The organism is Glutamicibacter halophytocola, assembly GCF_001302565.1.
Classification (GTDB): domain Bacteria; phylum Actinomycetota; class Actinomycetes; order Actinomycetales; family Micrococcaceae; genus Glutamicibacter; species Glutamicibacter halophytocola.
This window is the reverse complement of the sequence record NZ_CP012750.1, coordinates 3,596,306-3,709,879: the sequence shown is the minus strand read 5'-3', so window position 1 is coordinate 3,709,879 and position 113,574 is coordinate 3,596,306. Positions and strand designations below refer to the sequence as shown.

The 113,574-nt window shown below is 61.8% G+C and carries 105 protein-coding genes and 1 riboswitch (1 of these 106 running past the window's edge); of the genes, 59 read left to right on the top strand and 46 right to left on the bottom strand.

Features of this window, described 5'->3' with window-relative positions; translation table 11 throughout:
• Positions 1-210: 210 nt before the first annotated feature.
• Positions 211-1,857 (bottom strand): HNH endonuclease, encoded by a 1,647-nt coding sequence (locus AOZ07_RS17085; protein WP_060703077.1) that lies wholly within the window; start codon positions 1,855-1,857, stop codon positions 211-213.
• Between the two features lie 172 nt (positions 1,858-2,029).
• Here AOZ07_RS17085 and AOZ07_RS17080 point away from each other — a divergent pair, with 172 nt between their 5' ends.
• On the top strand, positions 2,030-2,371 hold the full coding sequence (locus tag AOZ07_RS17080) for a DUF1801 domain-containing protein (RefSeq protein ID WP_075972530.1): 342 nt from the start codon (positions 2,030-2,032) through the stop codon (positions 2,369-2,371).
• A gap of 4 nt (positions 2,372-2,375) precedes the next feature.
• Here AOZ07_RS17080 and AOZ07_RS17075 read toward each other — a convergent pair whose 3' ends face one another.
• Positions 2,376-2,876: a hypothetical protein gene (locus tag AOZ07_RS17075; RefSeq protein WP_060703076.1), complete on the bottom strand. Its 501-nt coding sequence runs from the start codon at positions 2,874-2,876 to the stop codon at positions 2,376-2,378.
• A 108-nt stretch (positions 2,877-2,984) separates the two neighbouring features.
• Here AOZ07_RS17075 and AOZ07_RS17070 point away from each other — a divergent pair, with 108 nt between their 5' ends.
• From AOZ07_RS17070 to AOZ07_RS17060, 3 genes are all read left to right on the top strand, one after another.
• Positions 2,985-4,598 (top strand): AMP-binding protein, encoded by a 1,614-nt coding sequence (locus tag AOZ07_RS17070; protein ID WP_060703075.1) that lies wholly within the window; start codon positions 2,985-2,987, stop codon positions 4,596-4,598.
• 160 nt (positions 4,599-4,758) lie between these two features.
• Positions 4,759-6,195, top strand: a complete 1,437-nt coding sequence (locus AOZ07_RS17065; protein ID WP_060703548.1) for a glycosyltransferase family 2 protein — start codon at positions 4,759-4,761, stop codon at positions 6,193-6,195.
• Complete coding sequence (locus AOZ07_RS17060; protein ID WP_098945525.1) at positions 6,195-6,416, top strand: hypothetical protein; 222 nt, start codon at positions 6,195-6,197, stop codon at positions 6,414-6,416. The genes AOZ07_RS17065 and AOZ07_RS17060 overlap by 1 nt, the downstream gene beginning before the upstream one ends.
• Here the strand turns inward: AOZ07_RS17060 and AOZ07_RS17055 are convergent.
• Positions 6,378-7,076, bottom strand: coding sequence for an EAL domain-containing protein (locus AOZ07_RS17055; protein ID WP_060703074.1), 699 nt, complete (start codon positions 7,074-7,076; stop codon positions 6,378-6,380). The two genes, AOZ07_RS17060 and AOZ07_RS17055, sit on opposite strands and share 39 nt — an antisense overlap.
• Before the next feature lie 82 nt (positions 7,077-7,158).
• On the opposite strand from AOZ07_RS17055, the gene AOZ07_RS17050 reads away from it, so the two are divergent.
• Entirely contained in the window at positions 7,159-8,220 is a 1,062-nt protein-coding gene (locus AOZ07_RS17050) for a GGDEF domain-containing protein (protein WP_060703073.1), read from the top strand.
• Positions 8,221-8,240: 20 nt separating this feature from the next.
• Complete coding sequence (locus AOZ07_RS17045) at positions 8,241-8,705, top strand: GNAT family N-acetyltransferase (RefSeq protein WP_060703072.1); 465 nt, start codon at positions 8,241-8,243, stop codon at positions 8,703-8,705.
• Here the strand turns inward: AOZ07_RS17045 and AOZ07_RS17040 are convergent.
• Positions 8,697-10,157, bottom strand: a complete 1,461-nt coding sequence (locus AOZ07_RS17040; RefSeq protein WP_060703546.1) for a SulP family inorganic anion transporter — start codon at positions 10,155-10,157, stop codon at positions 8,697-8,699. The genes AOZ07_RS17045 and AOZ07_RS17040 overlap by 9 nt on opposite strands.
• A gap of 702 nt (positions 10,158-10,859) precedes the next feature.
• Between AOZ07_RS17040 and AOZ07_RS17035 the strand changes: the two genes are divergently transcribed.
• Together AOZ07_RS17035 and AOZ07_RS17030 are read left to right on the top strand one after the other, a co-directional pair.
• Positions 10,860-12,056 (top strand): glycerate kinase, encoded by a 1,197-nt coding sequence (locus tag AOZ07_RS17035; protein ID WP_060703071.1) that lies wholly within the window; start codon positions 10,860-10,862, stop codon positions 12,054-12,056.
• Between the two features lie 68 nt (positions 12,057-12,124).
• On the top strand, positions 12,125-12,661 hold the full coding sequence (locus AOZ07_RS17030; protein ID WP_060703545.1) for a hypothetical protein: 537 nt from the start codon (positions 12,125-12,127) through the stop codon (positions 12,659-12,661).
• Here AOZ07_RS17030 and AOZ07_RS17025 read toward each other — a convergent pair.
• Positions 12,658-12,852 carry a hypothetical protein gene (locus AOZ07_RS17025; RefSeq protein ID WP_060703070.1) on the bottom strand — a complete coding sequence of 65 codons (195 nt, stop codon included), beginning with the start codon at positions 12,850-12,852 and terminating at the stop codon, positions 12,658-12,660. The genes AOZ07_RS17030 and AOZ07_RS17025 overlap by 4 nt on opposite strands.
• Positions 12,853-12,943: 91 nt before the next feature.
• Here AOZ07_RS17025 and AOZ07_RS17020 point away from each other — a divergent pair, with 91 nt between their 5' ends.
• Positions 12,944-14,005: a sugar diacid recognition domain-containing protein gene (locus AOZ07_RS17020; protein WP_060703069.1), complete on the top strand. Its 1,062-nt coding sequence runs from the start codon at positions 12,944-12,946 to the stop codon at positions 14,003-14,005.
• A gap of 256 nt (positions 14,006-14,261) precedes the next feature.
• Entirely contained in the window at positions 14,262-15,623 is a 1,362-nt protein-coding gene (locus tag AOZ07_RS17015; RefSeq protein ID WP_060703068.1) for a GntP family permease, read from the top strand.
• A gap of 79 nt (positions 15,624-15,702) precedes the next feature.
• Here AOZ07_RS17015 and AOZ07_RS17010 read toward each other — a convergent pair whose 3' ends face one another.
• Positions 15,703-16,071 (bottom strand): SdpI family protein, encoded by a 369-nt coding sequence (locus tag AOZ07_RS17010; RefSeq protein ID WP_060703067.1) that lies wholly within the window; start codon positions 16,069-16,071, stop codon positions 15,703-15,705.
• 262 nt (positions 16,072-16,333) lie between these two features.
• Positions 16,334-16,424: riboswitch (SAM riboswitch) on the top strand.
• Positions 16,425-16,492: 68 nt separating this feature from the next.
• On the opposite strand from AOZ07_RS17010, the gene AOZ07_RS17005 reads away from it, so the two are divergent.
• The 8 genes from AOZ07_RS17005 (at position 16,493) to AOZ07_RS16970 (ending at position 26,272) form a co-directional block, all read left to right on the top strand.
• The gene (locus tag AOZ07_RS17005) at positions 16,493-17,533 is read left to right on the top strand and encodes a substrate-binding domain-containing protein (RefSeq protein WP_060703066.1); all 1,041 of its coding nucleotides are present in this window, start codon (positions 16,493-16,495) and stop codon (positions 17,531-17,533) included.
• Positions 17,517-19,055: a sugar ABC transporter ATP-binding protein gene (locus AOZ07_RS17000; RefSeq protein WP_060703065.1), complete on the top strand. Its 1,539-nt coding sequence runs from the start codon at positions 17,517-17,519 to the stop codon at positions 19,053-19,055. Before AOZ07_RS17005 ends, AOZ07_RS17000 begins: the two co-directional genes overlap by 17 nt.
• Positions 19,052-20,053 carry an ABC transporter permease gene (locus tag AOZ07_RS16995; RefSeq protein WP_060703064.1) on the top strand — a complete coding sequence of 334 codons (1,002 nt, stop codon included), beginning with the start codon at positions 19,052-19,054 and terminating at the stop codon, positions 20,051-20,053. Before AOZ07_RS17000 ends, AOZ07_RS16995 begins: the two co-directional genes overlap by 4 nt.
• Positions 20,050-21,156, top strand: a complete 1,107-nt coding sequence (locus AOZ07_RS16990) for an ABC transporter permease (RefSeq protein ID WP_060703063.1) — start codon at positions 20,050-20,052, stop codon at positions 21,154-21,156. Before AOZ07_RS16995 ends, AOZ07_RS16990 begins: the two co-directional genes overlap by 4 nt.
• A complete protein-coding gene (locus AOZ07_RS16985) occupies positions 21,153-22,589 on the top strand; it encodes an LLM class flavin-dependent oxidoreductase (protein WP_060703062.1) in 1,437 nt (478 codons plus the stop codon). The genes AOZ07_RS16990 and AOZ07_RS16985 overlap by 4 nt, the downstream gene beginning before the upstream one ends.
• Before the next feature lie 235 nt (positions 22,590-22,824).
• A complete protein-coding gene (locus tag AOZ07_RS16980) occupies positions 22,825-24,051 on the top strand; it encodes an acyl-CoA dehydrogenase family protein (protein WP_207758464.1) in 1,227 nt (408 codons plus the stop codon).
• Between the two features lie 25 nt (positions 24,052-24,076).
• Positions 24,077-25,306 (top strand): acyl-CoA dehydrogenase family protein, encoded by a 1,230-nt coding sequence (locus tag AOZ07_RS16975; protein ID WP_060703061.1) that lies wholly within the window; start codon positions 24,077-24,079, stop codon positions 25,304-25,306.
• 39 nt (positions 25,307-25,345) lie between these two features.
• Positions 25,346-26,272 (top strand): LysR family transcriptional regulator, encoded by a 927-nt coding sequence (locus AOZ07_RS16970; RefSeq protein ID WP_060703543.1) that lies wholly within the window; start codon positions 25,346-25,348, stop codon positions 26,270-26,272.
• Positions 26,273-26,307: 35 nt separating this feature from the next.
• Here AOZ07_RS16970 and AOZ07_RS16965 read toward each other — a convergent pair whose 3' ends face one another.
• Positions 26,308-27,657, bottom strand: coding sequence for an MFS transporter (locus AOZ07_RS16965; protein ID WP_060703060.1), 1,350 nt, complete (start codon positions 27,655-27,657; stop codon positions 26,308-26,310).
• Positions 27,654-28,700 (bottom strand): MBL fold metallo-hydrolase, encoded by a 1,047-nt coding sequence (locus AOZ07_RS16960; RefSeq protein ID WP_060703059.1) that lies wholly within the window; start codon positions 28,698-28,700, stop codon positions 27,654-27,656. The genes AOZ07_RS16965 and AOZ07_RS16960 overlap by 4 nt, the downstream gene beginning before the upstream one ends.
• 148 nt (positions 28,701-28,848) lie before the next feature.
• On the opposite strand from AOZ07_RS16960, the gene AOZ07_RS16955 reads away from it, so the two are divergent.
• Positions 28,849-29,232 carry a YidH family protein gene (locus AOZ07_RS16955; protein WP_171919594.1) on the top strand — a complete coding sequence of 128 codons (384 nt, stop codon included), beginning with the start codon at positions 28,849-28,851 and terminating at the stop codon, positions 29,230-29,232.
• Complete coding sequence (locus tag AOZ07_RS16950; protein WP_060703057.1) at positions 29,232-29,558, top strand: DUF202 domain-containing protein; 327 nt, start codon at positions 29,232-29,234, stop codon at positions 29,556-29,558. The genes AOZ07_RS16955 and AOZ07_RS16950 overlap by 1 nt, the downstream gene beginning before the upstream one ends.
• Positions 29,559-29,605: 47 nt before the next feature.
• On the opposite strand, the gene AOZ07_RS16945 is transcribed toward AOZ07_RS16950, so the two are convergent.
• Entirely contained in the window at positions 29,606-30,181 is a 576-nt protein-coding gene (locus tag AOZ07_RS16945) for a TetR/AcrR family transcriptional regulator (protein ID WP_084793331.1), read from the bottom strand.
• A gap of 141 nt (positions 30,182-30,322) precedes the next feature.
• Between AOZ07_RS16945 and AOZ07_RS16940 the strand changes: the two genes are divergently transcribed.
• From AOZ07_RS16940 to AOZ07_RS16925, 4 genes are all read left to right on the top strand, one after another.
• Positions 30,323-31,756: an APC family permease gene (locus tag AOZ07_RS16940; protein WP_075972529.1), complete on the top strand. Its 1,434-nt coding sequence runs from the start codon at positions 30,323-30,325 to the stop codon at positions 31,754-31,756.
• Between the two features lie 49 nt (positions 31,757-31,805).
• Complete coding sequence (locus AOZ07_RS16935) at positions 31,806-32,138, top strand: cupin domain-containing protein (protein ID WP_060703056.1); 333 nt, start codon at positions 31,806-31,808, stop codon at positions 32,136-32,138.
• 11 nt (positions 32,139-32,149) lie between these two features.
• The gene (locus tag AOZ07_RS16930; RefSeq protein ID WP_060703540.1) at positions 32,150-33,475 is read left to right on the top strand and encodes a flavin monoamine oxidase family protein; all 1,326 of its coding nucleotides are present in this window, start codon (positions 32,150-32,152) and stop codon (positions 33,473-33,475) included.
• Positions 33,476-33,616: 141 nt separating this feature from the next.
• Positions 33,617-34,054: a DUF6069 family protein gene (locus AOZ07_RS16925; protein WP_060703055.1), complete on the top strand. Its 438-nt coding sequence runs from the start codon at positions 33,617-33,619 to the stop codon at positions 34,052-34,054.
• A 73-nt stretch (positions 34,055-34,127) separates the two neighbouring features.
• On the opposite strand, the gene AOZ07_RS16920 is transcribed toward AOZ07_RS16925, so the two are convergent.
• The 4 genes from AOZ07_RS16920 to AOZ07_RS16905 form a co-directional block, all read right to left on the bottom strand.
• Positions 34,128-35,789 (bottom strand): glycoside hydrolase family 13 protein, encoded by a 1,662-nt coding sequence (locus AOZ07_RS16920; RefSeq protein ID WP_098945524.1) that lies wholly within the window; start codon positions 35,787-35,789, stop codon positions 34,128-34,130.
• Between the two features lie 62 nt (positions 35,790-35,851).
• On the bottom strand, positions 35,852-36,727 hold the full coding sequence (locus AOZ07_RS16915) for a carbohydrate ABC transporter permease (protein WP_060703053.1): 876 nt from the start codon (positions 36,725-36,727) through the stop codon (positions 35,852-35,854).
• Positions 36,724-37,650 carry a carbohydrate ABC transporter permease gene (locus AOZ07_RS16910; RefSeq protein ID WP_060703052.1) on the bottom strand — a complete coding sequence of 309 codons (927 nt, stop codon included), beginning with the start codon at positions 37,648-37,650 and terminating at the stop codon, positions 36,724-36,726. Before AOZ07_RS16910 ends, AOZ07_RS16915 begins: the two co-directional genes overlap by 4 nt.
• An 18-nt stretch (positions 37,651-37,668) precedes the next feature.
• Entirely contained in the window at positions 37,669-38,943 is a 1,275-nt protein-coding gene (locus tag AOZ07_RS16905) for an ABC transporter substrate-binding protein (protein WP_060703051.1), read from the bottom strand.
• 87 nt (positions 38,944-39,030) lie between these two features.
• Here AOZ07_RS16905 and AOZ07_RS16900 point away from each other — a divergent pair, with 87 nt between their 5' ends.
• Complete coding sequence (locus tag AOZ07_RS16900) at positions 39,031-40,224, top strand: ROK family transcriptional regulator (RefSeq protein ID WP_186467986.1); 1,194 nt, start codon at positions 39,031-39,033, stop codon at positions 40,222-40,224.
• 118 nt (positions 40,225-40,342) lie between these two features.
• Here the strand turns inward: AOZ07_RS16900 and AOZ07_RS16895 are convergent, their stop codons facing one another.
• The 11 genes from AOZ07_RS16895 to AOZ07_RS16845 all read right to left on the bottom strand — a co-directional run bounded on the left by AOZ07_RS16895 (position 40,343) and on the right by AOZ07_RS16845 (position 52,951).
• Positions 40,343-41,485, bottom strand: a complete 1,143-nt coding sequence (locus AOZ07_RS16895; protein WP_060703049.1) for a peptidase C39 family protein — start codon at positions 41,483-41,485, stop codon at positions 40,343-40,345.
• Positions 41,486-41,535: 50 nt separating this feature from the next.
• Positions 41,536-43,677, bottom strand: coding sequence for an iron ABC transporter permease (locus tag AOZ07_RS16890; RefSeq protein ID WP_075972528.1), 2,142 nt, complete (start codon positions 43,675-43,677; stop codon positions 41,536-41,538).
• 12 nt (positions 43,678-43,689) lie between these two features.
• A complete protein-coding gene (locus AOZ07_RS16885) occupies positions 43,690-44,757 on the bottom strand; it encodes an iron-siderophore ABC transporter substrate-binding protein (RefSeq protein ID WP_060703048.1) in 1,068 nt (355 codons plus the stop codon).
• Positions 44,758-44,801: 44 nt separating this feature from the next.
• Positions 44,802-45,620 carry an ABC transporter ATP-binding protein gene (locus AOZ07_RS16880; RefSeq protein ID WP_207758463.1) on the bottom strand — a complete coding sequence of 273 codons (819 nt, stop codon included), beginning with the start codon at positions 45,618-45,620 and terminating at the stop codon, positions 44,802-44,804.
• 129 nt (positions 45,621-45,749) lie between these two features.
• The gene (locus tag AOZ07_RS16875; RefSeq protein WP_060703046.1) at positions 45,750-46,583 is read right to left on the bottom strand and encodes a helix-turn-helix domain-containing protein; all 834 of its coding nucleotides are present in this window, start codon (positions 46,581-46,583) and stop codon (positions 45,750-45,752) included.
• 54 nt (positions 46,584-46,637) lie between these two features.
• Complete coding sequence (locus AOZ07_RS16870) at positions 46,638-47,123, bottom strand: GNAT family N-acetyltransferase (RefSeq protein WP_060703045.1); 486 nt, start codon at positions 47,121-47,123, stop codon at positions 46,638-46,640.
• 222 nt (positions 47,124-47,345) lie between these two features.
• A complete protein-coding gene (locus AOZ07_RS16865; protein ID WP_060703044.1) occupies positions 47,346-48,161 on the bottom strand; it encodes an HpcH/HpaI aldolase/citrate lyase family protein in 816 nt (271 codons plus the stop codon).
• A complete protein-coding gene (locus AOZ07_RS16860) occupies positions 48,154-48,660 on the bottom strand; it encodes a MaoC family dehydratase (protein ID WP_060703043.1) in 507 nt (168 codons plus the stop codon). Before AOZ07_RS16860 ends, AOZ07_RS16865 begins: the two co-directional genes overlap by 8 nt.
• The gene (locus AOZ07_RS16855) at positions 48,657-50,696 is read right to left on the bottom strand and encodes an acetyl/propionyl/methylcrotonyl-CoA carboxylase subunit alpha (protein ID WP_060703042.1); all 2,040 of its coding nucleotides are present in this window, start codon (positions 50,694-50,696) and stop codon (positions 48,657-48,659) included. Before AOZ07_RS16855 ends, AOZ07_RS16860 begins: the two co-directional genes overlap by 4 nt.
• Before the next feature lie 11 nt (positions 50,697-50,707).
• Positions 50,708-52,312 carry a carboxyl transferase domain-containing protein gene (locus tag AOZ07_RS16850; RefSeq protein ID WP_060703041.1) on the bottom strand — a complete coding sequence of 535 codons (1,605 nt, stop codon included), beginning with the start codon at positions 52,310-52,312 and terminating at the stop codon, positions 50,708-50,710.
• Positions 52,313-52,315: 3 nt separating this feature from the next.
• Positions 52,316-52,951 (bottom strand): TetR/AcrR family transcriptional regulator, encoded by a 636-nt coding sequence (locus AOZ07_RS16845; protein WP_060703040.1) that lies wholly within the window; start codon positions 52,949-52,951, stop codon positions 52,316-52,318.
• 238 nt (positions 52,952-53,189) lie between these two features.
• Here AOZ07_RS16845 and AOZ07_RS16840 point away from each other — a divergent pair, with 238 nt between their 5' ends.
• The gene (locus AOZ07_RS16840; protein ID WP_060703039.1) at positions 53,190-53,954 is read left to right on the top strand and encodes a carbonic anhydrase; all 765 of its coding nucleotides are present in this window, start codon (positions 53,190-53,192) and stop codon (positions 53,952-53,954) included.
• A gap of 201 nt (positions 53,955-54,155) precedes the next feature.
• Here the strand turns inward: AOZ07_RS16840 and AOZ07_RS16835 are convergent, their stop codons facing one another.
• Positions 54,156-54,731, bottom strand: coding sequence for a hypothetical protein (locus tag AOZ07_RS16835; RefSeq protein WP_060703038.1), 576 nt, complete (start codon positions 54,729-54,731; stop codon positions 54,156-54,158).
• Positions 54,728-55,270, bottom strand: coding sequence for an RNA polymerase sigma factor (locus AOZ07_RS16830; protein ID WP_060703037.1), 543 nt, complete (start codon positions 55,268-55,270; stop codon positions 54,728-54,730). Before AOZ07_RS16830 ends, AOZ07_RS16835 begins: the two co-directional genes overlap by 4 nt.
• A gap of 96 nt (positions 55,271-55,366) precedes the next feature.
• Here AOZ07_RS16830 and AOZ07_RS16825 point away from each other — a divergent pair, with 96 nt between their 5' ends.
• The 6 genes from AOZ07_RS16825 to AOZ07_RS16805 all read left to right on the top strand — a co-directional run bounded on the left by AOZ07_RS16825 (position 55,367) and on the right by AOZ07_RS16805 (position 57,944).
• A complete protein-coding gene (locus AOZ07_RS16825) occupies positions 55,367-55,897 on the top strand; it encodes an Asp23/Gls24 family envelope stress response protein (protein ID WP_236995216.1) in 531 nt (176 codons plus the stop codon).
• Positions 55,898-55,921: 24 nt separating this feature from the next.
• Positions 55,922-56,098, top strand: a complete 177-nt coding sequence (locus tag AOZ07_RS18560; RefSeq protein ID WP_098945523.1) for a hypothetical protein — start codon at positions 55,922-55,924, stop codon at positions 56,096-56,098.
• Positions 56,095-56,475: an Asp23/Gls24 family envelope stress response protein gene (locus AOZ07_RS16820; protein ID WP_060703036.1), complete on the top strand. Its 381-nt coding sequence runs from the start codon at positions 56,095-56,097 to the stop codon at positions 56,473-56,475. Before AOZ07_RS18560 ends, AOZ07_RS16820 begins: the two co-directional genes overlap by 4 nt.
• A complete protein-coding gene (locus tag AOZ07_RS16815) occupies positions 56,472-57,023 on the top strand; it encodes a DUF6286 domain-containing protein (RefSeq protein WP_060703035.1) in 552 nt (183 codons plus the stop codon). The genes AOZ07_RS16820 and AOZ07_RS16815 overlap by 4 nt, the downstream gene beginning before the upstream one ends.
• A 1-nt stretch (position 57,024) precedes the next feature.
• Complete coding sequence (locus AOZ07_RS16810; RefSeq protein WP_060703034.1) at positions 57,025-57,609, top strand: hypothetical protein; 585 nt, start codon at positions 57,025-57,027, stop codon at positions 57,607-57,609.
• Between the two features lie 74 nt (positions 57,610-57,683).
• On the top strand, positions 57,684-57,944 hold the full coding sequence (locus AOZ07_RS16805) for a GlsB/YeaQ/YmgE family stress response membrane protein (RefSeq protein WP_060703033.1): 261 nt from the start codon (positions 57,684-57,686) through the stop codon (positions 57,942-57,944).
• Positions 57,945-58,004: 60 nt separating this feature from the next.
• Here AOZ07_RS16805 and AOZ07_RS16800 read toward each other — a convergent pair whose 3' ends face one another.
• From AOZ07_RS16800 to pdxA, 4 genes are all read right to left on the bottom strand, one after another.
• Positions 58,005-59,261: an SLC13 family permease gene (locus AOZ07_RS16800; RefSeq protein ID WP_373682634.1), complete on the bottom strand. Its 1,257-nt coding sequence runs from the start codon at positions 59,259-59,261 to the stop codon at positions 58,005-58,007.
• A gap of 212 nt (positions 59,262-59,473) precedes the next feature.
• On the bottom strand, positions 59,474-60,586 hold the full coding sequence (locus AOZ07_RS16795; protein WP_060703031.1) for a PrpF domain-containing protein: 1,113 nt from the start codon (positions 60,584-60,586) through the stop codon (positions 59,474-59,476).
• A gap of 460 nt (positions 60,587-61,046) precedes the next feature.
• The gene (locus AOZ07_RS16785) at positions 61,047-61,814 is read right to left on the bottom strand and encodes a DeoR/GlpR family DNA-binding transcription regulator (RefSeq protein WP_060703029.1); all 768 of its coding nucleotides are present in this window, start codon (positions 61,812-61,814) and stop codon (positions 61,047-61,049) included.
• Positions 61,815-61,881: 67 nt separating this feature from the next.
• A complete protein-coding gene (pdxA, locus tag AOZ07_RS16780; RefSeq protein ID WP_194943715.1) occupies positions 61,882-64,113 on the bottom strand; it encodes a 4-hydroxythreonine-4-phosphate dehydrogenase PdxA in 2,232 nt (743 codons plus the stop codon).
• Positions 64,114-64,329: 216 nt separating this feature from the next.
• Here pdxA and AOZ07_RS16775 point away from each other — a divergent pair, with 216 nt between their 5' ends.
• The 13 genes from AOZ07_RS16775 (at position 64,330) to AOZ07_RS16715 (ending at position 77,418) form a co-directional block, all read left to right on the top strand.
• Positions 64,330-65,904 carry an ABC transporter substrate-binding protein gene (locus AOZ07_RS16775; RefSeq protein WP_060703028.1) on the top strand — a complete coding sequence of 525 codons (1,575 nt, stop codon included), beginning with the start codon at positions 64,330-64,332 and terminating at the stop codon, positions 65,902-65,904.
• Between the two features lie 3 nt (positions 65,905-65,907).
• Positions 65,908-66,843 carry an ABC transporter permease gene (locus AOZ07_RS16770; RefSeq protein ID WP_060703027.1) on the top strand — a complete coding sequence of 312 codons (936 nt, stop codon included), beginning with the start codon at positions 65,908-65,910 and terminating at the stop codon, positions 66,841-66,843.
• A complete protein-coding gene (locus AOZ07_RS16765) occupies positions 66,840-67,766 on the top strand; it encodes an ABC transporter permease (protein ID WP_060703026.1) in 927 nt (308 codons plus the stop codon). The genes AOZ07_RS16770 and AOZ07_RS16765 overlap by 4 nt, the downstream gene beginning before the upstream one ends.
• Positions 67,766-68,605 (top strand): ABC transporter ATP-binding protein, encoded by an 840-nt coding sequence (locus tag AOZ07_RS16760; RefSeq protein WP_060703025.1) that lies wholly within the window; start codon positions 67,766-67,768, stop codon positions 68,603-68,605. Before AOZ07_RS16765 ends, AOZ07_RS16760 begins: the two co-directional genes overlap by 1 nt.
• Entirely contained in the window at positions 68,602-69,426 is an 825-nt protein-coding gene (locus AOZ07_RS16755; RefSeq protein WP_060703024.1) for an ATP-binding cassette domain-containing protein, read from the top strand. The genes AOZ07_RS16760 and AOZ07_RS16755 overlap by 4 nt, the downstream gene beginning before the upstream one ends.
• 32 nt (positions 69,427-69,458) lie before the next feature.
• Positions 69,459-70,415, top strand: a complete 957-nt coding sequence (locus AOZ07_RS16750; RefSeq protein WP_060703023.1) for an aldo/keto reductase — start codon at positions 69,459-69,461, stop codon at positions 70,413-70,415.
• A 21-nt stretch (positions 70,416-70,436) separates the two neighbouring features.
• Positions 70,437-71,207 carry an HpcH/HpaI aldolase family protein gene (locus AOZ07_RS16745; protein WP_060703022.1) on the top strand — a complete coding sequence of 257 codons (771 nt, stop codon included), beginning with the start codon at positions 70,437-70,439 and terminating at the stop codon, positions 71,205-71,207.
• Between the two features lie 28 nt (positions 71,208-71,235).
• Complete coding sequence (locus tag AOZ07_RS16740; protein ID WP_060703021.1) at positions 71,236-72,471, top strand: sialidase family protein; 1,236 nt, start codon at positions 71,236-71,238, stop codon at positions 72,469-72,471.
• A complete protein-coding gene (locus AOZ07_RS16735; protein ID WP_060703020.1) occupies positions 72,464-73,144 on the top strand; it encodes an SDR family NAD(P)-dependent oxidoreductase in 681 nt (226 codons plus the stop codon). Before AOZ07_RS16740 ends, AOZ07_RS16735 begins: the two co-directional genes overlap by 8 nt.
• Before the next feature lie 58 nt (positions 73,145-73,202).
• Positions 73,203-73,841 (top strand): hypothetical protein, encoded by a 639-nt coding sequence (locus AOZ07_RS16730; RefSeq protein ID WP_194943714.1) that lies wholly within the window; start codon positions 73,203-73,205, stop codon positions 73,839-73,841.
• Between the two features lie 367 nt (positions 73,842-74,208).
• The gene (locus tag AOZ07_RS16725) at positions 74,209-74,736 is read left to right on the top strand and encodes a copper chaperone PCu(A)C (protein WP_060703018.1); all 528 of its coding nucleotides are present in this window, start codon (positions 74,209-74,211) and stop codon (positions 74,734-74,736) included.
• Entirely contained in the window at positions 74,736-75,938 is a 1,203-nt protein-coding gene (locus tag AOZ07_RS16720) for a Dyp-type peroxidase (protein ID WP_060703017.1), read from the top strand. The genes AOZ07_RS16725 and AOZ07_RS16720 overlap by 1 nt, the downstream gene beginning before the upstream one ends.
• A 34-nt stretch (positions 75,939-75,972) precedes the next feature.
• Positions 75,973-77,418, top strand: a complete 1,446-nt coding sequence (locus AOZ07_RS16715; RefSeq protein ID WP_060703016.1) for a PepSY-associated TM helix domain-containing protein — start codon at positions 75,973-75,975, stop codon at positions 77,416-77,418.
• Positions 77,419-77,576: 158 nt separating this feature from the next.
• Here the strand turns inward: AOZ07_RS16715 and AOZ07_RS16710 are convergent, their stop codons facing one another.
• Positions 77,577-78,224, bottom strand: a complete 648-nt coding sequence (locus tag AOZ07_RS16710; protein WP_207758462.1) for a LysE family translocator — start codon at positions 78,222-78,224, stop codon at positions 77,577-77,579.
• A gap of 91 nt (positions 78,225-78,315) precedes the next feature.
• Here AOZ07_RS16710 and AOZ07_RS16705 point away from each other — a divergent pair, with 91 nt between their 5' ends.
• The 3 genes from AOZ07_RS16705 to AOZ07_RS16695 all read left to right on the top strand — a co-directional run bounded on the left by AOZ07_RS16705 (position 78,316) and on the right by AOZ07_RS16695 (position 89,384).
• On the top strand, positions 78,316-79,212 hold the full coding sequence (locus AOZ07_RS16705) for a LysR substrate-binding domain-containing protein (protein WP_207758461.1): 897 nt from the start codon (positions 78,316-78,318) through the stop codon (positions 79,210-79,212).
• Between the two features lie 1,487 nt (positions 79,213-80,699).
• Positions 80,700-87,851 carry an SdrD B-like domain-containing protein gene (locus AOZ07_RS16700; protein ID WP_194943713.1) on the top strand — a complete coding sequence of 2,384 codons (7,152 nt, stop codon included), beginning with the start codon at positions 80,700-80,702 and terminating at the stop codon, positions 87,849-87,851.
• Between the two features lie 141 nt (positions 87,852-87,992).
• Positions 87,993-89,384: a copper amine oxidase gene (locus AOZ07_RS16695; protein ID WP_194943712.1), complete on the top strand. Its 1,392-nt coding sequence runs from the start codon at positions 87,993-87,995 to the stop codon at positions 89,382-89,384.
• 6 nt (positions 89,385-89,390) lie between these two features.
• Here AOZ07_RS16695 and AOZ07_RS16690 read toward each other — a convergent pair whose 3' ends face one another.
• Together AOZ07_RS16690 and AOZ07_RS16685 are read right to left on the bottom strand one after the other, a co-directional pair.
• Positions 89,391-90,350, bottom strand: coding sequence for a COX15/CtaA family protein (locus tag AOZ07_RS16690; RefSeq protein WP_084793325.1), 960 nt, complete (start codon positions 90,348-90,350; stop codon positions 89,391-89,393).
• A gap of 7 nt (positions 90,351-90,357) precedes the next feature.
• Positions 90,358-91,161, bottom strand: coding sequence for an alpha/beta hydrolase (locus AOZ07_RS16685; protein ID WP_060703011.1), 804 nt, complete (start codon positions 91,159-91,161; stop codon positions 90,358-90,360).
• A gap of 62 nt (positions 91,162-91,223) precedes the next feature.
• Here AOZ07_RS16685 and AOZ07_RS16680 point away from each other — a divergent pair, with 62 nt between their 5' ends.
• The gene (locus AOZ07_RS16680; protein ID WP_194943711.1) at positions 91,224-91,694 is read left to right on the top strand and encodes a MarR family winged helix-turn-helix transcriptional regulator; all 471 of its coding nucleotides are present in this window, start codon (positions 91,224-91,226) and stop codon (positions 91,692-91,694) included.
• Between the two features lie 247 nt (positions 91,695-91,941).
• Here AOZ07_RS16680 and AOZ07_RS16675 read toward each other — a convergent pair whose 3' ends face one another.
• From AOZ07_RS16675 to AOZ07_RS16660, 4 genes are all read right to left on the bottom strand, one after another.
• Positions 91,942-92,697 carry an iron ABC transporter ATP-binding protein gene (locus tag AOZ07_RS16675; protein ID WP_060703009.1) on the bottom strand — a complete coding sequence of 252 codons (756 nt, stop codon included), beginning with the start codon at positions 92,695-92,697 and terminating at the stop codon, positions 91,942-91,944.
• Positions 92,694-93,728, bottom strand: a complete 1,035-nt coding sequence (locus tag AOZ07_RS16670; protein WP_060703008.1) for an iron chelate uptake ABC transporter family permease subunit — start codon at positions 93,726-93,728, stop codon at positions 92,694-92,696. Before AOZ07_RS16670 ends, AOZ07_RS16675 begins: the two co-directional genes overlap by 4 nt.
• A 4-nt stretch (positions 93,729-93,732) precedes the next feature.
• Complete coding sequence (locus AOZ07_RS16665; protein WP_060703007.1) at positions 93,733-94,713, bottom strand: ABC transporter permease; 981 nt, start codon at positions 94,711-94,713, stop codon at positions 93,733-93,735.
• Between the two features lie 93 nt (positions 94,714-94,806).
• Positions 94,807-95,793 (bottom strand): siderophore ABC transporter substrate-binding protein, encoded by a 987-nt coding sequence (locus tag AOZ07_RS16660; RefSeq protein WP_098945522.1) that lies wholly within the window; start codon positions 95,791-95,793, stop codon positions 94,807-94,809.
• Positions 95,794-96,092: 299 nt separating this feature from the next.
• Between AOZ07_RS16660 and AOZ07_RS16655 the strand changes: the two genes are divergently transcribed.
• On the top strand, positions 96,093-96,683 hold the full coding sequence (locus AOZ07_RS16655) for a GNAT family N-acetyltransferase (RefSeq protein ID WP_060703006.1): 591 nt from the start codon (positions 96,093-96,095) through the stop codon (positions 96,681-96,683).
• Here AOZ07_RS16655 and AOZ07_RS16650 read toward each other — a convergent pair.
• Positions 96,680-96,889 (bottom strand): hypothetical protein, encoded by a 210-nt coding sequence (locus AOZ07_RS16650; protein ID WP_060703005.1) that lies wholly within the window; start codon positions 96,887-96,889, stop codon positions 96,680-96,682. The two genes, AOZ07_RS16655 and AOZ07_RS16650, sit on opposite strands and share 4 nt — an antisense overlap.
• Before the next feature lie 185 nt (positions 96,890-97,074).
• Between AOZ07_RS16650 and AOZ07_RS16645 the strand changes: the two genes are divergently transcribed.
• Together AOZ07_RS16645 and AOZ07_RS16640 are read left to right on the top strand one after the other, a co-directional pair.
• The gene (locus tag AOZ07_RS16645) at positions 97,075-97,761 is read left to right on the top strand and encodes an SDR family oxidoreductase (RefSeq protein WP_060703004.1); all 687 of its coding nucleotides are present in this window, start codon (positions 97,075-97,077) and stop codon (positions 97,759-97,761) included.
• Positions 97,762-97,942: 181 nt separating this feature from the next.
• Positions 97,943-98,662, top strand: a complete 720-nt coding sequence (locus tag AOZ07_RS16640; RefSeq protein ID WP_060703003.1) for a YoaK family protein — start codon at positions 97,943-97,945, stop codon at positions 98,660-98,662.
• Positions 98,663-98,793: 131 nt separating this feature from the next.
• Here the strand turns inward: AOZ07_RS16640 and AOZ07_RS16635 are convergent, their stop codons facing one another.
• Positions 98,794-99,873: a tartrate dehydrogenase gene (locus AOZ07_RS16635; RefSeq protein ID WP_146276873.1), complete on the bottom strand. Its 1,080-nt coding sequence runs from the start codon at positions 99,871-99,873 to the stop codon at positions 98,794-98,796.
• Positions 99,870-100,856 (bottom strand): phosphoglycerate dehydrogenase, encoded by a 987-nt coding sequence (locus AOZ07_RS16630; protein ID WP_060703001.1) that lies wholly within the window; start codon positions 100,854-100,856, stop codon positions 99,870-99,872. The genes AOZ07_RS16635 and AOZ07_RS16630 overlap by 4 nt, the downstream gene beginning before the upstream one ends.
• Before the next feature lie 373 nt (positions 100,857-101,229).
• Between AOZ07_RS16630 and puuE the strand changes: the two genes are divergently transcribed.
• Entirely contained in the window at positions 101,230-102,168 is a 939-nt protein-coding gene (puuE, locus tag AOZ07_RS16625) for an allantoinase PuuE (protein ID WP_060703000.1), read from the top strand.
• A gap of 467 nt (positions 102,169-102,635) precedes the next feature.
• Here the strand turns inward: puuE and AOZ07_RS16620 are convergent, their stop codons facing one another.
• From AOZ07_RS16620 to AOZ07_RS19175, 3 genes are all read right to left on the bottom strand, one after another.
• On the bottom strand, positions 102,636-103,373 hold the full coding sequence (locus AOZ07_RS16620; RefSeq protein ID WP_060702999.1) for an aspartate/glutamate racemase family protein: 738 nt from the start codon (positions 103,371-103,373) through the stop codon (positions 102,636-102,638).
• Between the two features lie 6 nt (positions 103,374-103,379).
• Entirely contained in the window at positions 103,380-104,909 is a 1,530-nt protein-coding gene (locus tag AOZ07_RS16615) for an NCS1 family nucleobase:cation symporter-1 (RefSeq protein WP_084793322.1), read from the bottom strand.
• A 163-nt stretch (positions 104,910-105,072) separates the two neighbouring features.
• Positions 105,073-105,198 (bottom strand): hypothetical protein, encoded by a 126-nt coding sequence (locus tag AOZ07_RS19175; protein ID WP_257720415.1) that lies wholly within the window; start codon positions 105,196-105,198, stop codon positions 105,073-105,075.
• Positions 105,199-105,577: 379 nt separating this feature from the next.
• Here AOZ07_RS19175 and AOZ07_RS16610 point away from each other — a divergent pair, with 379 nt between their 5' ends.
• From AOZ07_RS16610 to AOZ07_RS16585, 6 genes are all read left to right on the top strand, one after another.
• Complete coding sequence (locus tag AOZ07_RS16610) at positions 105,578-106,375, top strand: hydroxypyruvate isomerase family protein (protein ID WP_060703533.1); 798 nt, start codon at positions 105,578-105,580, stop codon at positions 106,373-106,375.
• Positions 106,376-106,408: 33 nt separating this feature from the next.
• Complete coding sequence (locus tag AOZ07_RS16605) at positions 106,409-107,308, top strand: 2-hydroxy-3-oxopropionate reductase (RefSeq protein ID WP_060702998.1); 900 nt, start codon at positions 106,409-106,411, stop codon at positions 107,306-107,308.
• A gap of 289 nt (positions 107,309-107,597) precedes the next feature.
• Positions 107,598-109,391 (top strand): glyoxylate carboligase, encoded by a 1,794-nt coding sequence (gene gcl, locus AOZ07_RS16600; protein WP_060702997.1) that lies wholly within the window; start codon positions 107,598-107,600, stop codon positions 109,389-109,391.
• Between the two features lie 463 nt (positions 109,392-109,854).
• Positions 109,855-110,175 (top strand): hypothetical protein, encoded by a 321-nt coding sequence (locus AOZ07_RS16595; protein WP_060702996.1) that lies wholly within the window; start codon positions 109,855-109,857, stop codon positions 110,173-110,175.
• Between the two features lie 82 nt (positions 110,176-110,257).
• Complete coding sequence (locus tag AOZ07_RS16590) at positions 110,258-110,788, top strand: ASCH domain-containing protein (RefSeq protein WP_060702995.1); 531 nt, start codon at positions 110,258-110,260, stop codon at positions 110,786-110,788.
• Between the two features lie 119 nt (positions 110,789-110,907).
• Positions 110,908-111,204 (top strand): antibiotic biosynthesis monooxygenase family protein, encoded by a 297-nt coding sequence (locus AOZ07_RS16585; RefSeq protein ID WP_060702994.1) that lies wholly within the window; start codon positions 110,908-110,910, stop codon positions 111,202-111,204.
• A gap of 78 nt (positions 111,205-111,282) precedes the next feature.
• On the opposite strand, the gene AOZ07_RS16580 is transcribed toward AOZ07_RS16585, so the two are convergent.
• The 3 genes from AOZ07_RS16580 to AOZ07_RS16570 form a co-directional block, all read right to left on the bottom strand.
• Positions 111,283-112,698 carry an MFS transporter gene (locus AOZ07_RS16580; protein ID WP_060702993.1) on the bottom strand — a complete coding sequence of 472 codons (1,416 nt, stop codon included), beginning with the start codon at positions 112,696-112,698 and terminating at the stop codon, positions 111,283-111,285.
• Positions 112,698-113,129: a MarR family winged helix-turn-helix transcriptional regulator gene (locus AOZ07_RS16575; RefSeq protein WP_060702992.1), complete on the bottom strand. Its 432-nt coding sequence runs from the start codon at positions 113,127-113,129 to the stop codon at positions 112,698-112,700. The genes AOZ07_RS16580 and AOZ07_RS16575 overlap by 1 nt, the downstream gene beginning before the upstream one ends.
• A 165-nt stretch (positions 113,130-113,294) precedes the next feature.
• A protein-coding gene (locus AOZ07_RS16570; RefSeq protein ID WP_060702991.1) for a universal stress protein crosses the window boundary here: on the bottom strand, positions 113,295-113,574 show its 3' portion. Its footprint extends 98 nt past the window's final position; the window shows 280 of its 378 coding nt (coding positions 99-378); the start codon falls outside the window, past its right edge — the gene reads right to left on this strand; its stop codon occupies positions 113,295-113,297.

The window sequence follows — 113,574 nt, the reverse complement described above, 5'->3', positions numbered from 1 at the left end:
TAATCCGTCAGCAAGCAACCCGCTGCCCGCCGCATGGCTCGGTGCTGAAGCCAGCACCGGGTCAGCCGCCAGGCGCAGTGCAAAGGAGTAAGGCACACCAGGGTACTGAAGGCGAGCCAATTAAAGCCGCTGTCTTGAAGGGCTGGCGGTTCTGGGGTCGGAGCTTATGGGAGATCTGGTTCGTGCGACGTGACGGATAAATTCCGTCACTCAGGATCCTTGCATACCAGCTGGTCGCTCATCAGGGGCCGCGCCCTGGCCAGGATGATCGAGCCCAGAGCCAGCGGCTTCGGTATTCCCGTCGATGATGGCCGGCCGCTCAACCCGAATGCTGAGATCGCCATCGCCAAGATCGGGAATGCCCAGAACTCGTCGAAGGTCGGCAGGTGAAGCCACCCTGCGCTCAGGACACCGGTTGTGCACGTGTTCAAAGCGTTCGACGTTCTCCACGCTGCCCGGAATGACCAGTGAATTCAGTCCGTGGGGAGTGCGCCAGCACTTGGATCCGTCCGGGCGATTGGTCACTCGCCAGCCCAGCGCGTGCTTGAACATCTGATGCTGCTTGCACAACAGCTCGGTGTTCTCGCGGTTGGTGTGGCCGCCGGTTTCCCACGCTTCAACGTGATCAACCTCGGAGTTATCCGCGGTGCGCCGGCATCCGGGGTAGCAGCAATGCTGATCCCGGGCCCGCAGGAATTCCTTGAGCACCCGCGTTGGCTTGTAGCGCTTGCGCCCGACATCCATCACGGCGCCGCTAAATGGATCGGTGAGCATCGGGATGATTGATGGGGCATCCTTGGCCACCTGCATGGCAGTGCCCATAGGGATTGGCCCATAGCCCTCCAGGTCCGCCATGGCGTACTTCGGGTTGGCCACCATCTGCAGAGCAGGGATCGTCACGACCACACGGGGCTTGAGCGGGGTGCCGTTGGTGGTTGGCCAGCCATTGATCAGGGCATCGCAGAATATGTCGGCCATCAGCTGGGCCTTGGTGCGGGCGTCCTCCGGATCCTTGTGCTGGGATGCCTCGTAGTCCAGGGTGTTCAGGATGGAACGCACGTTGACGATGGGCGCGACGAGCTTGATGGCACCCATCCCGTCGTCCATGTCCCAGCTGGTCACCTTTCTCGCATCGGCCGCCTTTTCATGCCGGGCGGAGGCCGCTTCGGGACTCGACCGGTCGTGGAAACGGCGGGCACGCTGGCTGATCGTGTCATCGCTGGCGGTAGCGGCAACAGGCAAAAGCTGGTGCTCCATCAATTCAATCTGCTCTGTGGAGAGGTCCTGCGAATTCTTCACGATGGAGCGTGCCGCCGACGGCGTAATCTGTCCGGCGGCCAGGGCCAACAGGGTCCGCGGGCAAACGTGGCGCAGGCCCTTGGCCGTGAACATCCGGGCGCGAGCCTTTTCGCTTGTCACGCGCAGGGCAATCGCCGCTTCGGCAATGAAGTTGGACGTGATGATCTGGTCGCTCGCACGGTCCACTGCGTAGTAGTTGGCGCTGAGCCGCTCACGACGTTCCTGCTCTGATTCAAGATAGGGCTTGGCGACCGCATCCTCGGCAACAACTTGGGCGACCAGCTCAACACTGTCAGCCATGATGACCGAGGACGCAGCATCAAGCATGCTGTACATCTTCTGGATCTTCTGCAGCCGAACCAGGCCTTCGCCGGGGTCCGTGAGCGGGCCGGCGCTGAACAGCTCGTCAGCAAGTTTCTTCATCGGCCCGTAGAACATCTGGTGCTCGATGTGGTCTGCGAAGAACGAGTTGGATTGGGATTCGCCGCGGGTGCCCGGCGGATCTAATGGCAGGCGATGCTCGTCGTCATCGCCGGGGGCAAAATAAAGATTTGTCATGCCTCATTTTCCCGCGGATTCCGGACAGTTTGGCTGGTTATCCACAGGTTTGAGGGGCTTCATCGGGTAGGTTATTGAATTGTTAGGCAAAGAAGTTGCGGTCACAATTGGGCCACATTCAATACAGCCGAAATCCGCGACGGCGGACGGGCGATCCGAGGGAGAGAAAAGCATGATTTTTGGCAAAAAGGGCGACGAAGCAGTGCGCAACAAGTTGGCATCCACACCGGCCCCATACCGGGAGATCGCCCTTCGCCTGCACGAGATGATTTGTGAAAGCGCGCCGTCACTGGAGCCCGTGGTTCGCTGGGGCCTCGCGTTCTACGTCAAGGACGGCAAGGACGTCTGCTACATCAAGCCCGACAAGGCATACCTCGCATTCGGGTTTGGCGAAGTAGTGAATCCGGCCTTTGAAGAAGGCGCGCTGATGCATCCGGTCGCGTGGACGATCACCGCGCTGGATGAAGCGACCGAACAAAAAATTCGCGCCCTGGTGCAGAAGGCTGCTGGCTGATCGCCTAGCTGGAAGCGCGGCGCGATCGAGAACAGCCGCGGATGATTGCCCGAAACAGCGGCATTGCGAGCAGCATAAAAAGCAAGACCATTGCTCCGATGCTTAGCAGGTAGAGCGGAAGCTCTAGGGCAGCGGCCGCCTCGGCGTCCCAATCTGCAAAGGTGTCGCCCACGGAGTTCATATTTGCGAAGGACGCGAAAAAGTACGCGGGTGCTCCCAGCACCAGGATGAGGCTGAAAAGCGCGCTGGCTATCCAGGGGTCAGTTGAGAATCTTTTGGACAGTGCGGTCCAGGCCCACGCACTGGCAAGGAGCAACCCCAACGCCGCAAAGGCGACTCCGCCAAGAGGGCTGTAATCCTGCTTTGCCACGTCCATGGCTGAGACTGCCTCATCTAGGGGTCGGTGGCTGGCCGCGACCACAGCCCAGTTGTTCATGAGCAACAAACCAGCGACTGCGTATCCCGAGATCATAAGGAACCCTACGATGGCCAGTACCTTTTTCATAAGTGGAGTGTAGCGCGGATGCGGGGCATGCTTGGCAGGCGGGAAACCCCGGACTATTGTTTGAATGTGACGCAGGGCACTGTTCGAAGTGGATCGAAAGGGTAGTCGATGAAGGCTTATGCCAAGGGCGAGAGCGAACCGAAGCTGCTCGATGAGACCATTGGAGCCAACTTCGAGCGGACGGTGGCCCGACGGGGCGACGCCGAGGCCTTGGTGGAAGCCAGCACGCAACGCCGCTGGACCTGGCGTCAGCTGGATGGGGAGATCAACCGGCTGGCCAAGGGCATGATCGCCGCCGGACTGAACCCGGGGGACCGGGTGGGGATCTGGGCGCCGAACTGCGCCGAGTGGGTCTTCACCCAGTATGCGACGGCCAAGATCGGCGTCATCCTGGTCAATGTGAACCCGGCCTACCGCACCCATGAATATGCCTACGCGGCCAACCACAGCGGACTGCGGATGCTGGTGGCGGCCTCCGAATTCAAGACCAGCAACTATCGGGCCATGGTGGAGCAAACGCGCGCCGAGACGCCGGGGCTGGAGCGCGTGGTGTTCCTGGGCACCGATGATTGGCAGCAGCTGCTGGACGAGGGATCATCGATCGACGACGCCGAACTGGCCGCCCGGCTGGCGGCAACCAGGGCAGAAGACCCGATCAACATCCAGTACACCTCGGGGACTACCGGGTATCCCAAGGGCGCGGTGCTCAGCCACCGCAATATCCTGAACAACGGCCACCAGGTCACCGGGATGATCGACCTGGGCGAGCAGGACCGGCTGTGCATCCCGGTGCCGTTCTACCACTGCTTCGGCATGGTCATGGGCAACCTTGGCTGCACCTCGCGCGGTGCCACCATGGTCATCCCCGCCCCGGGATTCGACGCCGAAACCACCCTGAGGGTGGTGGCCGAGGAGCGATGCACGGGCTTGTACGGGGTGCCCACCATGTTCATCGCCATGCAGAACCTGCCCAATTTCAAGGAGTTCGACCTCTCCGCGCTGCGCACCGGCATCATGGCCGGTTCCATCTGCCCGGTTCAAGTGATGCGCCACTGCGTCGAGGACATGGGGATGAGCGCGGTCTCCATCGCCTACGGGATGACCGAAACCTCCCCGGTCTCCTGCCAGACCCGCAGCGACGACGATATGGAGCGCCGCACCGCCACCATCGGCCGGGTGCACCCGCACGTGGAAATCAAGGTGGTCGATCCGGCCACCGGCGCTACGCTGCAGCGCGGGGAAACTGGCGAATACTGCACCCGTGGCTACTCGGTGATGCTCGGCTACTGGCAGGACGAGGAAAAAACCCGGGCCGCCATCGATCCCGAAGGCTGGATGCATACCGGAGATCTGGCGGTGATGCGCGAGGACGGATACTGCACCATCGTGGGCCGGATCAAGGACATGATCATCCGCGGGGGCGAGAATATCTACCCGGCCGAAATCGAAGAATTCCTCTATCGGCACCCGGATATCGAGGATGTCCAGGTGGTGGGCGTGCCCGATGGGAAATACGGGGAGGCGGTCTGCGCCTGCGTGCGCATGAAGGCGGGGCGCGAGCCGCTGGGCGTCGAGGCGGTGCGCGAGTACTGCAGCGGCCGGCTCGCGCATTTCAAGATCCCCGCCTACGTGCAGATCCTTGAGGATTTCCCTGTCACGGTCACCGGCAAGATCCGCAAGAACCAGCTGCGCGAGGACGCCGCGAAATTGCTGCAGCCCTAGGCCGCGCCCCGTTCATCCGGTGCCGAGGGAAAGCGGTGCTTTTGCCCGGGGGTGATTTGCATCTCGACATGCTTCCCTGAGCGCGGGCAAGATGCTAGCTTGGCTAAATAACTTTCTTGGCCTAATTCCCCGTTGATCCCGCAACGTGAACGGAGCGCGCGTGCAAAAGCATTTCAGCCGATGGGTGGGCATCGCCGTTGTCCTGATTGTCGTGGCCGCGGCCGCGCTGCTGCTGTGGTCCATCAGCCTCAGCGGCAAGCCGGTGGCGATGTGGAACCCGGTGGAGCTGCGGATCGGCGCACTCTGGACAACCTTCTACAGTACCGAGCTGCCCGACCTGTCCATCCTGGTGTTCGCCGTATCGGCCGCGGTCATGCTGGTGCTGCTCGTGGTGCTGGGCGAACGCTTCGTCACCTGGCGCTACCGCCGTACGCCGATCCAGAAATCGAGCCGCCCGCTGGCGCCGAAAGCCGTCATGGCCCGCACCCGCGGTATCCACGCCGGCGAAGTCACCGTGACCGTGCTGATTCCGGCGCACAACGAGGAAGCTTCGCTGCCGTTTACGCTCAAGGCCCTCGAGGAGCAGAGCTTCAAGCCATCGCGGATCATCGTGGTAGCCGACAACTGCACCGACGCCACCGTTGAGGTGGCCCGCGAGCATGGCGTCGAGGTCTTCGAATCGGTGGAGAACAAGCACAAGAAGGGCGGGGCGCTGAACCAGGCGCTGCAGGCGATTCTGCCGGCGATGGGCGACAACGACTGCGTGATGGTGATGGATGCGGATTCGCAGATCGGCGCCGGCTTCCTGGAAACCGCGAAGGACCGGTTCACCTGGGATCGCGCGCTGATGGCGGTGGGCGGGCTCTTCCACGGCGAAGAGGGCCATGGGCTGCTCGGCCAGTTCCAGCGCAACGAATACACACGCTACCAGCGCGAGATCGAGCGCCGCAACGGCCGGGTCTTTGTGCTCACCGGCACCGCCTCGGTCTTCCGCGCCGCGGCCCTGCGCGAAGTCGCCGCTGCCCGCGGCACCATGCTGCCGGGCAATCCGGGCGAGGTCTACGACACCGCCGCGCTGACCGAGGACAATGAGCTGACCATTGCGCTGAAGACCCTCGGCGCGCTGACCACCTCGCCGACCAGCTGCACGGTGGTCACCGAGCTGATGCCCAGCTGGAAGATGCTCTGGGCCCAGCGCCTGCGCTGGCAGCGCGGTGCGCTGGAGAACCTGGGCGCCTACGGGGTGCGGGCGCAGACCTCGCGCTACTGGGCGCAGCAGATCGGCATCGGCTACGGGGTGATCGCCCTGTTCAGCTACTTCGCGCTGATGCTCATCATGCTGGTCTCGATGGACACCTGGGTGTGGTTCCCGTTCTGGATGCTGCTCGGGGCGCTCTTCGCGGTGGAACGCATCGTGACCGTCTGGCATGGCGGATGGCGCGCGCGGATCGTCGCTGCGCTGGTCATCCCGGAGCTCGTCTACGACGCGTTCCTGGACCTGGCCTTCCTCAAGGGCGTGGCGGATATCGCCTTCGCCCGCAGCGCGGATTGGAAGCATGTCGAGCACGCAGGTACCGCACGGAAGGCAGTGGGCTGATGGTGGAACTTCTGGTGCACGTGCCGCGCGGGATCATCCTGCCCGAAAGCGTGCTGCTCAGCGACTGGTTCGCGGTGCTGGCCTCATTCGTCGCGATCAACACCGTGCTCTACCTGGTGCTCGGTCTGGTGAAGCTGCTGCCGGTGATCCGCTTCAAGAGCGGGCGGGGACGTGAGCGGCGTTCAGAAACCCGGAATATCGATCCCGAGGCGTCTGCGTAGCCCGGCCATCGCTTCTGGCAGCTGCTGCGGTGCCAGGCCGGGGCTGAAGTAGAAGCCCTGGGCGTAGTCGAAGCCCAGGTCCCGGGCCAGGGCCAGATGCTGCGCGGTTTCCACGCCTTCGACCAGGGTCTGCGCATTGATCCCGCGGGCGGCGGCCAGCAGCAGGTCCACATGCTCGTGCGCCGCGGCCGATGACTGGTAGTGGATGAACAGCGACCGGTCCAGCTTCACGATGTGGGGCTTGAGCATGGTGATGCGCTCGAGGGTGGCATAGCCGATTCCGGCATCGTCAACCAGCAAGAGGCAGCCGAGCTCATCGGCGCTGATCCGGGCCCTGCCGCACAGTTCCGGTGCCGAGAGCTCATGCAGTTCCAAACCCCAGGCCAGCCGGGGGTCCAGCTCCGGGCGCTGCTTGGCGAAAGCGTCGATGGCCGGCCCCGACGCATTCATGGTCAGCAGCAGGCCATCGGGGATGGCGTGGCTGGCGGCGAGGATCTGGTTCAGGGCACGCAGTTCCAGATCAACTAGACTGCCTGCAAGGCGGGCCTCATTAAAATGCGACTGGGGAGTGCGGCCATCGCGGAACCTGGCCAGCGCTTCGAAGCCCGCGAGGGCATGGCGCTGCAAGTCTACAAGTGGCTGGAATACAAATTTCATCATCCGCCGATCAGGCCGAAATTGAAGGACTTTGCCGTGGCTGTGTTGCGCGGCTCGCTAGTGGAAATCTTACAATGGACTGGATATGGATACGCGGTTTCTGGGAAAAAAGGACCGGCGGGCCCAGGCCGGCTATAGCTGGTGGTACCGGCTGCTGCCGCCCAGGGCCCGCGCAATCAAGCGGCCGGAAGTAGCGGTGACCGGGTTCATCGCCGGCTTCTTCATACTCTTCTACCTGATCAATTTGACCTACGACTTCGAGTCGGTGGCCAGGCAGTACCTGGGCTATGTCCGCTTTGCCGGCGCGATCCTGGTGCTCCTGCTGATCTACATCAAGCTGGACCGCTTCCCGCTGTGGATCGGCTACCTCGGGGCGCTGACCGAGCTTGTCGCCTTCGCCTACTTCGTCGGGCTCTCCTCGGATTTCGAGCAGATCGCCTTCCGGCTCCAGGAATTCCCGCTGATCACCCTGTATCTGGCCTGGCTTTTCGATCCCAGGCTGGTGCGCTGGACCATCTACCCGGTCCTGGCATGCACCCTGTACCTGGCCTACCTCTACGGGCCGCAGTCCGGCATGGCGCTGCACAGCGGATGGCTCAATATGCTCAGCCTGGTGCTGCTGACCATCGGCGCCTCGGTGATCGGCAGCTATGTGAAAGCCCGCTTCCACTACCAGTCCGAGGTCGACGAGCTTACCGGCGCGGCCAATCGCCGAGGGCTGCAGCTGCGCGGTGAGCTCATGCTCGCTTCCTCCCAGCGCTCCCGGCGGCCGATGGCGGCGGCCCTGCTGGATATGGACAAGTTCAAGGCGATCAATGATGAAGGCGGCCACGAGGCCGGCGACCGGGCCCTGAAGGACCTGGTGAGGCACCTGAAGGCGAGCACCCGCAGCAACGATGTGGTCGCGCGCTTGGGCGGCGATGAATTCGTGGTCCTGTTTCCTCGCACCACGCGCACCCAGGCCCAGCTGCTGATGGATCGCGTGCAGGGCTCGTCGTCGCAGGCATGGAGCTTCGGTGTTGCGCAGGCGCGCGCGGACGACAACCTGAGCACGATGATCCTGCGCGCGGACCGCGACATGTATGCTGCAAAGCGCGATCGGGCCTCGCGCGAGGACCGAAATCCGGGAGACATCGGCGCGAAATAAAACCGTGGCAGGCTTGAGCCATGGATATCAAGATGATCGAAGCCGATCCGCTCGCCGAATCGATGCAGCGCATGGTGCAAGAGCACCTGGCGGACATGGAGCCCACCGCTCCCGAGGAGAGCCGGCACGCCATGGATGCAACGGGCTTGGCTGATCCGTGCGTTTCGCTGTTCCAGATGCGCGCGGGCGAGTCCATCATCGGCATGGGCGGATTCAAGGACCTGGGAGATTCGGTGGCGGAGCTCAAAAGCATGCGCGTGTCCCCGGAATTCCGTGGCCGCGGACTGGGCCGGCGGCTGCTGGACGAGCTGATCGGCACCGCCGCGCAGCGCGGTTTCACCCAGCTCTGCCTGGAAACCGGAACCCATGAGTACTTCACCGCCGCGCGAGCCATGTACCAGGCCGCCGGCTTCACCCCGTGCCCGCCTTTTGGCGGCTACCAGCTCGATGAGAACAGCGTGTACTACCGGCTGCAGCTAGCCTAGCTTCCCGCCCAGGCGCTCCTGCATCTTCTGGCTGGCTTCATTCAGGCCGCGGATTTCCACGCTCTTGCCATAGTTCTGGTATTTGGCGCGGATCGAATCCACCGCCGCGATGGTCGAGGCATCCCAGAGGTGCGACTGGGACATGTCGATGACGATGCGCTCGGGGTCCTCGGCATAGCGGAACTGGGTGTACAGGTCGTTGGACGAGGCGAAGAACAGCTCGCCGTTGACCGCGTAGAGCGCCTGCCCGCCGGACACCGTGCGGGTGACCGTGACCAGGTGGGCCACCCGGTTGGCGAAGAGCACCATCGCCGAGAGGATGCCCACGCCCACGCCAATGGCGAGGTTGTGGGAGGCCACGGTGAGCACCACGGTGATGGCCATGACGAAGGTTTCGCTCTTGGGCATCATCTTCAGGGTGCTCGGGCGGATGGAGTGCCAGTCGAAGGTGGTGGCCGAGACCACGATCATCACCGCGACCAGCGCGGCCATCGGAATCTGCGCCACCACATCCCCGAGCAGCAGCGCGAGCAGCAGCATGAAAATGCCGGCAAAGGCGGTGGAGATGCGGGTGCGCCCGCCGGAGACCTTCACCCCGACCATGGTCTGTCCGATCATCGCGCAGCCGCAGATGCCGCCGAAGAACCCGGTGACGATATTCGCGGTGCCCTGCGCCCAGGACTCGCGGGTTTTGCTCGAAGGGGTATCGGTGATGTCGTCAACCAGCTTGGCGGTGAGCAGGGATTCGAGCAGGCCCACAAAGGCCACCGCAATCGCATAGGGCGCGATGATCTTCAGGGTCGCCAGATCCAGCGGCACCCCGGGCAGGTGGAAGATGGGCAGCGAATCGGGCAGCTCGCCCTTGTCGCCCACGGTCGGGACAACGATCTTCGCGAAGATCGTGATCGCGGTGAGCACCACGATGGCGATCAGCGGCGCCGGCACCGCCTTGGTGATCTTCGGGAAGTAGCAGACAATGGCTACCCCGAGGACCACCAGCGGGTACACCTGCCAGGGAACATCGCGCAGTTCGGGCATCTGCGCCCAGAAGATCGAGATGGCCAGGCCATTGACGAAGCCGATCATCACCTGGCGGGGGATGAAGCGCAGCAGTTTGGCCACGCCCAGCAGCGCCAGGGCCACCTGGATGGCGCCAGCCAAAACCACCGTGGCAAAGAGGTACTCCACCCCGTAGGCGCGCACCAGCGGGGCCACCACCAGGGCCACCGCGCCGGCCGCCGCGGAAATCATGGCCGGGCGCCCGCCGGTGATCGCGATGACCACGGACATGGTGAAGGAGGCGAAGATGCCCACGCGCGGATCCACGCCGGCGATCACGGTGAACGCGATGACCTCGGGAATCAGCGCCAGGGACACCACCAGCCCGGCGAGCAGCTCGGTCTTGAGCAGCCGGGGGGATTTGAGGGTGCGCCACACCGATTGGCGCTGCATCGGGGTCAGTTCTGCGATCGCGGTGCTCACCGGGACTCCATTCAAAAAAGTGCCCCGGGACAAGTTGGAGCGGGGACCTATCTACGGTATCGCACCAGGCGCTGGCAGCGGTTAAATTCGAAGCCCCAGCCGGCCCGGATTGCTCCGGGGGCTGGGGCTTCTCGATCATCACTCGCACCTTCATGAGGTGCTTTCTACTCTAGGGCCGCTGGCTGTGCGTCCAATAAGCATGATCTGCGCATTGCCTGCTGGTGTTCGCCGGCCGTGGCGCCGACGGTGCCAGAGCGCAAAAAAATTGGCCCTGCCGCAAGACCGGCAGGACCAATTTCTCGTCATCACTCGCACCTTCAATGAGGTACTTGCCAGCCTAGGGGCGGCGCCTGTGGATGGAATAAGCGTGCACTGCATGCTGCCCATGGATCCGCTTGCACCTGCGTGCGGGGCCCGGTTAAAGAAGAATTCCCGCTGGGCAATATCCAGCGGGAATTCTCACGATCATCACTCGCACCTTCAAGGAGGTGTTTTCAACAGTAGCTGCGCTTTCTGTGCCGTCCCTTTGGCCCAGCTTCGCGTTGCCGAAGACCACTGCCGAAAATCGTTGCCGAACAGTGGGCGCAGTGCACATAGGCAGCCCGGTGCGGGTGCGGCAAATACAGTCATGGGCCCATAGTTCAAGGCAGGGAAGCTGCCTAAGCTGGGAACATGACTTCTCAGCAGAAACCAGCCCCCGCAGCCAATGGCGTGCTGCAGGTGGCCATTGTTCCCGACTCCTTCAAGGGAAGCGCCCGGGCCAGCGAAGTGGCCACCGCGCTCGCACAAGGATTCTCCAAGGGGGCCGCAAGCCGCCAGCGCCAGGTCGAGATCACCGCAGTTCCCTTTGCCGACGGCGGCGAAGGAACACTGGAGGCGCTGATCGATGCCTGGGGCACCGAAGCGATCACGGTGGACACCACCGACGCCCTGGGCCGCCCGGTCGCCTCCCGGCTCGGGCTGTCCGCGGACAAGAAGATCGCCGTCGTGGAAGCCGCCGAAGCAGCCGGTCTGCCGCAGGTCAGCGACGTGCCGCGCAGGCCGCTTCAGGCCACGACCTGGGGCCTGGGCCCGCTGGTGTCGCGCGCCTTGGACCTCGGGGTGCAGCAGATCATCCTGTGCCTGGGCGGGTCCGCCACCACCGACGGCGGCACCGGCCTGCTGGGCGCACTGGGTGCCAAGTTCCTTGACGAGCACGGGCAGCAGCTGCCAGCAGGCGGCGGCGCACTGGCCAAGCTGGCAAAGATCGACATGTCCGAACTGGATCCGCGAGCCGCCACGGTGCAATGGCAAATCGCCTGCGATGTCACCAACCCGCTGCTCGGCGCCCAGGGCGCGGCAGCGATCTTCGGCCCGCAGAAGGGGGCTAGCGAGCAGGACGTGCAGCTGCTGGATCGCGGACTTGAACGGCTGGCCGATGTTCTTGAAGCTGATACCGGCCGGAAGCTGCGCGAGCAGCCGGGCATGGGAGCGGCCGGAGGCCTGGCGGTGTGCCTGGCCTCGTACTTCCCGGTGGACCTGGTCCCCGGATGGCAACTGGTAGCCGAGGTGCTCGATGCCCACCGGATCCTGGGTGCCGCGGACCTGGTCATCACCGGCGAGGGGCGGCTCGATAGCCAGTCGCTGAACGGCAAGGTGGTGTGCGGGGTGCTGGAAGCGGCCGGGGAGCATGCCGAGGTGATCGTGGTGGCCGGGTCCGTGGACCTGGGCGACGAGCAGCTGGAGCGGGCCGGGATCCTGGCGGCCTATTCCATCGCGCCCGGGCCGGCGAGCCTGGCCCAACTGTCCGCCGATACCCTCGCATTGGTTGAGCGCACGGCGTTCAGCGTGGCCAGGACCTACCTGCCGCTGGCTCCACCGAGGGGATGAAACGGCGCATCCGTTTTTCCGCCAGGAAGACGATGTGCCTAGCGGCGGCCGGTTTCTACGATGGAATCATGATGAAGAAAAAGTATGCCGCCAGCGCCTTGCTGGCTGCGCCCCTGGCCCTGCTGCTCAGCGGATGTTCCGTTTCAGACCTGATGGTGGATAAATACGACGAGTCCACCGAAAAATCTGCCAAGACCTCGGAAGAGGGCGTTTCGAACGGGCTGCTGCCCGATTGGGTCCCCGCCGGCGGCACCGATGTGAAGCTCGTGCAGCGCAATACCGGGATGGAACGAATTTTTGCCATGGACTACACCGGGGACTTGCCCGGCGAAAAATGCCTGCCGATTAAATCTGCTGGGCACCCATCCGGGGCGGAACTGAAAAAGGCCTACGCCTCGGATCCGCGCACCAAGGATTTTGAGGCCAAGGAGATCTCCTCGACCAGGACCCTTGAAGCGCAATGGTGGCCGCAAGGCGCCGAAGAGAAGACCACGCAGCTCTGCGGACGATTCTGGGTCCACCTCGCCGAGGGCAAGCTCTATGCTTTTGCGCCTGACAGCACCAGCACCGCCACGGCAGTGCTGCAGGAGCGCGAGGCTTCCTAGGCTTCTTGTGGATCTTGCTGGCGGGGCTGGTTCCGCGCGGTGTAGAGCCGGCATGCGGCCAACCCGGCCAGGCTCAGCACAATCAGCGCCGGGCCCAGCAGCCCGGGCAAGCGCTGGTTCCATGTCATGTTGAGCACTACCAGCAGGCTGACGAGGAAGCCTCCGGTGAAGTAGCTGATCGCCGAACTCATGGTGGGCCTTTCATCGCGATGCTTGACTGGGGTGAGCCTAGCATCACCGGGCGGCAAGGTGAAGGAGGCCCGGGGAAGCTAGGATGATTCCATGAGCGAAAAGGAGCAACCTCGACTGTCCGGCGCCTTGGCGCAAAAGGTTGTCGACACCATTGCGCCAACGATTAATCGCCATGTGAACATCATGAACGCCCATGGAATCATCATCGCCTCCAGCGATGCTTCGCGCGTGGGCACGCTGCACGAAGGAAGCGTCGAAGCCATCCGGCGCAATGAGGCCATCAGGGTCACCCAGGCCGATGAAACGGCGGGAACCCAGCCGGGAGTGAACCTCCCTTTGGCGCTGAACGAGCGGTTGTGCGGTGTCGTCGGAGTAACCGGCGCGCCCCACGAGGTCGAGCCCCTCGCGGATCTGATTGCGCTCACCGTCCAGCTGCTGTTTGCCCAGGAGCGCGAGCACTCGCGCAGCGCTCGCCGGGCGGCCGAGGCCAGGGACCTTATTTCGGCGTTGCTGGCCGGGCGGGTTGCCGCAGAAGTCGTCGACCGGAACTTGGAAGCGCACGGGCTGCGCGGGCCGGTGCAGCTTGAGCTGTGGCTGCCGCGCGATGGCCGCGACCCCCTGCTGGAGCAAGCTGCCGCGGAAGGACTGCGCACCTCATGGGTCAGCCTGTTCGGCGCGCACTGGCGGCTGCGGGCAAGCGCCGATGATGCAGCAGGTCAGCCCGCTAAACCCAGCGATCGTTTTCTTGGCGGAGCGGATGCCTTTGATGCCGGAGCGCTGTTGGCGCAGGCCGAAATGATGCGCACCCTGGTGGCGCGTCCCGCGCTGCTTCCGCAACGGGCACACCGGGAGATCTGGAATCAGGACATCGCGGTGGCCGTTGCGCGGACTCCGGCGCGGAGCCTTGCCTATCTTGCGGCACCGGCCCGGGCGCTGAATCAAGAACAAGCAAAAACCCTGCTGGTGGTCGCCGCGGCATCCGCCATGTCGCAGGCCGCCGAAGCCTTGCACATTCACCGCAATACCCTGGTGCAGCGGCTGGAAAGGATCGGCCAGGTCACCGGCGCCGATATTCGCCAAGCCAATGAATCGCTGCGGCTGCAGCATGCCGTGTACGCGCGCATTGCACTTGACGAGATGCAGATTTTCTAGCGGCACCGGCAGCACCAGGCGAGCCTCGATAAATTCCATCTGACGGGGCCGTGCACATATTCTCGCAGGATCATGCCGGGAAACCCGGTCGCATGCCCATAGGCAATCCGGCGCCGGTTTCCTACTATTGGCACATCACCTGCTGTCCAGGGTCAGCGAAACCGAAGAAATCCGGGCCTGGCTGATCCAACCCCCAGAGCTTGAGCCGCTTTGCTGGACAGCGATCCACACATAGTGGCAAAGGAGCCAACCTGCCGTGTACGAACTTATTGTTCTCTTGATCCTCGTGGTCGCCATTGTGCTGGTGACCGCACGCTGGAAAATCAGCCCCTTCCTCGCGTTGATTGGCGCAGCTATCCTTGCCGCCTTCGCCTACAGGATTCCCCTGGCCGAAGTGGCGGGCACCGTCACCACCGCCTTCGGCACCACCATGGGCAATATCGGCCTGGTCATCCTCTTCGGCACGATGATCGGCATCATCCTGGAACGATCGGGCGCCGCAATCTCCATGGCCGACGCGCTGATCAAGGTCCTGGGAACCAGGTTCCCCAATCTGACCCTGACAATCATTGGCTACATTGTCTCGATTCCGGTCTTCTGCGATTCGGGCTACGTGGTGCTGAACTCGCTGCGCAAAGCCATCACCCTTCGCACCGGCGTATCGGGGCTGGCTACTTCGGTGGCGCTGATGACCGGCCTGTACGCCACGCACACCATGGTTCCGCCAACCCCCGGCCCGCTGGCGGCGGCCGAGAGCATCGGCATTGCCGATAACCTCGGGCTGATCATTGCCGTTGGCCTTCCGGTGGCAGCCATCTCCGCGTTGGCCGGCCTGTTTTATGCCAGCCGCTTCAACAAGTCCCAATGGACCGCCTTGCCGTCGGAAGACGAGAATGATCTGGCAGACCTGGACTACGAGCAGCTGCGCGCAAGCTTCGGCAAGCTGCCGCATCCTGCCTTGGCCTTCTTGCCGATCCTGGTGCCGCTGGTTTTGATCTGTGCCTCATCTATCGCCAAGCTGCCATCCCAGCCGCTGGGCGGGGGAACGCTGGTTGAAGTCCTCTCGTTCCTCGGCACGCCGGTGATCGCCCTGATTTTCGGCCTGCTCTCGGCCACTTTGCTGTTGCGCGGCGAGAACAAGCTGGGCGATTTTAATGAGCAGATGCACGAATCGGTGCGCACCGCTGCCCCGATCTTGCTGATTACCGGGGCTGGCGCCGCATTGGGCGCGGTGCTGGCCGCCTCGGAGCTGACCACGATTCTCTCCGACTCGCTGAGCGGACTCGGCCTGGGCCTGGCGGTGCCGTTCCTGATTGCCGCCGCCCTGAAGTCGGCGCAGGGATCGTCCACGGTATCGATGGTGACCACCTCCGCGCTGGTCGCGCCGATGCTCGGTTCGCTGGGGCTGGATTCCGAATTGGGAATGGTGCTCAGCGTCCTGGCGGTGGGTGCCGGTGCGATGGTTGTCTCGCACGCGAATGACTCGTACTTCTGGGTGGTTTCGCAGCTCAGCCGGATTCCGGTGATCACTGCATACAAGACCCTCAGCGTGGCTACGGCAATCCAGGGCACCGCGGCCTTTGCAACGGTCTGGATCCTGGGGGCGGTTCTGCTCTAGGCACTGCTGAATACACCCCGGGCACCGCGCCATCATCGAACCCTTCCTTGATGGCGCGGTGCCCTGTTTTAAAGGGAGCTCAAGGGCAGAACTCTTTGGCGGCCTTGTTTCCCTTGGATCCGGCAACCAGCATCATGGCGACGCCCAGGGCAAAGCCGATCGCGGTCAGCGCAAAGGCTACGGTGAAATTCTGGGTGAAACAGAAGATCGCCGCGATGATCAAAAACAGCCAGCCTGCTATGCCAAAGAGCTGAAGGGTTGGTGCTGCTCGACGGTGCGCTGCCAGCCAGGCTTCATCGCTGGCCATGGTGTGGCGGGTCTTTAGGCCAACGCTGTTGTTGCGCGGCAGGCGCCCTTCGGCTCCCATGCGGCCCAGTGTGCTCGCAGTGAGCGCGAGCGCCAGCAGTCCGAACATGAGGCTCAGTGTGCTGGCCAGGTCCACGCGCATGTCCTATCGATTGGTCTCCTTGGATTCACTCTAGATGATTGGGATATGTTCCAATACCCAAGTCAGGCCGAACCTTCGAACTCACGCACCATGACCAATACGAGCTGGAAGCCGTAATATGCGGAAATATGACGCTGACTTAGCGCCTGCCCGCCGCCGCCCAGCCTTGCCAGCCCGGGATTTGTGAAGAGATCTGACGCAGTGTTCCCTCCAGTGACGCGTTGATGGCAAGCTCCCGGGATCAATGCTTGACTCGGATAACACCCCATCCAGAGCGGCTGAGAGACCTGGCTCCACGACGCCGCAGCAAGCCTGCCTCCTGCAGATAGTGCTAACGCCAGGTTCGATGGAGCTCCCGGGGCAAGAAGCGTGAACTTCTGTTCGGGATCCCTCGGTTCGATATGTCCAAGAGAGGGACGGCATGACTCGCACTCGCCCGAACACCCTGAAATTTGTGGCTGCCGCACTCGCAGCAACCACGCTGCTCTCCGGTTGCTCGCTGAAAGAACCACGCCCCGAAGCCGCGCCGGCCGTGGCGCCAAGCAGCAACCCGCAAACCGAACAGAAGCTCGACGATGTTCCTTCGCTCGAGGGCAAAAAAGTGGGCATCGCGGCCAAGGACATTCTGCACGACTACTCGCGCGTGGTGTATCAGCAAATCCAAGAACGCATCAAGGAGCTCGGCGGAGAGGTCATTGCCACCCAGGCCGAAGCCAAGGACGAGAAGCACGTTTCGGACGTGGAAAATCTCATTACCCAGTCGCCCGATGCCATCGTGGTGATCTTGGGCGATGCCCAGACGCTCACCCCGGCCCTGGCCAAGGTGGATGCTGCGGGAATTCCGTTGTTCACCATCGACTTCCAGAGCGAGTACTCGAAGAACAACGTCACCAGCGATAACTGGAACGTCGGCACCACACTGGCTCGCACCATGGCTGAAGACCTGCACGGCAAGGGCAAGATCCTGGTCTTCAACGGCTTCCCGGGCGTGACGCCCTGCCGGATCCGCTACAACAGCCTGAACCTGGTGCTCGAAGACTACCCGAATATCGAGAAGATCACCCCGGAACTGCAGGACAAGTACGAAGGCACCATCGAAGATGCCAAGAACCAGATCCAGGATCAGCTGCGCAGGCTGCCCGAAGGCGAAGTGGATGCGATCTGGTCCTGCTGGGATATGCCGCTGATCGGCGCCGCGCAGGCTATCGATCCCACCGATAATGACATCAAGCTCTATGGAGTCGACGCGGAACCCGGGGCACTGGACTTGATCGCGAATCCGCAGAGCTCCTACCAGTTCACCGTCGCCCAGCCCACCAAGCAGATTGCTGCCACCTCGGCCACGAATATTGCGCTGTTCCTCAACGGGCAAGCCGACCAGGTACCAAGCACCAGCTACGCCGAGCCGATTTTTGTGGACAAGGACAACGTGAATCAGGTGCGCAATGACAACGGAATCTAGCCTGCTGCTGAGCATGGCCGGGATCGGCAAATCCTTTGGCGCCGTCACCGTGCTGGACGATGTCCACCTGCAGCTGCGGGCCGGGGAAGTGCTCGGCCTGGTAGGTGAAAACGGTGCCGGAAAATCAACCCTGATCAAGATCCTCACCGGGTTGTACACCCTGGATTCGGGGCAGATCGAGCTTGCTGGACAGGCGGTGCAGATACGGCGCCCGGCCGATGCCGAAGCGCTGGGCATTGAGGTGATCCACCAGGACCGCCACCTGGCCGGGCGCCTGACCGTTGCCGAACAGCTGTATCTTGGCACATCCAGAAACCGCGGTTTATGGCGCCACGAGCGCACCGTGCAAGAGGCGGCCCGGGCCGATATCCTGCGGACCACCGGCCAGGAGCTGGACACCGCGGCCTTTGTCGACGAGCTGAGCGTTGCCCAGCAGCAGCTGATCCAGATTGCCCGCGCCGTGCTGGCCGAACCCAAGGTGCTGATTCTTGATGAGCCGACCGCGCCCTTGGCCAATGACGAGGTCGAGCAGCTCTTCGGCACCATCGGGCACCTGCGTGATCGCGGGGTGGGGATTATTTTCATCTCCCACTATCTCCAGGAACTGCAGCAGGTCACCGACCGGATCACGGTACTGCGCAACGGCAGGAATGCCGGGGATGCCAGCTTTGCGCACGGCGACAGCATTTCAGATGTCATCGGCTTGATGCTGGGCAGCCAGGTCAACGAATTCTCGCACCAGCAGCGCGAGGCCCCCGCCCGCCAGGGCGAGCCGGCCCTCCAGCTCTCGGGCCTGTCGGTGGCTGGCAAGCTGGAGGGCATCGATCTCACGGTGGCTCCCGGGGAAATCGTGGCCGTCACCGGATTGGTGGGATCAGGCATCGAGGTGCTCGCCGACGCGGTCACCGGCAATCATCCGCATGCGGGCACCGCCTTGCTGCACGGCCGCCCGGTGGCTTCGGCCGCGGACTTTGTCGCCCGGGCCGGCGCCTACGTCCCATCGAACCGGCACCGCGATGGCATCTTCCTGCGCAACACCGTGCGCGAGAATGTTGCCGCCGCCAGCCTGCGGAAGCTCGGCCGCCGGCTTGGGCTGCTCAATGCGCGCAAGGAGCGGGATGCCGCGGAGGAGCTGGTGCAGCGCCTGGATATCCGCCCGGCTGATCCCGAAGCCGTGGCTTCGGGCCTCTCCGGCGGCAACCAGCAGAAGACCGTCTTGGCCCGCTGGCTGGCCAAGGGGTCCGATGTGCTGGTCCTGGACCAGCCCACCTCGGGCGTGGATGTGGGAAGCCGCGCGCAGATCTACGCGCAGATTTCCCAGCTGGTGCAGGACGGAGCCGCCGCGCTGATGGTCAGCGTGGACCTGGAAGAAGTGGTTGGCCTGGCCGACCGGGTGCTGGTGCTTTACCGCGGCCGGATCATCGCCGAGCTGCCCTCCGCCGAAGTGACCACAGAACGAATCTTGCAGTTGGCCTCCAGCGGCCAAGGAACCGGAACACCACGAGAAGAGGTGAACGCATGAGCGCCGCCATTGCTCCCGCCAACGAGGCGCCGGCGCGCAGCGCGCAAGGAAGGAAGCCCGGGCTGGCCGCCTGGATCGGCTACGCCGGCATTGGAGCGGTGCTGCTGCTTTTCGCTTTCGGCTCCCCGTTTTTCCTGGCGGCCTCGAATATCGCGACAATTCTCACCCAGGCCTCGGTCTTCGGCATCGCCGGGGTGGGGCTCGCGATCGTGATTATCGCTGGCGGCGACGACGTGCTCAACGGCGGCATCGACCTGTCCACCGGTGCGGTGGCAGGACTCTCCGGCACCGTGACCGCGCTGGCCGCGGCCGCCGGAGCCCCCGGCCCGGTGTCGGTGCTCTACGGGGTGCTGGTGGCCACCGCGATCGGCATCGTCAACGGCCTGTCGGTCACCTTGGGATTGCGCCCGCTGCTGGCCACCCTGGCCACCATGGGCGTGGCCGCTTCGCTGGAGCTGGTCTTCAGCCAGAACCTGAAGATCGCCGTGTCCGGCAGCTTTTTCGAGGCTGCCCGGGCCAGCGTCTTCCTCGGGATCCCGCTGGCCGCTTGGCTCATGATCATCATCGGGGCACTAGGCTGGTGGGTTTATGGCAAGACCAGCTGGGGCGTGAACTCCTACGCCGCGGGCCAGAATCCGACGGCCGCCCAGGTGGCCGGATTGGACCCGCGCCGCTACCGGCTGGCCAGCTACGTGCTCAGCTCGGCGCTGGCTGGCCTGGCCGGCACGCTGCTGGTCGCCAGGCTTTCGGCCGCCGTCCCGGGCATTGGAACGCAGATCCTGCTGGACATCATTCTGGTGGCCTACATGTCCATGATCTTTTCCCGACGGCGGCTGGTCAGCGTCGTTGGCACCGTGCTGGCCGCGGTGTTTGTCGCCGCCCTGGACAACGGACTGACCCTGCTGGGTGTCGCAAGCCAGTGGGTAGGCGCGGCCAAGGGCCTGCTGATCCTGCTGGTTCTGGCCAGCGTGACCCTGCGCGGAAGGAAGAACCGATGAATCCCGCACAAATACTGGCCGCGCCACCGGCGCCAGCTCCTGGATCTCCAACCGCCTCAAGCGCCAAGAAGCGCGGCGCCTTCCAGGCATCGCGGCTGGTGGCACCTGGAACTTTGGCTTTGATCCTGATCGTGTTCTCGGTGCTCAGCCCGGTGTTCTTCAGCGCGGGAAACCTCGTGGGAATCCTTGGGCAGGTGGCACTGCTGGCGCTGGTCGCCATCGGGCTGACCCTGGTGGTGCGGGCCGGCGGCATTGACCTGTCCATCGGCGTGGCCCTGGACTTGGGCGCCCTGGCCAGTGCCTGGCTGATCCACGACGGCTATCGTGCCTGGGTGGCCGTGGCCGGAGGGCTGCTCTTCGCCCTGGCGGTCGGGCTGGTCAACGCGCTGCTGATCGTGGTCCTGCGGATCCCTGCCTTCCTGGCCACGCTGAGCGTGTGGTTTGTCGGCACCAGCGTGCAGCAGCTGCTCACCAGCGGCGGCGCGCCGATCTACCTCTCGGCGCCGCTGGTGCCGGACGGGTTTGCGGTGATCGGGCGGGGCTACTTCCTGGATGTCGATGCCGCGGTGATCAACGCGGCATCCATTGCCGTGGCGGTGGCCTTGCTGCTGGGAATCACCCGCTACGGGCGCAAGCTGACCATGGCCGGCGAACAGCCCAACGCGGCGAAGATCTCGGGCCTGCGGATCAATGCGCTGATCACTAGCGCCTATCTGTTGTGCGCGGTGATCGCCGGATTCGCCGGGGTGGTGCTGGCCGCGCGTTCCAACGGCTATGTTCCGGGCAGCGGGCAGGCCTATTTGATGGATGCCATCGGTGCGGTTTTCATCGGGGCAACCATCAGCCGCTATGGGCGGGTATCGGTCGGCGGAACGCTGATCGGCGTGGTGATCTTCGGGCTGCTGGATAACGGGCTGAACCTGATCGGGCTGTCCTTCTTCTGGCAGGATCTGGCCCGCGGACTGGTTCTGCTGGCGATCCTGCTCGCCGCAGTGGTGCTCGGACGGTCCAAGGGCCAACCAGCCACCGGCATCTTCGCGCTGCTGCGCACGGCCCAGCGCCAGGCACAATCCACCACAGTGAAGGGAAGCACCAGACAATGAGCAAGCGCATCCACCTCAACGCCTTTGACATGACCTGCGTCAGCCACCAAAGCCCCGGGCTGTGGCGCCACCCGCAGAACCGGGCCGACGAATACAACACCCTCGAATACTGGGTGGATCTGGCCAAGACTCTGGAGCGCGGCGGTTTCGACGCGCTGTTCCTGGCCGACGTGCTGGGCATCTATGACGTGTACCAGAACTCCAGCGGTCCCGCCCTGCTGGATGCCGACCAGGTTCCGCTCAACGATCCCTTCATGCAGGTTTCCGCCATGGCCGCGGCCACCAAGAACCTCGGCTTTGCGGTGACCAGCGCGCTGACCTACGAGCAGCCCTATGCGCTGGCCCGGAAGTTCTCCTCGCTGGACCACCTCACCCGCGGGCGCATCGGCTGGAATGTGGTGACCAGCTACCTGGAATCGGCGGCCCGCAATCTGGGGATGACCCGCCAGCTGGATCATGACGCGCGCTATGACATCGCCGATGAGTTCATGGACGTGGTCTACAAGCTCTGGGAAGGATCCTGGGAGGAAGGCGCGGTCATCAAGGACCGCGAACGCGGCGTGTACACCGATCCATCCAAGGTGCACCCGATCAACCATCACGGCGAGTACTTCAACGTGCCCGGCATTCACCTCTCCGAGCCTTCCATCCAGCGCACCCCGGCGATCTTCCAGGCCGGTGCTTCCTCCCGCGGCCGGCGCTTTGGCGCCCAGCATGCCGAAGGCATCTTCCTGAATTCGATCAACACCGCGGTCACCCGCCGCCAGACCGATGCGATCCGCGACGAGTTCGAACTGGTCGGCAGGCCCCGGGATGCGGCCAAGATCTACGCGCTGATGACTACTGTGGTGGCCGACTCGGATGCCCAAGCCGAGAAGCTCTACCGCGAATACCAGTCCTATGCCTCGCGCGAGGGCGCCATGGCCTTCTACGGCGGCTGGTCCGGGCTGGACCTGAGCCAGTACGCGCCGGATGAGGAACTGCAGTACCTGGAAACCAACGCGGCCCGTTCGGCGGTCTCGATTTTCACCACCGCCAATCCGCAGCAGAAGTGGACCCCCAATACAATTGCCGACTACCTGGGCGTAGGCGGCATCGGGCCGGTGCTGGTGGGCTCGGCCCAAACCGTGGCCGACGAAATCGAGCGCTGGGTGGACGAGTCCGGATTGGACGGGATCAACCTGGCCTACGCCATCACCCCCGGCTCCTTCGAGCAGTTCACCGACCTGGTGGTACCCGAGCTGCGCAAGCGCGGACGGACGTGGGCCGGCTACGAGGGCAGCACGCTGCGCGAATATCTGGCGGGTCCGGGCAGCACCCGCGTGGCCGGCCACCACCCCGCCGCTGCCTATCGCGGCGCCTACGCGGGCAAGGCCTCTGCGCAGGACTCCAAGGCGAGCCAAACACCGGACGCGGTCCTGGGCGCCAGATGACATATCGGGAAATATGACGGTGCTACCGCCCGTGCGCAGGGCGCTGAAGATGTCGATTCATGACGATATTGAGGCAGATGACACCCTGCCTGCCAAGCGTCGCCCGGCGATGTTTCACTGGTAGCACACGCCACCCCGGCGGCCCAGAGACCTGCCCGAAGTGCTAGCCAAGTTCGATGGATCCGCAGAGATTCTCTGCGTCCTTCCGAATCCATAACCCACAAGGAGAACGAAGATGAGTGTACTGAGCACCCAGGTGCCGCGCGTGCCCTACACCGGCACTGCCGACGAGGCAGAGCTGGCCCGCTGGCGCGAGATCGCCCAGCAGGCCGCCGGCCAGCTGGCCGCTGACGCGCTGGAGCGGGACCGGAAGAATGCCCAGCCCTTTGCCGAAGTGCAGTTGCTGCGCGAAGCAGGCTTGCTGAACCTGCTGGTTCCCGCCGAGTTCGGGGGAGCAGGGGCGCACTGGGAAACCGCCTTTGAGGTGGTTCGCATCCTGGCTGCCGCCGACGGCTCCATCTCGCAGCTGCTGGCCTACCACTATGTGAACCAGTCGGGCATCGCCTTCTATGGCGCCCCGGAAACTCAAGGCCAGTGGTGGCGGCGCACCGTCGAGGGTGGATGGCTCTGGGGCGACTCGGTCAACCCGGTGGATCCAACCCTGAGCCTCGTGCCGGAGGGCGATGGGTTCCGGCTCAATGGCGCCAAGCGCTTCTCCACCGGCTCCGGGGTAGGCGAAGTCATTGTCATCAACGCCGAGGTCACCGAGGGCGAACGAGCCGGCCAGGTGCTGGCCTTTGTCATCCCGCGCGACCGCGAAGGCCTGGAAATCGTGGATGACTGGGACTACCTGGGCCAGCGGCTCAGCGCCTCGAACTCGCTGAAGTACCACAACGTGCGCATCGAAGCACAGGACCTGCTCGGCGAGGTGACCGAAGAACCAGTATCGACCCTGCTCACCCCGGGCATCCAGCTGGCTTTTGCCAACTTCTACCTGGGCATTGCCGAAGGCGCGCTGGCTCGCGGCAAGCAGATCCTGCTGGGACGCAAAAACGCCTGGTTGTTCTCGCAGGCGCAGACCTACTCGCAGGATCCGATCTTCCAGCGCACCGTGGGCGAGCTCAAGGCTCGCACCGCCGCGGTGGCGGCGCTCGCCGAAAAGCTCGGGCGCAAATTTGATGTCCTGCTCTCCAAGGGCGCGCAGGTCACTGTCTCCGAACGCGCGGCGCTGGCCGTGGACATCGCCGAAGCGAAGGTGGTCTCCACCGAGGTCGGCGTCGAGGTGGCCAACCGGATCTTCGAGGTCACCGGATCATCGTCCACGGCGAACTCGGTCGGGCTGGATTTGTTCTGGCGCAATGTGCGCACCCACTCGCTGCACGACCCGGTGGACTACAAGAAGATCGAGGTCGGCGCGTACTTCCTGCGCGGAGAATCCCAGCCGCTATCGCTCTACACCTAAGAACTTCTACACAGAGGAACCTGAGATGACTGTACTTGCCACCGGAAACCGCCTGGGCCGGCTCAAGGCCCGTTTTGCCCCGCTTTTCGAGCAGATCGCGGCCGGCGCCGCCGAACGGGACCGCAGCGGGGAACTGCCCTACCAGCAGGTCGCCGACCTGGCCGCCGCCGGTTTTGGCGCGGTGCGCGTCCCGGAATCCCACGGCGGCGCCGGAGCCACACTGCCGGAGCTCTTTGAGCTCCTTGTCGACCTGGCCGCCGCCGATTCCAATATCGCCCAGGCGCTGCGCGCCCACTTCGCCTTCGTCGAAGACCGGCTGATTGCCGCCCCGGGGCCCGGCCGGGACAAGTGGCTGGCGCGCTTCGCGGACGGAGAGCTGGTCGGCAACTCGTGGACCGAGGTCGGGGCGGTGAAGGTGGGCGAGGTGATCACCAAGGTCACTCCCGATGGCGACGGCGGGTTCCGGATCAACGGCACCAAGTACTATTCCACCGGCTCGATTTTCGCTGACTGGCTGGACACCTATGCGCAGCGCACCGATACCGGCAAGCGGGTCATCGCCGCGGTCAGCCGCCACCAGCCCGGCGTGGAACTGGCCGATGACTGGGATGGCTTCGGGCAGCGCACCACCGGCACCGGGACCTCGACATTCACCGATGCGCTGGTGGCCGAAGAAGACCTGATCGACTTCGACACCCGTTTCAAGTACCAGACCGCCTTCTACCAGCAGGTGCTGCTGGCGGTGCTGGCTGGTTCGGCCAAGGCCGCGGAGCGCGGTTTCGCGGCGGAATTGAAAGCCCGCAAGCGCACCTTCAGCCATGCGGCCGCCAATGTGGCGGCCGAGGATCCGCAGCTGCTGCAGGTGATCGGCGAGGTGTCGGCGGCGGCTTTTGCCGCGGCCGGAACCGTTGAGCGCGTGTCGCAGGCCCTCCAGCGCGCCTATGAAACCGCGCTGGCCTTGCAGGCTGGGCAGATCACGGTGGAAGAAGATGAAGCGGCCAATGATGCTGCCGAACTGGCCAGCGCGCAGGCGCAGGTGGTGCTCACTCCGCTGGTGCTCAACGCCATCACCCACGCCTTTGATGCGTTGGCGGCGTCGGCCACCAGCGTGTCGAAGAACCTGGACCGGCATTGGCGCAATGCGCGCACCGCGGGCAACCACAACCCGTGGGTGTTCAAGGCCCGGCTGATCGGGGACCTGGCGGTCAACGGCACCGAGCTGCCGCGCGTGTGGGCCATCGGCGCCTCGAAGTAGCCGCCACCGAACGTGCAGGCAGCTGGCTAGACTGTGGTGGTGATCAACTACACCCTGCGCCAGCTGCAGTACTTCGTCGCCGTCGCGGAACTCGGCTCCATTTCTGCCGCTGCGAAGCAGTGCCATATTTCCCAGGCTGCCATGTCGCAGTCGATGGATGAGCTGGAACGGGCCGTCGGCTCGCAGCTGCTGGTGCGCCGCCGTGCCCGAGGCGTGGTGCTCACCGCCGTCGGCACCGATTTTTTGCTCGATTCGCGCGCCCTGGTGCGCCATGCCGAAGAAGTGCAGGACCAGATAGTCGAGCGCCAGTCCAAGCTCTCCGGCCCGCTGGTGATCGGCTGCTATTCCTCGCTGGCCGCCTTCTGGATCCCGGTGATCTGCGAACGCTTCACCATGGTGCATCCGGACCTGCAGGTGACCTTGCTCGAAGGCGACGGGGCCGAGCTGCAAGAGCGGATGCTCAAGGGCCACCTCGACGCGGTGCTCACCCACACCCGCCACCTGCTGCCCCGGGTCGCCTCGCGCACGGTGATGTCCGGCAGGCCATATGTGCTGGTGGGAGGTGGGCACCGGCTGGCGGATCGGTCCAGCGTGTCCTTGAGCGAGCTGGCCGATGACGATTTTGTCTCCCTGGACATTCCCACGGTGCGCGATAACCAGCTGGTGAATCTGCGCATGTCGGGCCTGGATCCCAAGGTGCGGTGGAGCTCGCAGAGCTTCGAGGCTGTGCGCGGGATGGTGGCCCGCGGCTTGGGCTATACGGTTCTGGTGCAGCGTCCGCCGGTCAACCTGAGCTACGACGGGCTGCCGCTGTCGGTGCTGGAGATCGAAGGCGATGTGGGGATGAGCGATGTCTGCGTGGCCTACACCGCCTCGGACCGCCCGAGCCTGCGGCTGCGCGCCTTCCTTGATTTCTGCGAGGAAGCCGGAGCCGAGAAGGAGCGGAAGGCCGGCCGGAACCTGTAGATTCCAACCGGCCTTCCTGCCTGGGCGGTGCGGGCCTAGCGGCTCATTTCCTCGGCCTCGAGATCCGCATCGCGGCCTTCCTTCACGCCTTTCATGGCCAGCGCCGCCACGAGGAAGGCAGCAGCCCAGACGCCACCGGCGATCCAGAGCGATCCGCCGCCCAGCAGCACCAGGCCGGCCACGGCCATCGGGGTGAACCCGGCGCCCACGGTGGAGGAGAGCTGGTAGACCAGCGAAGCGCCGGTGTAGCGGATGCGGGTGGGGAACAGCTCCGCGGTGAACGCGCCGAATGGCCCGAAGATGAACGCCTGGACGATGCCATTGGCCACGAACAGGGCGATGGCGAACAGCCACAGCTGGCCCAGTTCCAGCATCCACATGATCGGCAGCGCGGCCACGGCGCCGGCAAGGATGCCTACCATCATGACCGGGCGGCGGCCCAGCCTGTCGGAGTAGCGCGAGGAAACCCAGATGCCCACCACGGTCAGCGCGGCGCCGATGGCCTTGATGTTCAGCACCGCGGTGCGGTCCATGCCGACTTCCTCGACCACGTAGGAGATGGCCCAGACGGTCATCAGGCCCTGCACGGTGTAGGAGCTCATGCCCACCAGGGTTCCGCGGATGACGGAGTTCGGGTACTTGGTGATGACCTCCATGAATGGGGTCTTGCGTTCTTCTGCCTTGTTTTCCAGGGCCAGGAACAGCGGTGACTCGGTGACCTTCAGGCGGATGACCAGGCCGATGCCCACCAGCACGATGCTGATCAGGAACGGAATGCGCCAGCCCCAGGCCAGGAACTGCTCATTGGGCATGGTGGAGACCGCCGAGACTGCCAGGGTGGCCAGCACGGCGCCGGCCGGGCCGCCCATGTTAGCGAAGCTCGCGGCGAAACCGCGGCGTTCCTTCGGTGCGTGCTCCAGGGCCATCAACATGGCCCCGCCCCATTCGCCGCCCACGGCCAGGCCCTGGACGATGCGCAGGGTGATCAGCGCGATCGGGGCCAGCATGCCGATCTGCGCGGTTTCAGGCAGCAAGCCGATCAGCGTCGAGGCCCCGCCCATCGTCGCCATCGAGGTGATCAGCACGCCCTTGCGGCCGATCCTGTCGCCGAAGTGGCCGAACACGATGCCGCCCAGCGGGCGGGCCAGGTAGCCCACGGCCAGGGTGGCGAAGGAAGCGAAGATCGCCACGCCCGGGGTCAGGCCCACGAAGAAGACCTTGTTGAAGACCAGCGAGGCCGCGGTGGCGTAGAGGATGAAATCGTAGAATTCGATTGCGCTGCCGATGAAGCTGGAAGCCAGGATCCGGCGCATCTGCGGGGAATTCAGCGAGGGGACTTTCACCTGTGCCTCCACGCTGCTGCCGTTATTCAGGGTGTTGCTCATCGTGCTGCCGCCATTTCGGAGTTGACGCGGGAAAAGGATATCGTGTCCAGGTCGTTGGGCACCAGGTACTGGCCGGAGAACTTCCCGGCGTGGGCTTCCCAGACCGACAGCGGTGTCGTTCCGGGGACCAGGTGGTGCAGGGCAAGGGTGCGCGCCCCGGCCTGGTGCGCGATCTCGATCGCCTGTTCGGGCGAGGTATGGGAGGCGCGGTGGTGGTCCATCGAGGCCTGGGCTTCTACGGTGCCAACCGAGCCGTAGGCGCGTTGCACCCAGTCGAAATCGATGGCCTCGTGCAGCAGCAGGTCGGTGCCTTTTGCGAGCGCGATGAGATTCTGGCACGGAGCCGTGTCCCCGGAAATGGTGACCGATCCTTGCGCGGTGTCGAAGCGGAAGGCGAAGGCCGGTGCGATCGGAGGGTGCTTGACCAGTGTCGCGGTGACCGTGACCAGCTCGTCGCGGTAGATCTCGAATGGCGCAAAGCCCTGCGGCGTCGGGTTCTCGTTGGAGTGGTAGCCAGTGCCTGCCGGGATCTGGATGTCGGAGGCGGCGAAGTGGTCCAGCGGGGACGGGCGCAGCGCGTCGATCACGCGGTCGTTCAAATCCGTGGCGTAGGCCTGCATCAGGTGCTCGAACATCGAGGCCGTGCCGGGTGTCGGGTTCTGCGGGTAGAGCGGTTGCGGGGCGGCCACGGCGCGCGGCGAGGCCGGCGGCAGGGCGCCGCGGTCGCCGGGGCCGATGATGGAAATCGGCGCCTTGCCCGCTGGCAGGGTGAACATCCCGAAGATGGCCAACGAAGCCAGATCGATGGTGTGATCCGAATGCAGGTGGGTGAGGAAGATGCCGCGCAGGTTCGCGGGGGTGAAGCCGGCTTTCATCAGCTGGTTGCCGACACCGGTTCCGGCATCCACCAGGTAGACGCTGTCTCCCACGACTACGGCGGTGGAGATTCCAGCGCGCTTGCCCGCGTTGTCGCCGGTCCACCATCGTGGTCCGCCGGCGGTGCCCAGCGTAACAACGCGGGGATTGAGGTTGGTGGAGGCCATGGAATGCGCCCTTTCTCTGGGTCTGGTTCTGCATTCCAGTCTTATGTGCTGAATCACATTCGTAAAACTGTTTTTATCTACCAACTAAATAGGTTTTTCCAATAATTGGTTAGGTATGCTCATACTGTCCAAGCAATCAGGGAGGATCATGTCCGAGCAAGAACGCAGCCGGCTATCACGCTGGCTATTGCCTGGGGGCAACGAGCCTGACCCGCGCTTCACCCTTGCCAACGAGCGCACCTTCCTGGCCTGGATTCGCACCTCTTTGGCGTTCCTCGCTGGCGGCACCGCGTTGGAGGCCTTCGCGGCAGATGCGTTCCCTTCGCCGCTGCGCACCTGGCTGGCGGTGCTGGTGATCGGGGTGGGCATCCTGATCGCGGCTGGAGCCGCCGTGCGCTGGATCAGGGTCGAACGCAGCATGCGCGCCGGCCGACCGCTGCCGATTCCGGCCATCGTCCCGCTGCTGGCTTTCGGTGCTGTCGTGGCCTCGCTGGCCGCGATCGCCATGATCTTCTGGTCTGCGGGCTCGTGATGGCAAAGCCCATCGAAATCACCGACCCCGGGCTGCAGCCGGAGCGCACGGTGATCGCATGGAACCGGACGATGGTCTCTTTTCTGATTGCCAGCGTGGTCTTCCTGCGCTGGATGCCGCATTATGGCGCAGGCGTGATTTACCTGGTTGCGCTGTCAATGCTCCTGGCTCTTGGCATTTTCGCCTCGCAACGTGCGCGGTACCGCAAGATGTCTCGGGGAGTGCGGGCGGAGCGCGTCAGCGCTGATGTTCTCGCAGTGCTGTTGACCACCGGCACGGTGCTGGCGCTGGGCGTTTGCGCGATCGTAATTGTGCTTGGCCCTTAGCCAGGGCGCTTGGCCAGGGCGAAGCGGGGTTATAAAACCGCCTTCGGCTACTTCTTGGTTTCCGGCAAGCTTGATTCGAGCAATGCGCCAATTCGCTCAATCGATTCCTGAATTGCAGGTGCTTCCGAAACCGTGAGCTGCTGCAGGACCAAGCCATCCAATGCTGCAAAGATGGCGCGAGCCAGCGCATGGGTGTTTGCATGGCCATGCCGGGCGAGGGCCTTTTCTAGTGCTGCGATATATCCGTCGTAGAGTTCGGTGACGGCTTTGCGCAGTTCAGGGCGGCGGCGTGATTCGAGGATGATCTCGTACTGAAACAGCTGGAGCTGTGGTTCGTTCGAAACCAGTTCAACCAGAGTGCGTGCGAAATCGGCATCCATTGTTTCTTGGGCCGACAAGTCGCTCAGGCGAATAGCCCTGCTGGTTGCCCATGCAACAGCTTCGCCGAGCAAAGCGTCCTTGGTGCCGAAATGATGGGTGATCAGGGTGTTGTTGACGCCAGCCGCGTCGGCCACCGCACGCAATGTCAAGCCGTGTAATCCGCGTTCAGCGACCACTCCGACCGTAGCGGCCAGGAGCGCTTCTCGGCCTTCGCCGTATTTACTCATTCGAACTTTCGCCACACAGCCGAGTGTAGTCGAAAGAAATTCCTTGACTTTCAAAACTATGCAAGTGCATAGTTTTAAGCGTGTTGCGGAACACATTCTTTCTGGGGGCCCGTTCGCTGGCGTTCCCAGCCAACTCGTCTCATGAAAGGCCGAATCATGGTTGATTCGTTCCAAGCTCCGGCGAAAACGCCTTCTTTGCACCGCACCTTGCGGTGGCAGGATGCCTTTGCGCTCGCCATGGCAGTATCCGGCGGACTCTTTGTTTCTTTTGGCGCGACTATGGCTGCTGTCGGGGCGCTGTCGGCCATGTTTATTTGGGCTCTGGCCGCGGGCATCGGCTGGGTGCAAAACCATCTTTTCGCCGAGATGGCGTCAATGTTCCCGGACAAGCCAGGCGGTGTTCCGGTCTACGCCTACGAGGCGTGGAAGCACCGTTTTGCCCCGGCCGGCGCATTGGCAACATTCGGATATTGGTTTGGCTGGTCGGCAGTCATTTCCATCGTGAGCTTGACCGCCGGTGCCATGATCCAGGCACGCTGGTTCCCCGATGCCACGTGGGAACTCCATCTCGGCGCCATCGGAATTGGCATGGCTCAGATTATCGGTATTGTCCTGATCTTGTTGATGATGGTTCCGAACCTCTTGGGTGCCCAGCCGGCAGCATGGGTGAGCAAGGTGCTCGGCGCGCTCCTGCTGATTCCGCTGCTGGTCTTCGTCGCAGCACCACTGATCAGCGGGCAATGGGAACCTGGCAATCTTACGTGGGGGCTCGGGCAGCCCGGCGCGGATCACTGGGGCGGGTGGCAGGACGCTGCCGTGTGGCTCTACCTGGTGGGCTGGACTGCCTATGGAACAGAAATGTGCGCCGCGTTTACCCCTGAGTACCGAAGCGAAAAGGATGCTCGCCGGGCACTATCCACCACGGGCGCCTACACCTTCATGATGTTTGCGCTAGTGCCTATCGGCGTCGGGGGACTCATCTCACGGGCTGATGCTGCCAACGATCCAGCCAGCGTTTTCGTCAACGGTTTTACCGCAGTCCTTCCGGCCGGCTTTGCTGGAGATGTTGCCTTGCTGATCACGATCGGCGCCCTGCTGATGGGTGTCAACGCGAGCATGGCCGACGGGTCCCGGGCGTTATATGGCGCTGCTGTCGATGCGCTAGTTCCACGCCAACTGGAAAAACTCAACCGGCACCAAGTTCCGGCACGAGCAATCATCGCCGCCGTTGTCATGAACATTCTGCTGGTGATCTTTGTATCCAACCCGATTTCAATTCTGGTCGCAGCAAATGTTGGGTACCTATTGGCGATACTCCTTGCAGTCTCCGGATTCATCCTTTTGCGAAAGGACCGCCCGAACGCACCTAGGAGCTTTCGGCTCGGAGCCTGGGCGCTGCCGCTGGCGATTGTCCTTACGATATACGGCGCAGCAGTTCTGGTTATTGGAGCGGCCTCATCAAACTTGTCGGGTTATGGCGGGCCAGTGGAACTGTCCATCGGCATCGGGATTCTCCTCCTGTCTGTAGTGCTGTTTGTGATCCGCCGCCGCTTTCAGGATTCAAAGCCGCTGATGCGCGAACCCCTATAAAACTTTTCCATCTCGACCACCGAATAATCACAAATTGAGGAGCAAAATCATGAGTCAAATTTTTTATGCCCAGCATGATCCGGAAGCGTTCGAACCCTTTGAACTGGGAACCGTGCAGTGGCTGCGCCGGCCAGGAGACAACGGGAACGCAAAACTTGCAGCAGGCATTTGGCAAGTCGCCCCAAGCCAGGCTCCCGAGCCCTTCGATCTGAGAATCGACCAAGACGAAACCATCTACATCGTCTCCGGCCATATCCGAATTCAGATCGATGGCGGCGAAGAGCACGACCTGACTGCTGGTTCCATGGCGTCGCTCTCACTTGGCGCTCAAACTCGTTGGAGCATTTTGGAGCCAACGGTTGAATTTTTCGTCTACAGCTAAGGGGCATGAGCATGAGCAACCATTCAGACGTCATAGTCATAGGTGCAGGGTTTGCTGGGCTAGTCGCGTCGAGGGAACTTTCGCGTCGTGGACACTCGGTAACCGTGCTTGAAGGGCGAGACCGAATCGCTGGGCGTACGCACCTGGAACAACACTTGGGCCGGGACCTTGAACTCGGAGGCACGTGGGTGCATTGGACTCAGCCATATGTGTGGGCTGAAATGGGCCGCTATGGCATCGAACCGGTTCCAGGGGCGGAATTCACCAAAGCCTATTGGCATGCACAAGGCCAAAGGCATGAAGGTACCGCTGATGAGCTAATGGACCTTCTTGACGCGCCGAATCAACAGCTGCTTGCAGAAGCCCGGCGCTATTTTCCATTGCCGTGGTCGCCGTTGGCGAATCCCGAGGTCTCGATAATTGATTCAACCAACTTGTCTCAGGCCATTGAGGCGATGGATCTCCCTGAGGCGCAACGCCAGTTGCTTCGATCATTCTGGGCCTTGAATTTTAACGGCAAGCTTGATGAAGCGGCATATAGCCAAGCCCTTCGATGGGCCGCTGTTGCCAGTGGCTCGTGGCAGCTGATGTTTGAGGCCTGCGCAAGTTTCAAGATCGAGGGCGGAACGCGGCGACTTGCCCAAGCAATTCTTGAGGATTCAACGGCCGAGGTTCATCTGGGCCAACAAGTCCGCGCTGTTCGGCAAGATGATGATCTCGTAGTGGTCACCACGGATGACGGGTCGAAGTATTCGGCCAAAAATTTGATCGTGACCGTCCCGCTCAACGTCCTTGCCCATATTGAGTTTCAACCTGAGCTGTCAACTGCCAAGCGCGCTGCAGCGGAACGTGGCCAGGTTGGCATGGGTGCCAAGCTGTGGATTCGCGTTAAGGGCGTGCACGAGCGCTTTGTCGTCATGGGGCCGGAAAATGCTCCGCTGAATTTTGCGCAGGTCGAGTACACGGACGCGCAAACGACGACGCTCGTTTGCTTTGGCCCCGACGCTGGTGCGGTGGATGTTCATGACAAGCAAGCGGCGCAAATGCATCTGGATCAGCTGGTTCCGGGGCTGGAAGTCGTGGCGATTGCGGGGCATAACTGGGTTGACGATGAATATTCGCGATCCACCTGGCCAATGCACAAGGCTGGATACCTGTCTGGATCATTGGCTGAGTTGCAGAAGCCGGAAGGCCGCATTCATCTTGCAGGGTCGGACTATGCCAACGGGTGGGGCGGATTCATCGACGGGGCCATTGAAAGCGGGATCAGTGCGGCCAGGACAGTTTTGCGGGAGCTTGCAGGTGAGGAGAGCGCCCAGAACCTGCAGAGCGTGTAGCGGGCTGAAATAGTGCATGGAGGGGGAAGAAGCGATACATAGCGAGGCTAAGTGTCGTTGATCTCACGCGCGAATGAGGGGCGCGTCACAGGTGTTCGAAATTAGAATTGATGAGGACTTTCAACAATTTTGAGGAACACTATGACTGCTCAGGGACAACCAAATAGCCCGTTCAACTTCATTCAGGTCGTCATCGCCGCACTGGGCGCCGGCTACCTCAACGTCATCATCTTTTTCATCGGCATCGCTTCGGGCGCCTCGATGAAGGTTGGCTCCAACCCTGAGAAGATTGTCGGCTTTGACCACATCCTGCAGTTCACCTGGCTTCCCTTGGTGGTGCTGGGCTTTGTGGTCTTCCTGATCGGACGAGCCAGCAAGGGCTTCGTCAAGGTCGCGCAGTGGATCGGGCTGGTTGTTGCCGTTCTTTCGGTGATTTCCCCGATCATGAATGCAGCCGATGTGGCTACCGGCCTGACCCTGAGCGTGATCCACGTGGTCACCGGCGCTGCCTGGTTCTTCGCCGTGCATTACGGCAACAAGAAGCTGCACGTTCCATCCAAGGACGTCGTCCTCGTCTAGGGGCTCTTGAGCTGAACACTTTGGCACCGCAGATATGCATCTGCGGTGCCAAAGTGTTTTCACCAGCTATTGCCTAGCTGCGGCGCAGCCATGCGGTCGTCGCCGAAGGCAAAAGGCCATCGGCATCCAGCGGCGCGCTGGAAAGCAGCAATGCGCCCTCGGGGAGCGCTTGCGGCTCTGCGCTGAAGTTGGTGATGCTGATCCAGCCGCTCGGGCGGCTGAAAGCGAGCACTCCCTCATTCGAGTCGAGCCATTGGAGGGACTCTTCGCTTTGCAGTTCCCGGCGCAGGCGCAGTGCCTCCCGGTAGAGCTCCAGCGTGCTTCCTTCCTTTCCGTCCTGGGCCGCGACACTCAACGGGCCGAAAGCCTGCGGCTGTGGCAGGTGCGGCGCGGCGTCGCCGAAGCCGAAAGAAACTCCGCCGGTTTCCCACGGGATCGGCACGCGGCATCCGTCGCGTCCCACTTCAACGCCCTTGTTCTTGAAGAAGGCGGGGTCCTGGCGCTGCTCGTCGGAGATTTCGCTGACCTCAGGCAGGCCCAGCTCTTCGCCCTGGTACAAGTAGGCGCAACCTGGCAAAGCCAGTTCCAGCAGCGTTGCGGCACGCGCGCGACGAAGGCCCAGTTCGACGTCCAGCTCCGATTGATCGGCACCATGCAGCAGCCATTTCTTGGCGTAGTCCGGATCCCCGGCCAGCGGCAGGCCATAGCGGGTGGCATGGCGCACGACGTCATGATTGGAGTAGACCCAGGTGGTCGAGGAGCCGGCGATGCCCGCCTGCTCGAGATTGAAGGAAATGATCTTCTTGAAGGCCGCCGCGTCGAAGTCTGCCTGCAGCAGGTCAAAATTGAAGGCTTGGCCCAGTCCGGTGGACCGCGCGTAGGCAGGACGGCGATCGGATTCGGTCCAGGCCTCGGCCACCGCAATGCGGGGAGGGTCGTACTCGTCAAAGACCTGGCGCCATTGCACATAGACATCATGGACTTCATCGCGGTCCCAGATGGGGTGGGTGCCATCCCATGGGTGGGCGTCGAGCTCCGCCTTGGTCGGCAAATTGGCCAGCGGGATGTCTTTGGTCAGGGCGTGGGCCACATCAACGCGGAAGCCGTCGACGCCACGGTCGGACCAGAAGCGCAGGGTCTTGAGGAAGTCTTCGCGCACCTCGTTGTTGGACCAGTTGAAATCCGGCTGTTCCTTGGCAAAGAGGTGCAGGTACCACTGGCCATCGCCGACTGGTTCCCAGGCAGGTCCCCCGAAGAGGGATTCCCAGTCGGCCGGAGGCAATTCGCCATTGGCTCCCGATCCGTCGCGGAAGATATAGCGGTCGCGCTCAGCCGAGCCCTTGGGAGCGGCCAGAGCGGCCTGGAACCATTCGTGGAGATTCGATGAGTGGTTGGGAACGATATCCACGATGACCTTGATGCCCGCTTCATGAAGCCGATCCGTCATCTGGTCGAAGTCTTCCAAGGTGCCCAGCCGCGGGTCCACATTGCGGTAGTCATCCACGTCGTATCCGCCGTCTGCCAGCGCGGAAGGGTAGAAAGGGGACAGCCAGACTGCATCGATGCCCAGATCCTTCAGGTAGCTGACCCGCGAGCTGATGCCCGCCAGGTCGCCGAGGCCATCGGCATTGGAATCGGCGAAGCTGCGAGGGTAGATCTGGTACACGGCAGCTTGGCGCCACCAGGTGGCGTCCTTGGATAGGCCGGTGCTGTGGGTGGTGTCTTGCAGGGTCACGGTGCTTCCTTTCGGTGGTGTTTCCAGCCTAGAAGTGGCCGGCTGAATCGGATAGTGCGGTTTCAGGATTTAACGGCGCCTTGGGTCAGTCCTGACATCACCCAGCGCTGGGTGAACAGGTAGGCAACTACGCTGGGGGCCATGGCCATCAGGTAGGAGGCAAAGGACACGTGGTAGTTATTCGAGAACTGGGTTTGGAACAGCTGCTGCACCACGGGCAGGGTCTGGTCCGCCTGTTCGGCGATGATCAGCGATGGCATCATGAAGTCGTTCCACGACGAGAGGAAAGCGAAGATTGCCACCGTGGCACTCATTGGAGCCAAGAGCGGGAAGATGATCCGCCAATAGGTCGTCCAGTTGCTGGCTCCGTCGATCCGCGCGCTTTCCTCCAGTTCTCCGGGCAGGCCCCGCAGGAAGGACGTGAAGAGCAGGACATTGAATGACAGCCCGAACATGACGTGCAGGATGGCAACACCTGCCGGATTATCCAGCCCGAAGAGCCCGGTGAGCTTGACCTGGGATAGCGCCAAGACCGGGAACGGGAGGAACATCGCTCCCAGGAGGTAGTAGAAGCTGAAGCGGTAGAAGCGCTTGCTCCAGTTGCGGTGGATCGCATAGGAAGCCATGGAAGCGACGAGTACCGCGCCAAGGACTGCTACGAGGGTAATCACCAGCGAGATGGTGAAGGCGCGCGGAAAGTTGACCAGGTCCCATGCCGCCGTGAATCCTTCAATCGAGAAGGGCTTTGGCAGCGAGAAGGCCTTGCCGTCCACGGCCTGCTTGGCTGATTTGAAAGCCATCGAGACGGTGACGAAGAGGGGTGCCAGAACCGCCAGCGCGCAGATCCCCAATATTCCAGTAGCCCACCAATTGGTGCGTTCCCGTCCGACACGCGAGCGGGAGCGCTTGTTGAGTCGTTGTTGCAAACTGAGGCTCATTTTGCTTGTCCCTTGTTGGTCAGGCGCAACTGCAAGAGCGCGATAATCAGCGAAATGATGAAGAAGACCGTGGCATTGGCCATCTGGTAGGCGTAGTCACCGCGCTCGAATCCGGTGAAAATGGTCATGGCAATGGACCGGGTTTTCACTCCCGGGCCGCCATTGGTCAGGCCGACAATAATGTCGTAGGCACCCAGGAAATTCTTGAAACCGATAATGATGTTGATCCCGATATAGCCAACCATCAGCGGAAGCGTGACATGCATGAGCTGTCCGAGAGCGCTGGCGCCGTCCAGGGATGAGGCTTCGTACAAGTCGTAGGGGATCGCCATGAGGCCTGCAATGTAGATCAGCATGGCCGAGGGGATGGCCTGCCAGGCGGTGACAATGACGATCGACAGCCAGGCGAGATCCGGGTTCGAGAGCAACGACGACTTGAGGACCTCTATGCCCAGATGCTCGCCCACGGTGGGCAAGGTGTTGGAGAACAAGAAGTTGAAAACATAGGCGATGACAATTCCTGAAATAACCATGGGCATCACAAAGATGGTTCGCAAAGCGACGCGTGCTCGGATCTGCGCTGTAAGCCCGACCGCCAGGAGGAATGCCAGCGCATTGGTCAGCACCACGGTCACCAAAGCGAAACCGATGGTGAAGCTGTAGGCGCCGATAATGGCGGGATCGGTAAACAGCGCGGCGTAATTGGCCAGGCCGATGATGTTGTAGTCCCCGAACCCCACCGAGTCGGTGAAGCTGAAGAAAATGCCCATGATCGCGGGAACGGAAATGGCGATCGTAAAACAGATCAGGGCAGGGACAAGGAACCCGAAATAGGTAGCATCGATTCGTTGCCGTTTCACGGGTTGGGCAGGGGCAGCGTGCTTTTTGCCGCTGCTGGACTTGGCTGGGGCGGTGAGTGTCATTGTTTCCTCCTGGGCTGGCTAGCTGCGTTGGGCCAGCCGGGCCCAGTCCGCGTCGAGGGTCGCTAGGGTTTGTTCCACGCTGCCGCCGGCGACCAGTCCCTGCATGTAGTTTTCGAAGGGGATGGTGCGCGGAATCGCGGTCGAGACGCCCTGGTAGAGGCGCCCGGCATCGATATACGGCTGCATCTGCTTCAGGCGCGGGTCTTTAGTCGGCGGCGAGTCGGAGCGAACTCCAAAACCGAGGGCTGATTCGTTGTAGGCATCTTGGATTTCGGGTTGGCAAAGGAAGGCCAGAAGTTCACGCGCTTCGGCCTGGTGGTCGGATTGTTCGGGGATCCATAGCGCCAAGTCGAGGTTGACCCTGATTTTCAGGTCGTCGGGGTCTTCGGTCATTGGCAAGGGGAAGGTGCCGATATTGGCATCGGGATTGGTCTTGGCGATTTCGGGCAGTGCCCATGGGCCTTGCAGGTACATGGCGGCCTGGCCATTTGCGAAGGCAAGGTTGCCATCGCCGTAGCCGCGATTGGCGGCATCCGGATTGGAGAACTTGGCCAGTTCTTGCATCGTGAGCAGCGGTTCGGCGAAGGCTTTTGAAAATGATGCGGCGGAGCCGGGCGTGAAGTCGGAACCGATTTCGCGCAGCTCGGCAAAATGCTGGTTGATGTCGATGGCCCCGCCCAAGGTGTAGTCAGCTAATCCCTGTGACACCGTCCACGCGTCCTTGAAGGTGGAGTAGATGGGCGTGATGCCCAGGTCCTCCAGTTCCCCGCAAAGCTCCAGCAGCTCGGAATATCGAGTCGGGATGGCAAGATCGTGCTTCTCGAAAATGTCCTTGTTGTAGAGCACTGCGGCGCCCATCATCGAATAGGGCAACACCGATGTCCGCCCAGGGTAGTCCGGGTAGAGATCCAGCAATTGCTTGATGAATGGTGCATTCATCTTCTGCTGCGGCAGATCAGAGAGATCCGAAAGCGCCCCGCGTTCCTGGAACCGCGCCATTTCAAAGTTGTAGTTGAGGCAGCCTAAATCCGGCGGATCGTTGCGGGCAAACGCTGCCGAGAGCCCGGCGGTGACTTCGTGGGTTGCGTTCACCGTTTTCTGGGACGCGTTGAACTGCGCCAGCAGATCCCTGAAGTAGGGAACCACTTCCGGCTTGGACTGGTTGAAGCGAAGGGTCACTAGGGTCTCGCTGCTGCTGCAACCGGTCATTGCCAGTGTTCCGGCCGCCATCATCGATGCAATGAACGACCGCCGTTTCAGGGGTCGAGACAAGGCACTTGATCCAAAGTTCATCGGCATCTCCAGTGGTGAAGTGAGGTGGAGCACTTTATTTTCGAAGTAAATTTAGCATCTAAATAAAGTGCCGTCTATACTTTGAACGTGAGTTCAGTGAAAAATTTTGATGCGCCGGGAACCCAGTCCGCAGAAAGCGCCAGCGCGTTGCGCCGCCTAAACACCCAGCGCGTTCTGGACGCCGCATGGGACCGCGAGGCCGTGACCGCCAGTGAACTCATTTCACTGACCGGTTTGACCCGTGCAACAGTTCTCAACCAGGCAAAAGAGCTGGTTGAATCCGGCTGGCTCACCGAGGCGAAGGACACCAGGGCTGCCGGAGCATATTCCAAGGGGCGACCGGCGCTGCGCTATGAACTGAACCGGACACATCGCTTCATTGCAGGGATCGACGCAGGCCAGCACCGCATCAGCCTGACGCTCAGCGATCTGCGGGGAACTGAGCAAACCCGTACCGCCGCAATTCTCGACCCGCTGGCCTCGGGGCGCCATCGAGTCGAAATTACCGAAAAGCTGCTGGCCGGCGTGCTGGCCGAATTCAAGGTGCACAAGCTCGCGGCCGTGGTGATCGGTGTTCCCGCGCCGGTTGACTCGAACGGTGCCTCTCCGGATGATGACAATGGCTTCTGGGCCAGCATGAACCCGGAGTGGAAAGCCGCGCTCGGCAAATACACGCACCTATTGAGGATTGAAAACGACGCGAATCTGGCCGCCATCGCCGAACTGGCAGACGGCACCGATGGTTCCTTTGCCTCATTGATGGTTGGCGAGCGCATCGGTGCCGGTGTGGTGGTCGACAACCACCTGCTGCGCGGGGCCAAAGGGCTGGCAGGGGAAATGCGATTCCTTGCGCATGTTGCCGGCGTTGGGGATGCCCACGGATTGGGCTACCTGGCTCGCGAACAAGCCAAGGCGGCCTTGTCCAAAGGTGCCAGCAGCAGCTTGGCCCTGCTGGACTCGGATACCTTGCGCGCGGAAGACGTATTCCATGCCGCTGCGCAAGACGACCAGCTGGCCCAGGAAATCCTGGAATCCCTGGGGGCCCGGCTGGCTCGGATCAGCGCCGTCATTTCCGGTTTTGCCGGGTTGGAGCGCGTGGTGCTCTCCGGCGCGATGGCAGAAATCCTTCAGCCGGTGGTTGCCATCGCCCAGCGCGAGCTCGCCCAGGAGCCGGCCCTGACCTGTGTCCAGCTGACCACGTCCACCTTGGGCGCCGAAGTGGCGATGCGAGGAGCAATCGACCTCGGCGTGCAGCTGGTGCGCACCGCGGCGCCTTTCTAGGGCACCAGCAAATGCGGAAGGGAGCAGACTGCCGTGTTCATCGCTGCCGGTGCGCCAGGCAAATCAGCAAGGCCTTTTGCATGGCACCTTTGGAATACCGAGGCGATGCCGTTGCAGCCTAAGCCGTGGATGATCGTATTCCCACTCCGGACTCCGGATCCCGGTTTCTGTCTGCGCACTGGGCCAGGACAAGAGCGGCCCGATATCTGCCATCTTCAAGCACAGACATGGCATCCAATTCCTGCAGCGTGATGGGCAGAGAAGTCGCATCGACCCAGCTTTCGGAGCTGCCATGATTCACCCACGAATCTTCCACAATCAGTACAGGGCTTTGTGCAGTGACTGCTATCCCGTGGCAGAGTATCCAATGCGGAACGTCGAATCCAAGCATCTTTTCCAGCGATACCAGCAGCAGCACCTGGGCGCCGTTGGCTACCGCATCACTGATCTGAGACATTTCCAGGCGTTTGGCGTGCATGGCTAGCCCCGCGGTTTCGGCGCGTAGCCGTGATTGCCGCTGGAGGATTCCGCGCCAATCACGTTCCGTCTGAGAATAATAGTCCACCATGACCGGCTGGTCGGTATCCAGCCACACTGAGACCAAGCTCTGTGGCCAGCGCTGGGTCAAGGCCAAGCCCAATTCAATCGGCTCGCAGGCCATGAAGTTGGTCGCCTGGCGCCACAGCGCCAGCTCCGCAATACGCAGCTTTTCAAGGGAGTCGATCTTGGAAGTTTCTTGGTGCGCAACGAGCGCCGCGACCGCTGCGCACGTGAAGTTCTCGCTTTGCTGGTAATGCGGGCTCTGGATGTATTGGACTGGATTGAGCCAATGGACGTAACCGGCCAGCGGTGCGGGGCAGGCAGTCTGCCCGGTGCGCCGGGGGGCGGGCAGACGCTGGAATCCGAGGTCCTCAGCCAAGGCAAATAGTTCGGGATATTCTGTCCACATCTCCCATTTGATGCAGGTCAGGCCTTGCTGCCGAGCATAATCGAGGACTCCCCGTATAACCTGTTCCCGGTGCGCTGCCGTACGCGCAAGCACGCTGGAAATTTTCACATAGGCACCGGCCGAACGGGCAGTAAGCAACGCACCGCCATTGACGGTACCGTCGGCTGCTTGAACGGTTAATACCCGCGCGGAAGACGCAGAAAGGCCACGTTTCCAGGCATCATCCAGAGGGCCTAGATGCTTCAGACGGTCTTCATGGCACGAGGTGGCGAAGTCTTGGACAATGACATCGGGCGCGGTGTGCTGGGACATGGATTCTTTCCTAGGCGATGCTGAACGTGGAGCCGATTTTCGGGCGAAACTTAACCGCGCGAGCGGTAGAGCAACCAGATGAAATAGGGGGTTCCAAGGAGGGACACGACCAGGCCCGCTGGAATTTGGGCCGGAGCAATGATGGTACGTCCCAGTGCGTCGGCCAGGGCGACAAGGAATGCTCCGAAGAGGATCGATACCGGAATCAGCCGGTGGTGCCGTGAGCCGACCAATGAACGGGCCAGGTGCGGAGCAACCAGTCCGACGAAACCGACAACGCCGATGGCCACGACGCTGAGTGCAGCCAGCACAGCTGCAAGGGCCAGGGCGACGAGCCGGGTCCGCGCAGTGGCGACCCCCAGCGTCGTGGGCAGATCCTCGTCAACGGCGAGCAGATCGAGGGTTCGGCTCATGAGCAGGACTATCGGAAGCGCAAGCAGGAGCATTATGGCCACCGGGATGACATCGGCGAATTCCCTGCCGTAGCTCGAACCGGAGAGCCAAGTGTAGATCCTCGGCGTTTCCCATGAATTGATGCTCAACAGCAAATAGGTGGTGAGCGCCGAGAGCGCATACCCCGTGCCGATGCCGATCAGCACAAACCTTTCAGGGGAGAAACCTCGCCGCCACGCTAGTGACGCGACGAGGGCGAAGGTCGCCAAGCCAGCAACCACCGCAAAAATCACCAACAAGGATCGGGAACCGCCAAAAACGGTGACGACAATGGCTGCGCCCAGGCCCGCTCCTGCGGTGATGCCCAGAATCCCGGGTTCTGCCAGTGGATTGCGTACCGTACCCTGCACCAGGCATCCCGCTAGTCCCAGGGCGGCTCCAGCGCACAACGCCGCCGTGGTTCGTGGCGCCCGTTCGGAGAAGGCCCTTTCGATCAGTGCCGGGGCGGCATCTTGGAGCCAGAGTGCCAAATCTCCCAGACGCAGCATGATGCTTCCCGATAGCAGTCCAAGCACCGCCACTACGATGAGCAGGGCGAGACCCAGTGCAAGGGCGAATGCGAAGCGCCAGCGGCTGCGCAATGCGCTGGCCACCTGCAGTCGGTTGCGGGCATGGGACGCTTCAGGAAGCCTGAGAGCGAGAATGACGATCAGCACTCCGCCCAACACCGCAGTGGGAACACCGGTTGGAATGGATGCCGCCCCCTGCGCGCCGAGCAGTGTCCGGAGCACCACATCGGCCAGCAGAATCAGCAGGGCGCCGATCAAGCCGGTGGCCGGGAGCAGAAAGAGCTGGCGGCGCAGCACCACGAGCCTGCGTGAAAGCAAACGGGCCAGGACCGGAGCGCCGAGCCCCACAAATGCAATGGGCCCGGCAAGTGAAACTGAAACACCGGTGAGGAGCACCGCGCATAGCAGAGTCAAGATGCGAGTGGAGCGAACTGGAACTCCTAGAACCATCGCATTGTCATCCCCGAGGGAGAGGACGTCTAGCCTGCGTGAGAGCAGGAGGCACATGGCCAAGGCCACCAGCATCACCGGCAGGCTGCGCAAAAACGCGTCCAGATTCAACTGAGCTAGCGAGCCCGAACCCCAGGCGTACAATCCTGTGGTGTTTTCCTTGAAGAGCAACAGGATCATGCCGCTGCCAGCTTCTAGCGCCATCGCAATCGCTGAACCAGCCAGGATTAGCCGCGTGGTGGCGCCCCCAGTGCTCCGGCCAGCAAGTGCCAGTACAGTTCCGGCAGCTAATAGGCCACCGGCAAAAGCCACTGCACTGGATACCAGGGTGGACAGGCTAAGTCCGAGGGCTGCCACAATGCACAGCGCGAAATAGGCGCCGGAAGTGACCGCTAGGGTATCCGGCGAGGCCAAGGGATTACGGGTGACTGATTGCAGCAATGAACCGGCAACGCCCAGGGCAAGTCCTACTGCGGCCCCTGCGCAAAGACGTGGCAGGCGGGAACCAGTGAAAATCTCAGAGGCCTGGACTCCTCCTACGCTGGTGCCGTCTCCGATCAAGGCCCGCAATAATTCAGAGAGTCCTATCCCGGAAGTGCCCTGAGTCAGATGCCACGCACCGACCATGAGCACTGCTGCAAGCAAAGTTGCCAGCACTCCTGCTCCGGCCGCGAGGTGAGTGCCGTTGGCCGGAACAGCCAATGGTTGCATCTCGCGAGCCGGGGCAGCGGGGTTCCCGGGGTGAACTGGTGGCTCTGCGGTTTTTTCAGCGGTGTTCATTGCAGCGGCGGACTACTTGGCTTCCGAGGCGGAAGTGAGTGCGTTGGCAAAAGCATCTACAGCTTGGCTCGTGGACTTTGGTCCACCGGCACCCCAGATGTTCGGGAACTGGAAGGTTCGCCCTTCCTTGACTGCGGTCAGGTTCTTCCAGATCTTGCTGGATTCAAGTTCGGTGCTCCAGCCGGTACCGGCATCAGCGGAGTAGAAAAGATTGGCTTCGCCGACACCGGCCAGGCCTTCTACGTCGGTCTGAGCCAGTCCGTACTCCTTGTTGACGCCACCTGAACCGAAGGACTTATTAACATCGTCGTTCCAAGCCGGAGTCAGTCCCAGCTCTTTGCCCAGTTCAGTGAACAGCGCCCCATCGGTATATGGCCGGATAGTGAGATTCGATCCTTCAACCCAACCGTCAAAGAACAGGAAGTCAGTTGTTTGAGGTTGCACATCTGCTACTTCCTGCTTCTTCTGGGCTAGATGGGCATCGAATTCTTCCAATACGGCCTCGGCGCGTTCGGTGCGGCCGGTGGCCTTCGCGACCTGGGAGAAGACGTTCTTCATGTTGCCAATGGGATCTGAAGAATCGTTGCCCTTCAGCGCCAGGACGGGGATATCTCCCTTGTCGAGCTGGGAGAGCACGGGGTCGTCCTCGCTGAATGCGTCCACAATGATCAAATCCGGGTTGAGCGCGTAGATGGAATCCAGGTCTGGCTCGCCACGCTCACCGACCGATTCAACGCCTTCGGGCAGTTTTTCAGCAGTGACATAGGTGTTGTAGCCTTCCGGGGAAGCGACACCCACAGGGTTCACGCATAAAGTCAGTGCATCTTCGATTTCCTGCCATTCAAGGACAACCACACGTTCGGCTGGTTTTTCAAGTTCCAGGGTTCGCCCTAGATCATCGGTCATTGACACCGGATCCGTGCTGGTCTTTGTTTTGTCCTCGGCGCAGCTGGCCGAAGCGACCGTGGTGCTTGGAGCGGCCGCCGGGCTTGAGGTATCGGTGACGCCACAGGCGGTTGCGGAGAGGAGCAGGGCGAGTCCCGCCAGGCTGGTGGCGGCGCTACGGGCGAGTGTAGGCATGAGTTTTCCTTGGTGTTTAGTGGGGTGAAAGGTGGAAGCGAGGATCAGCCGCGACGATGGCGGCTGACCGGTTCAACACGAAGCATTCCGCTAGCTGCATCGTTATGCACCTGGACGGCGATCTCATAGACCTCCGTGAGGTTTTCCGCGGTGAGAACTTCGCGAGGAGTTCCAGTGGCATAAACACGGCCGTGTTTCATCAGTACCAGGATGTCGGCGAGGGCCGCCGCCTGGTTGAGGTCATGTAGGACGATGCCAATGGCCAGCGCGCTATCCCGGGCGAGATCATGGACCAGGTCCAGGGTCTCGACTTGATATCTCAAGTCCAGATGGTTGATTGGCTCGTCCAGGAGCACCATGTTGGCTTGCTGGGCGAGGCACACGGCTAGCCAGACGCGTTGTAGTTCACCACCGGAGAGCTCACCCGCGGCTTTGCGAGACATGCTGGTGGTGCCGGTGAGGTCCATGGCTTCGGCGATAGCGGCGCGGTCTGCAATTGACAGCCCAGCGAAACCCCGCCGGTGCGGATGCCGGCCAAAAGCAACAATATCTGCCACGGATAATCCCTCCGGCGTGGCATGGGACTGGGCAAAGAGTGTGACTTCCTGGGCGAAGTCACGACCGCTCAGGGTACTGATTTCGCGGGGCTGGCCTTGGGGGCCGGTAAGCGTGATTGTCCCCGCGGAGTGCTCGTGCAATCTTGCCATGGAGCGTAGCAAGGTGGACTTGCCGCTGCCATTGGGGCCGATGAGCGCGGTGATTTCACCCGGGGATAACCTGATTGACGCGTTCTCGACAACAGTCTGCTTGCCGTAGCGCAGCACAACATTCTCTGCGTGCATGCTGCCTGTGGTCGCGCTCATGACAGCTGGCATGCGTGGTCAAAGGACAAAATACGTCCGTGGCGAGTATGGATTTTCACTTAGGTAAGTCTAAGTTAACTTAACAATGTCGGCAATCGATGATTCTCGACATTCAGTCAGGTTTTTCGGTCAAATATCCGCGTTGCCACTAGTGAATGCGCCAGGCGTGCATCCCATAATGCGCCGAAAAGCATCGATAAAAGTGCTCGGCTGAGCGTAGCCCAAAAGATCCGAGACGTCCTGAACACTCTCGCCGCTAGCCAGCAATTCCAAGGCGCGATGGATTTTCACCGCTTGGCGCCACTGAGCGAAAGACAGCCCCGTGGATTCCCGGAAGGCGCGTGTAATGGTGCGGGCGCTAATCCCGCTGTCTACAGCCCACTGATCAAGGGAACGCTGATCTGCGGGGTCTGCGAGCAACTGGTCGGCCATGGCGCTGATTCGTGGATCATCGGGCAGGCGCAGTGCAAATTCATTCTCTGAGGGTTTGAGCACGTCAAAAACGACCGATTCTGCCCTGGCTCTCGCCGCTTCATCCAGATTCTTCTGGGACAAATGCACCAATAGGGACTCCAGCAAAGGCTCCATCGTGATGACCGTTGGGTTCCTGAACGAAGCGGAAGATCGTTCGGGTGCGAAGAAGGCGCTAAAGAGCTTGATGCGCGCTGTCAGCCGCCCGCCGTGGAGCTTCCTGGCCGGAATCCAAAGGCCATACCCTTCGGAAACGGTAAAAATCTGTCCCTCGATCTGGGCGGTCAGTGTTCCCTCGCGTGCCCACAGCAGCTCATGGGCATCGTGTAAATGAGGTTCCCACTCCGTGGAAACGTCTATGGCGTGAGTCTCACTCAGAATCACAAAAGATGAAGTGGCACCGCTGGGCAAGGCGGATGCTTGCGCCAAGGCTGTGCCTGGCTCGCGAGGCCACGCGCCGAGTCCGAAAGCGGAGGCAGGAGGGTAGGTCATGCTAGCAGTATAGAAAGCGAACCAGCCTGGAGGGGCAACCCACGGGGTTGCTGCTCACTGCGAGCGCAAGTCCAATAGGTACTGGTCCAGTTCATCAGTGCCGTCTTTCAGAACAAATCCGCGGTTGGCCAGTAGGGTTGCGGACACCGTATTGCCCGGGGCGACGCCGGCACTCAGGGTTGTGGCGCCGAAGAGTCCAGGAACCATGGCCATGGCGCGATTGAGCATTTCCCCGCCAATGCCGTGTCCCCAGTGCGCCGGTGATACCCAGTACCCAATTTCGATACTGCTTTCCTGCCGAGTGGAAAAGATCAGGCCGACCGGTTGCTTGGCCATAGTGGCCACAAACCAACGCGATGTGCCGACTTGATTGAGATCCTGGTTCTGCAAGGCGGCCTCGACGCACGAGTCGATGTCCTGCTGATTCCAGGGCTGCCCAAAACCGATAAAGCGAACTACGCGTTCATCCGAAGCCAAGGTGGCAAAAAACTCTGCGTCGGCAGTGCGAAATAGGCGTACTTCCAGCGATGGCAGGGCCAATACGTGCTCGCTTTCAAGGGTGGGGAAACGACAATGATGCAATTGGCCAGGGGGACCGGTTGGTTGGACCCGGCCTCTGAACCGTGGGCGGCCACCACGATCTTGCTCGAGCTTTCGTTCACGAGGCGCGCACGGTCAGTTTAGCCGAGGACGCCGTGCCGCGTACCAGGTGGGATTCCGGAATTCTTCAGCGTTGCCGGCCTGCTGTCACGCCGCAATGCCCTAGGCCAAGTTGCCTGCGCGATCCAAGGTTGCACGGGCTTGGATGAGCAGGGGCTCATCCACCATTTTCCCGTCCAGGGAAAAGACCCCCGGGTGCAGTTCTGCCTCGGCAAGGATTCGCTTGGCCAATTGCACTTCGGCGGCGGTTGGCGCATAGGCCTGGCGGATGATCTGCATCTGGTTCGGGTGGATCGATGCTTTGGCAGCGAATCCCGAGGCCTTGGCATCCTGGGATTCCAGGAACAGTCCTTCGCTATCCGGGATATCCAGATACACCGAGTCGATGGCCGCCTTGCCCTGCGCGGCCGCGTGGATCAGCACCTGGGAACGGGCGAAGCTGGCCACCTGGCGGTAGCTGCCATCGTCATGGCGCGAGGAGGTCCCGCCCAGCGAGGCGACCAGATCCTCGGCACCCCACATCAAGGCCACCACATTCTCCGCCGCCGCAATCTGCGCCGCATGGGCAATGCCAGCGGCCGTTTCGCACAGTGCCACGACATCATAGTCCGCGAGCCGGGCTGGTTGTGCACCGGACTGGGCCTTGGGCAGCATCACGGTGGTGTAGCTGGTGTGCTGCAGCGCTTCGAGGTCTTTTGCGAAGTGCCCGGTATCCACGGGGTTCACGCGCACGATGGTGCGGGCAGGATCCAGGCAGCTTTCGCGCAGGGCAAGCCGGGCGGCCCCCTTGTTCTCCTGGGCAACGGCATCTTCGAGGTCGATGATCACCGCATCGGCGCGGCTGGCCGCCTTGGCATAGCGTTCGGGCCGGTCGGCGGGGCAGAACAGGATGGCCGGGCCCATCAGGAATTCACTCATCGTCCGCCGCCTTCTTGGAATCTTCATGGGCCTGTTTGGTCCACATCAGGCAGGTGCGCGTGGCGGTAGCGACGACCTCGCCGTGCTGGTTGCGCCCGGTGTGGGTCATCGAGGCCAGGCCCTGGCCGGGCCGGGATTTCGAGGGGCGCAGCTCGGTGATCTCGGTTTCGGTGTACAGGGTGTCGCCGTGGAACATCGGATGCGGGAAGCGCACCTCATTGATTCCCAGCTGGCCGATGATGGTGCCCTCGGTCAACTGCGCCACCGACTGGCCGATCATGGTGCTCAGCGTCAGCAGCGAATTCACCAGGGGCCTGCCAAAGGGCTGGGTGGCGGCCCAGGCGGCATCCAGGTGCAGCCCCTGGTTGTTCATGGTCATCGTGGTGAAGGCGATGTTATCCGCTTCGCTCAAGGTGCGCCCCGGCTTGTGGGCGTAGGTGGCGCCCAGGACCAGCTCGTCGAAATACAGCCCGCGCTGTTCGATCCTTTGCCCGCTCATGCCAAACGCTCCTTGTCCTCGGTGTGCAGTGGTTCCACGGTGGCGATGACCTGCTTGGCCTTGACGAGGTCACCGGCCTTCAACGCCGGCAGGCGCACGATTCCATCGGCCGGGGCCAGCAGCTGATGCTCCATCTTCATCGCTTCCACGATGGCCAGCAGCTGGCCGGCGGCTACCTGCTGGCCGTCGGCGGCCTGGACCGAGATGACGGTGCCGGGCATCGGTGAGAGCACCTCGGGGCGATAGCTGCCAGATTCCTTGGCGAGGCCCTCCAGCTGGCGCTCCAGCACCTCTTCGCGAGGCAGCGCGCGCAGCGACGCACTCCAGCCGCGATCGCTCAGCCACAGTGTGCCGTCGGCGTCCCAGGCGTGCTGGATTCCGCAGCGCACCCCGTTGATCTCAAGGCCCGAGCCGAGCTCCCGGATGACGTGCTCCCGGCCGCCGACGCTGACCTTGTTGCCCTCGGGCGTGACGAGCAGGGAGGTTGCGGCCTGGGTGTGCCCGGTGTCGAAGTGCCGGGTGATCGGGTGGTGGTGTTGAGCCCGCCAGCCATCGCGCAGGCCCCAGGGGCTGGTGCTGGCAGGCCGTCTCAGGTAGTCCAGATGCGCGGCCAGCGCCAGCTCGAGCGGGCCGGATTCGCGGAAGCTGAACTGCTCCATCTTGCGTTCGATCAGGTTCGTATCCAGTGCGCCGGCAATGACATCCTCGTCGGCCAGGAGCAAGCGCAGGTATTCGCAGTTGGTCAGCACGCCCAGCACGACGGTCTCGGCCAGCGCGCGGTCCAGGCGGGCCACAGCTTCGGCGCGATGCGTGCCCCAGGCGATCACCTTGGCGAGCATCGGATCGTAGTGGGCGCTGATTTCCAGCCCGTCGCGCAGCGAGCTGTCCACGCGCACGCCGGCCGGCTCGCGCACCTGCAGCACCGTGCCCGTCGAGGGCAGGAAGCCGGCGGCAGGGTCTTCGGCATACAGGCGCGCCTCGATGGCGTGTCCAACGAGGCCGACCTGGTCCTGGGTGAAGTCCAGCGGCTGCCCGGCGGCGATGCGCACCTGCCAATCCACCAGATCAAGCTTCTGCCCATTGACCCGCACCACTTCTTCGGTGACCGGGTGCTCCACCTGCAGGCGGGTATTCATTTCCATGAAGAAGAACTCGTCGGGGTTCTGGTCGCTGGCCAGGAACTCCACGGTGCCAGCCCCCACATATCCCACCGATTGCGCCGCCGCGATCGCGGCAGCTCCGATGCGTTCGCGGATCTGCGCCCCATGCTCCAGGTTCTCGAACAGCGGGGCGGGGGCTTCCTCGATGACCTTTTGGTGGCGGCGCTGCAGCGAGCACTCGCGCTCGCCGAGGTGCACCGTATTGCCGTGGGCGTCAGCCAGGATCTGCACTTCGATGTGCCGTGGATTGCGCACCAGCCGTTCAAGGAACAAGGTGTCGTCGCCAAAGGCATTGCGTGCGGTGCGCCGGGCACTGGCCAGCGCCTCGGGAAGCTGGGCTGCGGATTCGACGGCGAACATGCCCTTGCCGCCGCCACCGGCCGATGGCTTGATCAGCAGCGGGAAGCCGACCCCGGAGGCGGCCTGGATGAGCTGCTCATCGCTCAACGCGGGTTCCGCGATGCCGGGAACCACCGGAACCTGGTGGGAGAGCACATGGTTCTTGGAGCGGATCTTGTCGCCCATGAGGTTGATGGAGTTCACCGGAGGGCCGATGAAGGCAATCCCCGAAGCCTCCAGGGCGCGGGCGAAGTCCACGTTTTCGGACAGGAAGCCGTAGCCCGGGTGGACCGCCTGGGCGCCGCTGGCCTTGCACGCATTGATGACCGCGTTGATATCCAGGTAGCTCTCATTGGCTGGTGCTCCGCCAAGGCGGATGGCGGTATCGGCGTGGGCAACATGCAGCGCACCGGCATCGGCGTCGGAATAGACGGCCACCGAGCGAATGCCCAGGGCGCGCAGGGTGCGGATAATGCGCACCGCGATTTCACCGCGATTGGCGACCAGGACCGTATCAAAAAGGTTTGTGTTCATCATGATCTCCTCGGCTACATCCGGAACAGGCCGAAGCTGGTTTCCGGCACTGCGGTGCGGGCGCAGACATCCAGGGCAAGGCCCAGCACCCTTCGGGTGTCCGCCGGATCGATGACCCCGTCATCCCACAAGCGCGCGGTGGAATAGTACGGGTTGCCCTGGGTTTCGTACTGCTCGCGGATCGGGGCCTTGAACGCTTCCTCTTCTTCGGCGCTGAAGCTGCCGCCGGAAGCTTCCAGCCCGTCGCGCTTCACGGTGGCCAGCACCGAGGACGCCTGGTTGCCGCCCATCACCGAGATGCGCGCGTTGGGCCACATCCACAAGAAGCGCGGGGAATAGGCGCGCCCGCACATGGAGTAGTTGCCGGCGCCGAAGGAGCCGCCGATGATCACGGTCAGCTTGGGGACCCGGGCGGTGGCCACCGCGGTGACCATCTTGGCGCCGTGCTTGGCGATGCCGCCGGCCTCGTAGTCGCGGCCCACCATGAAGCCGGCCAGGTTCTGCAGGAAGACCAGCGGGATGCCGCGCTGGTCGCACAGCTCGATGAAGTGCGCGCCCTTCATGGCGGACTCGGAGAAGAGCACCCCGTTGTTGGCGATGATCCCCACCTGGTGGCCGTGGATCTGCGCAAAGCCGGTGACCAGGGTGGTGCCGTATTCGGCCTTGAATTCGTGGAATTTGCTGCCGTCCACCAGCCGGGCGATGACCTCATGCACGTCGTAGGGGGCGTTGACATCCACCGGGACCACACCGGCCAGCTCGCTGCCCGGGTAGAGCGGCTCGGCCACCTGGCTCTCGATGTTCCACGCCGGGGCCGGGTTGGCCGGCAAGGTGGAGACGATATCGCGGATGATCATCAGCGCGTGACCGTCATTTTCGGCCAGGTGGTCCACCACCCCTGAGGTCTTGGCGTGCAGGTCCCCGCCGCCCAGCTCCTCGGCGGTGACGATCTCGCCGATGGCTGCCTTCACCAGCGGCGGGCCGCCGAGGAATATGGTGCCCTGGTTGCGCACGATCACGCTCTCGTCGCTCATCGCCGGGACATAGGCGCCGCCGGCGGTGCAGGAGCCGAGCACCGCAGCCAGCTGCGGGATTTTCTTCGCGGAGAGCTGCGCCTGGTTGTAGAAAATGCGCCCGAAGTGCTCGCGGTCGGGGAAGACCTCATCCTGCATCGGCAAGAAGGCCCCGCCCGAATCGACCAGGTAGATGCAGGGCAGGTGGTTCTCCAGCGCGATTTCCTGGGCGCGCAGGTGCTTCTTGACCGTCATCGGGAAGTAGGTGCCGCCCTTGACGGTGGCGTCGTTGGCAATGACCAGCACGTGCCGGCCGTGCACCAGCCCGATGCCGGCGATCATTCCGGCGCCGGGGCTGGCCCCGCCGTACATGTCCTCGGCAGCCAGCGGGGCAATCTCCAGGAACGGGGATCCCTGATCAAGCAGCTGGTCCACGCGTTCGCGGGGCAGCAGCTTGCCGCGTTCGACATGCCTGCGCCGGGATTTTTCCAATCCGCCAAGGGCTGCGCGCTCCAGGCGCCGGTGCAGTTCGGCCAGCAGGGGCGCGTTGGCCCGGGCATTGCTCTCGAATTCTGCGGGATCCGTGCGGGAAGAAAGCGTCTTCACTTTTCAGTCCTTCGGTTCGGGTTCGCTGGCGATCACCAGGGGGATGGGGAGCTCGGTGCGGGAAAGCGGGGACTCGTTGGAGACGGCGAGCATCCGCATGGCCAGCGCCACGAAGTTCAGTTGCACCTCGGGCAAGGACAGCCGGCCGTCGCGGCGGAACCAGTGGGAAACCCCGGTGCCCATTTCCATCATGGCCAGCCTGGCGATGCCCAGATCCCCGGTGCTGAAAGCCCCCTGGGCGGTGCCGTCCTGGAGAACCCGGGCGAAGAGCTGTTCATAGCTATCGCGCAGTGCCTGCATTTGGGCCGCGTTTTCGGTGGACAGCGCTCGCATCTCGTGTTCCGCCACGCGAGAGGTCTTGGGATTGGTGGCGGTGAATCCGACATGGAAGGCCACCAGCAAGGCCAGCTTCCGGGCGGGGTCGGCGCCGGCGGCCGAGGCGTGGGTGGCGCCGTCGATCATCGAATTGAGGCAATTCTTGATGATGCCAACGAGCAGCTCTTCCTTGCCTCCGACATAGTGGTAGAGCGTGGCCGAATTCAATCCGACTGCGGTACCCAATTCACGGATGCCGGTGGCGGCAAACCCGCGTTGGGCAAAGCAGGACACCGCTGCTTGCTGGACTGTACCGAGTTCCAAAGGACACCGCCTCGTGCTCCCAATCAATCGATTGACAGTGTCCATCCAATCCGACAAGCAGGGTGATGTCAATCACTTTCCGTGTTTCGTCATAAAGCCGGCGGCTCGGGGCGCGGGGCGAAATATTCGGAAATTTGTTTATGAATCAAATGCAGAAGATTACACTTCATGATGATATTTACTGCGAAATCTGAGTTAATGACATTCAGGTGCCCACGAATTACGAGCGGAAAGCACTATGCCACAACCCATTGACAGTGTCGTCAACGCGACCATAACCAGCCGTCGAAAACTCCTTGCGGGTGCGACCGGACTGCTGGCTCTCGCTGGACTGAGCGCCTGCGCAAGCGAAAAGTCCCCGCAAGCCACCACCGTCGGCCATGCGGCAACACCGAAGACGCCCGATGGCGTGCTCAAGGCGCTGGCCGAAGGAAACCAGCGCTTCACCTCCGGCCAGGTGCAGCATCCGAACCAGGATTCGCAACGACGTGGCGAGCAAGCCGGGCACCAAAGTCCCTTTGCGCTAGTCCATGGCTGCGTGGATTCGAGAGTGGCACCGGAGATGCTCTTTGACCAGGGCATCGGAGACCTCTTTGTCACCAGGACCGCGGGAGCGGTCTTGGATGACACCTTGGTGGGCAGCATGGAATTTGCTGTTTCCTCCCCCTACTCGGTCCCGCTGCTGGTCATCCTCGGCCACAGTGCGTGCGGTGCGGTGACCGGCACGCTCAAGGCCATGGAAGCCAACCCCCGGGACCCGCAGCTGCCCGGAGAAATGGAGGATTTTGCGGACCAAATCGCGCCCGTGGCCCGGAGCCGGAAAGTTTCAGGATCCGGCAGCGAGGCGGTGACCCAGGTGGTGGAGGCCAATGCGCTCGCCGTCGCCAAGCAGCTGGTGGAGCGCTCGGCAATCATTCGCAAAGCGGTCGAAGAGCAGCGCACCCGTGTGGTGCCGGCCGTTTACGACCTGGAAACCGGTGAAGTGAGCTGGCTGGAGAGCTAGGTTCAACCGGAAAGCCGCTGCCAAAGAGAAATCCCCGCCGGCTATGCCGGCGGGGATTTCTACGATCATCACTCGCACCTTCAATGAGGTAGCTACTACGTTACGCAAGCATCCTATGCCCCAGCTGAGCAGGGGCTTCGCGCTGGCAATGCATTCAGGAAGCGGCCCGGCCAGCGTCATGCTGCGTGAAAAGATGCGCTGCTAGTTCTTCTCTCGCAGCGTGACAGATTCGACGGCCTGGCCGTGAAGGTCCTCGATGACCAGGTCGACGACTACTTCCTCCCAGCTGATCAGCGGCCTGATGGCATCGCAAACGAAGCCAAGGACCTGCTGCTCGATGGCGTTCACGGTGCTGTCATCGGCCATGCTCACATGGCACTGGATTTTCCAGCGAAGATGCGGGATCCTCGCGTCGGTGGCTTTGATTTCGGTGTAGTTCAACTGCGTGGTTGTCGAGTCGGCGAACGCCTTGCGGATGGCCTTGATCAGCTCGAGGGATGACAGGCGCCGGGGCAGGCCAGTGGCGGGATCCTGCACATCCCAGATGCGCTGGCGAGGCCCAAGGCTGGCAATTTTCCCGAGGATCCCCTTCGAGAAGGCTTCCGGCTCGTGCTCGGGGGTCGAGGTCTGCAGCAAGCGGGTGATGAACCCGTTCTGGTCCTTGAGCCGCTGGCGTTCGGCATGGCACCAGCGGCACTGCAATTCGTGCAGGTCGGCGGGTTCGTCCAGATTCAGCAGGACGTCTTCGGAGGTACGTCCGCAGGGGAGGGTTGTCATGACACCGCCTCGCTGATTGCATTGCGTGCTCGTGCGAGTCGCCCTCGCACTGTTGATTCTGAAACGTTCGTGACCAGGGCCGCTTCCTTGTAGCTCATGCCTTGGAGCGCGACCAGCACGAACGTCTGGCGAAGCGCCGAGGGCAACCCATTGATGATCTGCCAGGCATCGGCCACTTCACCACGTTGCACGGCCACGTTCTCGGGCAGTTCCCGGTCGGGCACCGGGGTTTGCTCTAGCACTTCATCATCCACGGTTTGCTGGTCATTGGCACGTTGGCGGATGCGATCGAGGCAAATATTTCGCGTCATCCGGTAGAGCCATGTCTTGAATGCGGCACGTTCGCGCAGCGAGCCCAGTGACTGCCACGCGCGGATCCAGGCGTCCTGGGTGGCGTCTTCGGCATCGTGCCAGCTACTGAAAAAAGTCTTGCAGTATTGACGCAGGCCAGGGGTCATCACGGTGACGAGCTCGCCAAATGCTTCGGGGTCGCCTTCCATTGAGCGGCCAACAAGCACAGCCAGCCGGGTCGGTTCCAAGCACCCTCCTTGAGTGACCTAGATCACATTCAAAATGTGTGAGGATTTCTGTACAGCTCTCGTCTGTACGAGTGTAAGGCAAAAATTATCCCTTCAATGACTGAGGAGACCATCATGGTGCAACGAGATTCCCAAGGGCCGATCATCAAGCCAACCGGCGAAGAGCTGGAGCGCCAGGCCAAGGCGGCGTCAGCCAATGAAGCGCAAGCCAGCGAGAAGCTGCGCGGCCCGCTGCACACCGATCTGGGCAAGACAACCATCGAAGACCGCGTGGTCCAGAAGATCGCCAGCATCGCCACCCGCGAGGTATCCGGCGTCTACGCAATGGGCAACGCCGCCCGCCGGACCTTCAACTCGCTGGCCGAGCGCATCCCCGGTGCCCAGGCCAACGCCGCTGGCGGCGTGAGCGTTGAAAAGGGCGAGCAGCAGACCGCCATCGACGTCTCGATTGTCGTTTCCTACGGATTCTCCATCGTCGAGGTCTCCAGCGAGATCCGCTCGAACATCATCGCCCAGGTCGAGCGCGCCACCGGACTGGAAGTCATCGAGGTGAACGTGGAAGTCACCGACGTGCACCTGCCAGAGGACGATGACGATGACACTGAAACCCGTGACGGCCTGAAATAACTGTCCGCAGCTAAGGAGCAGAACATGTTACACGTCAAGTGGGGGCTGGCCATCGGCTGCCTGGCCGGGCTGCTGATCGCCTTCGGTTCATTCACCCAGTTTGTGGTGGTGGCATTCTTCACCATCATCGGCGCGGGAGTGGGCTGGCTATTGCAGGACAGGGTTGATCTCGGCCAAGTGTTCAGCAAACGTCGGCGGTGAAGCAGATGGTAGAGCTGTCCTCGCACCGTGGAAGCACCACGGTGAACACGGGCGTCTATTCAAAAATTGCTGCCCAGGCGGCCTATAAGGTGCCGGTGGTCGGCTCGGCCGCGGGAGGGATCCTGGGGCTGGGCAAGTACCGGGATTTTGACAGCCGGCCCAGGGCCAAAGCCGAGGTGCTCGGGAACATGGTTGTCATCGACCTGGATCTCGGCCTGAGCTATCCGAGCGATGTCCAGCAAGCCTGCGAAGACGTGCGAAACATGGTCGCTGCGGATCTGCGCGCATACCTTGGCGTTGAACAGGTGCAAACCGATATCCGGGTGAGCTGGATGTCGGCACCGGATGAAGGAACCAGAAACAGGAGGCTGCGATGAACAGGTTCTGGCACGTTCGCAGTGCCCGCACCTTGACGCTGGCGATCAGCTTTGCCATCCTGCTGGCCGCAAGCATGATCCTGGCGCTGTGCTGCATACTGCGTTTGGCCGACGGGCGTTGGCCCGGCACTGCCGAGCAGGGCATTGATGCGCTGCGCGGCCTGCGCTTCAACGACAACCTGGCAGTGATCGCCATGGCGGTCCTTGTGGTGCTCGGCCTGGTGCTGATGCTCAGTGCGCTGATTCCGGGGCGCCGGCAGAGCATCCTGCTCACCAGCGACGATCCTTCAGCTCGATCGGAACAGGCAATCTCATGCCGGGGAATATCGACCTTGGTGGGGCATGAGGTTGAACGAACCGATTCGGTCACCAGGGCGAGGGTGAAAACCAGCCCGGCCCTGGTGCACGTGAGAGTGCAGACTCCGGCCCACTCGGTCCAGCGCGTGCAGGACAACGCGCAGGCGCGGGTGCAGGCAGTGATCGACGGCTTGCCATTGCAACGCGCTCCCAAAGTCAAGGTCTCGGTGCAACGGCGAGGAGGGAACTGAAATGTTCACAACGCATGTGGTGCGGCAGCGAATCATTCTCGTGATCCTCGGCCTGGCGCTGCTGGCTGGCGGAGGATGGGGCCTGGCCTCCGTCTGGTGGGGGCTGCCTGCAGGAAATGATTTCGGCCAAGCCGAGATTGGCAACAGCCTGCCGATCGATCAGCAGTACCTGGTGCCATTGGGATTGGCGATAGGGATTGCGGGCATGGTGCTGTCGCTAGCGGTGTTGATCACCGCCATTCCGCGCCGCCCAGCGGCACACAAATTCAGATATGAATCACGCACCGAGGGGGTGAGCGAGATCGAAACTTCGGTCATAGCCAAGGCCGCGGAGACCGCCGCGCAGACGCAACCAGAAATCGTGGATGCGAATGTCCAGATCGGTGGCAGCGCAACCGAACCTGTGCTCTATGCGCGGTTCACCTTGCGCGCCGATGCTCCGGCGAATCGCGGTATCGAGCTGGTCAATGACCGGGTGATACCGGATCTCGAAATGGTGCTGGGAGCGCCCTTCGCCAGCAAGCACGTTTCATTCAGCTTCCAGAAGCCGGAAAAGCAGGATTCCCAGAAGGCCGTGCTCATCTGAGTCGGCACGGGCATCAAGAAATCATCACCAGCGGCACGCTGATCGTGCCACAACACTTGGGGGAGTAGAAATATATGGGAATTATTGGTTGGGTCATCCTTGGCCTCATTGCCGGTGCGATCGCCAAGGCGATCAAGCCAGGAACGCAGGGCGGGGGCTGGCTGGCAACGCTCTTGCTGGGCGTCGCCGGTGCGCTGCTTGGCGGCTGGATCGGTTCGGCTATTTTCGGTGTCGGCATTAGCCAGTTCTGGTCATTGTCGACGTGGCTGCTGGCCATCGGAGGTTCCCTGATCGTGTTGATCGTGTGGGGGCTGGTTACCGGCAAGCGCCGCTGAGTGCGCAAGCCAATGGGAGGGAACCATCACGGTTCCCTCCCATTGGCGTAGCCGGGGCAATTACATGATGCCGGTTGGCACCAGCAGCAACCAGGACAGTGCCGGTGCAATCAGAACCACGGCACCTGCGTACATCATCAGCTGCTTGTAGGTTCGGGTCCGATCGCTTTCCCTCACGTTAGCCACCACCAGTGCGCCAGCGGTGGAGAAGGGGGAAACATCAACCACGGTTGCGGAGATGGCAATTGCTGCCACGGTGCCGGAGACGCTCAGCGAGCTGACGGCCAGCAGCGGCCCGGCCAGCGGGATGAATGCGGCGAGCAGGGCGGTGGATGAGGCGAAAGCGGATCCGATGCCGATCACGTAGCACAGCACCAAGGCGATCAAGATCGGAGCGCCCAGGGCCAGGGCCATGTGGGCCAGGGTGTCGATCACGCCGATGTGGGTCAGCAGCGAGACATAGGTGATCATTCCGGCCACCAGCAAGACGGTGGACCAGGAAATGCCGGCAACAAACTTCTGCTGGTCCTTGATGTTCAACAGGGCCAGCAGCAAGCCGGCGCTCAAGGCGACAAAGCCGATGGGCAGGCGCAACACCAGGGCGCAGAAGAGCATGACGCCAATCAGCACCAGCGTGTAGATCTGCTGTCCTTGCGGACGGGTGGAGCGGATCTCCTCGACTTCCGTGTAGCCCTCGCCGGCGCTGGTGCGCAGCTTGCCCATCACGGCGAAGACGATCACGGTCAGGATCGACAGGATCAGGTTGATGGCGAAACTGGCGGCAAACAAGGCGTTGGCCGAAACCGGGAAGCCATTTTCCATGGCGATGTCATGAACCAGGACGCCCGAGACGGACAGCGGGGAGAATCCTCCAGCATGGGAACCGTTGATGATGAAGGCGCCCATCAGCAATGGATGAATGCGCGATTCGTAGGCAAATCCGATGGCGGCCGGTGCCAGCAAGGCGACGGCGGCAGGGGAGAAGGTGCCCAGCGAGGTCAATGCCGCGGCGACCAGGAAGAAAACCCAGGGAAGCAGCATGGTTTTGCCGCGAACTGCGCGGACGCAGTTGCGCACGATGATATCGATGGTGCCGTTGTGCTGTGCCATGGAGAAGAAGTAGGTGACGCCGATGATGGTCAGCACGATGCTGGCCGGGAAGTCCGCGAGGATTTCCTTGTCATCCATGCCCAGCATGAAGTAGCCGATGCCGAAGGATGCCACCAGGCCCATCACGCCGATGTTGACCGGCCATTTGGTGGCGATGATGAACATCAGCACCAGGACAACGAGCGGGATGACCTGTTCGGTGGTCAGCGAGGCGCTGGTGCCGGAAGGCTCCGCGCTGGAGAGCGCTGGAGAAGCCACCATGGCGATGAGCACCGCGATGAAGGCCACCGCGGCAACGATCAGCAGGTTGCGCTTGGTGCGCCGGTTTTGGCGCCGAGGATCGACGGTGCCGACAGCGATGGCTTCTTGTTCGGCTGGGGGTGCAGCCTTGAACCCTGTATTAGTCATGGTCTGGCTCCTCAGCGGCTTGCGCTTGCTAGGTCGGTTTCGGCAACGCTGCCGAGGGACTCGGGGAGGTGGATGGTGGAGCTGGCGATGGAGCGGGCGGTGCGGTCCACTCCGACGTACATGGACCCCTCGCGTTTTTCGCTCCAGGTTTCGATGACGCCGGCGGGGGTGCGCAGGCGCAGCGTGGCGCGCGGCGCGCCGCCGGTGATCTCGCCCAATATGGTGCCCGGGGTCTGTGCGCCGAGGGTCAGCGCGATGCTGCCGGTGATGGCCAATGCCGGGTGGGGCTTGCCCATGGAGAGCATCATGACGCTGGCATCGCTGTCTTCATCCTGCGGTGCCGCGGCGATGGCAAGTTTCGGGATGGCGCGGGCAGCCTGCTCAGGAGACGCGGCCAGGCCCATGCGCACCGCTGCTTCGCGGCGCACCTGGTCCAAGGCGATCAGTTGCGAGTCGACGGCGGCCATCCATGAATCATAGTTTGCGGTGTCGAGACCGAGTTCCTCTGCGCGAAGTATGACTACGGGTGCTCCGGCATCCACCAGGGATGCGGTCCACGCGCGGCCCGCGGCAAGCAGGATGTCTGTTGGGTTCGAGGTGGGCAAGAGGCTGCCGGTGGTCTTGCCGGCAGGGTCGCGGAATCCGAGCCCGACCTTGTAGCCGGCCGTTGCTACACCGGGCATCTGTGCCTGGGGAACGATGGGCAGTGCCCCGTCTGGCGTATCGACGCGCTGGATGATGATCTGCCCGGTATTGGTGTTGCGGGTGGTGACTCGGGTGGTATCCCCGGACGGGGTGATCCATCCTTGCTCGATGGCGTAGAGCCCGACAACTGCGGAGCAGTTGCCGCAGTTGCTTCCCCAATCCACGGTGGCTTCTTCGATGCCTACCTGGGCGAAGGTGAACTCCACATCGATTTCGGCGTCGCTGGAACGGTGCAGAATGACTGCCTTGCTGGTGGTTGAGGTGGCTCCGCCAACGCCGTCGATTTGTCGTGAATCGGGGCTGCCGAATACTTTCGGGAGCAGCTCATCGAGGCTGGTGGCCGTTTCGTCCAGGTGCTCGGATTCGAAGACCCAGCACTTGCTGGTTCCTCCGCGCATCCATTCGGCTTGTATGTTCATCGTCATTCCTACATCTCGTGGTGCCGCGCGTTTCGCTCCCGGTCACTCGGTTCGCTCCCGGTCACTCGGTCCGGATTCATCGTTATCCGGCTATGGAAAAACCATAATCTGCATCACATTTGAAGTCTACGTACATAAAATGCAAGGGCTTGTAGTAACGCTTAATTTGCCTAGATTGCAAGCTTATGCAGACTGCAATCTGATGATGAGCGATGTAGATAAAACGAAAAATCAGCCATTCAGGCTAGAGATTTCAGAGAATGAACAGAGTATTCAGTTCATTGAAGTACTGCTTATGGTTATCGGCTGTTGCTCGCGAAAGAAGTTTTTTTGCGGTGACGCGCTGCTCGTTGCCTCGACGTGAATGAACTAAAAATGCCGTTGCATCGCGCTCGGCGAGATGCAACGGCATAGCAAAAATTGATTGTTTTCGGGAAAGGCTTCGTGGCCTGCCAGATGGTCAGCCCGCGAGAATAATCTCCACGTTCGCGTCCTTGAATGGCGCAAGCTGGTTCTCGCTGGCCTGTGCGTCGGTGATCAGCGTCCAGCCTTCGGGCAATCTGGCCCAGGCATGGAAAGGATGCTGGTTGAGCTTGGAGCTGTCGGCCAGCACAAACACGCGCTGCGCCCGCGAGGCCATCTTTTCCTTGAGCCGGGTCTGCACGAGGTCGGCCTCGCAGATGGCATCGGGCGTGACGGCATCAGCGCCGAGGAAAACGGAATCAAAACTCATCCGCTCCAGGCAGTATTCTGCCAGCGGGCCCACAAAGGCGGCGCTGCGGTGGCGCAAGGTGCCACCGAGGCACTCAACATGTACCGACTCTGCCTCGGCCAGTTCCTCGACCACCACCAGCGAGGTTGTCGCCACGGTGAGTTCATTGGCGTCACGCAGCTCATGGGCCAAGGAGGCAACTGTGGAACCGGAATCCAGCAGGATGGTTTGCCCCTCGGACACCAGCGAGCGCGCCTTGCGCCCGATGGCGCTCTTCGCCACCGCGTTCTCCATGTTCCGCTGCCGGAACGTGGACTCGATCACCGGTGCGGTCAAGGGCATCGCCCCGCCGTAGGTGCGCGCAATCTTTCCTTCTCCGGTGAGCCGGGAAAGATCGCGGCGGATCGTTGAAGCGGTGACGCCGAATCGTTCGGAGAGTTCCTCTACGCTGGCCAACCCGCTGGTATTGGCCAGTTCCAGGATCTGCCCTTGGCGCACCTTGGCACTGGTCGACATGGGACTCCTTCCCCAGTTGATTCGGTGGGTCTACTACGCCGAGTGTATCGGCATTGGCCCGGTTCGCTTACTCGGCCGGGGCCGTCGCCAAATTCACCGACTGCTGCAGGGCCTCGATCATGCTGCCCACCTCGACAACGCCGGTGCCGGCAATATCAAACGCGGTGCCGTGGTCCACCGAGGTGCGGATAACCGGCAGGCCGACGGTGATGTTCACGCCAGCTTCGATGCCCAGAACCTTCACCGGGCCATGGCCCTGGTCGTGGTACATGGCGACGATCAGGTCGTAGTCGCCCCGGCCCGCCAGGAAGAACGCGGTATCGGCGGGCAGCGGGCCGATGGCGTTGATCCCATCGGCCTGCAGCTTTTCGAGCGCAGGGATGATCTTTTCTTCCTCTTCGCCATAACCGAACAGGCCGTTCTCGCCGGCGTGCGGGTTGATGGCGCAGACCCCGATCTTCGGGGTGGGATTGCCTGCGCGGACCAGTGCCTCATGGCCGCGGCGGACCGTGCGCTCAACCAGCCCGGGTTCGATTTTCTTGATGGCATCGATCAATCCGATATGGGTGGTCACGTGGATGACCTTGACCTTGGGCGTTGAAAGCATCATCGATACTTCATCGACACCCATGAAGTGGGCGAGCAATTCGGTGTGCCCGGGGTAGATGTGGCCGGCTTCGTGCAGTGCGGCCTTGTTCAGAGGTGCGGTGCAGATGCCCTGGACCTCGCCGCGCATCGCCAGTTCGCAGGCGATGCGGATGTAATGGTAGGCCGCGTTGCCAGCTTCGCCGGAAATCTTGCCCCATTCAAGGTCCGCAGACAGCAGGTGGGGGTCGATGACGTTGATGCGGCCGGGAACAAACTGGGCTTCTGCGACGTCGGAGATTTCCACGATGTCGGCCTTGAGGCCCAGGGCCTTCGCGCCCAGGGACAGCCGGTGGCAGTCGCCAATGACGATGGGCCGGCTGATGCTGTAGGCGTTGGCATCCAGCAGGGCGCCGACGGTGACCTCGGGACCGACTCCTGATCCGTCACCCATGGTGACGGCGATGAATGGACGGGAATCTGGGGAAATGGTGCTCATGGATTCTGGCTCCTGGGGAAGAATGGCGCGCAGATCGCGCAGGGTGGAAAAGGCTTTGGAAAGGATGCCGGGGCTGCCGAATGAACCGGGCTTGGTGCCAACCAGGCGCCCGTCGGGGGCTTGGCAGATGACCACTCCGGGTTCCAGCTGCTGGCGCGGGGCCAGCGAGGTGACACCGAGGTCGTCGAGGACGGCGCGTGCTGTTTCACCGCCGGTCAGGAAAAGATCCGAGTCCGGGTGCGCTGCAAGAAAGGCGGCTGCCTGGTTGCGCAGCTGGTGGAGCACTGCTGAAGGTTCCGCCCCGTTGCGCGCTGCGCGCAGAATCACTGGTTCCCCTGGCTTGGGCGCCGGCAGCTCGCCGGTTGTTTCGGCACAGGGGATGCCGTGGTTCTGGGCGAGTTCAAGCTGCTGCCCGGAGGGGCCCGAGGCCGAGCCGACGACACCCAGAAGGTGGCGAGCCGGAGCATCGGACGCGGCAGGATCCTGGTGCGCGGCCTGGCCGGCTGTGCCGTGACGCGCCGCCAGGGCGCTGGCCAGGGCCGCGTTCAGGGCTCCGGTGCCAACCAGGATGCTGCGGGCGAACAGCTCCGGGTGCGCGGCGCGCAGTCCGAGCCAGGATTCGGCGATGGAGTGCAGGTCCGCCTCGGTTGAGCAGTCGACGATGGCGATGGGTGCCGAACCGAGCGCGGCGGCCAGGTGTTCTTGGAACGATCCATCGGTGCTGGGCCGGGCCAGCGTTGCGGATTCGAGGCCACCGAGCAGGTCGGTGATGGATTCGGGGGCTTGTCCTGCTTCAACCTGCCAGGCATCCGTGGAAGCCAGCGGCTGGCCGGCAACCAGCGGGCGCCCGTTGTCAACGGTCCGCTCCAGGTGGGGCAGTGCTCCGGCAATGATGAGCCGGTAGCCGCTATCGGCCAGGGCCGAGAGCTCTGCGTTGAGGTTGCCGCGCCACAGCGAATCGATCTTCTTGAAGACCAGCGCGTCTTGCGAGGGCCGGCGGCAAAGATCCTGGATGCGCCGATAGGCCTTGGCGGGGTCCAGGTAGCGGCTATTGGTGTCCAGGACGGTGACGGGGCGGGACTTGTTTGAAGATCCCGCAGCGAGGTCAAGGGAAATCCGGGTCGCAAATCCCTGGTCGCTCCAAGGCAAGGATACTTCGCAGGCGCCGGAAAAATCATCGGCGAGAATCAGGACTTCCATTGGGTTCGTGGCCATGTGGATGCTTGTCACCTCCTTGAATCGGGTTCCGGATGGCTCCGGTCGAGCGTGTGCTTCTGGAGCCATCATGACACAGTTGCGCGAAATGCGCTATGCCTATTGCGCATTTCGCGCAATCGTGACAAAGTGTCCTTGAGATACACATCACAGCGAGTGGATGGCCCTGCAAGCAATGGGGCAAAGCGCTCCAGAAAGTCGATTGGGAGGTCGAAGATGACCGCACGATTCTCGCCCGGGATGTCGCGGCGCCAGCTGCTGCAGCTGGCCGGAGCCGCCGGGCTCTTTGCGGCAGTGGGGATGAGCGCTACCGCGTGCGCAGGACCCACCGGGCTGCCGGGCAAGGACACGCTGACCCTGGCCCTGAACCGTTCCTTGGTATCGCTGGATAACAAGCTGAACCAGTTCGATGCAGCCGTCACCGTGCAGCGAGCGGTCCGCGAGGGCCTGACCGCGATCGGCCCGGACATCGCACCGATTCCGGTGCTCGCCGAGTCAATGGTGATGGCATCGCCAACACGCTGGACCGTCAAGCTGCGCCAGGGAATCACCTATTCGGACGGGCGCCCGGTCAAGCCGAAGGATGTGGCCACCGCGCTGGAAATGTACGCCAAGGTGCAAGGCTCCTTCGTCGCCAGCTTCTTCCCCGAATTCCCCTCGGTCACCGAAGTCGATGAGCGGACATTCCATTTGGACTCCAAGGGGCCCATCCCGATCCTGGATGCGCTGATGGCGCTGATCCTGATTTCCCCTGCCGAGGATAACAAGGCAGAAGAGCTGCAGACCGGTGTGGGCACCGGGCCCTATGTTGTCCAGTCCTATGACCGCGGCGCCGGGACCTACACGCTGGTGCGCAATGAGAAGTACTGGGGCGAACCTGCGCCAATCCGCCAGGTCAACGTCCGCTTCCTGCCCGAAGAATCCTCCCGCGTGATCGCCTTGCGCAGCGGCGAAGTTGATGTCATCGATTCCATCTCGCCCAATTCCATGGAACAGCTCCAGGGCCTGCCCGGCGTCACCATCGACACGGCCTCCTCGCTGCGCTTGAACCAGATCTTCTACAACTTCCGCAAGCCGAAGTCCCATCCGCTCGCCGATCCCAAAGTCCGCGAAGCGCTGTCCTTCGCCATCGACGGCAAGGCCCTGGTGCACGATGTCCTGATCGACACCGTGGAACAGGCGCAGGGCGTGACTCCGACCAGCCTGTTCGGCTTTGCCAAGACCGGGGACTACGTTTACGACCCGGGCAAGGCGAAATCCCTGCTGTCGGATTTCGGCGTGGAGAACCTGAAGCTCAAGATCATCTGGGAGACCGGAGAATTCCCCTCGGATACCGCCATCATGGAGGCCCTGGTGCAGATGTTCGGGGACATCGGAGTGAAAACCGAGCTCCAGCAGTTTGAACCCGGAGGAAATATCCTGCAGTGGCGCCAAGGCAAGGAAGGGGACTGGGACCTGCTGGGCAATGGCTTCTCCAGTCCTACCGGGCTGGCCATCACGATGCTGCAGGGCATGTACGCAGGCACCGCGGAAAAGGAAAAGACCCGCGACACCTACCAGGGCTACGTCAACAACAGCGTTGAGCGCAAAATTGCCCGCGCGGCCTCGGAAGTCGACGAGGCCAAGCGCACCGAGTACCTCAAGGTCGCCCAGCAGGCAGCCTGGGACACCTGGCCCTGCGCGTGGGCCTTTACCCCCAAGTCAATTCTTGCCCGCCGCAACCGCGTGCAAAACCTGGAACTATCCGCCGCCAACGCCTACCCGCTGGCCCGTGTGGGATTGGAGAGCTGAGCCGTGCTGACCTATCTTCCCAAGCGCATCGGGCAGGGGCTGCTCACGGTATTCCTTACCGTTTCAGTAGTCTTCCTGCTCATCCGCATGGCACCGGGCGACCCGGCTGCCTCGTTCGCCGGGCCGCTGGCCACCAATGAGCAGCTGGCCGCCGTGCGCGAGCAGTTCGGCTTGGACAAGCCGCTGCTCCAGCAATACGTGATTTTCATCGGACAGCTGTTCACCGGCCATCTGGGGCAGTCCTATTCCTTCCAGGCCCCCGCCGTGCAGGTGGTGATGGACCGGCTGCCCTACACGCTGACCCTGGCCACCAGCTCCATCCTGCTGGCCGCGCTGGTCGCCATTCCGCTGGGAATGTGGATGGCCCGCCGCACCGATACCGATGCGGAACTCGGCGTGAACGTGCTGACCATCGCCGGGCAATCCATGCCCGACTTCTGGACCGGCATCATGCTGCTCACCGGGTTCTCGGTGATCATCCCGCTGTTCCCGGCTTCCGGCTTCACGACCTGGGGCGGGCTGGTCCTGCCGACCATCACCGTCGCGATCCTGCAGATCGCCCTGGTCTCGCGCATGGTCAAGCGTGAAATGGTCACCAATTTCAACGCCCCCTATCTGAGCATCGCCCGTTCCCGCGGCGTCAGCGAACGGGTGCTGACCTGGCGCTATGCGCTGGGCAATGCGGGAATTCCCGTCTTCACCGCCCTGGGCACCCGCTTCGCGGCGATGCTCAACGGCGTGGTGGTCGTGGAAGTTGTCTTCGGCTGGCCCGGCGTGGGCTCGCTGATCGTCCGGGCCTTGGAAACCCGCGATTACCCCTTGATCCAGGCCACCGTGCTGATCACCGCCCTGCTGGCCGTCGCGGTCCAGCTGCTGATCGATCTGGCCTACCCACTGCTGGACCCACGGGTCCGCCTCGGAAAGGCAGCTTCGGCATGAGCACCACAACCCGCAACCTCGCGCAAGCTCCGGATCCGGTCCGCGGCTCGGCAGTGACCAAGCAGCTGCTGAAGAAATCGGCGGCCGCCCGGCGTGCCCGGTCAACCCGCATCAAGCTGTGGCTGGGCACCATCCTGACCTTGCTGGTGGTCCTGCCGATCGCATTGGCCAACCTGCTGCCGATCGCAGACCCGAATATGCAGGACCTCGGCGCCCGGCGTTTGGCCCCGTTGATCGACGGGCACCTCTTCGGCACCGACCAGCTGGGCCGCGACCTGCTCTCCCGGGTGCTCTTCGGAGGCCAGACCTCGCTGATGATCGGCGTGCTGGCGGTCGTCGTTTCAGGGGCTGTCGGAGTGATCCTCGGATCCATTGCCGGGTTCTACGGCAAATGGGCCGACGTGATCATCTCCCGCGTGCTCGAAGCCCAGCTGTCCCTGCCGCTGCTGATGATGCTGCTGCTGGTCGTTGCCCTCTTCGGGCCATCCATCCCGGTGATCACCGGTGTCATCGCCATCGCCCAGTGGCCCGAGGTTGCGCGCCTGACCCGATCCCTGGTGCTCGTGGAACGCGAAAGGCCCTATGTGGATGCGGCCAAGACCCTGGGCCTTCCCAAAGTGCAGATTCTCGCCAAGCACGTGATCCCCAATGTCTTCAAGCAGGCCAGCCTGGTGATCTTGCTGTTGCTGGCCCAAGCGGTGCTCCTGGAAAGCGCATTGTCCTTCCTCGGCGCCGGACCGCAGCGCCCCTTCTCCACCTGGGGCCGGCTGATCTCCGACGGCCAGGACTACATCACCACCTCGTGGTGGATGGTGACGCTGCCAGGCCTGTTCATCGTCGTTCTGGTGGTCGGGGTCAATCTGCTCGGCGATGCCCTGCGCGATGGAAACCTGCGCCGCACCTCTAAGAAGGAAGGCAAGTGATGAGCGAGCAAAACACCGCAGTCCTGGAAGTCAGCGACTTCAGCGTGGAACTGATGACCGACAACGGCGTGTTCAAGGCGGTCAAAAACGTCAACTTCCGCATCGGCCACGGGGAAACCGTCACCATCATTGGCGAATCGGGTTCCGGCAAATCCACGACCGCCATGGGGCTGCTCCAGCTGTTGCCCCGCGGGCTTGCTGCCTTGTCCGGCCAGGTGAGGATCAAGGGCGAGGACGTGCTGGCCAACCCCAAGGCCATCGCCAAGTTCCGCGGACGGGGCCTGGCATTGATCCCGCAGGACCCGATGACCGCGCTGAATCCCGTAGCCACGATCGGCTCGCAACTGCGCGAGGCGATCAAGGTGGCCGGACGCATTACCGGCAAGCAGGAGCTGCACAGCAAGGCCGTGCAGCTGCTCGAGCAGGTGCGCATCCCACTGGTTGAGGAACAACTCAAGAAATTCCCGCATCAGCTCTCCGGCGGCATGCTGCAGCGCGTCCTCATTGCCATTGCGCTGGCCAGCGAACCAGAACTGCTGGTCGCCGATGAGCCCACCAGCGCCCTGGACGTCACGGTGCAGGCCGGGATCCTCGACCTGCTGCTGGAACTGCAGCAGCGCAGCGGGATCTCGATACTGATGATTACGCACGATATTGGCGTTGCGCGCCTGGTTTCCGACACAATCCATGTGATGAGCTCGGGGAAGTTCGTCGAGTCCGGCCCCGCCGCCCAGATTGTCGACGCACCAGAACAGGACTACACCCGCAAGCTGCTCGCCGCGGTTCCGCGCTTGGGAACCTGGGACGAAACGCCAATGGCACCAAAGGGAGCATCATGAACCAGCAAGCACCGTTCCTCTCGGTGAAGAACCTGAGCGTCGAGTACCACACGCACAACGGAATCTTCCGCGCGGTGGACGACGTTTCCTTTGACCTGGAACGCGGCACGACCTTGGCCGTGGTCGGTGAATCAGGATGCGGAAAGTCAACCATCGCCAAATCCATCATGCGCCTGCTCAAGCCGGCCAAGGGGCAAATCCTGCTGGATGGAACCGACCTGGTGGCCCTGAATGAAAAGCAGCTGCGCCCCTTGCGCCGCAAATTCCAGATGGTCTTCCAAGACCCCTACGGCTCACTGGACCCCAGCCACAGCGCCGAGCAGATCATCACCGAGCCGCTGAAAATCCAGAAAATCGGGACGCCTGCCGAACGCCGCAAGGAGGCCTTGAGGCTGCTCGATCGCGTGGGCCTGCCCGAGGGAGCACTGGATAAGCGGGCCAATGAATTCTCCGGCGGCCAGCGCCAGCGCATCGGCATCGCCCGGGCACTGGCTTCCAAGCCGGAGCTCCTGGTCTGTGACGAGGCGACCAGCGCGCTGGATGTCTCGGTGCAGGCACAGGTGCTCAAGCTGCTCGCCGAGATCCAGGAAGACACCGGGATCTCCTATGTGTTCATTTCACACAACCTGGGCGTGGTGCAGGAAATCAGCGATCAGGTCATGGTGATGCAGAAGGGAAAGCTGGTCGAACTGGGCAGCACCGAGCAGGTGCTCACCTCGCCGGCCCAGCCGTACACCCGCAAGCTGCGCCGCGCGGCCCTGGACCCGAGCCAGATGGAAGGCGTGAAGCCGCGCCACATCCTGGCCGGACTGGCCAGCTAGAACCGCAAGAGACGAACAAGGAAGCAAAGACAATGCCCAAGAACACCCCGGCAGCATTGGTCCTGGGAACCATGACCTTCGGCGACACCGCCGATGCCCAAGCCAGCGAGCAGATGCTCAATACGGCACTGGACGCGGGAATCACCCATATCGATACCGCCAACGCCTATGTCGGCGGGGCCACCGAAGAGCTGCTGGCCACCTTGCTGGAAGGCAAGCGCGACTCGGTATTCCTGGCGTCCAAGGCCGGAATGCCCCATGCGGATGCCGGCGAGGATTCGCCCTTGTCCCCAGCGGCATTGCGCCGAAGCGTGGAGGCCTCGCTGCGGCGGCTGAACACCGACCGGCTGGACCTGTTCTACCTGCACCAGCCCGACTACGCCACCTCGCTGGAAGCGACCTTGGGCGAAGTCGCGAAGCTGCACCAGGAAGGCAAGATCCTGTCCCTGGGCGTTTCCAACTTCGCCGCCTGGCAGATTGCGCAGGCAAGGCATGTGGCCGAGTCGGTCGGCGCGCCGCCACCTGTGGTGGCCCAGCAGCTGTACAACCTGGTAGCGCGGCGCATCGAAACCGAATACCTGCCCTTCGCCCAAGCCAGCGGGGTGCAGACCATGGTGTACAACCCGCTCGGCGGCGGACTGCTCACCGGGCGCCATAGCTTCGCGCAACAGCCGCAGGAAGGGCGCTTCGGCAGCTCCCGCCTGGCCAGCATGTACACCGAGCGCTACTGGGACGAAGACCTCTTCAAGGGCATTGAAGCGCTCACCGCACTGGCCGAGGACGCCGGCATCAGCCTGATCGAGCTGTCCCTGCGCTGGCTGGCCTACCACCAGGGCGTCGACTCGCTGCTGCTTGGCGGATCCAAGGCAAGCCAGCTCGAATCCAACATTGCCGCCATCGCCAAGGGGCCATTGGAGCAGAACCTGGCGGAGGCAGCCGCAGCGGCCACCGCCTCGCTGCACGGCCCGATGCCTGCCTACAACCGTTAACAAGAAAGAGACACCAACGCCATGACCTCAGCAGTTGCCACCGAATTCGCCCGCAAGATCCGTGACCGCGAACCAGCCGTCGGGTACTGGGTGGTGCTCGATTCGCCGGTATCCACCGAACGCATCGCACGCCTGGGCTACGACTACGTTGCCCTCGACGCGCAGCACGGCCTGATCGGCTACAACGGAATGCTCACCGGGCTGATGGCCATCGACGCCTCCGGCCAGGCCGCCGGTGTTGTCCGCGTGGAAGCCAATAACGCCACCGCCATTGGCAAGGCCCTGGACGCTGGCGCCGTGGCAGTCATCGTGCCGCTGGTCGACAACGCGCAAGACGCCGCCGACGCGGTCAAATACGCCAAGTACCCGCCGCATGGCATCCGCTCCTACGGACCCATGCGCTCGGCCCTGCGCGTTGGCCCGGTACCAGCGGAATCGGATGCCACCACCATGGTCTTCGCCATGATCGAGACTCCGGGCGGGTTGGAGAACGTCGAAGAAATCGCCGCCGTCCAGGGCCTGGACGGGCTGTACGTCGGGCCCAGCGACCTGGCCCTGGCCATCGGCGCCGCATTCCCCGGGGATCCGGCGATCAAGGAGGAATTCGAGGCCGCGCTCAAGCGGGTGAGCGCGGCAGCACAGCAGGCTGGCATTGCCGCCGGCATCCACAACGCCAACGGAGAGCTGGCCCAGCAGCGCCTCGGCGAAGGATATACCTTCGCCACGGTGGCCTCGGACCTGACCCACCTGGAAGCAACGGCCGCGGCCCACCTGCAGCAGGCCCGCTCCTAGCACCGAATAGACAGCAAGGAATCAGACAATGTCGTTGACCGATTTTTCCACCATCAACCCCGACGGGCAGATCCACGAGGATGGGCCGCTGGCCTACGCCTACCTGCCGGCACCCACGGTGCAATCCCACGCAGCCAACCTGATGACCCTGGGCAACGGGGATCTGGGCTGCGTCTGGTTCGGCGGAACACAGGAAGGGGTGGCGGATATCAGCATCTACTTCTCCACCCTGCAGCGTCTGCCCGAGGGGCGTTGGGCGGAAAAATGGTCGCCGGCACAGCAGCTGTCCAGCGACTCGACCCGTTCCGAGCAGAACCCGATCCTGTACCGCCACGGTGAGGAACTCTGGCTGCTGTACACGGCCCAGCACGCGGGAAACCAGGACACCTCCGAGGTGCGCCGCCGCATCTCCAGCGACCACGGAAGCACCTGGTCCGACCCCGAAACCCTCTTTGCCGCCACCGACCACGGCGGGGTCTTCGTGCGCCAGCCACCGGTGCAGGTCGGCGAACGGCTATATGTTCCGGTCTTCCGCTGCGCTACCGTGCCAGGGCAAAAATGGGTGGGGGACTTCGACGACTCCGCACTGATGGTCTCCACCGATGGCGGAGCCACATGGACCGAGCAGATTATCGAGGGTTCCACCGGCTGCGTGCACATGAATGTCGCGGCGCTGGCCGACGGCAGCCTGCTCGCGCTGTATCGCAGCCGCTGGGCCGACTGGATCTATGCCTCGCGTTCCGAGGACGGCGGGCTGACGTGGAGCGTGCCGGAAGCCACCGAATTGCCGAATAACAATTCATCCATCCAGTTCGTCTCCATGAATGATGGCCGCTTGGCCTTGATCTACAACCACTCCCAGGCCACTGAGCAGACCGAACGCCGGCTGTCGCTCTACGACGAGATCGACGATGAGGGATTGGATTCCAGCGTCGATGGCCCGGTGGTGTTCGAACCGGTGGCCACCGGGGAACCCGGGGTGCAAAAGGCCTTCTGGGGCACGCCCCGCGCGCCGCTGACCGTGGCGATCTCATCGGATCAGGGCAGAAGCTGGCCAGCACGAAGGAACCTCGAAGTGGGGGACGGGTACTGCCTTTCCAATAATTCCCGCGAGGGGCTGAACCGGGAATTCTCCTATCCTTCCATCCACGAAGGCCAGGATGGGGCCCTGCACCTGGCCTACACCTATTTCCGCCAGGCCATCAAGTACGTGCGCATCGACCCTTCGTGGGTCAGCGCGCCGGAGGCAAGCGATCATGCCTAGCGCTCTGGTCACCGGGGTCAGCTCCGGCATTGGCGAAGCGATCGCCCGCGCCCTGCTGGAAGCCGGCTATGAAGTCACGGGCCTGAGCCGCAGGGCACCGGCCATCGCCGATGAGCGCTTCTCCTGGCGGAGCACCGACCTGGGAGACCTGGGCCAGGTCCAGGAAGCCGCACAGCAGCTGTCGGCGCCCGATCTTTTTGTCCATGCCGCAGGCTATATGGCGACCGGGGCATTGGGCGAGCTCAAGGCGGAGGATCTGGCGGGGATGCACGCGGTTCATGTGCAGGCGCCAATGGCGCTGCTCAACACCCTGGCACCGAAGATGGAGGATGGCTCCCGGATCATCTTGATTGGCAGCCGGACCATGAGCGGTGTCGCTGGCAAGAGCCAATATGCCGCTACCAAGTCAGCGCTCGCCGGGCTGTCGCGCAGCTGGGCCATGGAGCTGGCGCCGCGTGGCATCACCTGCAATGTTGTGGCGCCGGGGCCCACTGATACCCCGATGATGGTTGATCCGCGCAGGGCGGGCGTCCCGCCGGTCACGCCGCCACTGGGCGCGCTCGTGGATCCCGCCGATGTGGCCGCCCTGGTGCTGTTCCTGGGCGGGGAGCATGGCAAGTCCATCACCGGCCAGGTGATGACCATCTGCGGCGGCGCGTCGCTGAAAGGCTGAGCCCGCGTCCGGCCGGGCCTGCCGGAGAGTGAATCCCGTATCTGACATACTGTTGCCTGTGGAAAAAACCTCCCGTTCAACACGTGTGCTCAGAGGCATGGCGGTCGCGTTCTGCGCGACTTTCGTATCGCTGCTATCCCACGTGCTGGCCGGAGGGGCAGTGCCGGGCGTTCTGAATATCGCCCTGCCGCTGTCGTTGTCATTGCTGGTCTGCACAGGGCTCAGCGGACGCCATTTCACGCTGCTTCGGCTAGCCATCATGGTGGCCATCAGCCAGATGCTGTTCCACCTGATGTTCTCCATGGGGTCGGACCATGCGTCGATGGCGCAGCCGCGACCCGGGGATTTCGGCGCGCATGGCATGAACATGATCCTGGAGCTGCCACGGGACTCGGCATTGCCGATGCCTGGACACGGTGATGCTTCCATGATTATCGCCCACGTCATTGCCGGGATTGCCACGGTGCTCTTCGTGCATCGCGGGGACGAGCTCATGACCAGCCTCGCCGGCCTCATGGCCCTTTGCCGCTGGACCCGGTTCTGGGTTCTCCTGGCCTATTCGCACCAGCCGCCCGCACCCCTAACTGCTCCTCCGGGATGGGAAGAGCCCCGGGCCTGCACCTTGGCGGTGTACTCGACAAGCGTTATCCGGCGCGGACCTCCGCTGGTGGCAACAGCGCAGAACACCGCCCATTAATCGAAGCTTGGCTTCGCTACCGCAGTTTTGACCCCTGCACAGGACCTGATGGCGGTCTTATCCGGTGCGCCCGGAACTTTCCCTGCCGGGCTTTGTGATGCCCATTGCTGATTGGCGAGCGCCAATGAGCGCTGGGCAGCGGATCCCATGAGGCCAGCCTTTCACTTCATGCCTGCGCATCGGGCACACTGCCGCATGTTCTCGCCGCAATTTTCTGCGCATTCCCATCCCCGCATCACGGGGTTCCAGCACGCTGGTGGCGCCATTTCACGCTGCCGGATTCCAGCCATGCCAGACGGGCACACGGCCCGCCTTGCGCTCTCGCGAAGCCTTCTCAGCGCTTCGCGCAAACTTCACAGGATGACCCTTGAAAAAATCATTTGGCCTTCGTGCCACCGCGCTTAGCGCGAGTTCCCTGATCCTCCTTGCCGGCTGCGCCGCTCCTGAACCAGGCGCTGCATCGCCTTCCCCGGCAGGAACCACCATTGAGGTAAAAGACCTCTGGCTCAAGGCAACACAAGACGATATGTCCTCGGCCTTCGGCACCATCGAAAACACCGGGGATCACGCGGTGACCATTACGCAGGTCTCCAGCGCGGTATCGGGTGATACCGGATTGCATGAGACCGTGGCCAATGAGTCCGGGGCCATGGTCATGCGCGAGAAAACGGGCGGTTTCACCATTGAAGCCCACGGGAAGCTGGAGCTTGCACCCGGCGCGAACCACCTGATGATCATGGATCCGAAGAAACCGCTCAAGGCCGGTGATGAAGTGGCTCTCACCTTGGAATTCTCCGATGAGAGCAGCTTCGATTTCACAGCGCCGGTCAAGGATTTCGCCGTGGCCAAGGAAAGCTACGATGAATCCTCGTCGCAGAGCGGACATGGGCACTGATGGGATCGGAACGCTCCGGGACCGCCATGCGGCCAAGCCGCCGGGGACTGCTGATTGCAGGTGCCGCGTCAGGCCTTGGAGCAGTCGCCGCGCTGGGTATTGAATCACTGGCAGATTCGGCTTCTCCTGCCGGTGCGTCCGAGCCTTTGCACGGGCAGGAGACCATTCCCTTTTATGGATCGCATCAGGCGGGGATCGCCACAGCGCCCCAAGCCTACGCAGCGTATATTGCCTTGACGCTGCGCGACGAGGTGGACCGGGACAGCGTTCAGCGGCTGCTTCGCATACTCACCGATGACGCTGCCAGGCTGACGCAGGGCCGTGAAGCGCTGGCCGATACCGAACCTGAGCTGGCGCACCTGCCGGCACGGCTCACCGTGACCTTCGGATTCGGGAGCAAAATGGCCAAGCTGGCAGGTGCGGCCACCTCGGAAGTCAAGCCGTTGCCGGAATTTGGCATCGACCGGCTGGAACAGCGCTGGTGCGACGGCGATCTATTGCTGCACATCGCTGCGGATGACCGGCTCACTGTGTCCCACGCACAACGCATGCTGCTCAAGGATGTGCGCAGCTTCGCCACGGTGAAGTGGACGCAGGCAGGTTTCCGCAGAGCCCGCGGGTCAGAGGCCAGCTCAACGACAATGCGCAATCTCTTCGGCCAGGTCGATGGGACTTCCAACTTGGCACCTGGCACCCAGGAGTTCAACCAGCTTGTCTGGAACAAGGATTCAAGCACCACCATGGTGCTGCGCAGGATCCGCATGAATCTGGAAACCTGGGATGAGCTGGATCGGCCCGCGCGGGAATTCAGCGTAGGCCGCACCCTGGACAACGGCGCGCCCTTGACCGGTGCCCTTGAACATGATGAACCGGATTTCCGCCGGCTCACGGTTAATGGCTTCGCCGTGATTGGCGACCAGGCCCATATTCGGCGCGCCCGCTCGGAGAATCCGGAAGAACGGATTTATCGCAGGGCCTACAACTACGACGAACCGCCCACCGGCGAGAACATCTCTGATTCCGGGCTCATCTTCGTGTCCTATCAGAAGAGTGTTGCCAAGCAGTACGTGCCATTGCAGCAGCGGCTGGATCAGCTAGATGCGCTGAACCAATGGACAACTCCCATCGGGTCTGCCGTTTTCCTGATCCCTCCGGGCTGCCAGGAGCACGGCTTTATCGGCGATACGTTCTTCACCGCCTGAGATCCCCGACTTTTCACTTTTTCAAGGAACCATCATGACTCTTCTGGAAACTTCACCAGAATCATCTTCACCCCAGCGGTCCCGCCCAGCGGGCAAGGGCTGGTTTGGGCAGCTGTTGCTGCGCCTGCATTTCTACGCAGGAATTTTCGTTGGCCCCTTCATCCTGGTTGCGGCGCTCAGCGGTGCGCTGTACTCCGTGATGCCCCAAGTCGAGCAAGCGGTCTACGCCCGGGAACTGCACGCCCCCGTTGCAGATGCCTATTTGCCACTGGCACAACAGATCGAGGCAGCCAATGCCTACCTCGGGGACCAGGATACGCCTGCTGCTGTTCGCCCGGCCCCGAACCCGGGCGACACCACCCGGGTGATGTACTCCGAACCCGGGTTGGGCGCCAGCGAAATGAGAGCTGTTTTCGTGGATCCTGCCACCGCAGAAATCCGCGGAGACCTGACAACCTACGGAACCAGCGGCTCCCTCCCGCTGCGGACCTGGGTCGACCAGCTGCACCGGAATCTGCACCTCGGCGAACCAGGACGGCTTTACAGCGAGATGGCGGCATCCTGGCTGGGGATTATCGCCCTGGCCGGAATCGGCTTGTGGGTCCAGCGGATCAGGAAAACGAAACGCAAGAAGGATCTGTTGCGCCCTAGCATCAGCGCCAAGGGCTATCGAAAGCTGGCTAGCTGGCACGGTTCGCTGGGATTGTGGATTCTCATCGGTGCATTCTTCCTCTCTGCCACGGGCATCACCTGGTCAACCTTTGGCGGGGCGAATGTGGGCGAAATCCGCTCGGCATTGAACTGGGGAACCCCGTCGGTGAACACCGACTTGTCCGATTCCGCCGATTCCTCCGGCGACGAGCATGCCCATCATCACGGGGTGGACTCAGCACAATCCGGGAAGATGGTGAACCCGGCAGCCTTCGACACAATGCTGTCGATCGGCAGGGAAATCAACATTAATACTCAACTGGTGGAAATCAAGCCTCCCGCAGCGGAAGGCAAAGCCTGGGTAGTGCAGGAAATCCAGCGTTCCTTCCCGACCGAAGTCGACGCGGTATCGATTAATGGCCAGAGCTTGGAAGTTGTCGACCGCGTTGATTTCAACGAGTTCGGCCTGGTTGCGAAACTTTCACGCTGGGGCATCGATATCCATATGGGCACCATGTTCGGACTGCCGAATCAAGTGCTGCTGTTCCTACTCGCCTCGGCGATCGCCGCCATGGTGGTCCTTGGATATGCGATGTGGTGGAAACGCCGCCCCACGCGAAATTCTGCACAGTTGATGGGCAAGCCACCGAGGCGCGGTGCGATGTCCCGTGCACCGTGGTGGGGATCAGCGCTGTTACTGCTGGCAGCCGCAGCAGTAGGAATTCTCTTGCCGTTGCTTGGCATCAGCCTGGCTGCCTTTCTGGCCGTGGATCTGATGGTTGGGAAATTTCAAGCCAGGCGTGTCCGACGCGCCTCGGGTTGTAGATGAGCCGCTGAGTAAGCAAGCACAGTGTGCCCAAGGCAGAACCGTTCATCGCGTCAAAGCGACGAGGCGAACGGTTCCGCCTTTCATCTTGCTCCAGTGGTCGTCGACGCCATATTCAGCCATTTAGAACCGGTATGCTCCAGCCTGGACATCACCTGTGGTTATTCGAGGGCAAGCTTGATGCCGAATCCGACCAGTGCTGTGCCAGTGGCCAGATCTAGTAATCGGCGAACCCCTGGCCGCGACAAGACCGAGCGGGCTTGATGGATGCCGCAAACTAGCAGCACCAGGTAGGCAAGTGAGAGCAGAGCATGGGTGAAGGCAAAGGCGAGTACCACTGGCATCGGAGCTTCTTGATCGAGAAATTGCGGCAGTACCGCTAAATAAAACACCAAAATTTTAGGATTACCCACATTGGAGAGGAATCCTTGCAACCACCCCTGGCTTCCTGTGGGCCCGGCAGGGTCAATTCCCAATTCCAAAGTTGCATAGTCCCGCTTCCAAGCCGAACGAAATGCTTGGAAACCTAACAAGGCCAAATATGCGATCCCCGCCCAACGGATACCTTCGAAGACCGGCCGCATGCTCATGATCACTGACCCTAAGCCAACAGCAGCGAGGATTCCATAGAGCGTCGTCGAACTAGCCACCCCGACTGCGCTCCAAGTTCCCCTCCGGCGTCCGCCGTTTAAGGTATTGCGGCTCACCACAGCGAAATCGGGTCCCGGAATGACGACTAGAGGGGACGCGAGAACCAAGAAAGACAAATAAGGAGACAAGTAGGAAGACACCATTGATGACGAAAGCATGCTTCCATGATCAGGGGATGCATCTATCCATGTCGAGCGATCATTCTTATACAATATTGTTCGTTATTTTCGAACGAAAGAAAGGGGCTTGATGGATTTGCACCGGTTACGGCTCTTGCGCGAGCTAAAGCGCCACGGCACGATAGCTGCCGTGGCCCAGGCGATGTCCTACAGTAAATCCACGATCTCAGCACAACTCTCCCAGCTCGAAAGGGAGACTGGCGTCCAACTGCTGGAACCAGCGGGTCGTCGTGTGAAATTGACTAATCAGGCAGAAATTCTGTTGTCCCACGCCGAGGTCATTTTTGAACATGTGGAAATGGCCAAGGGTGAAATTGCCGCGTCGTTTGAAGAGATCGTAGGAACGCTGCGCATTGCTTCATTTCAAACGGCCGCGTTGAGCTTGCTTCCTTCTGTCCTGAAACGAATGGAACGCGATCATCCGCGGTTGCGTATAGAGGTTACTGAACTGGAACCAGAGCGTTCGCTCCCAGCACTGCTTGCCCAGGAGTTCGACCTCGTGCTGGCCGAGGAATTCCCGGGACATCCTCAAGTGCGGCCCGCTGGGCTGGATCGTGATGATTTGCTAATGGACCGCATGCGTCTTGCCACGCCCAGCGTGTGGGGACATCAAGCCCTTGACGACCTTGCACTACGGCCGTGGGTGATGGAACCGGAAGGCACAGCACAACGTGCCTGGGCTGTAGCAGTATGCAGAAGCGCCGGTTTCGAACCGGATGTCCGGTTCACTGCAACAGATGTTTTGCTGCATGCGCGACTTGTAGAAACAGGACTGGCGGCGGCTCTGCTGCCTGATCTTCTTTGGTACGAGGGCCATGAAAGAGTTGTTCTCTGCCCTTTGCCCGGGAATCCTGCCCGCAGTATTTATACTGCTGTTCGACGAGGCGCAATCGGGCAGAGTGCCGTGAAAACCTTCCGACAGGCAATCAAGGACGAGTCCATAAACAAGGAATCGTCAGTACCCTGAGCACTGACTTGAATTGTGCAGAGAAGATCGCCACACGCGGGGTGATGCTTTCTTCTTAGCAGTTGACTCTAGCGAGAGCTCATTGATTTTGTATACGGCGTTTGATGCATTTGCTTGCTTTGTATCTGGATGACGGAACAGCAACAATTCTGTTTGTCCATGCGAACTTCCGCTCTTTGCCGAGCTAGGGATGATGGTCGTATAGTCGGCGCATTGACGAGGGATGCAACGAAAAACCCCGTGGCTTCCGTGCGGTCGTGGTTGCAGTGAAGTGGCAGAGTGTCGTTTACTCGGTGATGAATGCTATCCATTATGGATTTCAGGGTATGGATCGAGCCAAATCACTCGCTACATAGATGGTTCCGTTCGAACTATGCTGATTTCTGATGTTCGCCAAAGTTGCCGCGCGGCTCGCAGCATGGGGTTAATTCGCCCGATCTCGTCGAATGCCTTGAATAATTGGTCCGGTTCAACGAATGGACATCGGAGCAGCTTTGGTTTCGATTGATTATTTGTAACCATGGCCCGACGTGCTGTGCATGTGTCTATGACCGCATGCAGGTCTTGCTTGAGTGTTCTGCAAGCGGGCGACCAGCCGGTGATCCACGAGTAGCCTTGCCGAGGCGGATTGTGCAAAATCACCGGTTTTGCACCTTGATAAATCACTGCCAAAGAGCTGATAGAAAGCTGAATGTGCGATGAATGGACGAACTGTGCCATCCTCCAAAAGTAGTATTGACGCTGCTAGATTCTTGTGGTGACCTGTCGATTTAATGAACTTTTGATGAATTAGCACGTAATATTCACGCACATAGGTAACTCTCAGGATATTGCTTGCTAGTTTTACGGTACACATGCATCAACCGAAACTGCCCAGATGTTAGTCATTGCAAGCAACGGAGGACGAGAAATGAATACAATCACTGCTCTCTTTGATTTCCGCAAGGAGCATATGAACGGTCTGTAGAGCTAACTGCAGACCCCACAGCGCCAATCCAGGTGAAACCAGCTGCTTGGCGTTGCTACTAAAAGAGGATTCGGCGCTTTCCTTGCCGATTAGACCAGCCTCAATTATGGATCAATCCGCGCTATCTTCTCTTGCACCGAGGATTCGGTCGTAAGTTCAGCCGAAACCGCGTACGGGATAAGCATTCCATCGAAAAACCCAGTACTCCCATCACCGAGAACCCTCGGATGGGGGCATTTGGCTACGGGCAAAAACGCTGCCAAGACAAGTCGCCACACACTTTGTAGCTGGATGATTCGACCATCCATCCTTTCACCATCTGACGGACAAATCCTTAGTCAGAAGCATTAATCGATTTCGCATGCCTTTTTTCAGTAGTCAAACGCGAACCATCGATCAGATTAATTTTAAGAAACTTACGTCAATCTCTTGTGCATTCCCCTGCAAACAGGCTTGGATAAACCTTGGGGAAACCTTGGGACAAAAATCACAAGCACTTCAAAGCAAGGAGGGTGTCCGTATGCGACGCTCAGAACGCAAGACAGCACCTGCAGTAACTGCCGGATGGTGGAGACGGCCAGTAGCACTGGGAATGGTCTCCTCGGTTGCTGTCACGACTTTCGGCCTCCCTGCGATGGCCGACGTAGACACCCAGCCAGATGAAACCACTGAGGCAGCAGCCAGCAATATCGACTTGAGCCTGATTGGTCAGGAACTTGCCGGTGGCGGACAGAGCCGGGCTCTGTTCCCTGGGGGACCAGCAACCGATGATGGTGCACTGAACGCATCCCTCCTCGGCGGACAGATGCTCGATCTGGGCGGCTTGAACCTGCCGATCGACCAGATCATCGACTACGGAGAGCTTGGCGCTCTGCTGTCGCAGTCGACTGCTACCGACGCCAAGAATGGCGAGGCGATTTCTGGTATCGCCGGTGCCGATGGTTCCGTCAGCCTCGATGGCGAGGCTGGTGGATTTGGCACCGCAAAACTAGACCTACTTTCTTTGTTCCGTGCAACCGGAACTGACGGACTGACCGACGACATCGTCAGCAAGGCGGAATTGACCGCTGGCGTTGGCGGCGCACACGTCGAAGCCGTAGATGGCGCATTCCAGGATCCTGATGGCGTGGGTGGCGACGGCCAGTATCGCGTAGCCGAAGCAAATCTTGAACTTGAATCGCCAATCGTCAGCCAGATTGCCAGCGGAATCTACGACCAGCTGGCAACGGTCGACCAGACTCTGGAAGACACCGTCAATGGGATGAGCCAGCTCACTGACTTGCTCAACACCATCACGTCGGCACTGCCTGTCGGTGCCACAATTGACGTCTCTGCCGAGTCGAACATCCAGGAAGAAGTCTTCCAGGAGCTTTTGGCGCAGCCGATCACCTCCAAGAACGAAGTGCTCAGCATCGATCTTTCGACGGGCAAGCTCTACGTCGACCTGGACAAGGCCTACTCGGGTGAGCGTCCAGAGGGCGTCGACCTGCCTGACGGCATCAACAACCAGAACCCGAATACCGAGCTGATCAGCAACGAGATCTACCCGATCATCGCTGAGACGATCCACGATCTCATCGAAGAGGTCATCAAGGTTGCCACCAACGCCATCGAAGGCGCGATTTCCAGCATTACGCTGAACTTCGAATTGACCCAGACTGCGCCGATTGTTGGCGAGACCGTTGCAAACTGGAGCGTCAACCTCGGCGCCGAGAACGTGGCACCGGTAGACTGCACCGGTGCAGGCTGTGCCGTAATCGAGCCGCTGATCAACACTACGCTGATCCCATTGATCAACACCGCAGTGGTTCCGATCCGCGACTTCCTGGTCGGCGACGGCGGACACGCCATCTACGACCTGCTGATCACCGACATCAAGACCAATGCCATGACTTTGCCAGTGCGCCAGGTACTGGAGCCAGTCTTCACCCTGATGGCACAGATCGTTTCGGTGCAACTGAACCGCCAGGTCACCACGACCTGCGAAGGACCAGACGGCACCCTCACCGACAGCCTTGAGGTCTCCGCACTGAGCATCGGCCTCCTGCAGGCTGCTGACGCAGGACGCCTGAACCTCGGCACCGCCGGTGTTCGCATCGGCGCATGTGACGACGCTGCAGTCATCAACCCGGCGATCACCTTGGACCCAACCTCGGTTGCTCCAGGCGAATCCACCAACCTCACCGGTACCGGATTCACCCCGGATGGCGATGTCACCCTGCAGCTGACCGATCCTTCGGGCAACCCAGTGGGCGACCCGATCACCGTGCCAGCTGACCCAGAGGGCAACGTTCCTTCGACCGCCATTCCAGTGCCTGAAGGTTCCGCACCGGGCGACTACAAGGTTGTGGCTACCGACGTCACCACCGATACCCCGGTAGAGAGCCCGCTGACCGTCACCGACGGCGGCGTGCAGCCAGGCAACGGCTCCATCGGAGACCTGGTCTTCGACGATGCCGACATGGACGGCGTGCAGGACGAGGGCGAAGCCGGCGTTCCAGGCACCGTCGTGAACCTGCTGGATGCCGATGGCAACCCGGTCAACGACGCCGACGGCAACCCGCGCACCACCACCACCGACGAGAACGGCATCTACTCCTTCGGCGAACTGCCGGAGGGCGACTACACCGTGCAGTTCGTTGCTCCTGAAGGCAAGGCATTCTCGCCTGCAGACCAGGGCGGCGACGACGCTCTCGACTCGGATCCAAACGCCGAGGGTGTTACCCCGGTTATTTCGGTCACCGCCGAGACTCCAACCACCGACGCAGTGGATGCCGGTCTGGTTGACGACGACGCGGCCATCGACCCGGCCATCACCTTGGACCCAACCTCGGTTGCTCCAGGCGAATCCACCAACCTCACCGGTACCGGATTCACCCCTGAAGGCGATGTCACCCTGCAGCTGACCGACCCAGATGGCAACCCGGTCGGTGACCCGATCACCGTGCCAGCTGACCCTGAGGGCAACGTTCCAGCCACCGAAATTCCAGTGCCTGAAGGTTCCACACCAGGCGACTACACCGTCGTGGCAACCGATGTCACCACCGATACCCCGGTAGAGAGCCCGCTGACCGTCACCGACGGCGGCGTGCAGCCAGGCAACGGCACCATCGGCGACACCGTGTTCTCGGATGACAACGGCGACGGACTGCAGGACGAAGGCGAAGCCGGCGTACCAGGCACCGTCGTAAACCTGCTGGATGCCGATGGCAACCCAGTCAACGACGCCGACGGCAACCCTCGCACCACCACCACCGACGAGAACGGCAACTACTCCTTCGGCGAACTGCCGGAGGGCCAGTACAGTGTCCAGTTCGTTGCTCCCGAGGGCAAGGCCTTCTCGCCTGCAAACCAGGGCGATGACGACTCGATCGACTCGGACGCCGGCAGCGATGGACGCACCCCAGCGGTGGCCCTGACCTCGGCAGCACCGGCCAATGACACGGTTGACGCCGGTCTGGTCGACGCTGATGGCGAGATCAACCCGGTACTGTCGCTGGATCCGACCTCGGTCGCTCCTGGCGAATCCACCAACGCCACCGGTGACGGCTTCACCCCTGAGGGCGACGTCACCCTGCAGCTGACCGACCCAGAGGGCAACCCGGTCGGTGACCCGATCACCGTTCCGGCCGACCCTGAGGGCAATGTTCCAGCCACCGAAGTACCGGTTCCAGCTGACGCCCAGCCAGGCGACTACACCGTCGTGGCTACCGACGTCACCACCGATACCCCGGTTGTCAGCAACCTGACCGTCACGGACGGCGGCGCGCAGCCAGGCCCAGGTTCGCTCGGTGACTTCGTCTTCGAGGACACCAACAGCGATGGCCTGCAGGATGAGGGCGAAGCCGGCGTTCCAGGTGTTGTCGTGAACCTGCTGGATGCCGATGGCAACCCGGTCAACGATGCTGATGGCAACCCTGTCACCACCACCACCGACGAGAACGGCAACTACTCGTTCGGCGAGCTGGCGCTGGGCGGCTACACCGTGCAGTTCGTTGCTCCTGAGGGCAAGGCCTTCTCGCCTCAGGGAACCAACGACGACGGTGCTGTTGACTCGGATCCGAATCCTGAGGGTGTCACCAACGTCTACACGCTGACCGAGGAAGCACCGACCACCGATCAGGTGGATGCCGGCCTGGTTGACGATGACGCTGTTGTTGATCCTTCGGTCACCCTGGACCCAACCTCGGTTGCTCCAGGCGAGTCCACCAGCCTGACCGGTAGCGGCTTCACCCCTGAGGGTGATGTCACCGTGCAGCTGACCGACCCAGAGGGCAACCCGGTCGGTGACCCGATCACCGTCCCAGCCGACGCCGAGGGCAACGTTCCAGCTACTGAAATTCCAGTTCCTGAGGACGCCGCACCAGGCGACTACAAGGTAGTGGCTACCGACGTCGCCACCGATACTCCGGTAGAAAGCCCGCTGACCGTCACCGATGGAAGCCTTCCAGGTGGCAACGGCGAGCTCGGCGACCGGGTCTGGAACGACCTGGACTCCGACGGCGTCCAGGACGATGGTGAAGCTGGCGTTTCAGGAGTCACCGTCAACCTGCTGGATGCCGAAGGCAACCCGGTCAACGACGCTGATGGCAACCCTGTTACCGCAACCACCGATGACAACGGAAACTACACCTTCGCCGGGCTTGCACTGGGCGAATACACCGTGGAATTCGTTGCTCCGGAAGGCGCATCCTTCACCCAGGCCAATGCCGGCGATGACGATGCTCTTGACTCCGACGCAGCCGAGAATGGACGCACCGAAGTGGTGGCGCTGACCTCCACCGCTCCTGCGAACATGACGGTTGATGCCGGTATTGTCGACGCTCCAGCCGTGGACGAGGCCACCGTGACGGTGAACCCGACCGAGGTGAAGCCAGGCGAGGAAACCCAGGTGACCGGCGATGGCTACGCTCCGAACTCGGACGTGACCGTTCAGCTGGTTGACCCAGAGGGCAACCCGATCGGCGACCCGATCACTGTCACCACGGATGAGAATGGCCACTTCACCACCCCGCTGCCAATCGGCGAGGACGTGGAACCAGGCGATTACAGCGTGAGCGCAGAGGACGCCGAAGGCAACAAGGACACCGTGGACTTGACGGTCGCGGAACCAGACGGCGAGAACCCTAACCCGAACCCAGGTGGCGACGGCGAGCTCGGCGACCGCGTATGGCGCGATGCCAACAGCGACGGCATCCAGGACTCCAACGAATCCGGCCTGGCCGGTGCCGTGGTGAACCTGCTGGACGCTGAAGGCAACGCCTACACCGACGCCGAGGGCAACCCGATCACCACTACCACCGATGACAACGGCAGCTACGCCTTCACCGGCTTGGCACTGGGCGAGTACATCGTTGAATTCGCGGCACCTGAGGGCGCTTCCTTCTCGCCAGCAGAAGCTGGCGACGATACGGCAGTGGACTCCAACGCCGGCGAGAACGGCCGCACCAGCACCGTGACCTTGACCGCCGCCGCTCCAGCTGACCGGACCATTGACGCTGGTATCGTCGATGCTCCTGCAGTCGAGGAAGCAACGGTCACTGTCAACCCTGATGAAGTGGCTCCGGGCGAGGACACCACGGTCAACGGCGAAGGCTATGCCCCGAACTCGAAGGTCGATGTCCAGCTCAAGGACTCGGAGGGAATGCCTGTTGGCCAGTCGGCCGAGGCTACTACCGACGAGAACGGCAGCTTCAGCAAGGTCATCACGGTTCCAGAAGATGCAGTTCCTGGCGATCACACCGTAGAAGCCACCGATGAGGAGGGCAACTCGGACGACGCTCCGCTGACCGTCACCGACCCGGATGGCAACTCCGGCGATGACAACGGCGAGCTGGGTGACCGCGTATGGCGCGATGACAACGGCAACGGCCTGCAGGACGATGGCGAGTCGGGCCTGGGCGGTGTCACGGTGAACCTGCTGGATGCCGAAGGCAACCCAGTAGCAGGCGAATCGGGCGACCCGGTCACCACCACCACCAACGAGAACGGCACCTACACCTTCGCTGGCCTGAAGATTCAGCAGTACATCGTTGAATTCGAAGCACCAGAGGGAGCATCCTTCGCACCGGCAGGCGTGGGCGAGGACCGCGGCATCGACTCCGACGCCGGGGAAAACGGCCGCACCGAGGTTGTCACCTTGACCAGCCAGGCTCCTGTGAACCAGGGCGTGGATGCCGGCATCACCGATGCACCGGCAGTGGAGGAAGCTACCGTTACGGTGAATCCGGAAACCGTTGCACCAGGTGAAAGCACCACGGTCACCGGTGAGGGCTACGCACCGAACAGCGAAGTGACCGTCACGCTGACCGACAAGGACGGCAACCCGCTGGGCGAGCCTGTCATGGTCACCACCGACGAGAACGGGCACTTCAGCACCGAGGTAACCGTTCCTGAAGATGCCGAGGACGGCGACTACACGGTCGCTGCCGAGGATGCCGAAGGCAACAAGGACACCACCGTCCTGAAGGTCGTCGATTCGGATGGCAACGGCAACGATGGCGCTTCGATCGGTGACTTCGTCTGGAACGACTCCAACAAGGATGGAATCCAGTCCGAGGGCGAGGCCGGAGTACCAGGTGTCGGTGTCAGCCTGCTCGATTCCGAAGGCGACGCAGTGCTCGATGTCGACGGCAACGCAGTGGTCACGACCACCGGCGAAGATGGCAAGTACGGCTTCGGCGACCTGAACTACGGCGAATACACCGTACAGTTCAACGCCCCAACCAACGCCACCTTCACCACCGCAGGCGCCGGGGATGACCGCTCCAAGGACTCGGATGCAAACCAGGACGGACGCAGCGCTGCAGTTCAGCTCTCGACCGCCTCGGCCAGCAACCAGAGTGTTGATGCCGGTCTGATCATCGATGAGAACGCCGAAACCCCAACCTTCACCGTCACTCCTGACGAGGTAGCACCGGGCGAGGAAATCACCATCGATGGCGAAGGCTACGAGCCGAACACCAACATCACCATCGAGCTGCGCGACAAGGACGGCAACGTGATCGAGACCATCGAAGTCATGACCGACGACGAAGGCAAGTTCACGACCAACATGACCGTCCCTGAGGATGCGGAAGAAGGCGATTACAAGGTCGCCACCGTTGATCCAAAGGGTGTCGAGCAGACCCGCGACCTGCGAGTCACCGACAAGGACGCCAACACTTGCGCCGCTGAGGAATCCATCACGGTAACTCCTTCGAAGGTCAAGGCCGGAGAAACCGTAACCGTGAAGGGCCAAGGATTCACCGAAGGCCAGGTTGTTGAAATCACCGTCACCGGTGAGGACGGCAAGCAGGTCGAGGTATCCATCGGCGATGCAGCTGCCGGCCAGCTGATCACCATCGATGAAAGCTGTGGCTTCGAGTTCAAGATCCAGCTGCCTGAGGACATCAAGGAGGGGCCATACACCGTAGACGTCAACGACGAAGACGGCAAGACCATTGACTCCGGCCAGTTCGAGGTAGTCGGTTCGAACGACAACAACGGCACCGACAACGACGGTGACAACAATGGCACCGACAACAACGGTGACAACGACAGCGACAACGACAATGACGGCCTGGCTAACACCGGTGCTGAAGTTATCGGATACTCGGTGCTCGGCCTGCTGGTAGCAGCCGGCGGTGTCGCCCTGACAGTAATGGCTCGCCGCCGCTCGCAGCGCAGCTAATCAAGACAACGACAGATGCTTGTGATCTGTTGTAAATAACACCAAGATGGGGAGCCTGCTTGTGGGTTCCCCATCTTGGCGCGTTAAGCACGTGAATCCAAGAACGCAATAGAAAGCCAGCTCTTTACTAGACTCATGACTGTGCTCAGCAATTTACTTTCGAAATCATTGACCGGCCTGGGCCTTGCCGTGGCCGTGACGCTTCTGGCCGGCTGCCAGAATGCCGCCCCGCCTGCCACGACCCAGTCCTCGAATTCCGCTTCGCCCCAGGAACAGGGGAGCTGCCGGGAAGGAAGCCAAGCGCTATCCAAGGACATGACCAGTGGCGCCACCTGGTCGATGTGCTTCTCCGTTGATCCCAAGCTCGGCATGGTCTTGAGCGACATTGCCTTCGCCCCACCGGCCAGCGAGCCGATCAAGCTGATCAGCTCGATGTCGCTGGCCCAGCTGGAAGTGCCCTATGACGACGGAGGCCGTTCCACTTCGGATATCACCACCGCCGGATTCGGCGGGCCGAATATGCATTCGCTGACGGAGATCGAATGCGCAGGTGAGCTGAAGAAGCATCCGATTCCCACCATCGGCGATGGCACGAAGTTCGGCACCATCGAGGAGCGCCCGGTGCTCTGCAGCGACATGGTCGATGCGGGACTGTCCTATCGCTCGGCGGAGGTCGGCGAATTGCTGGCCAAGCGCAAGGACGACTGGCAGCTGTCAACTATTTCAAAGGTCGGCTGGTACGAATACATCAACCAGATCACCTTCGGTGCCGATGGCACCATCCGCCCCTCGCTGGGCGCTACCGGCGACCTTTCCCCGGCGGACTACAGCGATGCCGAGCACGGCAGCGCTGTTGGCAGCGGCGAGCACGACCACGCTTCCAGCCACTCGCACAATGCAGTCTGGAAAATCGACTGGGCCCTGGGCGGGGATACCGGTCAGAAGATCGAGCAGTACGACTCCAAGCCAACCGGCAAGGAAGGGGAGCATTCACCGATCGTTGAAGGCGAGTACTCGACGATTTCGACCCCTGCCACGGCCAAGTGGACCGACAAGCGCTGGTGGAAGGTCTCGGCGCCAAAGCTGCTCAACGAAGATGGGCATGAGATGTCCTATGAAATCAGCATGGGCAAAACCGACAGCTTCACCTTCATCGACGACCAGCGCAACCACGAGCACTCGGATGATGGCGATGACAGCATCGGCTACGATGTTGCCTTTACCAATGCGGATGAATGCCAGATATACGCCACCTATAACCGCGGCACCTGCGGGCGCGGAGTGCTGGACTATGTCCAGAAACAGAAAGATGAGAAGCTCGATGACATGGTTTCCTGGGTCGCCGTGGGCTACCACCATGTGCCCCGGGACGAGGAGCAGTCGCCCATGGAAGTGCACTGGCAGGGCTTCAACCTGATTCCGCGGGACCTGACGGCCCAACGCCTGGACGTGCCCGAAAGCCGGCAGGATCTCAACGGCAAGCCGCAGGACTGGGACGGGCAGATGCCGCCCGAGGAGCAGGACGCCTCTTGATGCTCCCTAGGCCTGCTGGCTTTGGGACATCAGGTACCCCTGGGTGCGGACGAAGATGACGGCTGTTGTGGCCGCCAGAAGAGATGCCAGAACCATGTGGAATCCCACGGCCAGTTCAGGCAAGCCATTTCTGGCCTGGAAGATGCCCAAGGCTGCTTGCATGGCCTGGATGGCCACCAGGAGAGCCGCCCACTTCCATGATTCATGCTTCTTCGAGTGCAAGACCAGGGCCAGGAGCAGCGTCATCACGATGAGCAGGTAGCTCGGCCAGGCATGGACGTGCTGGAGAATCACCGCATCGAATCCATTCCTTCCTGCCGCCGCATCCCCTGAGTGAGGCCCGGCTCCGGTAGTGAGCACACCGAGGACGACCGTCACGGCGGTGAGGCTGGCGGTGGCCCACAGGCTATTTTTCAGCCATCGCGGAGATGCAAGGCTCGCGGGGGTTCTTGCTCCGGCGCCCAGCAGGTCTACGAAGAGCGCACTGAGGCAGACCAAGGTGAGGGATGCGAGGTAGTGGAATCCGACGATGAACGGGTTCAGTCCGGTGAGGACCGTGATTCCTCCGACCAGTGCTTGCGCCATGACGCCCACGAGTACCGAGCTGGCCAGGATGTACAGGTCCTTGCGCTGCGCTCTGAGCTGGAAAACGCATAAGAGGAGGGCTAGGGCTAGCCCTCCAACCAGTTCGGTCAGGGTCCTGTTCCCGAATTCGATCAACCCGTGGATGCCCATTTCAGGAGTATTCACCAGTGATTCCAGAGTGCACAAGGGCCAAGTAGGGCAGCCGAGGCCGGAGGAGGTCAGGCGCACGGCGCCACCGGTTGCGATAACCAGTACTTGGGCCACGAACGAGCACCAGGCAAGCACGGTGACCTTGCGATCGAGGCGCGTGGGCAGGCGCAACCTGCGCGCCAGGGATGCGGGATTCTTCACGGTGGTGGCGAGGGGAGGCCGATTCGACATGGATCTTCTAACGGTCTAGCAGGAAGGGGAGGAAACGCCCGGAGATCAACTGGTGGGCTTCGGATATTGAAACCAATGCCGTGCCATCACCTGGCTGGAGGCCGTAGTCGCCAAACTGTGCGTGGGTCACGCCGTTCAGCGTGGCGCTGCTGGCATTCTCGGAAAATTGGAGTTCGAAGTTCTCGACTTCTTGCCGGTTGATGACTTCGTCCCGGTCGCCATACAAGGCAAGCACATCGAGGCCCGGATGATCCGATACCTCAGTGGAAGCGCAGTACGAGGCGAAGAGCAGCAGGCTAGACACCTGCGGATCGTCCGCGAATTGGCACGCTTTGACTCCGCCCATGCTGTGGCCGCCAACAGCCCAGGTATCGACTTCTGGTGCGAGGGCCATGAAGCTGTCGAGATTTCCAAGCTGGAGCAGAGCAATGTTCAGAGGCGGTTTGACGATGATGACGGTGACTCCGTGATCAGCTGCTTCCGCGAGCAGTGATGCGTAGGCCTGGGGTTCGACCTTGGCTCCGGGAAAGAAGATCAGGCCTTGCCCGGTGGGATCATCGGAGGGCTTGATTCTGATTGCGTCGCCAAGGTCTTCATAAGCGAGGTGCGCGTCGGATTGCACCTTCTCCAGGCGCTCGGCGTTGGCAGGATAGCTTGACGACGCCCAAATTAACGCAGTGGCCAGGGCTGCGACGAGCAGCGCCGATACGGAGAGGAGCGCTATCATCCACTTGCGGCGCCAAAGGGACTTTTTGGTTGTTCCATCCGGTGCGGGATCTTGATCGGGGGCGTCGGGAGCTGGTGAAGGCATGGCATCTTTCCTGAAAATAAATAGTACGGTTACCGTAGCATATGATGGGATAGAATCCATACGTGAGCACTGAACCAAAGCCCGGCAGGAATTTGTCCGCGGCTGCCTTGAGAGAACTTCAGGACGCATTCGGTGCTGCCAGCGCGGAGCTGGCTCGACGGATGGCGATGAACTCCACGGATGCCCTGGCTATCGAGTACATTGCGCTCTCGGCAACCGCGCTGAGCCCCGGGGAGCTCGGGGAACGATTGGCTATTACCCGTTCCTCGACAACAGAGGTGATAGACCGGTTGGTTGCTGCCGGGCATGTCGAGCGGATACGAGATGAGCGCGACCGCCGCCGATTCAGGCTGATTCCAACGGCCCAAGCCAAAAACCGGGTCCGCGCCGAAATCTCTCCTCTGGTCGGGGCGCTCAACGAGGCATCTGCGGGGTTTTCCAGCTCCGAGCGACTGGCAATTTCGACCTATCTGGACAGGGTGATCGACGCTTATCGCGGCTTCGCCTCTGAGGCGCCGCAGGCGGACGGCTGAGCCAAAGATCGCCAAGAACTCTGCATAGTTACAAGACAGCTCGCAGATGCTGTGGCGGTCCGCTCTGGCCCGGCGAAGCGGAATCCATGGAGAACCTGGTTTTCAGCGGCCAATAGAGATCAGTGATGGAATGCCAGCAGCAGCACTCGTACGGGCATTCAGGAAATCGCCGGGCCATCGATGCAGGATTGCCTCACGCCGGGAGATCGGGGTTGCTGCCATGCGGGATGTCCCGCAGTTGCCGGGATCAGTAATACACCGCTAGCGGGCCGTTGGGACCGGGGATCACGCTCACCGGGGTCTCGAAGACCTCGGTGAGGATCTCGTCTTGCATGATCTGCTCCGGGGTGCCGAATTGCACCACCTTGCCGTGCTTCATGGCGCAAATGTAGTCAGCATAATGGCCGGCGAAATTGATGTCGTGCAGCACGATCACGATGGTGCGGTTCAGTTCCGCCGCAGCACGCTGCAGATGCTGCATCATGACCACCGAATGCTTCATATCCAGATTATTCAGCGGTTCATCGAGCAATACGGTATCGGTGTCCTGGGCCAGCACCATGGCCACATACGCGCGCTGGCGCTGGCCGCCGGAGAGCTCGTCAAGGTAGCGGCCTTCCAGCTCGCCCAGATCCAGGAAATCGATGGACCGCGAAATGATCTCCTCATCGGCCTGGTTCAACCGGCCCTTGGAGTGGGGGTATCGTCCAAAGCCCACCAGCTGGCGCACGGTCAGGCGGGTGACAAAGTGGTTTTCCTGGCGCAGGATCGAAACGATCTTGGCCAGATCTTTCGAATTGGTTGTGGCGACGTCGTAGCCCGAGACCTCGATGCTCCCTTCATCGATGCCCATCAGCCGTCCCACCATGGTGAGCATGGTGGACTTGCCGGCGCCGTTCGGGCCGACCAGCGCGGTCAGCCCGCCGGTGGGGATTTCCAGGGTGACCGGGCCGATGGCCACGCTGGAACTGTACTTTTTGCTGACGTCTTTGAGCGTTATCACAGCCGTCCCTTTCGCAGGATGAAGATCAAGAAGGTGATGCCGCCGACGGCTTCGATGATGATGCCCACCACGCCCTGGGCATAGAACAGGTTTTTCATGATGAAGTACGCGCCGGCCAGAACCACAAAGCCGATGAGGAATGACATCGGGTAGATGTAGCGGTGGTCGTAGGTGTCGGCCAATTGGTAGGCCAAGGTTGCCACGAGGAAGCCCAAGAAGGTCAGCGGGCCGACCAAAGCCGTGGTCACAGCCATCAGGACGGATACGAAGAACAGGACCTTCATGACCTCGCGGCGGTGGTTAAGCCCCAAGTTGATCGTGGTTTCCTTGCCCAGGGCCAGGACGTTCATCTTCTTGGAAGCCAGCACCAGATAGCCGCCGGCAATCACCACCAGCGGAATGGCCACCGGCATGTAGCCCATATCCGCATTGGCCATGGAGCCGAAGAGCCGGGCGGTGAGCACATCGAACTCGCTCGGGGTCAGCAGCCTTTGCATGAAGGTGGAAATCGAACCCAATCCGGTGCCTATGATGATGCCCACCAGCAGCATGATCTGGATATTGCCGAGCTTTCCCGACAGCAGCCAGCCATACAACGCCACCGAGAGGCCCACCATGATGGCCACCTGCAAGATGAACTGGCTGAGCCCGGTGAAGAAGGTGATGCCAGCGGCGCCCAGGACGAAGACCGCTCCGGTTTGCACCACCCGGTACAGGGCCTCGAAGCCCATGATGGATGGGGTGATGATGCGGTTGTTGGTCACGGTTTGGAAGGCGACGGTGGCGATGGACTGGCAGAGGGCCACGATCACCATGGTCAAGACGTTGCTGGCACGCAGTTTCGCGATCACCCAGAAGCCGGTGGAGCCTACCGGCATGGGGTTGTCCCAGGCCAGCAACCCGGCAGCGAACAGCACGGCCAGCGCGATCAGGACACTTAAGGTAATCCAGTAGCGCTTGCGGACCTTGGCGCTGGACAGCGGTCCTGAACACCGGCTGGGATGATGTGTTCCGAGGGCAGGGGAAGTCATGAGATTAGCCAACTTTGCGCTGCCTGAGCAGAAGGAAGATGAAGACCATCGCACCGAGTACCCCCAGGATCAGGGAGACCGGGATTTCGAAAGGCATGATGATGGTGCGCCCGATCAAGTCGCACACGGTGGTGATCGCGATGCCCATCAGGCACACCCACGGCAGGTTGCTGCGCAGATCATCACCGCGGATCAGCGAGACGATATTCGGCACAATCAGTCCCAAAAACGGCAGGTTGCCAATCACCACGGTGACCACGCCGGTGGCAATGGCGATCAGCGCCGTGCCAAGCAGCATCACTCGGCGGTAGTTCAAGCCGACATTGGTGGCGATCTCTTCGCCCAGCCCGGCCACGGTGAAACGGTCAGCCACGATGTAAATAGCCACGGCGACCAGGGCAACAATCCACAGCACTTCGTATTGGCCGCGGATCACCGAGGTGAAGGAGCCTGCCATCCAGATGCCCAGCGATTGCAGCTTGTCGGTGGACAGCGCGAAGAAGGTGGAGAATGCCCCGACTACGGATCCGAGCATGATGCCCACAATCGGGACGGTGAGCGAGGCCTTGAGCGAAACGCGCTGCAGGAACAGGAAGAAGACCATGGTGCCGATAAAGGCGAAGGCGATGGCCACGCCCATTTTTGCCAGCAGGCTCGCACTGGGGAAAAGCACCAGCATGGCCAGCAGGCCCAGGCCCGCCCATTCAGTGGTTCCAGTGGTGGTGGGTTCCACGAAGCGGTTCTGCGTCAGCAACTGCATGACCAGTCCGCTCATGGCCATGGCTGCTCCGGCGAGCACCAGCGCGATGGTGCGGGGGATGCGGGTGATGGCGAACATCTGCGCACCATCGTCCTTGCCAAAAATGTCGTAGACGCCGGTGAGCAGGGAGAGGGCCAGAAGCAGGAGGACGCCGAGGATTCCTAATGCGAGTTTGCCGGTGAAGACCTTGGAATTGGTCCGCACGAGCGCAGTGGTGGTTGTCATGTTGCCGCCGTGGGGAAGTGTGGTGGGAAAGCAGCTCTGGCGGCGAAGCCGGAATCCGGCTCCGCCGCTAGAGCTGTGGGAGATGCACGGGTGCTACTTGGCAGCTTCCAGGGCGTCAGCGAATTCGTTGAGGAATTCGGTGTAGGTCTGGATGCTCTCGTTGGTGTAGGTGTCAGCAGGCATGACCACCACGTGGCCTTCCTTGGCTGCGGTGACATTCTGAAGTGCTTCGGAATTTTCCAGCAGTTCCTTGGCTGGCTTGTATTCCTCGCCGTCGCTGCCTACTGCGGCATCGCGGTCCATGACAATGATCCAGTCCGGGTTGGACTTGGCGATGGCTTCAACCGAGACATCGTCGCCTTCATGATCGGTGGAGGACTCTTCAAGTTCCAATGCCGGGGTCAGGTTCAGGAAATCAAACATGGGACCGACAGTGCGCCCGGTGCTGGGTGCTGAGTAGCCGAGCTCGCCACCCGAAGCGATCAGCCCCATGACGGTGTCCTCGCGGTTGTAGGAATCCGTGACGCGCTTCTGCGCTGCTTCGAAATCGTCCACCAGCTTCTTGGCTTCATCCTGCTTCGAGAAGATCTCGCCCAGGGTGGTGGTCTGGCGTTCCAGCTCGGTGTCAAAAGGTTCGCCTTCGCGTGGATCCAGCGAAACGATGGTGGCTTCGGGAGCCAGCTCCTTGAACTTCTCGGCGTACTGGGCATAGCGCTGGCCGTTGATGATCAGGTCCGGCTCAACGGTTACAACGGATTCAAGGTTTGGTTCCTTGTGGTTGCCCAGGTCGAGGATTTCCTTGTCCTTGGTGTAGGAAATGGTGTCTGGCATCAGCGAGACCGCGCCGGCGGTGAGCTTGATGCCCCAGGAATCCAAGGTCTCGAAAGTGCGGTTGTCGGTGGCAACAACAGACTTGGCCGGCATGGCCGCGCTCTTTTCGCCTTCGTTGTCAGTAAAGGTCACTGTTTTGGTGTCGGCGGCGTTTGCCTCGGAGGCGGTGTCGGCGGTGGCGCCGCACGCGGAGAGGGACAGGGCGGCAACGCTCAGAAGAGCAGCGGCACGTAGCTTCATGGAGGCCATGACGTCCTTTTCTTATGGCAACCTTCATTGGTTGCGTGAGTGAATGGGCTAATTATTAGCTTAGCCTTATCTAATCGAATTAAGCGAAATTCCATAAGTGTTAACTGTGTCACCGTGAATAGTACTTTCATGTCAAAATATTCGCCAAGAATCCAATGCCCGCGCCAGTTCGCCCGCGAATTGGGCGATAGTGGAGAAAATTAACCCTCAAAACACTTCTTTATTTAACTATCAAGTAATGCTTGGGTGGTGGCATTCAGTCGGCCATGGACTTTTCGAAGGTTCGATAGGATGCGTTTATGACTGCTTCCTTGGATCAAATCACCTGGCCGGTTACTACTAGCAGGCTTTCCCTGCGCCGATTGACCGAAAATGATCTGGAAACGACGTGGAGCTATCGCAAATTGCCAGAAGTAACTGAATGGATCACCTCTGGTCCCCAGGATTTTGAAACGTACCGCACGCAGTTCCTTGAGTCGGGAAAAATTAATCGCGATATTGCAGTTCAGATCAGCGCCCCGGATGGGCAGGCTCAAATAATCGGAACGGTCATGATCTACATCAAGGACGCGTGGGGCCAGCGAGAAGTTGCGGAGCAAACCGTGGCCGTGGAAGCGGAGCTCGGGTGGAGCTTTGACCCGCAGTTCGCCGGCCGCGGGTACGCCACCGAGGCTGTCAGCAAGGTGATCGAGCTGTGTTTCGAGGAATTGGGGCTACGCAGGGTTGTTGCTGGATGTTTCGCCGCCAACGAACCATCGGTCAGGCTCATGGAGCGCGTGGGACTGCGCAGGGAAGCCTTTGAAAAAGCCAATAGCCTGCATCGCAGCGGCCAGTGGATGGATAGTTATTCCTATGCCTTGCTCAAGGATGAGTTCTCGGACCGGCCTTAATGGTCTTGGCGGGCATTGAGCAGAACCAAATCCAGTAGTTCTTGCACCTCTTGGGAACGCGAAGTCCAATAGCCGGTGTCCAGCCCGAAGCCGAGCATGGCTTCGTCGGCCCGTTTCTTGAAGTAGTCCCGGTGGTCTTCCAGGGCATTGGCAAGGTCGGCAAATTGATCGTTGCTCAGTTCTAGGTTCAGGGTTTTCTGATTCATGAGCGTATGTCCTGCGTCGGGGAGTCGGTCTATGAACCGAGGTTACGCCCGCAGAAATCGGAAGGAAACCGGCATGGAGCGGATTGCCAGCTTAAGCCCATCTGCTGCTGTCCACGGAATATCCCGCCAGCTGCAACGGTTATGCCGGGAGTAGCGATGTGAACAATGATCAGAAGGAGCAGTACATGTCTGAAGAACGTCGAGTAGTCCTCATTGGTGGCCATGGCAAGATTGCTTTGCTTGCGGCACCAAAACTGGTCGAACGCGGTTTCGCCGTTGATTCGCTGATTCGCAATCCAGAACATTCCCCTGAAATTTCTGCCACCGGCGCCCACCCGGTAGTTCTTGATATCGAGAACGCCGACGCAGGCCAGTTGGCCGAAGCCTTCAAGGGAGCGCACGCCATCGTCTTTTCCGCAGGTGCCGGCGGCGGAAACGAAGAGCGCACTCGCGCCGTGGATTTCGAAGCTGCCGTGCGTTCCATGGAAGCAGCCAAGCAGGCAGGGGTGGAGCGCTATGTCATGGTCTCCTATTCGCGGGCCTTGGTGGATGTCGATCGTCTTGACCCGGAAAACTCCTTCTACACCTATGCCAAGGCCAAGCATGATGCCGACGCTGTCCTGCGCGAGACCGAGCTGAACTACACCATTCTTGGGCCTGGAGCACTGACCTTGGAACCAGCCAGCAAGACGATCGTGATTGCCGATGAAACTGGCAACATCGAGGGCCAAGCTCCCGCTCCGGAGGCCGGCAAGGTGTCTCGTGAAAACGTCGCTGAAGTGATCGCGCACGTGGTGGAAACTGAAGCTGCAGTCCGATCGACTGTGAACTTCTATGATGGTTCGACCCCGATTGCTGAAGCGATCAGCTAAACAATCCGCGTGCAATTAATCCCTGGATCCGCGTGGATTCAGGGATTTTTTGTATCCAGGACGCGAGCGACAGTCGTAACGAAAGCGATGATGTGAAGCGCTCTCGCAACATGCGCGGGGGATTGGCGGGCGGTGGCCTACGCTAGGCACTGATCCCACCGTAGCGAAAGAAAAACCAACCATGCCTAACGCCCTCAAACCCCGCGACCCTGCGAAAATGCATCTGATCCTGATGCTCGTTCTGACCTTTTCGACAGGAATCATTGACGCCGTCGGCTATCTGGGGCTGGACAGGGTCTTCACCGGAAACATGACCGGCAACGTCGTAATTCTCGGAATGGCGCTCATGGGCGCCGATGGCCTGCCCGTTCTGGGGCCATCTATTGCGCTCGTCGGCTTCGTGGCGGGCGCGGCCATCGCCGGACGAGTTCTGAAAAGCGAATCCGCAGGCTGGAGCAGGAGAACAACGGTTCTGATCGCGGTAGTCGGCGCCTGCCTGGCGTTGACCGCTATCGGCCTGTTCGCAGGTGTGCACCACGCCGCCCAGGGAGCTGCCCTGTCCATTACCGGGTTCATCGCAGCGGCCATGGGGCTCCAAGCGGGCACCGCACGCCATCTGGCAGTCAAGGACGTGACCACGGTCGTGGTCACCTCCACGCTGACCGGTCTTGCCGCGGATTCGCCACTAGGCGGAGGCAGCGGCAAGTACTGGGAGCGCCGGTTGCTGGCCGTGGCGCTGATCTTGCTGGGTGCGGCCGCTGGCGCCGCCTTCTTGCAGGTGCACATCGGGCTGGGCGTCCTGTTCACCGGGGTGCTCGCGATGGGCGTGGCGCTGGTGGGTGAACGCTCGCGCCAGCAGGCAGCACATGCCGAAGCCGAGTCGCTGGTAGAAGCAAGCTAGGAACAGCGTAAAAAAGTTTGGTCCCGATGCCGAAGCATCGGGACCAAACTTTTGTCATCACTCGCACCTTCATGAGGTACTTACCACTCTAAACGCGCTGTCTGTGCGCTAACTGGGACACGCCTGCGCATTCACTTGGTAATGCGCTCGGCGATGGCTGTACCAAGGATCCCGGTTGTTCCATGTCCGCCCAAATCGGGGGTGAGGACCTGGGCGTCGGCCTCGGCTAGTACCGATTCGAACGCATCCTGGATGGCGGTTGCGGCCTGCGAGTAGCCCAGATGCTCGAGCATCATTGCGCCACACCAGATCTGGCCAATCGGGTTGGCAATACCCCGGCCAGCAATATCTGGCGCCGAACCGTGGACTGGCTCGAAGAGGGACGGGAAGAGGCCTTCGGGATTGATGTTGGCGCTGGGGGCAACGCCAATGGTTCCGGTCACCGCAGGACCGAGATCCGAGAGGATATCGCCAAAGAGGTTCGAAGCGACCACCACATCAAACCAGTCCGGATGCAGGACAAAGTTCGCGGTCAGGATATCGATATGGAATTTATCCACCGATACACCGGGGTAATTTTCGGCCATCGTGGCCACGCGGGTGTCCCAGTATGGCATGGAGATGGAAATGCCGTTGGACTTGGTAGCTGAGGTAAGGCTCTTGGCTTCGCGGCGTGAAGCCAGGTCGAAGGCGTACTTCAAAATGCGGTCCACGCCAACGCGAGTCATGACAGTTTCCTGCATCACCACTTCGCGGTCGGTCCCTTCGAACATCACGCCGCCCACGGACGAATATTCGCCTTCGGTGTTTTCGCGGACAACATAGAAATCAACGTCGCCCGGCTTTCGATTGGCTAGCGGACTTGGCACCCCGGGCAACAACTTGACCGGGCGCAAATTCACGTACTGGTCAAAGCGTCGGCGGAACTGCAACAGGCTGTCCCACAAGGAGATGTGGTCAGGAACCACGTCCGGCCATCCGACGGCGCCGAAGTAGATGGCATCAAATCCGGTTAGCTGCTCTTCCCAATCGCCGGGCATCATGGTCCCGTGCTTGAGGTAGTAATCGGCTGAGGCGAAATCGAAATGGGTGAACTCGAGGTCCAGGTTGAAAATGCGGGCAGCCGCTTCCAGGCTGCGCAATCCTTCGGGGACCACTTCCTTGCCGATGCCATCTCCGGGAATGACGGCGATACGATGAGTAGTTTTCACAATTGGCTCCATTGTGTTGTTGGTTTCGGCGATGGCTGGTTGACCTGATGCACGGGCTTGCGCCCCTCAAGCACAGCGATGACTGATTCAGCGGCCATCATCCCTGCACGTTGCCGGGCCTCGAGAGTTTGCCCAGCCAGATGCGAGAAGACCAGAATACGTTCTTGGCCGCGCAACGGGTGGCTAGCCGGAAGCGGTTCCTCGTTGATTACATCCAAGGCCGCTCCTGCGATGACTCCGTTGTTCACCGCCTCAAGCAGTGCTGATTCATCTACCAGGGAACCGCGCGCCGTGTTAATCAAAACGGCTGAGGGTTTCATCTGGCTTAGCAGCAGTGCATCAACAAGTGGTCCTGCACCGGTGGGACGCGAGTGGAGCGACAAGTAGTCGGCGGCTTGGGCGGTTGCCTGGAGGTCCTGGAAGCTGACTGCGGACACCGGCGGCTGCGGATGGGAAGTATGCACAACAACCTGCATGCCCAGAGCAAGTCCCAGGGCTGCCAGTGCTTGGCCGCTGGGGCCATAGCCAATGATTCCAAGAGTCTTGCCGCGCAGTTCCGTTCCGGCGGCCCGTGGCCAATTTCCCGCGGCTACTTCCGGAATCACTCGATGGATTTGTCGAGCCATGCTGAGCATTAGTCCCAAAGCCAATTCGGCCACGGCATGGTGGTTCACCCCGGGAGTAGAGCATACGGCCACTTGGTGCTTTGTTGCTGCTTGAAGATCAACCGAATCGTAGCCGACACCACTGCGAGCGATGACCTTTAGATTCCCGGCGGTAGCGATCATATTTTCGGTGATGGGTTCACTGGCAATGATTGCTCCAACAGCCCCCGCCAGCAGGTCGGAGCGCTCGGCCTCACTGCGCGGGCCACTGTGCGGCATGTAGTGAGGGCAGTAGCCATGACTCTTCAGGAGCTGGTCCACATCGTCGCCCGGCCTGAGGTAGTCGGTGGTGATGACAATCCGATTTTCGCTGTTCACAGTATTTCCTTGATCTTGCAGTGTGCAGGCTCGGGCTCAATAGCTACTACTCGTCTCACGCGTAGTTGCCGATGGCGGTACTAGTTGTGATGGTATCGCGGGGAGGCTTTTCAGAACTTCTATTGCCTGCTCAGCGTCAAAGCCCTTTTTCAATGTGGCGATGGCTGCGGTGTCGCAATCGCCCTGTACCCCAGTGCCGTGGATCGCGGTCTTCAATTCACGGCTCGAAAGCCAGGCCGCAAGAGAAGCAGAAAGAGCTCACTGCGACGGGCGAAATGTAGACTCCCGAGCGACGAAGGCATATCCTATGATGTAGAGCACTATTCCGACTGACGGAATTAAAGTTTCATCGTTTGAAAGGAATCTAATCCTCATGAAGGATCTTATTGACCTGGACAGCCCGCGTGACTTGATCGGCTACGGCCGCCATACTCCGGATCCGCAGTGGCCCGGAGGCGCGAAGCTCGCCGTGCAGTTTGTGGTGAATTACGAAGAGGGCGGCGAAAGCAACATCCTTGATGGCGACGAGGCCTCGGAATGCCTGCTCTCGGAAATCGTTGGCGCTGCACCGTGGCAGGGCCAGCGCAACCTGAATATCGAGTCCATCTACGAGTATGGATCACGCGCTGGCTTCTGGCGCCTGCACCGCATGTTCACGGAGATGGACCTGCCGGTCACCGTCTACGGCGTCACCACCGCCATGGGCCGCAACCCCGAAGCCGTCGCTGCGATGAACGAGGCCGGCTGGGAAATTGCCAGCCACGGCTACCGCTGGCTGGAATACAAGGATGTCCCCGAAGAGGTCGAGCGCGCCCACATCCGCGAGGCTGTGCGCCTGCACACCGAAGTCGCCGGAGAACGCCCTTACGGCATGTACCAGGGCAAGCCCTCGGACAACACCCTGCGCCTGGTCCAGGAAGAAGGCGGGTTCCTCTACTCGGCCGACAGCTATGCAGATGACCTCCCGTACTGGGTTGCCACCGACGAGGGCAAGCCCTTCCTGATGATCCCGTACACCCTTGAAGCCAATGACATGCGCTTCGCCAGCGCCCAGGGCTTCAACTCCGGAGACCAGTTCTTCTCCTACCTCAAGGACACCTTCGATACCCTTTACCGGGAAGGCCAGGAAGGTGCGCCGAAGATGATGTCAATCGGTCTGCACTGCCGGTTGGTCGGCCGTCCGGGCCGTGCCGCGGCACTGCGTCGCTTCCTCGAATACGTGAAGTCGCACGAGGACATTTGGGTTACCCGCCGCGTGGACATCGCCCGCCACTGGCATGAAAAGCACCACCCGGAGAACACCGCCGGCTAAACCGGGGTGCGATTCCGCAAATGATTTAGAAGCATGTGAAGCGGGTGTCTGCGGGCACCGTGCGCTCTGGAGGAATCCGGAGGGCGCGGTGCCCGCAGGTGTATCCGGCCCTTGCATCCTGCCCGAGGGGCGCACGTGCGAAAAGATGGCATGGAACATGCCCTCTGGGGCGACACCGATGCGCTTTCGAGCACTTCATCGTGCGCTGCCGACGGTTGGCCGGGCCCTGCGCACTCTCCAGGGGCCGCTGGCCTCACTGCGTCGGGCCAGCCGGTGCCCAACATGTGCAGAACGGCCATGGCGCTGGCAGCTTCGACAGGGCCGAAACAGCGGCTGCCCGCTCTAACAACCTGCGCTCCGTTTGCATCGCCGGCTATTGCCCGAGCCTGGATATCGAGACAAAGGAAGGTCCGCTTCATCCTGATTCTGCGTGGATGAAGCGGACCTTCATTGTTGGCGGGGTAGTGCTATAGCGCGTTGGCCGCCTGGGTCAGTGGCCAGCCGGTCACGGTCTTGGGACGCGGCGGAGCGTAGGTGCGCACCTTGGAGGTAGTCAGCCCCATGCGCACCAGTGATTCGGCGATGGTCACCGCGGCGCGGACGCCGTCGACAATGGGCACTCCGGTGGCTTCCCGGACCTGTTCTTCCAGTTCGGCCATGCCGCCGCAGCCCAGGCAGATGACCTCGGCCTTGTCCTGCTCCACGGCGATTCGCGACTGTTCGACGATGGCTGCCACGGCGCGCTGGGGATCTGATTCCAGCTCTAGGACGCCCAGGCCGCTGGCCCGGACTGAAGCCAGCCGATCGGTCAGCCCGGCCAGCTTCAGCCGGTCTTCGATCAGCGGCACGGTGCGGTCCAGCGTGGTGACCACTGAGTACTTGTGGCCCAGGAACTGTGCGGTGGAAGCGGCGGCTTCGGTGATGTCCACGACCGGAACCTCCAGCAGCTCCTGGAGCCCTTCGCGTCCGTGCTCGCCGTAGCCGGCCTGGATGACGGCGTCGTATGGCTCCGTGTAGCGGACCACCTTGTCCATGACGGCGATGGCGGCGAGGTAGCTCTCGAAGTTGCCTTCGCAGGAGTCTGCGCCGAAGTCCGGGGTGAGCTCGATGATTTCGGTGCCTGGGGATGCGGCCTGCCGGGCCGAATCGCCGATGGCCTGGGTCATTGACGCGGTGGTGTTGACGTTCAGGATGAGAATTCGCATGGGGTCCTAGTGGGTTGGAGCCACGGCGATTGGCTCGCCGTCGATGTCGGTCAGGTCATGCTGGCGCTTGGCCAGGGCAAGGTAGGCGAGCGCGCCGGCGCCGGAACCGAGGAACCAGGCGAAGGATCCGACAACGTGCAGCGCCGGAACGAAGGCCAGCACCAGTGCGATGGCTGAGCTGATCACCAAAGCGCCAACAGCGCGATAGTTCACGCCACGGGTGAAGTAGTAGGTGCCTTCGGGGTGGGCGCGGTACAGGTCCATGACGTTGATCCGCGCTTTGCGGATCAGCCAGTAGTCGGCCATGATGATGCCGAAGAGCGGGCCGAGCAAGGCGCCTAGGCCGCCGAGGAAGTAGTTGATGATTTCCGGGGAGTTGTAGAGATTCCACGGCAAAATCAACAGTCCGATAACGCCTGAAATCATCGCGGCGCTGCGGAAGTTCAGTTTCTTCGGGAAGAGGTTGGTCAGCGCGTAGGTGGGAGCTACGAAGTTCGCCATCAGGTTCACCGCGATGGTCAGGACCAAGAGTGCGGCGGAGGCGAGAAGCAGCAGCAAGGTGTTGGGAATCGCTCCGACAACATCCGACGGCGAGGTGATGACCTTGCCGTTGATGGAGAACTGCGTTCCGGTGAGGACCACGACGATGGCTCCGAAGAAGAGCATGTTCAATGGGATGCCGAAGAAGTTGCCCTTGACGATGGATTTCTTGGTCTGTGCCCCGCGGGTGAAGTCGCAGAAGTTCAGGACGAAGGTGCCATAGATGGAGACCCAAAGGGCGGCGGCGCCGAACATTGCCGCCCACATTGCGCCACCGGTCTTGGTTTCACCGGTGCTCCATGAGACGTTGAAGCCCGATTCGATGAGCATCCAGATGGCCAGGGCCAAGAAGGTCACCAGGATCACCGGGCCGGCGAAGGCTTCGTATTTGCGGATCATCTCCATGCCGTAGCTGACGATGACCAGCTGGATGGCCCAAAGGGCCACGAAGCAGATCCATCCCAGGGTGTTCAGGCCCAGGAAGCTGGAATCCTCCAGGCCTGCTGCCGCGGGAGCCACGGCGATCACCATGACCGAAAGGACCTGGGATGCCAGATAGGTCTGGATGCCGAACCAGGCGATGGCTACCGCGCCACGGACCAGGGCCGGGATTTGGGCTCCGGTGATTCCGAAGGCGATGCGGCTCATTACCGGGAACGGGACGCCTGTCTTTTCGCCCATGAAGCCCGAAAGGGTCAGCAGGGCAAAGAGCAGGAGCGCGCCGATGGCCAGTGCGCCCAGGATTTGCCCGGCGCTCATGCCCAGGGCGAAAAGCCCGATAGCGAAAGCGTAATTTCCCAGCGAGTGCACGTCGTTGGCCCACAGGGTGAAGATGCTGTAGGCATTCCACGAGCGTCCCTTGCGGGTGGTTGGCGCCAGATCCTGGTTGTACAGGCTGGGGCTGAGCTCGTGGGGGTTGGAATGATCGATTCCCTGGCTGGTTCTCTGCGCCGTATGTGGTTCTGCGGAGCTGGGCTCCGAAATATCTTGCCTCATGGTGAGGTCCTCTTCTCAGAAGCTTGCTGCAGGCCAGATGAAGCCGCCAAGCATGACTGCTTGGGGGATATCCGTGCGCTTGCAGCGTGCATGCGCAATGCATGCTGGTCTATTCGTAGTGGATGGGCCGCGTGGGGCCGCTGTGGAAGAAGCGCGCCGCGCGCTACGGATAGATCGGTTGGCCGAAGTTCTGATAGAACTCCGACGGGGTGCCAACGACCGGCTGGGCCGCAAACGGCTGTTGCCAGTCGGGGTGCCCCGCGGGACCCCCTGTGAGTCGTGTACTCATGGCTGCTCCTGAGCTAGAAAAATTCACTCCGAGATGTGTGCCACATCACCTGACATACAACTGTAAGCCGAAGAGGTGGCTACCGCAATAGAGAATTCGGATTTCATGAAGTGGAAATGTGGTAGAAACTCGTTGGCCATGCCACGCGGCAGGCCACTGGGATTCGGTGGCATTTTCGACAATTGCGTTTCGCATATTAAGCAATGATTACTTGCCCCCAATGCCGGAGGGTCGCCCAGAAGGCGGGTTGGCAGCAGGCCTTGGCCCGGATGTCGCCCAAGGGTTGACAGCCCTCTGCTCGGAGCCTTAGTGTTTTCATAAAGCAAAACCTAATTTCCATAAAGCGGAAACTTAGAACGTGGTCTTGGAGGGAAATCCGGTGTCCTACACTCTGAATTGCTCGATTCTTCTTACTGAATTGCCTCTGCTGGAGCGCGCTGAAGCGGCACGCCAGGCAGGGTTCGACAGTGTCGAATTCTGGTGGCCATTTGCCGAAGCGGTGCCAGCGGATCAGGAAGTCGACAAATTTATCGCCTCGATCAAGAACGCAGGCGTCCAGCTCGACGGACTGAACTTCTTCGCAGGCAATATGCCCGCCGGCGACCGCGGCCTGGTGTCCTGGAAGGGACGCTGCGGCGAGTTCAAGGACAATGTCGCCGTCGTGGCCGCCATCGGCGAAGCCACCGGTTGCACCTCCTTCAACGCCCTGTACGGCAACCGCCTTGCGGACTACACCCCCGAGGAACAGGATGAGCTGGGCCTGAAGAACCTGCTCGTGGCCACCGAAGGCGTCGCCAAGATCGGCGGCACCGTGCTGATCGAGCCGGTCTCCGGCACCGAGGCCTACCCGCTGAAGACCGCCGCCGATGCGCTGGAGATCGTCGACGCCGTCAAGGCAGAAGGCAAGAGCAATATCGCCCTGCTTGCCGATTTCTACCACATGGCCGTCAACGGCGACGATGTCGCCGCCGTGATCGAGGCCCACGCCAAGGACTTCGGCCACATCCAGATCGCCGACGCACCGGGCCGCGGAGCCCCGGGCACCGGGGACCTGCCGCTATTCGACTGGATCAACCGCTCGCGCGAGCTGGGCTACACCGGCAAGGTCGCCCTGGAATACAAGCAGGATCAGGCCACCGCCTTCGAGTGGCTCAAGACCGCCTCCGCCAACGCCTAAAGCACCCGCATACCTAAGATTTTGGAGAAAGACATGTCGCAGAACGTTGCATTCATCGGCCTTGGCATCATGGGCCTGCCGATGGCGAAGAACCTGGTCAACGCCGGCTTCACCGTCACCGGTTTCAACCGCAGCCAGAAGGCCATCGACGACCTGGTCGCCGCCGGCGGGCAGGGCGCCAGCTCGGTCGCCGAAGCCGTCAAGGACGCCGACGTGGTGATCACCATGGTTCCGGACTCCCCGGATGTCGAAGCCGTGGTCACCGGCGAGGAAGGCGTCTTCGCCAACGCCAAGGCCGGCGCCCTGTGGGTCGACAACTCCTCGATCCGCCCGGATGTTTCGGTGCATCTAGCCGAGGCGGCCCGCGCCGCCGGGCTGCGCCCGCTCGATGCCCCGGTTTCCGGCGGCGAAGCTGGAGCCATCGACGGCGTGCTGTCCATCATGGTCGGCGGCGAGCCGGCAGACTTCGAGGCCGCCCAGGGCGTGCTCAACGCCGTGGGCAAGACCATCGTGCTGGTGGGCCCCTCGGGCTCGGGCCAGACCGTAAAGGCCGCCAACCAGCTGATCGTTGCCGCCAACATCCAGGCGCTGAGCGAAGCCGTCATCTTCCTCGAAGCCTATGGCGTTGATACCGATGCAGCCATCAAGGTCCTCGGCGGCGGCCTGGCCGGCTCCAAGGTCCTTGACCAGAAGGCCCAGAAGATCCTGGACCGCGAATTCGCCCCGGGCTTCCGCCTGGCCTTGCACAACAAGGACATGGGCATCGTGACCTCGGCCGCCCGCGAAGCCGGAGTGGTCCTGCCGCTGGGCGCACTCGTAGCCCAGCTGGTCACCTCCACCGTGGCCTCCGGCGACGGAGCGCTTGACCACTCGGGCCTCTTCCGCGGCGTGCAGCGCCTTTCCGGCAAGGTCGAAGCCCCGGTTCCTGCCTAGGGCCCACACATCTTCCTACGGCGGGCGGCGCTGGTAGCGCCTGCACCTCAGATCACGGCACGTTCCACCATAAGCGCGGATACCCGTTGCGGCTTCAGTACACGGTTCGCTGCAGCAGGCACCGCCGGTGGGGCGCGAGGACTTCGTTCCGGTCCGTTACCGAGATCTGGTGCTCAAGGAGCAGGCGTTGTGGTGACTCATGGGCCGCGCTGCCTGCCGTAGGTTTCTATCTTTTCTTCCCAGCTATCCACGAACAGCTTGATTGTTCTTCCTAAAGGACGTGTTTGCCATGCCAAAGATGCGCGCAGTAGATGCCATCGTACAGATCCTGGAAAAAGAGGGTGCCACCGAGGCCTTCGGCCTGCCAGGAGCAGCCATCAATCCGCTGTACTCGGCCATGAAGGACCACGGCGGAATCCGCCACACCCTGCACCGCCACGTCGAAGGTGCATCGCATGCGGCCGACGGCTACTCGCGGGCCACCGGAAAGATCGGCCTGTGCCTGGGCACGTCGGGCCCGGCCGGCACCGACATGATCACCGGCCTGTATGCCGCGATCGCCGATTCCATCCCGATGCTGTGCATCACCGGGCAGGCGCCGACCAGCGTGCTGCACAAGGAGGACTTCCAGGCCGTGGACATCGAGTCCATCGCCAAGCCGGTCACCAAGTACGCCTCGACCATCCTGGAGCCAGGGCTGGTGCCGGGCACCTTCGCCAAGGCCTTCCAGATCATGCGCTCCTCGCGTCCCGGCCCGGTGCTGCTGGATTTGCCGATCAACGTGCAGATGGCAGAGATCGACTTCGACATCGACGCCTACGAGCCATTGCCGGTGGACAAGCCGAAGGCCACCCGCGGCCAGGCGGAGAAGATCGTCGACCTGCTGCTGACAGGCAAGAAGCCGCTGATCATCGCCGGTGGCGGCGTGATCAACGCCAATGCCTCGGACAAGCTCGTTGAGCTGGCTGAAGAGCTGAACATCCCGGTTTCCCCGACCCTGATGGGCTGGGGCGCCATCCCGGATGACCACCGCCTGCAGGCCGGCATGGTCGGCATCCAGACCCACACCAAGTACGGCAACGCCACCTTCCTGGAATCCGACGTGGTGCTGGGCTTGGGCAACCGCTGGGCCAACCGCCACACCGGCGCCCTGGACGTGTACCGCGCGGGACGCAAGTTCATCCACGTGGACATCGAGCCGACCCAGATCGGCCGCGTCTTCTCGCCGGATCTGGGGATTACCTCGGATGCGGCCGCCGCGATCGACGCCATCCTGGAGGTGGTGCGCGAGCGCAAGGCCGCAGGCGCCCTGCCTGACTACAGCGCGTGGGCCGACTCGGCCGCCGCACGCAAGGGCACCGAGCACCGCAAGACCAACTTCGATAACATCCCGATCAAGCCGCAGCGCGTGTACCAGGAAATGAACGCGGCCTTCGACCGCGACACCACCTATGTGTCCACCATCGGCCTGTCGCAGATCGCCGGCGCGCAGATGCTACACGTCTTCGGCCCTCGCCGCTGGATCAACGCGGGACAGGCCGGACCGCTGGGCTGGACCGGTCCGGCTGCGCTGGGCGTGGTTCGCGGCAAGCCAGGGAAGAAGGTTGTCGCCCTCTCCGGAGACTACGACTTCCAGTTCATGATCGAAGAGCTGGCCGTGGGCGCGCAGTTCAAGCTGCCGTATGTGCACGTCGTGGTGAACAACTCCTACCTGGGCCTGATCCGCCAGTCGCAGCGCGGCTTCGAGATGGATTACCACGTGCAGCTGGGCTTCGATAACATCAACTCCCCGGAAACCAACGGCTACGGCGTGGACCACGTCAAGGTCGCCGAAGGCCTGGGCTGCAAGGCGGTGCGCGTCGAGGATCCTGCCAAGCTGGCCGACGGGTTCGCCGAGGCACAGCGCCTGGCCGAAGAGTTCCAGGTGCCAGTGGTTGTCGAGGTCATCCTGGAGAAGGTCACCAACATCGCCATGGGTGCAGCCTTGGATGCTGTGAACGAGTTTGAAGATCTGGCATTGACCGCCGAGGATGCACCAACCGCGTTGGTGCCGCTCGGCGCAAATGTCACCGTGAGTGCCTAAAGGTTAGTCGTCACTACCTGGACACGCACAACTGTTTTGGCGCGGGGCACCGGTTCACCATATTTCGGGTGTGCCCCGCGCCATAACCATGTCATCTCGCATCAAGCTGCCTGATGCCTAGTACTTTCAAGCAGAGGCAGCAACTGCGACAGCACTTATTGATCTCGTGCCGCCCGGCACGCAATTGATGGCCGTCGATGGCGGATATGCCACTGAATTCCAGACCCTGCGCGGTCCGCCGATCCGCAAGGCGAACTAGCCTTCTGCTGTTCAATGCTCTTTCCGATTCACGAATAACGCCGTGAATCGGGAGGAGCTTTGCCATATCCAGCACTTGGCACATGGGCTTTGCGTAACGAACCCATATCAATTAGCTGAGAACCATGAATCGCCCGCCAATCACGGCTTAGGGTGGAAGCCTATGGGGATAGCGCTGCAGTTACTTTCGATGACAGGAACAGGTATGGACGCGAACTCTGCCCCCTCGCTGGTCACCAAAGAAATCAGTGATCTGTCCTTGGGCGAAGTCTTGTCCACTTCCTTGATCTGTGTAGTCATTCTCCTGGCTGTCCTGATCAGTTTTGGCATCAAAACCTATCTGCACCTGCACAAAACTAGAGGGGCCAAGGTCGAGAAGGCAGTTGTTGAAGCGGCCGCTCAACCCAGCACCACGGCCGCTGAACCTGATCCGGATCACGGTGCCCCAACCCGTGAAGTGCACTCGATGCTTGGCGGGATTCGCAAGTCCGAGCCGGCTATGGGCAAGTTCGACCCGGGCAGTTGACGGAATTTTTCCTTCACCACGGTTTTAGCGACCTGCATTTGCCGGATACGTGTTCCCGGCGTCAACGCCCTAGGATCAAGGCATGACCGAAAATACCGTTCAAGAACTTCCACCGGTTAATGGCCAAGCGGCTGCAACCATGTGGGCTGATTACCTGGTTAGCCGAGATATCAGCGAGGACCAGGCCCCGCATCATGTCGCCGAGTCCTTCGGCGATCACCCGGCGCTGGCCGATGAGCTGTTGAACGAGATTCTGCATGGAACCAAGAGGGCCACGTCATCGCTGGCCAGCGACTATGCCTATTATGGCGAGCGCGTTCCGCAGCCGGAAGACCACTGCATCATCTGCAACGGGGCGGGGGAGCCCCGGGCAATCTTGCGGATTATCAGCGTGGAGCGTGCCAGCTTCTTCGAAGTTGATGAGCAGTTCGCTGCTGCTGAGGGCGAAGGGGATTTGAGCCTGGCCTACTGGAGGCGTGAGCACGAGAAATTCTGGCGCCGCACGCAAAAATCCATTGGCCGCGAGTGGTCCCCGGAAGATACCCAAGCACCTGGCGGCGAACTGATCCTGGAAAGATTCGAGATCTGCTGGCCCGAAGAGTACGCCGGCTAGCAGTCAGCGGAGCACGGCATTTGTTGCACTTCGCCATGAAGTGCGGGAGCAGAAAATTCGGGCGTAGGCTGGGCGTAGAAGCTTCCACCACGGTGAAGCGCAATCACGAAAGGTTGTCCATGTCGATTGTCGTCATCAATGCACTGTCGGTTCCTGCGCAGGCCGGAGAAGAGCTGGAAAAGCGCTTCGCTGCACGCAAGCAGTCGGTAGACTCCTCGCCAGGTTTTGAAGGGTTCAAGCTGCTTCGCCCGGTCAGCGGCGAGGACCGCTATTTCGTATATACGCAGTGGGCCACACGCGAGGACTTCGAGAACTGGCGAGACCAGCGTTCGGGCGCCGCCCACGCCGGCAGCGAGGGCAAGAAGCCTGTAGCGCAGGGCGCGGATTTGATGGAGTTCGAGATCGTAGAACTCTAAGCCGGGCTGGGACCACGCGAAAGGGAGGGAAGATCCACCGGTTCTTCCCTCCCTTTCGCATGCTCGGGCCAGTTTCCACTAATCGACGCGCAGCGGAGCCGAATAGGTGGTGCGCGATGTGCGGATGGCGGAATTGACCAGCAGCGCTGCCCCCAGCGCGATGCACAGTACCGCTCCGAGCATGAAGGTCATGTTGATGCCGCTCGGGGTGGCTTCGCCATTAAGACCCGCATGGGTGGCAAGGATGGCCGAGGAAATTGCGGTGCCAAATGAGGAGCCGACGGTGCGCAGCACCTGGTTGAAGCTCACCGAGCTGCCCAATTCCTTCACGGCCACGCTGCGCGCAATCAGTGCCGGCATGGCTGCATAGCTGGCACCCATGCCAAGGCCGAAGACCAGCATGCTGATCAGGATCTCCCATAACTCGGAATGCAGCAGCCACAACAGCGTTCCAGCCAAGGACATGATGATGGCGCCAATGGGCAACATGATTTGAATGCCGACCTTCTTGGCCAAGGTGCGCACGATCCTGTTAGCCGCGAAGCTTCCTACCGAGAGCGGGAAAATCACAAAACCGGCCCAGAAAACGGGCAATGCCAGCCCGTATCCGGTGGATTCATCGGCCTGGGCAACGAGGGATGAAACGGACATGCCGATGTACAGGGCTGCCCCGAGCGCAATGGCTGAGATATTGGCCAGGAGCACTTCGCCCTGCTTGAGCGTGCGGAGGTTGATCAGCGGATGTTCCAACTTGTTTTCGACCAGGACCCACACCGCCAAGATGATGGAGGCAAAGATGAGCAATGCCAGGATCGGCATCGAGCCCCAGCCCCACTTGGGGCCTTCCGAGATGGCGAGCAGCAAGGAGCCCAGCCCGAGGGTCAGCAGCAGGGTGCCCAGGTAATCAAAGGGGCGGGATTCGGCTTGCGAATCGGGACCGGCCGGGACGACTTTCCAGACCACGATGATGGTTGCCAGCACAAAGGCTGCGCCAAACCAGAAGGCAAAACTGTAGTCGAAAAGCCCGGCAATGATTCCGGTCAGCGGGTAGCCAATGCCGATTCCCGAGGCGACCGTGACCGAGAGCGTAGATATGGCTGGCTGGATCTTGCCCTGTTCTACATAGCGGCGAGCGATGGAGATCGTTATGGGAACGATGCCGTAGGACAGGCCCTGCAGGGCCCGGCCGATCAAGAATAATTCAAAGTTCTGCGCCGCGGCGGCCAGCACCGATCCGATGAACATGATGCCCAGGGAAAGCAGCAGCAGCCGCTTTTTGTGCGGACCGTCGCTCAGCCGTCCCAGGATTGGCGTAGCGACCGCACCGGCGAGCAAATTCACCGTGAGCATCCACTGGGCGGTAGCCACGTCGACATTGAATTGGGCAGCAATCGAGGGGACCAGCAGCATGCCCAAGGAGGAAACGATGGCGGTGGCCAACGCGGCAAAGACCAGTGCGGGAAGCAGCGCGTTGCGCGTGGTTGCGGTGTTCATCAGCGAGCGGCCTTCCTGATTTTTGCCAGGGCCGGAAGGGCATCGTGGATGAGCTTCAGCTCCGCTTCGCTTAGCTCATTTCCGATGGCATTCTTCAGAGCCCGGCGGCCCATTTTGACTTCGGATTCCAATTTCCGATGGCCGGCCTCGGTCAGGTGGAACCACAGCTTGCGGCGATCGGATTCATCCTTGCGCCGCTCGATGAACCCGAGCGATTCCAGTTCCTTGGTGGACAGCGAGATGGCCTGCTGGCTGACCCCAATGGATTGGCTCAGCTGCGTTGCGCTGACATGTTCTTCTGCCGCGAGGGCCCGGAGGATGCCGATTTTTCCCGGAGAGAGGGTGCGCGCCGAGTGCACGATTCCAAGCAGGGGAGAGAGCGCGTCAAAGAGGAGCTGCGGCAGGTCTGGGTGCTCCGGGGAAAATTGCATAGCTACAGAATACAATTAACTTGTACAAGTTTGTTGATGAAGTCCTGTCTCTTCGATCACCAGGAACCAGCGGGCCACGGCAAAGGTTCCGCGCCTTCCCGGGCGAAACCGGAAAGGCGCGGAACCTTGAATGGGACCTGGATTTTTATGCTTGGCGGGCCGGCCTCAGTTCTGGGCCTTCACCGCCAGCACCGGGCAGTCAGCCTCGATCAGGATGCGCTGGGCGATGCTTCCCATCAATAGCTTTCCCACCCGGGAGCGCTTGCGCAGCCCCAGCACGATCAGGGAAACCTGGTGATCCTGCTCGGCCTGGAGCACGAAGTCGGCCGGATCATGCACGGTGCCCGCCTGCGGCAGGATCTGCAGTGGAACCCCGAAATCCAGCAGGGCATTCATATCGATGCCAAGACTCTTCTCGGAAATCGGTTCCCGGTCGAGATTCGCG

What these genes read in the sequence shown, in the direction of transcription:
- AOZ07_RS17085 (WP_060703077.1), bottom strand. Translation starts at nt 1,857, where the DNA reads ATGACAAATCTTTATTTTGCCCCCGGCGATGACGACGAGCATCGCCTG.
- AOZ07_RS17080 (WP_075972530.1), top strand. Translation starts at nt 2,030, where the DNA reads ATGATTTTTGGCAAAAAGGGCGACGAAGCAGTGCGCAACAAGTTGGCA.
- AOZ07_RS17075 (WP_060703076.1), bottom strand. Translation starts at nt 2,876, where the DNA reads ATGAAAAAGGTACTGGCCATCGTAGGGTTCCTTATGATCTCGGGATAC.
- AOZ07_RS17070 (WP_060703075.1), top strand. Translation starts at nt 2,985, where the DNA reads ATGAAGGCTTATGCCAAGGGCGAGAGCGAACCGAAGCTGCTCGATGAG.
- AOZ07_RS17060 (WP_098945525.1), top strand. Translation starts at nt 6,195, where the DNA reads ATGGTGGAACTTCTGGTGCACGTGCCGCGCGGGATCATCCTGCCCGAA.
- AOZ07_RS17055 (WP_060703074.1), bottom strand. Translation starts at nt 7,076, where the DNA reads ATGATGAAATTTGTATTCCAGCCACTTGTAGACTTGCAGCGCCATGCC.
- AOZ07_RS17050 (WP_060703073.1), top strand. Translation starts at nt 7,159, where the DNA reads ATGGATACGCGGTTTCTGGGAAAAAAGGACCGGCGGGCCCAGGCCGGC.
- AOZ07_RS17045 (WP_060703072.1), top strand. Translation starts at nt 8,241, where the DNA reads ATGGATATCAAGATGATCGAAGCCGATCCGCTCGCCGAATCGATGCAG.
- AOZ07_RS17040 (WP_060703546.1), bottom strand. Translation starts at nt 10,157, where the DNA reads ATGCAGCGCCAATCGGTGTGGCGCACCCTCAAATCCCCCCGGCTGCTC.
- AOZ07_RS17035 (WP_060703071.1), top strand. Translation starts at nt 10,860, where the DNA reads ATGACTTCTCAGCAGAAACCAGCCCCCGCAGCCAATGGCGTGCTGCAG.
- AOZ07_RS17030 (WP_060703545.1), top strand. Translation starts at nt 12,125, where the DNA reads ATGATGAAGAAAAAGTATGCCGCCAGCGCCTTGCTGGCTGCGCCCCTG.
- AOZ07_RS17025 (WP_060703070.1), bottom strand. Translation starts at nt 12,852, where the DNA reads ATGAGTTCGGCGATCAGCTACTTCACCGGAGGCTTCCTCGTCAGCCTG.
- AOZ07_RS17020 (WP_060703069.1), top strand. Translation starts at nt 12,944, where the DNA reads ATGAGCGAAAAGGAGCAACCTCGACTGTCCGGCGCCTTGGCGCAAAAG.
- AOZ07_RS17010 (WP_060703067.1), bottom strand. Translation starts at nt 16,071, where the DNA reads ATGCGCGTGGACCTGGCCAGCACACTGAGCCTCATGTTCGGACTGCTG.
- AOZ07_RS17005 (WP_060703066.1), top strand. Translation starts at nt 16,493, where the DNA reads ATGACTCGCACTCGCCCGAACACCCTGAAATTTGTGGCTGCCGCACTC.
- AOZ07_RS17000 (WP_060703065.1), top strand. Translation starts at nt 17,517, where the DNA reads ATGACAACGGAATCTAGCCTGCTGCTGAGCATGGCCGGGATCGGCAAA.
- AOZ07_RS16995 (WP_060703064.1), top strand. Translation starts at nt 19,052, where the DNA reads ATGAGCGCCGCCATTGCTCCCGCCAACGAGGCGCCGGCGCGCAGCGCG.
- AOZ07_RS16990 (WP_060703063.1), top strand. Translation starts at nt 20,050, where the DNA reads ATGAATCCCGCACAAATACTGGCCGCGCCACCGGCGCCAGCTCCTGGA.
- AOZ07_RS16985 (WP_060703062.1), top strand. Translation starts at nt 21,153, where the DNA reads ATGAGCAAGCGCATCCACCTCAACGCCTTTGACATGACCTGCGTCAGC.
- AOZ07_RS16980 (WP_207758464.1), top strand. Translation starts at nt 22,825, where the DNA reads ATGAGTGTACTGAGCACCCAGGTGCCGCGCGTGCCCTACACCGGCACT.
- AOZ07_RS16975 (WP_060703061.1), top strand. Translation starts at nt 24,077, where the DNA reads ATGACTGTACTTGCCACCGGAAACCGCCTGGGCCGGCTCAAGGCCCGT.
- AOZ07_RS16965 (WP_060703060.1), bottom strand. Translation starts at nt 27,657, where the DNA reads ATGAGCAACACCCTGAATAACGGCAGCAGCGTGGAGGCACAGGTGAAA.
- AOZ07_RS16960 (WP_060703059.1), bottom strand. Translation starts at nt 28,700, where the DNA reads ATGGCCTCCACCAACCTCAATCCCCGCGTTGTTACGCTGGGCACCGCC.
- AOZ07_RS16955 (WP_171919594.1), top strand. Translation starts at nt 28,849, where the DNA reads ATGTCCGAGCAAGAACGCAGCCGGCTATCACGCTGGCTATTGCCTGGG.
- AOZ07_RS16950 (WP_060703057.1), top strand. Translation starts at nt 29,232, where the DNA reads ATGGCAAAGCCCATCGAAATCACCGACCCCGGGCTGCAGCCGGAGCGC.
- AOZ07_RS16940 (WP_075972529.1), top strand. Translation starts at nt 30,323, where the DNA reads ATGGTTGATTCGTTCCAAGCTCCGGCGAAAACGCCTTCTTTGCACCGC.
- AOZ07_RS16935 (WP_060703056.1), top strand. Translation starts at nt 31,806, where the DNA reads ATGAGTCAAATTTTTTATGCCCAGCATGATCCGGAAGCGTTCGAACCC.
- AOZ07_RS16930 (WP_060703540.1), top strand. Translation starts at nt 32,150, where the DNA reads ATGAGCAACCATTCAGACGTCATAGTCATAGGTGCAGGGTTTGCTGGG.
- AOZ07_RS16925 (WP_060703055.1), top strand. Translation starts at nt 33,617, where the DNA reads ATGACTGCTCAGGGACAACCAAATAGCCCGTTCAACTTCATTCAGGTC.
- AOZ07_RS16915 (WP_060703053.1), bottom strand. Translation starts at nt 36,727, where the DNA reads ATGAGCCTCAGTTTGCAACAACGACTCAACAAGCGCTCCCGCTCGCGT.
- AOZ07_RS16910 (WP_060703052.1), bottom strand. Translation starts at nt 37,650, where the DNA reads ATGACACTCACCGCCCCAGCCAAGTCCAGCAGCGGCAAAAAGCACGCT.
- AOZ07_RS16905 (WP_060703051.1), bottom strand. Translation starts at nt 38,943, where the DNA reads ATGAACTTTGGATCAAGTGCCTTGTCTCGACCCCTGAAACGGCGGTCG.
- AOZ07_RS16895 (WP_060703049.1), bottom strand. Translation starts at nt 41,485, where the DNA reads ATGTCCCAGCACACCGCGCCCGATGTCATTGTCCAAGACTTCGCCACC.
- AOZ07_RS16890 (WP_075972528.1), bottom strand. Translation starts at nt 43,677, where the DNA reads ATGAACACCGCTGAAAAAACCGCAGAGCCACCAGTTCACCCCGGGAAC.
- AOZ07_RS16885 (WP_060703048.1), bottom strand. Translation starts at nt 44,757, where the DNA reads ATGCCTACACTCGCCCGTAGCGCCGCCACCAGCCTGGCGGGACTCGCC.
- AOZ07_RS16880 (WP_207758463.1), bottom strand. Translation starts at nt 45,620, where the DNA reads ATGAGCGCGACCACAGGCAGCATGCACGCAGAGAATGTTGTGCTGCGC.
- AOZ07_RS16875 (WP_060703046.1), bottom strand. Translation starts at nt 46,583, where the DNA reads ATGACCTACCCTCCTGCCTCCGCTTTCGGACTCGGCGCGTGGCCTCGC.
- AOZ07_RS16865 (WP_060703044.1), bottom strand. Translation starts at nt 48,161, where the DNA reads ATGAGTGAATTCCTGATGGGCCCGGCCATCCTGTTCTGCCCCGCCGAC.
- AOZ07_RS16860 (WP_060703043.1), bottom strand. Translation starts at nt 48,660, where the DNA reads ATGAGCGGGCAAAGGATCGAACAGCGCGGGCTGTATTTCGACGAGCTG.
- AOZ07_RS16855 (WP_060703042.1), bottom strand. Translation starts at nt 50,696, where the DNA reads ATGATGAACACAAACCTTTTTGATACGGTCCTGGTCGCCAATCGCGGT.
- AOZ07_RS16840 (WP_060703039.1), top strand. Translation starts at nt 53,190, where the DNA reads ATGCCACAACCCATTGACAGTGTCGTCAACGCGACCATAACCAGCCGT.
- AOZ07_RS16835 (WP_060703038.1), bottom strand. Translation starts at nt 54,731, where the DNA reads ATGACAACCCTCCCCTGCGGACGTACCTCCGAAGACGTCCTGCTGAAT.
- AOZ07_RS16825 (WP_236995216.1), top strand. Translation starts at nt 55,367, where the DNA reads ATGACTGAGGAGACCATCATGGTGCAACGAGATTCCCAAGGGCCGATC.
- AOZ07_RS18560 (WP_098945523.1), top strand. Translation starts at nt 55,922, where the DNA reads ATGTTACACGTCAAGTGGGGGCTGGCCATCGGCTGCCTGGCCGGGCTG.
- AOZ07_RS16815 (WP_060703035.1), top strand. Translation starts at nt 56,472, where the DNA reads ATGAACAGGTTCTGGCACGTTCGCAGTGCCCGCACCTTGACGCTGGCG.
- AOZ07_RS16810 (WP_060703034.1), top strand. Translation starts at nt 57,025, where the DNA reads ATGTTCACAACGCATGTGGTGCGGCAGCGAATCATTCTCGTGATCCTC.
- AOZ07_RS16805 (WP_060703033.1), top strand. Translation starts at nt 57,684, where the DNA reads ATGGGAATTATTGGTTGGGTCATCCTTGGCCTCATTGCCGGTGCGATC.
- AOZ07_RS16795 (WP_060703031.1), bottom strand. Translation starts at nt 60,586, where the DNA reads ATGAACATACAAGCCGAATGGATGCGCGGAGGAACCAGCAAGTGCTGG.
- AOZ07_RS16785 (WP_060703029.1), bottom strand. Translation starts at nt 61,814, where the DNA reads ATGTCGACCAGTGCCAAGGTGCGCCAAGGGCAGATCCTGGAACTGGCC.
- pdxA (WP_194943715.1), bottom strand. Translation starts at nt 64,113, where the DNA reads ATGGCCACGAACCCAATGGAAGTCCTGATTCTCGCCGATGATTTTTCC.
- AOZ07_RS16775 (WP_060703028.1), top strand. Translation starts at nt 64,330, where the DNA reads ATGACCGCACGATTCTCGCCCGGGATGTCGCGGCGCCAGCTGCTGCAG.
- AOZ07_RS16765 (WP_060703026.1), top strand. Translation starts at nt 66,840, where the DNA reads ATGAGCACCACAACCCGCAACCTCGCGCAAGCTCCGGATCCGGTCCGC.
- AOZ07_RS16760 (WP_060703025.1), top strand. Translation starts at nt 67,766, where the DNA reads ATGAGCGAGCAAAACACCGCAGTCCTGGAAGTCAGCGACTTCAGCGTG.
- AOZ07_RS16755 (WP_060703024.1), top strand. Translation starts at nt 68,602, where the DNA reads ATGAACCAGCAAGCACCGTTCCTCTCGGTGAAGAACCTGAGCGTCGAG.
- AOZ07_RS16750 (WP_060703023.1), top strand. Translation starts at nt 69,459, where the DNA reads ATGCCCAAGAACACCCCGGCAGCATTGGTCCTGGGAACCATGACCTTC.
- AOZ07_RS16745 (WP_060703022.1), top strand. Translation starts at nt 70,437, where the DNA reads ATGACCTCAGCAGTTGCCACCGAATTCGCCCGCAAGATCCGTGACCGC.
- AOZ07_RS16740 (WP_060703021.1), top strand. Translation starts at nt 71,236, where the DNA reads ATGTCGTTGACCGATTTTTCCACCATCAACCCCGACGGGCAGATCCAC.
- AOZ07_RS16735 (WP_060703020.1), top strand. Translation starts at nt 72,464, where the DNA reads ATGCCTAGCGCTCTGGTCACCGGGGTCAGCTCCGGCATTGGCGAAGCG.
- AOZ07_RS16720 (WP_060703017.1), top strand. Translation starts at nt 74,736, where the DNA reads ATGGGATCGGAACGCTCCGGGACCGCCATGCGGCCAAGCCGCCGGGGA.
- AOZ07_RS16715 (WP_060703016.1), top strand. Translation starts at nt 75,973, where the DNA reads ATGACTCTTCTGGAAACTTCACCAGAATCATCTTCACCCCAGCGGTCC.
- AOZ07_RS16710 (WP_207758462.1), bottom strand. Translation starts at nt 78,224, where the DNA reads ATGCTTTCGTCATCAATGGTGTCTTCCTACTTGTCTCCTTATTTGTCT.
- AOZ07_RS16705 (WP_207758461.1), top strand. Translation starts at nt 78,316, where the DNA reads ATGGATTTGCACCGGTTACGGCTCTTGCGCGAGCTAAAGCGCCACGGC.
- AOZ07_RS16700 (WP_194943713.1), top strand. Translation starts at nt 80,700, where the DNA reads ATGCGACGCTCAGAACGCAAGACAGCACCTGCAGTAACTGCCGGATGG.
- AOZ07_RS16690 (WP_084793325.1), bottom strand. Translation starts at nt 90,350, where the DNA reads ATGTCGAATCGGCCTCCCCTCGCCACCACCGTGAAGAATCCCGCATCC.
- AOZ07_RS16685 (WP_060703011.1), bottom strand. Translation starts at nt 91,161, where the DNA reads ATGCCTTCACCAGCTCCCGACGCCCCCGATCAAGATCCCGCACCGGAT.
- AOZ07_RS16670 (WP_060703008.1), bottom strand. Translation starts at nt 93,728, where the DNA reads ATGACTTCCCCTGCCCTCGGAACACATCATCCCAGCCGGTGTTCAGGA.
- AOZ07_RS16665 (WP_060703007.1), bottom strand. Translation starts at nt 94,713, where the DNA reads ATGACAACCACCACTGCGCTCGTGCGGACCAATTCCAAGGTCTTCACC.
- AOZ07_RS16660 (WP_098945522.1), bottom strand. Translation starts at nt 95,793, where the DNA reads ATGGCCTCCATGAAGCTACGTGCCGCTGCTCTTCTGAGCGTTGCCGCC.
- AOZ07_RS16655 (WP_060703006.1), top strand. Translation starts at nt 96,093, where the DNA reads ATGACTGCTTCCTTGGATCAAATCACCTGGCCGGTTACTACTAGCAGG.
- AOZ07_RS16650 (WP_060703005.1), bottom strand. Translation starts at nt 96,889, where the DNA reads ATGAATCAGAAAACCCTGAACCTAGAACTGAGCAACGATCAATTTGCC.
- AOZ07_RS16645 (WP_060703004.1), top strand. Translation starts at nt 97,075, where the DNA reads ATGTCTGAAGAACGTCGAGTAGTCCTCATTGGTGGCCATGGCAAGATT.
- AOZ07_RS16640 (WP_060703003.1), top strand. Translation starts at nt 97,943, where the DNA reads ATGCCTAACGCCCTCAAACCCCGCGACCCTGCGAAAATGCATCTGATC.
- puuE (WP_060703000.1), top strand. Translation starts at nt 101,230, where the DNA reads ATGAAGGATCTTATTGACCTGGACAGCCCGCGTGACTTGATCGGCTAC.
- AOZ07_RS16620 (WP_060702999.1), bottom strand. Translation starts at nt 103,373, where the DNA reads ATGCGAATTCTCATCCTGAACGTCAACACCACCGCGTCAATGACCCAG.
- AOZ07_RS16615 (WP_084793322.1), bottom strand. Translation starts at nt 104,909, where the DNA reads ATGAGGCAAGATATTTCGGAGCCCAGCTCCGCAGAACCACATACGGCG.
- AOZ07_RS19175 (WP_257720415.1), bottom strand. Translation starts at nt 105,198, where the DNA reads ATGAGTACACGACTCACAGGGGGTCCCGCGGGGCACCCCGACTGGCAA.
- AOZ07_RS16605 (WP_060702998.1), top strand. Translation starts at nt 106,409, where the DNA reads ATGTCGCAGAACGTTGCATTCATCGGCCTTGGCATCATGGGCCTGCCG.
- gcl (WP_060702997.1), top strand. Translation starts at nt 107,598, where the DNA reads ATGCCAAAGATGCGCGCAGTAGATGCCATCGTACAGATCCTGGAAAAA.
- AOZ07_RS16595 (WP_060702996.1), top strand. Translation starts at nt 109,855, where the DNA reads ATGGACGCGAACTCTGCCCCCTCGCTGGTCACCAAAGAAATCAGTGAT.
- AOZ07_RS16590 (WP_060702995.1), top strand. Translation starts at nt 110,258, where the DNA reads ATGACCGAAAATACCGTTCAAGAACTTCCACCGGTTAATGGCCAAGCG.
- AOZ07_RS16585 (WP_060702994.1), top strand. Translation starts at nt 110,908, where the DNA reads ATGTCGATTGTCGTCATCAATGCACTGTCGGTTCCTGCGCAGGCCGGA.
- AOZ07_RS16580 (WP_060702993.1), bottom strand. Translation starts at nt 112,698, where the DNA reads ATGAACACCGCAACCACGCGCAACGCGCTGCTTCCCGCACTGGTCTTT.
- AOZ07_RS16575 (WP_060702992.1), bottom strand. Translation starts at nt 113,129, where the DNA reads ATGCAATTTTCCCCGGAGCACCCAGACCTGCCGCAGCTCCTCTTTGAC.